105 protein-coding genes (2 of these 105 cut by a window edge) are annotated in these 111,460 nt (G+C 71.9%); 61 read left to right on the forward strand and 44 right to left on the reverse strand.

The genetic code is table 11. From position 1 onward, the window contains the following. Together ACFVS8_RS14020 and ACFVS8_RS14025 are read left to right on the forward strand one after the other, a co-directional pair. Positions 1–1,007, forward strand: partial view of a discoidin domain-containing protein gene (locus ACFVS8_RS14020; RefSeq protein ID WP_387063294.1) — the 3' portion only. Its footprint begins 1,000 nt before the window's first position; 1,007 of the gene's 2,007 nt are visible here — the last part of the coding sequence; the start codon falls outside the window, past its left edge; its stop codon occupies positions 1,005–1,007. Positions 1,008–1,162: 155 nt separating this feature from the next. Further along, complete coding sequence (locus ACFVS8_RS14025; RefSeq protein ID WP_387063297.1) at positions 1,163–1,687, forward strand: methylated-DNA--[protein]-cysteine S-methyltransferase; 525 nt, start codon at positions 1,163–1,165, stop codon at positions 1,685–1,687. A 64-nt stretch (positions 1,688–1,751) separates the two neighbouring features. Here ACFVS8_RS14025 and ACFVS8_RS14030 read toward each other — a convergent pair whose 3' ends face one another. After that, positions 1,752–2,198 (reverse strand): GNAT family N-acetyltransferase, encoded by a 447-nt coding sequence (locus ACFVS8_RS14030; RefSeq protein WP_387063300.1) that lies wholly within the window; start codon positions 2,196–2,198, stop codon positions 1,752–1,754. A gap of 109 nt (positions 2,199–2,307) precedes the next feature. Beyond that, positions 2,308–2,580, reverse strand: coding sequence for a hypothetical protein (locus tag ACFVS8_RS14035; RefSeq protein WP_387063303.1), 273 nt, complete (start codon positions 2,578–2,580; stop codon positions 2,308–2,310). A gap of 369 nt (positions 2,581–2,949) precedes the next feature. Between ACFVS8_RS14035 and ACFVS8_RS14040 the strand changes: the two genes are divergently transcribed. Genes ACFVS8_RS14040 through ACFVS8_RS14050 form a run of 3 tightly spaced genes read left to right on the forward strand, consistent with a single transcriptional unit; the run spans position 2,950 to position 6,473 of the window. Continuing rightward, positions 2,950–4,428 (forward strand): O-acetylhomoserine aminocarboxypropyltransferase/cysteine synthase family protein, encoded by a 1,479-nt coding sequence (locus tag ACFVS8_RS14040; protein ID WP_387063306.1) that lies wholly within the window; start codon positions 2,950–2,952, stop codon positions 4,426–4,428. Continuing rightward, a complete protein-coding gene (locus ACFVS8_RS14045; RefSeq protein ID WP_387063309.1) occupies positions 4,425–5,747 on the forward strand; it encodes an LLM class flavin-dependent oxidoreductase in 1,323 nt (440 codons plus the stop codon). The genes ACFVS8_RS14040 and ACFVS8_RS14045 overlap by 4 nt, the downstream gene beginning before the upstream one ends. Before the next feature lie 39 nt (positions 5,748–5,786). Further along, positions 5,787–6,473, forward strand: a complete 687-nt coding sequence (locus ACFVS8_RS14050) for an NADPH-dependent F420 reductase (protein ID WP_387063312.1) — start codon at positions 5,787–5,789, stop codon at positions 6,471–6,473. A 109-nt stretch (positions 6,474–6,582) separates the two neighbouring features. Here the strand turns inward: ACFVS8_RS14050 and ACFVS8_RS14055 are convergent, their stop codons facing one another. The 4 genes from ACFVS8_RS14055 to ACFVS8_RS14070 all read right to left on the reverse strand — a co-directional run bounded on the left by ACFVS8_RS14055 (position 6,583) and on the right by ACFVS8_RS14070 (position 13,168). Further along, positions 6,583–7,704, reverse strand: coding sequence for an epoxide hydrolase family protein (locus tag ACFVS8_RS14055; RefSeq protein WP_387063315.1), 1,122 nt, complete (start codon positions 7,702–7,704; stop codon positions 6,583–6,585). 50 nt (positions 7,705–7,754) lie between these two features. Then, a complete protein-coding gene (locus tag ACFVS8_RS14060) occupies positions 7,755–8,213 on the reverse strand; it encodes a pyridoxamine 5'-phosphate oxidase family protein (RefSeq protein WP_387063318.1) in 459 nt (152 codons plus the stop codon). Positions 8,214–8,342: 129 nt separating this feature from the next. Further along, on the reverse strand, positions 8,343–10,535 hold the full coding sequence (locus ACFVS8_RS14065; RefSeq protein WP_387063320.1) for a glycosyl hydrolase 53 family protein: 2,193 nt from the start codon (positions 10,533–10,535) through the stop codon (positions 8,343–8,345). A gap of 248 nt (positions 10,536–10,783) precedes the next feature. Further along, complete coding sequence (locus ACFVS8_RS14070; protein WP_387063323.1) at positions 10,784–13,168, reverse strand: beta-galactosidase; 2,385 nt, start codon at positions 13,166–13,168, stop codon at positions 10,784–10,786. 260 nt (positions 13,169–13,428) lie between these two features. Between ACFVS8_RS14070 and ACFVS8_RS14075 the strand changes: the two genes are divergently transcribed. The 7 genes from ACFVS8_RS14075 (at position 13,429) to ACFVS8_RS14105 (ending at position 21,528) form a co-directional block, all read left to right on the forward strand. After that, on the forward strand, positions 13,429–14,736 hold the full coding sequence (locus tag ACFVS8_RS14075; protein ID WP_387063326.1) for an ABC transporter substrate-binding protein: 1,308 nt from the start codon (positions 13,429–13,431) through the stop codon (positions 14,734–14,736). A 77-nt stretch (positions 14,737–14,813) separates the two neighbouring features. Further along, positions 14,814–15,794 (forward strand): carbohydrate ABC transporter permease, encoded by a 981-nt coding sequence (locus ACFVS8_RS14080; protein WP_387063329.1) that lies wholly within the window; start codon positions 14,814–14,816, stop codon positions 15,792–15,794. A gap of 3 nt (positions 15,795–15,797) precedes the next feature. Continuing rightward, positions 15,798–16,742: a carbohydrate ABC transporter permease gene (locus tag ACFVS8_RS14085; protein ID WP_387063332.1), complete on the forward strand. Its 945-nt coding sequence runs from the start codon at positions 15,798–15,800 to the stop codon at positions 16,740–16,742. 149 nt (positions 16,743–16,891) lie between these two features. Continuing rightward, positions 16,892–17,908 carry a LacI family DNA-binding transcriptional regulator gene (locus ACFVS8_RS14090; protein ID WP_387063335.1) on the forward strand — a complete coding sequence of 339 codons (1,017 nt, stop codon included), beginning with the start codon at positions 16,892–16,894 and terminating at the stop codon, positions 17,906–17,908. Positions 17,909–18,048: 140 nt separating this feature from the next. Beyond that, positions 18,049–20,142 carry a hypothetical protein gene (locus ACFVS8_RS14095; RefSeq protein ID WP_387063338.1) on the forward strand — a complete coding sequence of 698 codons (2,094 nt, stop codon included), beginning with the start codon at positions 18,049–18,051 and terminating at the stop codon, positions 20,140–20,142. Between the two features lie 50 nt (positions 20,143–20,192). Next, on the forward strand, positions 20,193–20,624 hold the full coding sequence (locus tag ACFVS8_RS14100; protein WP_387063341.1) for a nuclear transport factor 2 family protein: 432 nt from the start codon (positions 20,193–20,195) through the stop codon (positions 20,622–20,624). Positions 20,625–20,685: 61 nt separating this feature from the next. Next, positions 20,686–21,528 carry an SDR family NAD(P)-dependent oxidoreductase gene (locus tag ACFVS8_RS14105; protein WP_387063344.1) on the forward strand — a complete coding sequence of 281 codons (843 nt, stop codon included), beginning with the start codon at positions 20,686–20,688 and terminating at the stop codon, positions 21,526–21,528. Positions 21,529–21,575: 47 nt separating this feature from the next. On the opposite strand, the gene ACFVS8_RS14110 is transcribed toward ACFVS8_RS14105, so the two are convergent. After that, positions 21,576–21,956, reverse strand: coding sequence for a DUF4406 domain-containing protein (locus ACFVS8_RS14110; RefSeq protein WP_387063346.1), 381 nt, complete (start codon positions 21,954–21,956; stop codon positions 21,576–21,578). 56 nt (positions 21,957–22,012) lie between these two features. On the opposite strand from ACFVS8_RS14110, the gene ACFVS8_RS14115 reads away from it, so the two are divergent. Together ACFVS8_RS14115 and ACFVS8_RS14120 are read left to right on the forward strand one after the other, a co-directional pair. Further along, positions 22,013–22,768, forward strand: coding sequence for a DeoR/GlpR family DNA-binding transcription regulator (locus ACFVS8_RS14115; protein ID WP_387063349.1), 756 nt, complete (start codon positions 22,013–22,015; stop codon positions 22,766–22,768). 46 nt (positions 22,769–22,814) lie between these two features. Next, positions 22,815–25,892, forward strand: coding sequence for a DEAD/DEAH box helicase (locus tag ACFVS8_RS14120; RefSeq protein ID WP_387063352.1), 3,078 nt, complete (start codon positions 22,815–22,817; stop codon positions 25,890–25,892). Between the two features lie 58 nt (positions 25,893–25,950). Here the strand turns inward: ACFVS8_RS14120 and ACFVS8_RS14125 are convergent, their stop codons facing one another. Then, positions 25,951–27,426, reverse strand: a complete 1,476-nt coding sequence (locus ACFVS8_RS14125) for a choice-of-anchor A family protein (RefSeq protein ID WP_387063354.1) — start codon at positions 27,424–27,426, stop codon at positions 25,951–25,953. A 298-nt stretch (positions 27,427–27,724) separates the two neighbouring features. On the opposite strand from ACFVS8_RS14125, the gene ACFVS8_RS14130 reads away from it, so the two are divergent. Both ACFVS8_RS14130 and ACFVS8_RS14135 read left to right on the forward strand, forming a co-directional pair. Beyond that, positions 27,725–28,255 (forward strand): MarR family winged helix-turn-helix transcriptional regulator, encoded by a 531-nt coding sequence (locus tag ACFVS8_RS14130; protein WP_387063357.1) that lies wholly within the window; start codon positions 27,725–27,727, stop codon positions 28,253–28,255. Then, positions 28,252–29,115, forward strand: coding sequence for a 3-hydroxyacyl-CoA dehydrogenase (locus tag ACFVS8_RS14135; RefSeq protein ID WP_387063360.1), 864 nt, complete (start codon positions 28,252–28,254; stop codon positions 29,113–29,115). The genes ACFVS8_RS14130 and ACFVS8_RS14135 overlap by 4 nt, the downstream gene beginning before the upstream one ends. Positions 29,116–29,224: 109 nt before the next feature. Here ACFVS8_RS14135 and ACFVS8_RS14140 read toward each other — a convergent pair whose 3' ends face one another. Then, the gene (locus ACFVS8_RS14140) at positions 29,225–30,241 is read right to left on the reverse strand and encodes a transcriptional regulator TrmB (protein WP_387063363.1); all 1,017 of its coding nucleotides are present in this window, start codon (positions 30,239–30,241) and stop codon (positions 29,225–29,227) included. Positions 30,242–30,363: 122 nt separating this feature from the next. On the opposite strand from ACFVS8_RS14140, the gene ACFVS8_RS14145 reads away from it, so the two are divergent. Next, positions 30,364–34,290 carry a S8 family serine peptidase gene (locus ACFVS8_RS14145; protein WP_387063365.1) on the forward strand — a complete coding sequence of 1,309 codons (3,927 nt, stop codon included), beginning with the start codon at positions 30,364–30,366 and terminating at the stop codon, positions 34,288–34,290. A 65-nt stretch (positions 34,291–34,355) separates the two neighbouring features. Here ACFVS8_RS14145 and ACFVS8_RS14150 read toward each other — a convergent pair whose 3' ends face one another. Then, positions 34,356–35,663: a nitrate/nitrite transporter gene (locus ACFVS8_RS14150; protein WP_387063896.1), complete on the reverse strand. Its 1,308-nt coding sequence runs from the start codon at positions 35,661–35,663 to the stop codon at positions 34,356–34,358. Positions 35,664–35,871: 208 nt separating this feature from the next. Between ACFVS8_RS14150 and ACFVS8_RS14155 the strand changes: the two genes are divergently transcribed. The 4 genes from ACFVS8_RS14155 to ACFVS8_RS14170 are packed head-to-tail and all read left to right on the forward strand — an operon-like array spanning position 35,872 to position 39,173. Next, positions 35,872–36,624 carry an SDR family oxidoreductase gene (locus ACFVS8_RS14155; protein WP_387063367.1) on the forward strand — a complete coding sequence of 251 codons (753 nt, stop codon included), beginning with the start codon at positions 35,872–35,874 and terminating at the stop codon, positions 36,622–36,624. 43 nt (positions 36,625–36,667) lie between these two features. Then, a complete protein-coding gene (locus ACFVS8_RS14160; protein ID WP_387063370.1) occupies positions 36,668–37,297 on the forward strand; it encodes a TetR/AcrR family transcriptional regulator in 630 nt (209 codons plus the stop codon). Then, positions 37,294–38,391, forward strand: coding sequence for an NADPH:quinone oxidoreductase family protein (locus tag ACFVS8_RS14165; protein WP_387063372.1), 1,098 nt, complete (start codon positions 37,294–37,296; stop codon positions 38,389–38,391). Before ACFVS8_RS14160 ends, ACFVS8_RS14165 begins: the two co-directional genes overlap by 4 nt. Continuing rightward, positions 38,388–39,173: a glucose 1-dehydrogenase gene (locus ACFVS8_RS14170; protein WP_387063375.1), complete on the forward strand. Its 786-nt coding sequence runs from the start codon at positions 38,388–38,390 to the stop codon at positions 39,171–39,173. Before ACFVS8_RS14165 ends, ACFVS8_RS14170 begins: the two co-directional genes overlap by 4 nt. A 66-nt stretch (positions 39,174–39,239) precedes the next feature. Here the strand turns inward: ACFVS8_RS14170 and ACFVS8_RS14175 are convergent, their stop codons facing one another. After that, complete coding sequence (locus ACFVS8_RS14175) at positions 39,240–39,593, reverse strand: VOC family protein (protein ID WP_387063378.1); 354 nt, start codon at positions 39,591–39,593, stop codon at positions 39,240–39,242. 128 nt (positions 39,594–39,721) lie between these two features. Between ACFVS8_RS14175 and ACFVS8_RS14180 the strand changes: the two genes are divergently transcribed. The 6 genes from ACFVS8_RS14180 to ACFVS8_RS14205 all read left to right on the forward strand — a co-directional run bounded on the left by ACFVS8_RS14180 (position 39,722) and on the right by ACFVS8_RS14205 (position 45,071). After that, a complete protein-coding gene (locus tag ACFVS8_RS14180; RefSeq protein WP_387063381.1) occupies positions 39,722–40,543 on the forward strand; it encodes an ABC transporter ATP-binding protein in 822 nt (273 codons plus the stop codon). Further along, positions 40,540–41,271: an ABC transporter ATP-binding protein gene (locus ACFVS8_RS14185; protein ID WP_387063383.1), complete on the forward strand. Its 732-nt coding sequence runs from the start codon at positions 40,540–40,542 to the stop codon at positions 41,269–41,271. The genes ACFVS8_RS14180 and ACFVS8_RS14185 overlap by 4 nt, the downstream gene beginning before the upstream one ends. After that, entirely contained in the window at positions 41,271–42,149 is an 879-nt protein-coding gene (locus ACFVS8_RS14190; protein WP_387063386.1) for a branched-chain amino acid ABC transporter permease, read from the forward strand. Before ACFVS8_RS14185 ends, ACFVS8_RS14190 begins: the two co-directional genes overlap by 1 nt. After that, entirely contained in the window at positions 42,146–43,249 is a 1,104-nt protein-coding gene (locus ACFVS8_RS14195; protein ID WP_387063389.1) for a branched-chain amino acid ABC transporter permease, read from the forward strand. The genes ACFVS8_RS14190 and ACFVS8_RS14195 overlap by 4 nt, the downstream gene beginning before the upstream one ends. A 5-nt stretch (positions 43,250–43,254) precedes the next feature. Beyond that, complete coding sequence (locus ACFVS8_RS14200; protein WP_387063391.1) at positions 43,255–44,532, forward strand: ABC transporter substrate-binding protein; 1,278 nt, start codon at positions 43,255–43,257, stop codon at positions 44,530–44,532. A gap of 176 nt (positions 44,533–44,708) precedes the next feature. Then, on the forward strand, positions 44,709–45,071 hold the full coding sequence (locus ACFVS8_RS14205; protein WP_387063394.1) for a nuclear transport factor 2 family protein: 363 nt from the start codon (positions 44,709–44,711) through the stop codon (positions 45,069–45,071). A gap of 164 nt (positions 45,072–45,235) precedes the next feature. On the opposite strand, the gene ACFVS8_RS14210 is transcribed toward ACFVS8_RS14205, so the two are convergent. Then, positions 45,236–45,730, reverse strand: a complete 495-nt coding sequence (locus ACFVS8_RS14210; RefSeq protein ID WP_387063397.1) for an SRPBCC domain-containing protein — start codon at positions 45,728–45,730, stop codon at positions 45,236–45,238. 103 nt (positions 45,731–45,833) lie between these two features. Between ACFVS8_RS14210 and ACFVS8_RS14215 the strand changes: the two genes are divergently transcribed. The 3 genes from ACFVS8_RS14215 to ACFVS8_RS14225 all read left to right on the forward strand — a co-directional run bounded on the left by ACFVS8_RS14215 (position 45,834) and on the right by ACFVS8_RS14225 (position 47,662). Further along, positions 45,834–46,307, forward strand: a complete 474-nt coding sequence (locus ACFVS8_RS14215) for a winged helix-turn-helix transcriptional regulator (protein ID WP_387063400.1) — start codon at positions 45,834–45,836, stop codon at positions 46,305–46,307. A gap of 82 nt (positions 46,308–46,389) precedes the next feature. After that, complete coding sequence (locus tag ACFVS8_RS14220) at positions 46,390–47,304, forward strand: serine/threonine-protein kinase (protein ID WP_387063403.1); 915 nt, start codon at positions 46,390–46,392, stop codon at positions 47,302–47,304. 40 nt (positions 47,305–47,344) lie between these two features. After that, positions 47,345–47,662 (forward strand): ATP-dependent DNA ligase, encoded by a 318-nt coding sequence (locus ACFVS8_RS14225; protein WP_387063406.1) that lies wholly within the window; start codon positions 47,345–47,347, stop codon positions 47,660–47,662. 10 nt (positions 47,663–47,672) lie between these two features. On the opposite strand, the gene ACFVS8_RS14230 is transcribed toward ACFVS8_RS14225, so the two are convergent. Beyond that, a complete protein-coding gene (locus ACFVS8_RS14230; RefSeq protein ID WP_387063409.1) occupies positions 47,673–47,996 on the reverse strand; it encodes an ATP-dependent DNA ligase in 324 nt (107 codons plus the stop codon). A 164-nt stretch (positions 47,997–48,160) separates the two neighbouring features. Between ACFVS8_RS14230 and ACFVS8_RS14235 the strand changes: the two genes are divergently transcribed. Continuing rightward, a complete protein-coding gene (locus tag ACFVS8_RS14235) occupies positions 48,161–48,934 on the forward strand; it encodes an EAL domain-containing protein (RefSeq protein ID WP_387063412.1) in 774 nt (257 codons plus the stop codon). A 46-nt stretch (positions 48,935–48,980) separates the two neighbouring features. Here the strand turns inward: ACFVS8_RS14235 and ACFVS8_RS14240 are convergent, their stop codons facing one another. Then, positions 48,981–49,247, reverse strand: a complete 267-nt coding sequence (locus ACFVS8_RS14240) for a hypothetical protein (protein ID WP_387063414.1) — start codon at positions 49,245–49,247, stop codon at positions 48,981–48,983. A 41-nt stretch (positions 49,248–49,288) separates the two neighbouring features. Between ACFVS8_RS14240 and ACFVS8_RS14245 the strand changes: the two genes are divergently transcribed. Then, complete coding sequence (locus ACFVS8_RS14245; protein ID WP_387063416.1) at positions 49,289–49,576, forward strand: hypothetical protein; 288 nt, start codon at positions 49,289–49,291, stop codon at positions 49,574–49,576. Positions 49,577–49,608: 32 nt separating this feature from the next. On the opposite strand, the gene ACFVS8_RS14250 is transcribed toward ACFVS8_RS14245, so the two are convergent. Next, on the reverse strand, positions 49,609–51,537 hold the full coding sequence (locus ACFVS8_RS14250; RefSeq protein WP_387063418.1) for a diguanylate cyclase: 1,929 nt from the start codon (positions 51,535–51,537) through the stop codon (positions 49,609–49,611). 196 nt (positions 51,538–51,733) lie between these two features. Here ACFVS8_RS14250 and ACFVS8_RS14255 point away from each other — a divergent pair, with 196 nt between their 5' ends. Further along, positions 51,734–52,060: a hypothetical protein gene (locus tag ACFVS8_RS14255; RefSeq protein ID WP_387063421.1), complete on the forward strand. Its 327-nt coding sequence runs from the start codon at positions 51,734–51,736 to the stop codon at positions 52,058–52,060. 153 nt (positions 52,061–52,213) lie between these two features. On the opposite strand, the gene ACFVS8_RS14260 is transcribed toward ACFVS8_RS14255, so the two are convergent. The 5 genes from ACFVS8_RS14260 to ACFVS8_RS14280 form a co-directional block, all read right to left on the reverse strand. Then, positions 52,214–53,824: an AMP-binding protein gene (locus ACFVS8_RS14260; protein ID WP_387063423.1), complete on the reverse strand. Its 1,611-nt coding sequence runs from the start codon at positions 53,822–53,824 to the stop codon at positions 52,214–52,216. A gap of 62 nt (positions 53,825–53,886) precedes the next feature. Beyond that, entirely contained in the window at positions 53,887–55,095 is a 1,209-nt protein-coding gene (locus tag ACFVS8_RS14265; protein ID WP_387063424.1) for an acyl-CoA dehydrogenase family protein, read from the reverse strand. 2 nt (positions 55,096–55,097) lie between these two features. Further along, positions 55,098–56,162: a phosphotransferase family protein gene (locus ACFVS8_RS14270; RefSeq protein ID WP_387063425.1), complete on the reverse strand. Its 1,065-nt coding sequence runs from the start codon at positions 56,160–56,162 to the stop codon at positions 55,098–55,100. Positions 56,163–56,393: 231 nt separating this feature from the next. After that, a complete protein-coding gene (locus ACFVS8_RS14275; RefSeq protein ID WP_387063428.1) occupies positions 56,394–56,831 on the reverse strand; it encodes an acyl-CoA thioesterase in 438 nt (145 codons plus the stop codon). Continuing rightward, positions 56,828–57,574 carry a QsdR family transcriptional regulator gene (locus tag ACFVS8_RS14280; RefSeq protein WP_387063430.1) on the reverse strand — a complete coding sequence of 249 codons (747 nt, stop codon included), beginning with the start codon at positions 57,572–57,574 and terminating at the stop codon, positions 56,828–56,830. The genes ACFVS8_RS14275 and ACFVS8_RS14280 overlap by 4 nt, the downstream gene beginning before the upstream one ends. 89 nt (positions 57,575–57,663) lie before the next feature. Here ACFVS8_RS14280 and ACFVS8_RS14285 point away from each other — a divergent pair, with 89 nt between their 5' ends. Beyond that, on the forward strand, positions 57,664–58,920 hold the full coding sequence (locus ACFVS8_RS14285; RefSeq protein ID WP_387063433.1) for an acyl-CoA dehydrogenase family protein: 1,257 nt from the start codon (positions 57,664–57,666) through the stop codon (positions 58,918–58,920). A gap of 142 nt (positions 58,921–59,062) precedes the next feature. Further along, complete coding sequence (locus ACFVS8_RS14290; protein ID WP_387063436.1) at positions 59,063–60,301, forward strand: acetyl-CoA C-acetyltransferase; 1,239 nt, start codon at positions 59,063–59,065, stop codon at positions 60,299–60,301. 223 nt (positions 60,302–60,524) lie between these two features. On the opposite strand, the gene ACFVS8_RS14295 is transcribed toward ACFVS8_RS14290, so the two are convergent. Further along, positions 60,525–61,370 carry a helix-turn-helix transcriptional regulator gene (locus ACFVS8_RS14295; protein ID WP_387063439.1) on the reverse strand — a complete coding sequence of 282 codons (846 nt, stop codon included), beginning with the start codon at positions 61,368–61,370 and terminating at the stop codon, positions 60,525–60,527. 101 nt (positions 61,371–61,471) lie between these two features. On the opposite strand from ACFVS8_RS14295, the gene ACFVS8_RS14300 reads away from it, so the two are divergent. Next, positions 61,472–62,170 (forward strand): SDR family NAD(P)-dependent oxidoreductase, encoded by a 699-nt coding sequence (locus ACFVS8_RS14300; protein ID WP_387063442.1) that lies wholly within the window; start codon positions 61,472–61,474, stop codon positions 62,168–62,170. Between the two features lie 278 nt (positions 62,171–62,448). On the opposite strand, the gene ACFVS8_RS14305 is transcribed toward ACFVS8_RS14300, so the two are convergent. Genes ACFVS8_RS14305 through ACFVS8_RS14315 form a run of 3 tightly spaced genes read right to left on the reverse strand, consistent with a single transcriptional unit; the run spans position 62,449 to position 65,101 of the window. Continuing rightward, positions 62,449–62,973 (reverse strand): MaoC family dehydratase, encoded by a 525-nt coding sequence (locus tag ACFVS8_RS14305; RefSeq protein WP_387063445.1) that lies wholly within the window; start codon positions 62,971–62,973, stop codon positions 62,449–62,451. Beyond that, positions 62,970–63,719, reverse strand: a complete 750-nt coding sequence (locus ACFVS8_RS14310; protein ID WP_387063447.1) for an SDR family oxidoreductase — start codon at positions 63,717–63,719, stop codon at positions 62,970–62,972. The genes ACFVS8_RS14305 and ACFVS8_RS14310 overlap by 4 nt, the downstream gene beginning before the upstream one ends. Beyond that, positions 63,716–65,101, reverse strand: a complete 1,386-nt coding sequence (locus tag ACFVS8_RS14315) for an alcohol dehydrogenase catalytic domain-containing protein (RefSeq protein WP_387063450.1) — start codon at positions 65,099–65,101, stop codon at positions 63,716–63,718. The genes ACFVS8_RS14310 and ACFVS8_RS14315 overlap by 4 nt, the downstream gene beginning before the upstream one ends. Before the next feature lie 172 nt (positions 65,102–65,273). On the opposite strand from ACFVS8_RS14315, the gene ACFVS8_RS14320 reads away from it, so the two are divergent. Beyond that, positions 65,274–66,434, forward strand: a complete 1,161-nt coding sequence (locus tag ACFVS8_RS14320) for a serine hydrolase domain-containing protein (RefSeq protein ID WP_387063453.1) — start codon at positions 65,274–65,276, stop codon at positions 66,432–66,434. 8 nt (positions 66,435–66,442) lie between these two features. Here the strand turns inward: ACFVS8_RS14320 and ACFVS8_RS14325 are convergent, their stop codons facing one another. The 5 genes from ACFVS8_RS14325 to ACFVS8_RS14345 all read right to left on the reverse strand — a co-directional run bounded on the left by ACFVS8_RS14325 (position 66,443) and on the right by ACFVS8_RS14345 (position 72,600). Further along, the gene (locus ACFVS8_RS14325; protein ID WP_387063456.1) at positions 66,443–67,315 is read right to left on the reverse strand and encodes an oxygenase MpaB family protein; all 873 of its coding nucleotides are present in this window, start codon (positions 67,313–67,315) and stop codon (positions 66,443–66,445) included. 49 nt (positions 67,316–67,364) lie between these two features. After that, on the reverse strand, positions 67,365–67,673 hold the full coding sequence (locus ACFVS8_RS14330; RefSeq protein ID WP_387063459.1) for a hypothetical protein: 309 nt from the start codon (positions 67,671–67,673) through the stop codon (positions 67,365–67,367). A gap of 147 nt (positions 67,674–67,820) precedes the next feature. Next, positions 67,821–69,926, reverse strand: a complete 2,106-nt coding sequence (locus ACFVS8_RS14335) for an ABC transporter ATP-binding protein (protein ID WP_387063462.1) — start codon at positions 69,924–69,926, stop codon at positions 67,821–67,823. Next, the gene (locus ACFVS8_RS14340) at positions 69,923–71,656 is read right to left on the reverse strand and encodes an ABC transporter ATP-binding protein (protein WP_387063465.1); all 1,734 of its coding nucleotides are present in this window, start codon (positions 71,654–71,656) and stop codon (positions 69,923–69,925) included. Before ACFVS8_RS14340 ends, ACFVS8_RS14335 begins: the two co-directional genes overlap by 4 nt. Positions 71,657–71,913: 257 nt before the next feature. Further along, positions 71,914–72,600 carry a DUF998 domain-containing protein gene (locus ACFVS8_RS14345; RefSeq protein ID WP_387063468.1) on the reverse strand — a complete coding sequence of 229 codons (687 nt, stop codon included), beginning with the start codon at positions 72,598–72,600 and terminating at the stop codon, positions 71,914–71,916. 113 nt (positions 72,601–72,713) lie between these two features. On the opposite strand from ACFVS8_RS14345, the gene ACFVS8_RS14350 reads away from it, so the two are divergent. Then, on the forward strand, positions 72,714–73,460 hold the full coding sequence (locus ACFVS8_RS14350; protein ID WP_387063471.1) for a TetR/AcrR family transcriptional regulator: 747 nt from the start codon (positions 72,714–72,716) through the stop codon (positions 73,458–73,460). Here ACFVS8_RS14350 and ACFVS8_RS14355 read toward each other — a convergent pair. Then, positions 73,457–73,945 carry an NUDIX domain-containing protein gene (locus tag ACFVS8_RS14355; protein WP_387063473.1) on the reverse strand — a complete coding sequence of 163 codons (489 nt, stop codon included), beginning with the start codon at positions 73,943–73,945 and terminating at the stop codon, positions 73,457–73,459. The genes ACFVS8_RS14350 and ACFVS8_RS14355 overlap by 4 nt on opposite strands. 106 nt (positions 73,946–74,051) lie before the next feature. On the opposite strand from ACFVS8_RS14355, the gene ACFVS8_RS14360 reads away from it, so the two are divergent. Next, on the forward strand, positions 74,052–75,746 hold the full coding sequence (locus ACFVS8_RS14360) for an acyl-CoA dehydrogenase family protein (protein WP_387063476.1): 1,695 nt from the start codon (positions 74,052–74,054) through the stop codon (positions 75,744–75,746). A 4-nt stretch (positions 75,747–75,750) separates the two neighbouring features. Here ACFVS8_RS14360 and ACFVS8_RS14365 read toward each other — a convergent pair whose 3' ends face one another. Then, positions 75,751–76,713: a BadF/BadG/BcrA/BcrD ATPase family protein gene (locus ACFVS8_RS14365; protein WP_387063479.1), complete on the reverse strand. Its 963-nt coding sequence runs from the start codon at positions 76,711–76,713 to the stop codon at positions 75,751–75,753. A gap of 173 nt (positions 76,714–76,886) precedes the next feature. Between ACFVS8_RS14365 and ACFVS8_RS14370 the strand changes: the two genes are divergently transcribed. The 8 genes from ACFVS8_RS14370 (at position 76,887) to ACFVS8_RS14405 (ending at position 84,972) form a co-directional block, all read left to right on the forward strand. After that, complete coding sequence (locus tag ACFVS8_RS14370) at positions 76,887–78,173, forward strand: sugar ABC transporter substrate-binding protein (RefSeq protein WP_387063482.1); 1,287 nt, start codon at positions 76,887–76,889, stop codon at positions 78,171–78,173. Positions 78,174–78,246: 73 nt separating this feature from the next. Further along, complete coding sequence (locus tag ACFVS8_RS14375; RefSeq protein ID WP_387063899.1) at positions 78,247–79,149, forward strand: carbohydrate ABC transporter permease; 903 nt, start codon at positions 78,247–78,249, stop codon at positions 79,147–79,149. A gap of 134 nt (positions 79,150–79,283) precedes the next feature. Then, positions 79,284–80,075 carry a carbohydrate ABC transporter permease gene (locus ACFVS8_RS14380; RefSeq protein ID WP_387063901.1) on the forward strand — a complete coding sequence of 264 codons (792 nt, stop codon included), beginning with the start codon at positions 79,284–79,286 and terminating at the stop codon, positions 80,073–80,075. A 5-nt stretch (positions 80,076–80,080) separates the two neighbouring features. Further along, positions 80,081–81,580, forward strand: coding sequence for a glycoside hydrolase family 3 N-terminal domain-containing protein (locus ACFVS8_RS14385; protein WP_387063485.1), 1,500 nt, complete (start codon positions 80,081–80,083; stop codon positions 81,578–81,580). Further along, on the forward strand, positions 81,577–82,821 hold the full coding sequence (locus ACFVS8_RS14390; protein ID WP_387063487.1) for an anhydro-N-acetylmuramic acid kinase: 1,245 nt from the start codon (positions 81,577–81,579) through the stop codon (positions 82,819–82,821). The genes ACFVS8_RS14385 and ACFVS8_RS14390 overlap by 4 nt, the downstream gene beginning before the upstream one ends. Further along, positions 82,818–83,795 (forward strand): N-acetylmuramic acid 6-phosphate etherase, encoded by a 978-nt coding sequence (murQ, locus tag ACFVS8_RS14395; protein ID WP_387063490.1) that lies wholly within the window; start codon positions 82,818–82,820, stop codon positions 83,793–83,795. The genes ACFVS8_RS14390 and murQ overlap by 4 nt, the downstream gene beginning before the upstream one ends. Positions 83,796–83,811: 16 nt before the next feature. Then, positions 83,812–84,696, forward strand: coding sequence for a MurR/RpiR family transcriptional regulator (locus tag ACFVS8_RS14400; RefSeq protein ID WP_387063493.1), 885 nt, complete (start codon positions 83,812–83,814; stop codon positions 84,694–84,696). A 96-nt stretch (positions 84,697–84,792) separates the two neighbouring features. Continuing rightward, entirely contained in the window at positions 84,793–84,972 is a 180-nt protein-coding gene (locus ACFVS8_RS14405; RefSeq protein ID WP_387063495.1) for a hypothetical protein, read from the forward strand. A 34-nt stretch (positions 84,973–85,006) separates the two neighbouring features. Here ACFVS8_RS14405 and ACFVS8_RS14410 read toward each other — a convergent pair whose 3' ends face one another. The 4 genes from ACFVS8_RS14410 to ACFVS8_RS14425 form a co-directional block, all read right to left on the reverse strand. After that, positions 85,007–85,300 carry a DUF1905 domain-containing protein gene (locus ACFVS8_RS14410; RefSeq protein WP_387063498.1) on the reverse strand — a complete coding sequence of 98 codons (294 nt, stop codon included), beginning with the start codon at positions 85,298–85,300 and terminating at the stop codon, positions 85,007–85,009. 9 nt (positions 85,301–85,309) lie between these two features. Continuing rightward, entirely contained in the window at positions 85,310–86,338 is a 1,029-nt protein-coding gene (locus ACFVS8_RS14415; RefSeq protein WP_387063501.1) for an NINE protein, read from the reverse strand. Next, entirely contained in the window at positions 86,325–87,191 is an 867-nt protein-coding gene (locus ACFVS8_RS14420) for a sulfite exporter TauE/SafE family protein (protein WP_387063504.1), read from the reverse strand. The genes ACFVS8_RS14415 and ACFVS8_RS14420 overlap by 14 nt, the downstream gene beginning before the upstream one ends. 80 nt (positions 87,192–87,271) lie before the next feature. Next, entirely contained in the window at positions 87,272–87,817 is a 546-nt protein-coding gene (locus ACFVS8_RS14425) for a VanZ family protein (RefSeq protein WP_387063507.1), read from the reverse strand. A gap of 361 nt (positions 87,818–88,178) precedes the next feature. Here ACFVS8_RS14425 and ACFVS8_RS14430 point away from each other — a divergent pair, with 361 nt between their 5' ends. Beyond that, positions 88,179–88,382, forward strand: a complete 204-nt coding sequence (locus ACFVS8_RS14430; RefSeq protein WP_055862240.1) for a cold-shock protein — start codon at positions 88,179–88,181, stop codon at positions 88,380–88,382. Positions 88,383–88,460: 78 nt separating this feature from the next. On the opposite strand, the gene ACFVS8_RS14435 is transcribed toward ACFVS8_RS14430, so the two are convergent. Further along, positions 88,461–90,497, reverse strand: a complete 2,037-nt coding sequence (locus tag ACFVS8_RS14435; RefSeq protein ID WP_387063903.1) for a PhoX family protein — start codon at positions 90,495–90,497, stop codon at positions 88,461–88,463. 249 nt (positions 90,498–90,746) lie between these two features. After that, entirely contained in the window at positions 90,747–91,613 is an 867-nt protein-coding gene (locus ACFVS8_RS14440) for an NAD-dependent epimerase/dehydratase family protein (RefSeq protein ID WP_387063511.1), read from the reverse strand. A 142-nt stretch (positions 91,614–91,755) separates the two neighbouring features. Here ACFVS8_RS14440 and ACFVS8_RS14445 point away from each other — a divergent pair, with 142 nt between their 5' ends. Both ACFVS8_RS14445 and ACFVS8_RS14450 read left to right on the forward strand, forming a co-directional pair. Continuing rightward, the gene (locus ACFVS8_RS14445) at positions 91,756–92,907 is read left to right on the forward strand and encodes a fatty acid desaturase family protein (RefSeq protein WP_387063514.1); all 1,152 of its coding nucleotides are present in this window, start codon (positions 91,756–91,758) and stop codon (positions 92,905–92,907) included. A 113-nt stretch (positions 92,908–93,020) separates the two neighbouring features. Then, positions 93,021–93,422 (forward strand): zf-TFIIB domain-containing protein, encoded by a 402-nt coding sequence (locus ACFVS8_RS14450; protein WP_387063517.1) that lies wholly within the window; start codon positions 93,021–93,023, stop codon positions 93,420–93,422. A gap of 368 nt (positions 93,423–93,790) precedes the next feature. On the opposite strand, the gene ACFVS8_RS14455 is transcribed toward ACFVS8_RS14450, so the two are convergent. From ACFVS8_RS14455 to ACFVS8_RS14465, 3 genes are all read right to left on the reverse strand, one after another. After that, on the reverse strand, positions 93,791–94,489 hold the full coding sequence (locus tag ACFVS8_RS14455) for a type 1 glutamine amidotransferase domain-containing protein (RefSeq protein ID WP_387063520.1): 699 nt from the start codon (positions 94,487–94,489) through the stop codon (positions 93,791–93,793). Positions 94,490–94,571: 82 nt separating this feature from the next. Continuing rightward, a complete protein-coding gene (locus ACFVS8_RS14460; protein ID WP_387063523.1) occupies positions 94,572–95,420 on the reverse strand; it encodes an aldo/keto reductase in 849 nt (282 codons plus the stop codon). Between the two features lie 37 nt (positions 95,421–95,457). After that, entirely contained in the window at positions 95,458–96,690 is a 1,233-nt protein-coding gene (locus ACFVS8_RS14465) for an MFS transporter (RefSeq protein WP_387063526.1), read from the reverse strand. Positions 96,691–96,874: 184 nt separating this feature from the next. On the opposite strand from ACFVS8_RS14465, the gene ACFVS8_RS14470 reads away from it, so the two are divergent. Next, a complete protein-coding gene (locus tag ACFVS8_RS14470; RefSeq protein ID WP_387063529.1) occupies positions 96,875–97,333 on the forward strand; it encodes a MarR family winged helix-turn-helix transcriptional regulator in 459 nt (152 codons plus the stop codon). A gap of 200 nt (positions 97,334–97,533) precedes the next feature. Here ACFVS8_RS14470 and ACFVS8_RS14475 read toward each other — a convergent pair whose 3' ends face one another. Next, positions 97,534–97,947 carry a VOC family protein gene (locus tag ACFVS8_RS14475; protein ID WP_387063532.1) on the reverse strand — a complete coding sequence of 138 codons (414 nt, stop codon included), beginning with the start codon at positions 97,945–97,947 and terminating at the stop codon, positions 97,534–97,536. A gap of 172 nt (positions 97,948–98,119) precedes the next feature. Here ACFVS8_RS14475 and ACFVS8_RS14480 point away from each other — a divergent pair, with 172 nt between their 5' ends. The 7 genes from ACFVS8_RS14480 to ACFVS8_RS14510 all read left to right on the forward strand — a co-directional run bounded on the left by ACFVS8_RS14480 (position 98,120) and on the right by ACFVS8_RS14510 (position 103,440). After that, positions 98,120–98,521: an ArsR/SmtB family transcription factor gene (locus ACFVS8_RS14480; RefSeq protein ID WP_387063535.1), complete on the forward strand. Its 402-nt coding sequence runs from the start codon at positions 98,120–98,122 to the stop codon at positions 98,519–98,521. Next, positions 98,518–98,994 carry an SRPBCC family protein gene (locus ACFVS8_RS14485; RefSeq protein WP_387063538.1) on the forward strand — a complete coding sequence of 159 codons (477 nt, stop codon included), beginning with the start codon at positions 98,518–98,520 and terminating at the stop codon, positions 98,992–98,994. The genes ACFVS8_RS14480 and ACFVS8_RS14485 overlap by 4 nt, the downstream gene beginning before the upstream one ends. 86 nt (positions 98,995–99,080) lie before the next feature. Then, positions 99,081–99,521 carry a VOC family protein gene (locus ACFVS8_RS14490; protein WP_387063541.1) on the forward strand — a complete coding sequence of 147 codons (441 nt, stop codon included), beginning with the start codon at positions 99,081–99,083 and terminating at the stop codon, positions 99,519–99,521. 187 nt (positions 99,522–99,708) lie between these two features. Further along, positions 99,709–100,602 carry a PhzF family phenazine biosynthesis protein gene (locus ACFVS8_RS14495; RefSeq protein WP_387063544.1) on the forward strand — a complete coding sequence of 298 codons (894 nt, stop codon included), beginning with the start codon at positions 99,709–99,711 and terminating at the stop codon, positions 100,600–100,602. A gap of 86 nt (positions 100,603–100,688) precedes the next feature. Beyond that, a complete protein-coding gene (locus ACFVS8_RS14500) occupies positions 100,689–101,291 on the forward strand; it encodes a hypothetical protein (RefSeq protein WP_387063546.1) in 603 nt (200 codons plus the stop codon). A gap of 228 nt (positions 101,292–101,519) precedes the next feature. Next, positions 101,520–102,509, forward strand: a complete 990-nt coding sequence (locus ACFVS8_RS14505) for an aldo/keto reductase (RefSeq protein ID WP_387063549.1) — start codon at positions 101,520–101,522, stop codon at positions 102,507–102,509. 10 nt (positions 102,510–102,519) lie between these two features. Next, positions 102,520–103,440 (forward strand): AEC family transporter, encoded by a 921-nt coding sequence (locus tag ACFVS8_RS14510; protein WP_387063552.1) that lies wholly within the window; start codon positions 102,520–102,522, stop codon positions 103,438–103,440. A gap of 8 nt (positions 103,441–103,448) precedes the next feature. On the opposite strand, the gene ACFVS8_RS14515 is transcribed toward ACFVS8_RS14510, so the two are convergent. Further along, a complete protein-coding gene (locus ACFVS8_RS14515) occupies positions 103,449–104,684 on the reverse strand; it encodes an MFS transporter (protein WP_387063555.1) in 1,236 nt (411 codons plus the stop codon). Positions 104,685–104,734: 50 nt separating this feature from the next. On the opposite strand from ACFVS8_RS14515, the gene ACFVS8_RS14520 reads away from it, so the two are divergent. Next, positions 104,735–105,253, forward strand: coding sequence for a gluconokinase (locus tag ACFVS8_RS14520; RefSeq protein ID WP_387063559.1), 519 nt, complete (start codon positions 104,735–104,737; stop codon positions 105,251–105,253). Here the strand turns inward: ACFVS8_RS14520 and ACFVS8_RS14525 are convergent. Beyond that, the gene (locus ACFVS8_RS14525) at positions 105,243–107,510 is read right to left on the reverse strand and encodes a hypothetical protein (protein ID WP_387063562.1); all 2,268 of its coding nucleotides are present in this window, start codon (positions 107,508–107,510) and stop codon (positions 105,243–105,245) included. The two genes, ACFVS8_RS14520 and ACFVS8_RS14525, sit on opposite strands and share 11 nt — an antisense overlap. Before the next feature lie 225 nt (positions 107,511–107,735). Next, positions 107,736–108,089: a hypothetical protein gene (locus tag ACFVS8_RS14530; RefSeq protein ID WP_387063565.1), complete on the reverse strand. Its 354-nt coding sequence runs from the start codon at positions 108,087–108,089 to the stop codon at positions 107,736–107,738. Between the two features lie 109 nt (positions 108,090–108,198). On the opposite strand from ACFVS8_RS14530, the gene ACFVS8_RS14535 reads away from it, so the two are divergent. Continuing rightward, positions 108,199–108,879, forward strand: a complete 681-nt coding sequence (locus ACFVS8_RS14535) for a TetR/AcrR family transcriptional regulator (protein WP_387063568.1) — start codon at positions 108,199–108,201, stop codon at positions 108,877–108,879. Positions 108,880–109,092: 213 nt separating this feature from the next. Next, positions 109,093–111,460 carry the 5' portion of a DEAD/DEAH box helicase gene (locus tag ACFVS8_RS14540; RefSeq protein ID WP_387063571.1) on the forward strand. It continues 173 nt past the right edge of the window, so only the first 2,368 of its 2,541 coding nucleotides appear in the window; the start codon lies at positions 109,093–109,095; the stop codon falls past the right edge of the window.

Raw genomic sequence — 111,460 nt, forward strand, 5'->3', positions numbered from 1 at the left:
TTCAGACGAAGGCCGCGAAGTGGATTTCCGGCACCGCGTTCCACTGCTACTACGGCGACCCGAGCGCGCAGACCGCGCTCCACGAGCAGTTCCCCGACAAGGGCATCTGGTTTACCGAGTGCTCCGGATCGCACGGCGTCGACGACCCGCCCGCAAAGGTGTTCAGCGACACGCTCAAGTGGCACGCGCGCACCATCACCGTCGGTGTCACGCGCAACTGGGCCAAGTCGACCGTCAACTGGAACATCGCGCTCGACGAGAACGGCGGCCCGAACCTCGGCGGTTGCGGCACCTGCACGGGCCTCGTCACCACGCACTCCGACGGCACGGTCACGACCGATGCCGAGTACTACACGATCGGCCACCTCTCGAAGTTCGTGAAGCCCGGCGCCGTGCGCATCGCGAGCACCTCGTTCGGCACCACCGGGTGGAACGGCCAGATCACGGATGTCGCGTTCCGCAATCCCGACGGCTCGTACGTGCTCGTGGCGCACAACGAGAACGACGACCCGCGCGGCATGTCGGTGAAGGTCGGCTCGAAGTCGTTCGACTACACGATGCCCGGCGGGTCGCTCGCGACCTTCACGTGGCCGGCCTCGACGGCGTTCGACGACGGCCTCGCGCCCGTGGCGATCGACGGCGCCACCGCGACGGCCACGTCGGCATCGGCCGACGCGGGGCTCGCGGTCGACGGCGACGCGTCGACGCGCTGGTCGAGCGGCCAGGGCCAGACGGCCGGCCAGAACCTCACCGTCGACTTCGGCACAGCCAAGACGTTCAGCCGGGTGGCCGTCGACTCGGGCGGCAACCTCGGCGACTACGCCCGCGGCTGGTCGCTCGAGGCGTCGACCGATGGCACGACGTGGACGATGCTCGCGAGCGGCGCCGGAACCGGGCAGCTGACCGAGGTCGACGTGCCCGGGACCACGGCCCGCTACCTGCGCGTCGCCTCGACGGGCGACGCCGGCAACTGGTGGTCGATCTCGGACGTGCGCCTGTACGGCTGACCGTTCGCGCTGCACCGAGCGGATGCCCCGCCGACCGTCGCCCTCCTCGGGTCGGCGCATCGGCGGGGCATCCGGCCGTCGCCGACCGGGCGTGAAGTCCGATTCCCGCTGCGAAACCGTGCCGCGCGCGACCTCGGCGGGGTGATCATGGAGTCATGGCCCGACGACATGCGACCCTGCCGACGCCGCTCGGCGACCTGCTCGTGGTCGTCGAGCCGACGGCCGACGGCGACGCGCTCGCGGGCATCACGTTCCCGGGGCACTGGCATCCGCTCCCGGCCGACAGCATCGGGGCCGAGGTCGACGCGGCGACCGATCCCGTCGTCGTCGCGTTCGGGGTGCAGCTGGCCGAGTACCTCGCGGGGGAGCGCACGACGTTCGACCTGCCGCTCGCACCCAGCGGCGACGAGTTCCAGCACGCGGTCTGGACGATGCTGCGCGACATCCCGTTCGGCGAGACCGTGACCTACGGCGAGCTGGCCGCGCGCCTCGGCGACCGCAATCTCGCGCGCCGCGTCGGCAACGCGGTCGGGCGCAACCCGATCAGCATCGTCGTGCCGTGCCACCGCGTGGTCGGCGCCGACGGCTCGCTCACCGGCTACGCGGGCGGGCTCGAACGCAAGCGGTTCCTGCTCGAGCTCGAGGGCGCACCGGTCGTCGCGCAGGCGCGCCTGTTCTGAAGGCGGTCGCGCCAGACGGATGCCGCGGAAGCCGTGGCATCGGCGGCAGCAGGCATCCGCGGACTCAGCCTGCGGGCCGCCGAACCAGGAACACGTCGATCTCGTCCTCCGAGTCGAACACGAATCCGTGCCGCTCGTAGAGGCCGCGGGCGCGGCTGCCCTGCAGCACGTCGAGCCTGATCGTCGTGCCGGCGGCGTCGGCCTCGGCGAGCAGCTCCGCCAGCACGGCCGAACCGAAGCCGCGCCCCTGCGTCGACGGCTCGAGGTAGAACAGCTCGAGCCAGTGGTCGCCGTCGGCCGGGCGCAGCGAGACGCTGCCCACCGGCTCGCCGTCGAACTCGATGATGCGCGTATGCTCGGTCGAGAACGCGGCGAGCACCCGCGACCGCGACCGCTCGGCGTTCCACCGTCCGAGGCGCTCGAGGTCGGGGCGCATCGTGCGCTCCTTCAACGCGACGACGTACTCGGCGTCGGCGGGCAGGCAGGGTCGTGTCGTGAGCGAGGCGTGCATCGGTGCAAGCCTCGCAGTGCCGACCGCGCAGGTGAAATCGAGGGCGGTGCCCGGTGCCGGAGGCGGTGAGCCCGCGCTGGCGGCCGCGCCCGGCGGCCCGGCATGCGACCTACTTGCCGGGGTCGGTCTCGGTGTACTCGCCCTTGCCGGGTTCGGTCGTCTCGACGCCGTCGGGGAACTCGGTCTCGGTGTACTCGCCTTCACCCGGTTCGGTCGTCTTCACCCCGTCGGGGAAGTCGGTCTCGGTGTACTCGCCCTCGCCCGGCACGGTGCGCTCCTCGGCGCCGGTGCCGAAGTCGGTCTCGGTGTACTCGCCGGCCTCCCCGTCGTCCGCCGCGCGGGCGTCGGGGTCGATGGGCTGGCTGTTCGACTGGTCGGTCATGTTCGCTCCATCCGCTGGGCAGCCCGGAGCCGCGCTGCTGATCCCACTCTCTCGCGTGCGCGTGCGGTGCGCGAGGGTTTGACAGAAGATCGTCCAGTCCGGCTCGCAGCGGTCCGAGTGCGAGGGCGCCGGTGGTCGCTCCGGGGTATGCCGGTTCCGCCTCATCGATGCGGCGGAACTGGCATATCCGAATTGTGAGATCCGAGGCCGAAGCCGAGGGCGGGGCCGATGCCGGGGAACCGCGGACGCTGCGGGCGGGCCGACATTCGACGGCGACGCCACGTTCGGATGTGACGGACCGTGACCGACGGTGACTTCACGCGTCGCGCCCGGTTTCACGGCGAGCGGGCGCGCGCCGAAGATGTCCGCATGCCTTTCCGACCAGCGCACGACGAGCCGGGTTCCGCCGCGTACGACGACGGGTTCGACGACCGGTTCGCCGTGCCCGAGCCCGGCTTCGCCACGCGCCAGGTGCACGCGGGCGAGCACGACGAGCCCGCGTTCGGAGCCCGCATCACGCCGATCTACCTGAGCGCCGGGTTCCGCTTCGACGACTTCGCGCAGGCTCGCGACCGCTTCGCGGGCGACGACCAGGGCTACGTGTACACGCGAGCCGGCAACCCCACGAACGCGGCGCTCGAACGACGGCTCGCCGAGCTCGAGCGCGGCCGCGACGCGGTCGTCGTCGCGAGCGGGCAGGCCGCGCTCACGGTCGCGGTGCTCGCCGTCGCGAAGGCCGGCGACCACGTGCTCTCGGCGCAGAGCGTCTACTCGGGCACGCGCTCGCTCTTCACGCAGGGCTTCGGCCGCTTCGGCATCGAGGTCGAGTTCGTCGACGACGCCCGCGACCTCGACGAGTGGCGCCGCCGCATCCGCCCGAACACGCGCGCGGTCTACGCCGAGTCGATCGCCAACCCGACCAACGACGTCATCGACCTGTCGGGCGTCGCCGCGGTCGCGCAGGCCGCGGGCGTGCCCTTCATCGTCGACAACACGCTCGCGACGCCCTACCTCGTGCGCCCGATCGAGCACGGCGCCGACCTCGTCGTGCACTCCGCGAGCAAGTTCCTCTCGGGGCACGGCGCCGCGCTCGGCGGGGTCGTGATCGACGCCGGCACGTTCGACTGGTCGGCGACGCCCGGCGCGTACCCGCACCTCACCGAGCCCGACACCGGCCTGCAGGGCGCGAGCTACCTCGAGGCCCACGGCGCGGGCGCCTACACGGCGTACATCCGCGGCGTCACCGGTGCGCTCTTCGGTCCGGTGCTCTCGCCGTTCAACGCGTTCCTCATCCAGCAGGGCATCGAGACGCTCTCGCTGCGCGTCGGGCGGCAGTCCTCGACGGCGGCCGCACTCGCGGCATGGCTCGAAGACCGGCCAGAGGTGCTCTCGGTCAACTACGCGGGTCTGCCCTCGAACCCGTCGCACGACCTCGCCGAACGGTACCTGCCGCGCGGGCAGGGCGCCGTGCTCTCGTTCGTGCTCGACGGCGGCGAGCAGAGCGCCGAGGCGTTCTACGACGCGGTCGAGCTGTTCAGCCGCATGAGCCACATCGGCGACACGCGTTCGCTCATCCTGCATCCGGCGACGACCACGCACGCTCACCTCGACGCCGCGACCCGCGCCCGCGGGCGCATCTCCGCCGGCCTGCTGCGGCTCTCGGTCGGACTCGAGGAGCCAGACGACCTCATGCGCGACCTCGAGCGCGGGCTCGCCGCCGTGCGCGCGGCATCCGCTCGTCGTGCGCCCGCGGCATCCGCCCGGTCGACGACGCCCGGGACGCCCACGGCGACACGACGCACCACGGATGCCGCGGCATCCGCCCTGCTCGAAGGGAGCACCCGATGACCCGACTGCAGCACTTCGGCTGGTTCTTCTCGCGCGGCTTCGGCCCGCAGGGCTGGGGCCACGAGTACCACCGCTGGAACTACCGCTGGACGGAGCCGAAGCTCTACCAGCAGTCGGTGCGCGAGCTCGAGCAGGCGGGCCTCGACCTCGTCATCATCGAGGACGGCCCCTCGATCGGCACCCCCGAGACGATCGAGCTGCGCGTGCGCAAGGCATACGGCGGGCCCAAGCACGACCCCGTCGCGCTGACGCCCTACCTGCTCGGCGCGACCGAGCACATCGGCATCGCGCCGACCGTGAACGCGGGCATCTGGCCGCCCTACCTCGCGGCCCGCCAGTTCGCGTCGCTGCACCACCTGAGCGGGCATCGCGTCGGCATCAACGTGGTGACGGATGTCTCGAGCACCCGCCACAACGGCCTGCCGCCCGTGACGCACGACCAGGCCTACGACCGCGCGAGCGAATGGCTGACCGCGGTGCGCGGGCTCTGGCACAGCTGGGACGACGGCGCGCTCATCGAGGACACCCAGACGTGGCGGTTCGCCGACGGCTCGAAGATCCGCGAGAACCGGTTCACGGGGGAGTACTTCGACGTGCCCGGGCCGCTGAACGCGATCCCGTTCACCGACGGTGACCCGGCGATCGTGTCACCGGGCGGCTCGCCCAAGGGGCTCGCGTTCGCCGGCACGCACTCCGACGTGCAGCTCGCCTACGCGCCGCTCGACCTCGACGTCGTGCGCGCCTACCGCCAGAAGATCATCGACGCGTCGCTCGCGCACGGTCGACCCGCGAACGCGGTGAAGACCCTGTTCGTGTTCAAGCCCGAGATCGTGTCGAGCCAGGAGGAGGTCGACCGGGTCGTCGCCGCCTCGCTCGACCCGAGCGACGAGGTGCTCGCCGCCATCCTCGAGGGCCAATCGAGCGACCTCGAGACCGACCTCACGGGCCTGCCGCTCGATCGGCCGATCGACCCGTCGATCTTCGGCGACCACGTGTCGCAGGGCACGATCAAGGGGCTGCTCGGCAAGACCGCGGCGAGCTTCGCGGATGCCACGCTCCGCGAGCTGCTCGTGGCGAAGGCCCGCAAAGGTCGCATCGCCGACCATGCCGGGTTCGTCGGCACGGCCGAGCAGGTCGCCGACTTCATCGAGGAGTTCGGCGAGGAGGCCGACAACGACGGCTTCATCTTCTCGGGCGACCTGCACCCGGTCACCGTGCACAAGTACCTCGACGAGCTCGTGCCGATCCTGCGCCGGCGCGGCGTGCTGCGCGACGAGTACGGCGACGGCGGCATCCAGGGCAATCTGCGCGACTTCTGAGTTCCCGAGAAATGTTGCACTTTGCAACGCAGATCGGGAATGCCGGCGGCGAGGCATCCGTTGGCCCTGAGCATGACCACGATCGGAATCATCGGAGCAGGACACATCGGCAGCCAGGTCGCACGCGCGGCCGTGGCGAACGGGTACGAGGTCGTCATCTCGAACTCCCGCGGCCCTGAGACCCTCGCCGAACTCGTCGACGAGCTCGGCCCCAACGCCCGCGCGGCGACGGCACTGGAGGCCGCCGAAGCGGCGGACTTCGCGGTCGTGACCGTGCCCTTCAAGGCCTACGAGGCCGTGCCGGTCGAGCCGCTCGACGGCAAGATCGTCATCGACACGAACAACTACTACTGGGAGCGCGACGGGCACTTCGCCGTGCTCGACGAGGGACTCGACACGGTCAGCGGCCTGCTGCAGCAGCATCTGCCGACGAGCCGCGTGGCCAAGGGCTTCAACCACATCGCCTCGGCCGACATCACCACCGCCGGCTCTCCCGCCGGCACCCCGGGCCGCCGTGCCCTCGCGACCGCGAGCGACTTTGCCGAGGCGGCGCAGCTCGTGGCCGACCTCTACGACGCGTTCGGCTTCGACACCGTGAACATCGGCCCGCTCGCCGAGAGCTGGCGCGTCGAGCGCGACCAGCCCGCCTACGTCGTGCCGCAGAGCCGCGACGAGCTCGTCGCGAACCTCGCGAAGGCGGAGCGCGTCGAGGCGTCGGCGGCGTAGCCGTTCGGCGCGACGGCGCAGGCGGCGCAGGCGGCGCAGCCGGCGCAGCCGGCGGCGCCGTCGGCCGTCGGCCGCCCGCGGAGCCAGTGAGCAGGCGGCGAAGGCAGCTTCAGTCGAGCTCGCCGAGCGAGCGCGCGAAGGCGCGCATCCGTTCGGCGAGCTCGGCCGGCACCTCGGCCGCGGTGAAGTGCCCGCCCTCGGCGAGGCGGCCGAACTCCCGCAGATCGAGGTAGTGCCGACGGGCGAGCGACTCGGGGTAGGTCGACTCGTGCCGCTGGATGAAGACGGCCGCGGGCACCGAGGTCGGCGGGATCGGGGCGGGCATGTCGGCGCCTTCGTAGTAGGGACGGAACGACGTGCCGATCGACTGCGTGACCCAGTAGATCATCGCCTCGGTGAGGATGCGGTCGTGGCCGATGCGCCGCTCGACCTCGCGCGGGTCGCCGGGCGGGGTGTCGCTCCACTCGACGAGCTTCTCGACCAGCCACGCGAGCAGGCCGGCCGGGGAGTCGTTCAGCGCGACCGCGAGCGTGTCGGGCCTGGTCGACTGCACGTGGCCGTAGGCGCCGTTCGTCTCGTGGAACGCCGCGATGCCGTCGAAGAACGCGCGCTCGGCCGGGTCGGTGAGCGCGGCCCGTTCGTCGCCGTTCGGGAAGTGCGCGTGCGTGGCCACGATGCCCGAGACGTGCTCGGGGTGGCGGGCGGCGATCAGGTCGCTGACGTTCGCCGTCACGTCTTCGCCGTAGGTGAGGTAGCGCCCGTACCCGAGCACCTCGGTCATGAGCGCGTGCATGGTCGCCGCGATGCGCGTCTCGCTCATGGGTCCATCGGCGTAGGGCGACGAGAATGCGAACCCGGGCAGGCTCGCGACGACGACGTGGAAGTCGGGCAGCAGGTCGGCGAAGTCGAGCTGCAGGGCGAAGGTGTGCGGCCACCCGTGCATGACGAGCAGGGCGGGGGCGTCGGCGTGCGCCGATCGCAGGTGCGCGAAGTGCAGCGCCGTGTCGCCGACCTGCGCGACGAACTGCGGATGCGCGTTGAGCCACGCCTCGCGGGAACGCCAGTCCCAGTCGATCCAGGAGTCGACGAGCTCGCGCAGGTAGGCCGCCCGCAGGCCCGACGCGGGTGCTCGGGGCGAATCGTCGAGCAGCCGGGTGCGCGCCAGCCGAGCGCGCAGGTCGCCCAGCACGTCGTCGGAGACGTGCAGCTCGAACGGCCGTGGCGAGCTCATGGGCCGAACCTACCCGCCGCCGCCGACACCCGTCGCGCGTCGGCCGAGTCTCACCACGCGATGAGCTTCTCGGGCGTGACCCGGAGGATCGTGCTGTACTTCGCCGCCATCGACTCGAGCGTGAGCTTCAGCGGGGGCAGGTCGTGCTCGTACTTCTCGAGGTAGGCGTCGCCGATCGCCGGCAACCAGCCGGTCGCCGCGTCGTTCAGCACCTCGACGGTGCCCTGCAGCACGGTGAGCTGCTCCTCGTCGTGGCCGGACTCGAGGTGCACGAGCACGCGCGGATCGCGGCTCGCGTTGCGCACCTTGACCGCGCTCGGCTCGCTCAGGATGACCACGGTTCCCTCGTGCCAGAGGAACCAGACGGGCACGGCGTGCGGATAGCCGGTGCGACTCGTCGTGCCGAACCAGGCGATGCGTTCGTTCGCGAGGCGCGTCAGCGCTCGTGCGTGCACCTCGTTCTCGGCGTCGAAGGCGAATGGCGTGGCGGGTGCTGCGGTGTCGGTCATCGGCGTCCTTCCGTCCCTCCGAGCCTAGGTCGGTCCGCCGACATGCGGCGAGGATCCGCCGAACGGTCGCAGCGTGCGCTTCCGGATGCCGCATGGCGACCATCCGCGACCGTTCGGCGTCTCGCGCCGTTACTTCGCCCGCTTGAGCTGCAGCACCGCCTTCGCGATGAGCGCCGTCGCGGCGATGACGTCGCGCTGGGTGGCGTGGGAGCCGTCGAGCACGACCTCGCCCACGGCCACGGCGTCGTCGAGTCGGGCGCCGGATGCCGCGGTGAACCGCTCGCGGTCGATGCGCGCCGCGCCGGCGAGCGCGACCTCGAGCACCTTCGTCTTCACCGTGCTCTTCGGCTCGACGGCCACGAGGCGCACGTCGTCGAACACGCCCCAGGCTCCGCCGCTCAGCGAGAAGGCGGCCGAGACCGTGACCACGCCGTCGGCGCCCACGACGACCGAGGGCACGGTCGCGGTGTGGAACTCGTTCCACGCGGTGAACTCCATCGGCGCGCTCCACGACCCGGCGGAGGTGGTCGCCGACAGCACGCGCGAGTCGGTCGCGGGGCTGTTCGTGCCCTGCGTGGTCGCCTGCAGCGAGTACGTGCCGGCGGGCACGCCCGTGATGGTCTGCGTCGCGGAGGCCTGATAGGCCGTGCCATTCCAGAAGGTCACGGCCGTGCCGCCGTCGGAGGCATCCGATGTCGGGTTCGGCCACGCGTATCCGCCGAACGACCAGGCACCGTGCGAGGCGTCCTCGAAGCTGTGGTCGACCACGAAGTTCTCCGCGAGCACCGTGACGGTGGCCGTGACCTTCAGCCCCGCCGCCGTCGAGCCGGGGATCGCGTACGAACCGGGGCCGCGGATCCACGACACCGCGCTGCTCCACGTCACCGCCGGGTGCTCGACCGTGCCGTCGTTGTAGGTCACGTCGAGGGCGGCGGGCAGCGAGACGGGCGCGCCGTCGGTGACCGTCACGTCGACCGCGCCGACCTGCGTGATCACCCGGGGCGCCACGGCGCCCGTGCGCACGTAGTCGAACGTGCGCAGCGACTCGAGCGCCGTGCCGTCGAAGCCGAAGAGCGCCTGGTTGTCCCACGCCGATCCGCCGTAGAACTCGCCTACGTGCACCGGGTCGTAGTCCGACGCCGCCGAGGTCGCCCAGCCCGAGCCGTCGCGCTCCCAGAGCACGGCGTTCGCCGCGGCATCCGCCGGCGGACCGACCGGAAGCCACGCGGGCTCCCAGTAGAAGACGCCGACGCCGGCCGCGCCCACCGCCGAGACTGCGGCGATCACGTCGCGGAGCTCGGTCGCCTGGCCCTGCACGCTCGCCGGGTACTGATCGGTGATGGTGCCCGAGCCGATGACGTTGCCGTACCCGTCGCCGTCGTCGAGCGTGTGCGCCCACGACGTCTCGGCGACCATGACCTGCTTGCCGTAGGTCGTCGCGACCTGCGAGAGCATCGCCGTGAGGTTCGCCGTCGAGCCGTGCCAGTAGGGGTAGTACGAGCTCGCGAACACGTCGTAGTCGACGCCGAACTGCGCGAGGCCCGCAGCGTAGGTCGCGTAGCGGTTCGGCGTCTCGGGGTTCGTGAAGTGCACCGCGACCTTCGCCTCGGGCAGCACCTCGCGCACCGCGCTGCTGCCGGCCTCGATGAGCCCCGCGAACGTCTCGTCGATCGCGGTGCCCGCCCGCGTGTACCCGGCGATCGCGTTGTTGGTCTCGTTGCCGACCTGCACCATCGTCACGTCGATGCCCGCGTCTTCGAAGGACTGCAGCGTGTCGGCGGTGTAGTCGTGCAGTGCGCCCTCGAGGGCGTCGCCGGTGAGGCCGGCCCACGCCTTGGGCGCGAGCTGCCGGCCGGGGTCGGCCCAGAAGTCGGAGTAGTGGAAGTCGACGAGCACGCCGAGCCCCGCGGCCGTCGCCCGCTCGCCGATCTCGACGGCGCGCGCGGCGTCGACGTTGCCGCCGCCGTACCCGTGGCCCGAGGCGTCGAACGGGTCGTTCCACACGCGGACGCGCACGGTGTTCACGCCGCTGTCGGCGAGCACCGCGAACAGGTCGGCCGGCTGCCCCGCGGCATCCTTGAACACGACGCCGCTCGCCTCGAGCGACAGCACGCTCGACACGTCGACGCCGTTCACGAAGTCGGGCGAGAGCCCGTCGACCTTCTGCACGAAGATGCCCGCGTCGACCGGGCCGTCGCCCGGGTCGGCGGCATCGGCGGCCCACGCGGCCGGCGTGATCGCCGCCCCCGTGAGCGCCGCGGTCAGGGCCGTGCCCGTCGCGACGGCGCCCCACCTCGCTCGTCTCGCGCGTCGGTTCTGCATGGTGCCACTCCTTCTCGTTGGGCGCCACGGGCGAACGGTCGGAGGATCGACGGATGCCGCGGCGCTGCGGTGTGCGTTCGGCCGGTGCGGTCGAGCGCGGGTGGTGCTGGTCTGGTGCGGGTGGTGTCGTGACCGGGGCAGGAATCCGGTGCCGGAATCGGTTCATGGTTCCTGTGCTCGGTGCGTGTGCGGCGTGCCTTCCTGTGTGGGGTTCGGGACGATGGGGCCGGGCCGGGCCGGCCGACGGCTCAGGGCCGTTCGACGTGCAGCGCGGTGTCGGTGACGGTGACGGCGTCGAGTGCGAGCAGGGGGCCGTCGACGAGTGCGCGTCGCGCGGCGGCGGCCTCGGGCAGGCGCACGGCGGCGTCTGGGTGCAGCGGCACGATGCGCAGCACGATCTGCGGGTCGGGTCCGATCGCGTCGGGCCCGGCGAGCGCGTCGAGCCCGATGGTCCAGGGTGTGCCGTCCCAGAAGCGGTCGGCCACGACGACGCCGTCGACCTCGAGCCGGGCGACGTCGCCGGCCCACTCGATCTCGAGGGTGCGGCGGCTCCCGGTCGGGGCAGGGAGGGTCAGCGGGTACGCGGTGCCGAAGCGGGCGACGTCGTCGCGCGACGGGGCGGAGGCGCGGCCGTGGCGCTCGCCGAAGCTCGACGGGGGCTCGGCACCGGGCCGGGGTTCGCCGACGGCGACCGGCGAACGTCCGCTGCCGGGGGTCTCGGCGGCGACGACGAGCGGCTCGAACCGGCCGAGGAGCGGCAGGTACTCGCGCACGTCGGGTGTGCCGGGGGCGCGCACCGCGAGCCATCCGTCGTCGCCCTCGAAGACCGCGTCGTCGCACAGCACGAGCCGGGGTGCGCCGTTCGCCTCGAGCACCCACACGCGATCCGCGGATGCGGCGGGCAGCACGAGCACCGAGAGCCGGCCATCGCCCTGCGCGAGTTCGATGCGATGCGGGCTGGCGGCATCGACGAGCAGGATGCCGGGAGCGGGCGAGGTCGCGACGGGCTCGGTGCCCGCGGCATCCGTCGTCGCGTCGGCCGCGAACGCGCCGAGCAGTTCGGCCGACGTGGCGAGCTCGACGGGAATGCCGGCCTCGGCGACGAGCACGAGCGTCGGCGCGGCGTCAGCGCCGTGCAGCACCGTGAGGGGCGAGGCCGTCGCCCAGTCGAGGTGCACGCCGCCGACCTCGAGGTGCAGCGGCCAGTGCGCGATCGTGCCGGGTTCCACGGTGACCGGGGTGCTCGGCAGAACGAGCGGTGAGCCCGCGGCATCCGCCAGCTCGATCTCGAACTGCACGTCGGCCACCGGGCCGAGCGGCACGTGCGGCTGCTGCCAGGTGATGAAGAGCCAGCCCGACTCGCCGTCGCTGCGCAGCGCCCACCTCAGCGTCGACACGTCGTCGACGTCGGTCGGGTGGTGCGCCGGCAGCGTCGACGGCATGGGGGCGAGGCGCTCGCCGAAGGCGGCGAGGAATGCGTGCTGGCGGCGGAGCGGGGCGTGCCCGCCGCCGAGCTGCCCGGCAGATCCGATCGGCGCGTGGAAGTCGTAGTCGAACTCGGGCAGGTCGTTCGGGTACTCCGACGCGTGCGACTCCTGCAGGCCGGGCGCGGGGTTCAGGCCGCCCGCGTACATGTAGTAGCCCTGCCAGCCCGACCCGTTGCCGATCTTGTTGTGCGCGACCGCGGCGACATCCGCCCCGCTCAGCAGCGGACGCCGGTGGTAGGCCGTGGCCATGCCGCCGCCGAGCTCGCACGTGGCGGCCGGGAACGACGCCGACGGCAGCCGGGGCGTCTCGGGGCGGCGCCCGATGCCGGGGTGGGTGCGCAGGTCGGCGCCGATGCCGGGGTCGTCCCACGTGTGCGAGAAGAAGAAGTGCTCGCGGAACGTCGTATCCCACGCGTGGTCGGCGTCGACCCAGAAGCCGTCGCCGTAGCCGCCGTAGAGGGGCAGCACCTCGCCGTCGGGCAGTTCGGCGCCGCCCCAGGCGGTCGCCGTGTAGAGCGGGGCGACCAGGCCGTGCCTGCGGGCCATGCGCTTCAGCGTCACGAGGTGGCCGGGCTGGTCGTAGAGCTCGTTGTCGAGCTGGATCGCGATGACGTTGCTCGTCGGCCCGCAGAGGTGCGCGAGTTCGGCGCCGAGCGCGGCGAACCAGTCGTCGACGAGCGCGAGGTACGCGGGGTCGTCGGTGCGGTGCGCGACGGGCGCGGCCTGCACCCAGTCGGGGAACCCGCCGTTGCGGGTCTCGCCGTGGATCCAGGGGCCGATGCGCAGCACGACGTCGAGGCCCGCGTCGGCGGCCGTGCGCACGAACGCGGCGGCATCGAGCGAACCCTCGAAGCTCGGCGCGACGCCCGCTTCGGGCTGGTGGTGGTTCCAGATGAGGTACGACGCCACGACGGTCACGCCGCCCGAGCGCATGAGGCGCAGGCGCTCGCTCCACTCGGCGCGGGGCACGCGGCTGTAGTGCAGCTCGCCCGAGACCGGGATCACCGGGATGCCGCGCCGCTCGACGTAGCGGTTCGTGAGCGAGATGCGCTCGTGCCGGTCGACCTCGGTGCCCATGGCCGGTCGCGTGAGCGGCTCGGCCCACGGCTCGTGCGCCACCGTGAACCGCGCGGTCTGCAAAGGCATGGGCATTCTCCCTCGAATCTGTGTGCGCTCACAGTTCTAGCACAGGATGCCGCCTCCGCAACAACTTCGCCGATCACCCGATTGTTCGCCGTGTTCGCGGGGAAGTGCCGAAGTTCCGCGGGACTGCAGGATTTCGATTTCGGAGTTGACAGCGCGAGCTGGCTGTGTATTACTGGGATCGCTCACAGGCACAGCGACGTCCTTCTCGGAACGCGGGGCCACGGGGCATCCGCAATCACAGCTTTCGACAAGGAGGACGAATGCGTTCTGCAATCCGTACGGGTGCGATCGCGGCGATCGCCGCCGCAGCGCTCATCATGACCGGCTGCTCGGCCGACGGCGGCTCGGAGGGCACGGCCGACGACCCGGTGGAACTCACCTACTGGGCTTGGGCGCCGAACCTCGACAAGGTCGTCGACATCTGGAACTCCGAGCACCCCGAGATCCAGGTCACCGTCAACAAGCAGGACGGCGGCGACCCCGCCATCACCAAGCTCCTCACCGCGATCAAGGCCGGCTCGGGCGCGCCCGACCTCATCCAGGCCGAGTACCAGAAGATCCCGACCCTCGTCGCCTCCGACGCGCTCGCCGACATCTCGGGCTCGATCGGCGACGACGTCGCCGGCCAGTTCCCCGACGGCGTCTGGCAGTCGGTCACGCTCGGCGGCGACGCGCTCTACGCCGTGCCGCAGGACACCGGCCCCATGATGTTCTACTACCGCGCCGACCTCTTCGAGCAGTACGGCCTCACCGTGCCCACCACGTGGGACGAGTACGCCGAGACCGCACGCGCACTGCACGCGGCCGACCCCACCAAGTACCTCGGCACCTTCTCGGCCAACGACGCCGGCTGGTTCGCGGGCCTCTCGCAGCAGGCGAAGGCCGAATGGTGGTCGATCGACGGCGACAGCTGGGGCGTCGGCATCGACGAGGAGCCCACGCAGAAGGTCGCCGAGTACTGGGGCGGACTCGTCGCCGAGGGCGCCATCGACAACAGACCGATGTACACGCCCGAGTGGAACGCCGCGCTGAACGACGGCACGCAGGCCGGCTGGCTCGGCGCCGTCTGGGGCCCCGGCGTGCTGAGCGGCAACGCCGCCGACACCGCGGGCAAGTGGAAGGCCGCGACCCTGCCCACCTGGGACGGCGACGTCTCGAACGGCAACTGGGGCGGCTCCTCGACGGCCGTGACCTCGCAGTCGGAGCATGTCGACGCGGCGACCGAGTTCGCGACGTGGCTGAACACCGACCCCGAGGCCGTCGGCGCGCTCGTCGAGCAGACCGGCATCTACCCCGCGGCGACGGATGCCGCGGCAGCCACGCTCACCGAGGCGCCCGAGTTCTTCAGCAACCAGCCCGACTTCTACGACGTCGCCGCCGAGGCCGCGCAGGCCGTCGCGCCCTTCACCTACGGCCCGAACGTGAACGTCGCGTTCAGTGCCTACAACGACGAGTTCGCCAAGGCCGCGGAGGCCAAGACGGTCGACGCGTTCCTCGCCGCGGTCGCCGCGATGCAGCAGACCACGATCGACGACCTCAAGGCCGGCGGCTTCTCGGTCTCCGAGTAGCCTCCCCGAGGGGGCGTCGGGAACGGCGCCCCCTCTCGTCTCCACCAGCACGTCCGGCGTTCAGGAAGGACCCGAACATGACCGCCACGGTCGAAGCCCCAGCCGGGCCCGTCACGCCGGCCCCGCGGCATCCGCTCGCCCGGCGCACCCGCCGCCGCTCGAAGGGCGCGCTCACGCCCTGGATGATGCTCGCGCCCGGCATCGTGCTCTTCACGGTGTTCATGGCCGCGCCCATCGTCTACACGCTGTTCCTCTCGTTCCAGAAGGAGCAGGTCAAGGGGCTCGGGCTCGGCGGCGACTCGCGAACGCGCGAGTTCGCGGGCCTCGAGAACTACGTCTCGACGTTCACCGACCCGGAGTTCCTCGCGAGCGTCGGTCGCGTGCTGATCTACGGGCTCATCCTCGTGCCGACCATGCTCGGCCTCGCGCTGCTGTTCGCGCTGCTGCTCGACGCGCGGCGCACGGGTGCGAAGGGCTTCAGCCGGGTCTCGATCTTCCTGCCGTACGCGGTGCCCGCGGTGATCTCGTCGCTGCTCTGGGGCTTCCTCTACCTGCCGGCCGTGAGCCCCTTCTACTGGATCTTCGAGCAGCTCGGCTGGGACGACGTGCCCTCGCTGCTCTCGCCGGGCCTCGTCATGTTCGCGATCGCGAACATCGGCCTCTGGGGCGGCGTCGGCTTCAACATGATCGTGATGTACACCTCGCTCAAGGCCGTGCCGAGCGACATCTACGAGGCCGCCCGTATCGACGGGGCATCCGAGGTGCAGATCGCCTGGCGCATCAAGGTGCCGATCATCATGCCCGCGCTCATCATGACCGCGCTGTTCTCGATGATCGCGACCCTCCAGGTCTTCGCCGAGCCGATGACCCTGCGCCCGCTCACGAACAGCCTGTCGACGAGCTGGTCGCCGCTCATGCTCGTGTACCGCGACGCGTTCACGCGCGACGACATCTACTCGGCGGCGGCGACGTCGATCATCATCGCGCTCGCGACCTTCGCGATCTCGTTCTTCTTCCTCCGCGTCGTGCAGCGACGCGCCTTCGGTCAGGAGGACTGACCCATGACCGTCACCACCGAGACCCGCGCCGCCACGGTTCCCGAACTCACCGGGGCCGAGGGCCGTGCCGCCCGTCGCGCCGCGCGGGGCGCCGGGCGCCGTGCATCCAAGGACTCGCGCGTGCCGCTCTCCGTCGGCTCGACCGGCATCCTGATCCTCGGCGCGCTGTACTGCCTGCTGCCCGTCGCCTGGGTCGTGATCGCCTCGACGAAGGACGCCTCCGAGCTGTTCTCGACGTTCACGTTCGCGCCGTCGACGCACCTCTGGGACAACATCGTCGACCTCACCGCGTACCGCGACGGCCTGTACTGGCGGTGGATGCTGAACACCGCGCTCTACGCGGGCGTCGGCGCCGTGATCTCGACGTACGTGTCGGCCCTGTCGGGCTTCGCGCTCGCGAAGTACGTGTTCCCCGGCAAGGCGACGGTCTTCCGCATCCTGCTCATGGGCGTGCTCGTGCCGGGGGTCATCCTCGCGATCCCGCAGTACCTGCTGCTCGCCCAGGTCGGCCTCACGAACACCTACTGGTCGGTGCTGCTGCCGCAGCTCATCAGCCCGTACGGCATCTACCTCGCACGCATCTACGCGGCGGCGGCTGTGCCGACCGAGATCGTCGAGTCGGCCCGCACCGAGGGCGCCCGCGAGCTGTACATCTTCCACCGCATCGCGCTGCCGATGATGGGCCCCGGCCTCGTGACGATCTTCCTGTTCCAGTTCGTCGCGGTCTGGAACAACTTCATGCTGCCGTACATCATGCTGGGCGACGACCGCCTGTTCCCCATCACGGTCGGCCTCTCGGGCCTTCTGAACCAGGGCGCGTCGCTGCCCGCGATGTACACGCTCGTGATCACGGGCGCGCTGCTGTCGATCGTGCCGCTCATCGTGCTCTTCCTCGTGCTGCAGCGGTACTGGCGGGTCGACCTCGCCGCGGGCGCGGTCAAGGCGTGAGTCGAGCGGATGCCGCGGGGCCGGCGTCGTCGGGCGGGCGTGCGGATGCCGCGGGGCCGGCGCCCGCGGGCGGGCGAGCGGATGCCGCGGGGCCGCCGCCCGCGGGTGCCTCCGCCCGGGCGAGGGTCGGCCGCACCTACACTGGCCACGTGAGCGAGCACGCGCCGAAGCGGCGACCGACGATCGAGGATGTCGCGCGCGAGTCGGGCGTCTCGCGGGGCACGGTGTCGCGCGTGCTGAACGGCGGGCACTGGGTCAGCCCGCCCGCGCGCGAGGCCGTCGAGCGGGCCATCAAGAAGACCGGCTACCGCATCAATCCGCACGCCCGCAACCTCGCGACGGCCCGCGCGAACTCGGTGGCGTTCCTGCTCACCGAGTCGCACGACCGCCTCTTCGAGGACCCGAACTTCTCGGCGCTCATGCGCTCGGCGGCCGACGCGCTCGCCGAACGCGACCTGCCGCTCGTGCTGCTCATGGCCGGATCCGACGACGAGCAACGCCGCGCCACCGACTTCATCATGGGCGGCCACGTCGACGGCGCGCTGCTCGTGTCGTCGCACCGCGGGCGCGAGGGGTTCCTGAAGCGGCTCGTCGAGGCCGAGGTGCCGGTCGTCTCGTGCGGCGTGCCGCTCGGCTACGAGCGCCGCATCGGGTTCGTCACGGCCGACGACGACGAGGGTGCGCGCGACGTCGTGGCGTACCTGCGGGGTCAGGGGCGCGAGCGCGTCGCCACGATCACCGGTCCGCAGGACACGTCGGGCGGCGTCGGACGACTCGAGGGCTACCGCGCTGAGCTCGGCGACGACTACGACGAGCGCTACGTCGCGTTCGGCGACTATTCGCGCTCGAGCGGAGCCCGCGCCATGGAGCAGCTGCTCGAGCAGGCGCCCGACCTCGACGCCGTGTTCGCCGCGAACGACATGATGGCGGCGGGCGCGCTCGACGTACTGCGCGCCCGCGGCCGCCGGGTGCCCGACGACGTCGCCGTCGCGGGCTTCGACGACGCGCCCATCGCGACGCGCCTCGATCCGGCGCTCACGACCATGCGGCAGCCGTTCGACCGCATCGCGCACGAGATGGTGCGCATGCTGCTCGACGTGTTCGACGGCCAGCCAGCCGGGCGCATGACGCTGCCGACCGAACTCGTGGTGCGCGAGTCGGCGTAGCGCGCGCCGCGCCGGCCAGGATCCTCCTGCCCGGGCCGCCCGGCTCCACCGTCCGCGGGCACACCTCGCTACCCGTTCGGGCAGCCCACTAGCCGCGCGGATGCCGCGGCGCTACGGTCGGACACGCGAGGGGAGCGTCGATGGCGGTGCGCGTCTGCGAGGTATGCGGCGAGACGAACGAGGCGTCCGCCCGATTCTGCGTGAACTGCGACGCCTACCTCGGCTGGGACTCGGGCGCCGCGACGCTCGACGGCGAGCCGCTCACGGGTATCGTGCCCACGGTCGTCGACTCGGTGGCCCCGGATACGCCGGAGACCCAGGAGACCCAGGAGACCGGAGAAGCTGCGGACACACAGGAGACCCCGGATGCCGCGGCATCCGTCGCTCCGACCGAACCCGTCGTCGGGGGAGCGACCGCGCCCGCCCCGACCTCGCCGGGCGCCGCCGCGGCGGCGGGAGCGCAGCCGCCGCACCCCGCGGCATCCGCTCGCATCGAGGCGCCCGAGGCCGTGCTCGACGTCGCCGAGGCGACCATGGGGCCCGGCGCGCCGGTGACCATCGTGCTGCGGCTGACGAACGGCTCGTCGATCGTCGACGGGTACGCGATCGAGCCCGTCGCCGCCCCGGAGTGGCTCGAGTTCTCGCACGGCGACACCCACCTGATGCCGGGGCAGGAGCTCGGCGTGCCGCTCGGGTTCGCGATCCGCGACGACGTGCTCGTGCTCGCGCAGCGCGTCACGGTGACGCTTCGCGTGGCCTCGCTCGCCGAAGCCGATCGCAGCGTCGAGGTCGCGGTGCAGCTCACGGTGCCGCCGCTCGGCCCGAGCGCGACGCTCGAGGTGCGGCCGAGCCTGATCCGGCTCGAGGATCACGCCGCGGGCGAGTTCACGGTGCGACTCGACAACCGGGCGGCGAACTTCGCGCAGACGGTGCGGCTGACGGCATCCGACTCGGAGGGGCTCGTGCGATTCGCCTTCGCGCCCGACGTGGTCACCGTGCCGGCGGGGCAGGCGGTCGAGCTCGAGGTCTCGTTCACCGCGCCCGAGCCCGAACCGGGCCGTGAGCTCACCCGGCAGATCACCGTCGAGGCCGGCAACGACGCCGGGCGGGCCGCCGCCCCGCTCACGCTCGTGCAGCGCACCGCGCCCGAGCCCGTCGACGCCCCGGTCAGGCTCCGCGTCGAGCCGAGCACGTTGCGCGTCGAGCACGGCAACACGGCCGACTTCGACGTGCTGCTCGACCACCGCGGCGGGCACAACCGGGCCACACTGACGCTCTCGGGGCGCGACCCGGCCGGGGTGGTGGGCTTCTCGTTCAGCTCGGCGCAGGTCGTGCTCGAACCCGGTGCCGTCGCTCACGTGCGGGGGCGCCTCGCGGCGCCGGCGCCGGCGCGCGGGCAGACGGAGCTGTACCCGTTCTCGGTGATCGCCTCCGACGGGGTGCAGGACGTCGAGGCGCAGGCGTCGGTCGAGCTCGCATCGCCGCCCGAGGCGATCCTCACGGCGGCCCTGCGCATCGATCCGCCCTCGCAGCTCGTGGTGAACGAACGGCAGGCGGCCTTCCAGGTCTCGGTCGACAACCGCAGCGGCGTCGAGCCGCTCGGCGTGCGGTTCGAGGGCGCCTCGGAGGACGGCACCGCCCGGCTCTCGTTCACGCCGGGCGAGCTCGTGGTGCCGCCGGGGCAGGCCGGCAGCGTTCGCCTCGTCGTCGATGCCGCCCGGCCGGCGCCCTCGGAGTCCGCGACGCGCAGGTTCCGCGTGACCGCGACCGACGGCGTGCGATCGATCACCGCCGACGGCGCGCTCACGCAGGCCTCCGCCGATCGCCGACCGATCGCCAGCCGCGTGCTCGTCACGATCGGCGGCCTGATCGTGATCATCGGGGCGCTCGCCGAGTGGTTCGCGGGCTTCCCGCCGTTCCTGCCGTCGGTCGACCTCATCGGCATGCTCGTGCGGGCGCAGGTGAACCTCGGCGACCCGTTCCTCACCGAGCCCGGCGTGCGCGTGCTCGTGCTGCTGTTCGGCGCGCTCATGCTGCTCGGCATGATCGGCAAGTCGGGCCGGCTCACCCGGGTGGCCGCGGTGCTCGTGGTGATCCTCACGGCCGCCTGGCTCCTCTTCCTCGCGGTCGTCGCGTTCGTGCCCGCCCTCGGGCTCGGACTCGTGCTCGTCTGGATCGGCGCGGTCGTCGGCTTCGTCGGCGGCGTGCTCGCGCGTCCGCGACCCGAGGGCTGAGGTCGCACCGGTCGATGTCGATCCCGGCGTCGCCGGTTCGTCGTCCAGGTATGACCAAGCACAGCGAAGCCCCGCACGACCTCGCGCACGAGGTTCGCGTCGACCACGCCGAGATCACCTGGATCGTCTCGAAGCGCGGCGCGGCCATGCGTGCCAGGGACGCCGACTGGCTGGCCGCGCGCTACGTGCCGGGCGCGCCCGTCGTGGGCCCGGTGCCGCCGGTCACCAGGCTCGCCGACCCCGCCCGCGACGCCGTGACGATCTGGGGGTGGTTCGAGCTGCTGCAGGGACGCATCCGCTGGTCGGTGCAGGTCGAGTCCGTGCGGCTCATGGGCGACCTGGCCGAGTGCCGCACGCTCGAGCGCGTGTCGTACCGGGTGCTCGGCGGCCGCCGACTGCACCTCGTGCTCCGCGCGACGATCGGCCTGCGCCGCGAGGCCGATCGGTGGCGCATCGCCCACGAGGTCGCCGTCGAGGCGTGAGCGCCGGTGCGCGGCATGCGCGGCCCGCCTAGGCTTGGGCTCTCACCCCCCAGGAGGCAGCGTGGCGCAGAAGGTCATCGTCATCACTGGCGCGAGCGACGGCATCGGCCGTGCCGCCGCACGCAGGCTCCACTCCGACGGGCACGAGGTCGTCGTGGTCGGACGTTCGCCGCAGAAGACGCGCGCGGTCGCCGACGAGCTCGGGGTCGAGCACCACCTCGCGGACTTCGCCGACCTGGCCTCGGTGCGCGAGCTGGCCGCGAACCTCGCGTCGCGGCATCCGAGGATCGACGTGCTCGCCAACAACGCGGGCGGCATCTTCGGCAAGCAGCGCACGGTCACGGTCGACGGCCACGAGACGACGTTCCAGGTCGACTACCTCGCCCCGTTCCTGCTGACGCAGCTGCTCATGCCGACGCTCATCGCCTCGAAGGCGACCGTGATCAACACGTCGAGCCTCGCGAACCGCATCTTCTCGCGGTTCGACCTCGACGACCTCGAGTCCGAGCGTCGATACCGCCCGATCCGCGCGTACGGCAACGCGAAGCTCGCCCAGGTGCTCTTCACGAAGGAGCTCGAGCGACGCCACGGCGCCGAGGGCGTGACCTCGACGGCGTTCCATCCCGGAGCGATCGCGACGAACTTCTCGGTCGACGAGGGCACGGGCATGGCGGGGCTCTACCGCTGGCGCCTGCGCGACCTCGTGATGCAGTCGCCCGAGCAGGGCGCGTCGACGCTCGTCTTCCTCGCCGAGGGCGAGCCCGGCGTCGACTACCCGACGGGGCTCTACTACACGCGGTCGCGCCCGGCTCGGGCGCATCGGCTGGCCGACGACGCCGACCTGGCCCGCGAGCTCTGGGATCGTTCGGTCGAGATGCTCGAGCCGGCACCCGCCGGACGCTGATTCTCGGATGCCGCGGGCGGGCCGTGCGAGGCCCGCCCGCGTGCACGTCAGGCGGCGTCGACGCCCGGCACCTCGTCGAGGCTGAAGTACACCGGCAGGTCGCGCGACCTGGCGATCGCGACATCCTGGTCGGCACCCTTGGAGGCGCCGGGCAGGCGCAGCACCGCGTCGCAGTGCTGCAGCAGGCGCTCGGCGGTCGGGTACATGACCTCGGCGGCGAGCGGATCGGTCGGGCCGCTCGCGCCCGCGCTCGAGAGCACGGGCAGTGCGACCCACTCGCCGATCATCGGGATGTGGCCGGCGCGGAAGATGGGCCAGGCCGCCTCCTCGAGCCGGGCGAGGTTCTGCTGCATGCGGGCGGGGTCACCGTCGGTGCCCGAGGCGTACGGTCCGGCGATCAGGATCATCAGGGGTGCGGTGCTGGTCATGCTCGGCAGACTAGTGCAGAATGTGTAGAAACGTGAAACAACGTGAAGGAGTGCGAATGCTGACCGCGACCCGACGGGCGCTGCTGCTCGAACGTCTCGACCGCGACAGACGCATCGTGGCCAAGGAGATCGCCGCCGAGCTCGACCTCTCCGAAGACAGCATCCGCCGTGACCTGCGCGAGCTCGCGGCCGAGGGCCTGCTCACCCGGGTGTACGGCGGCGCCGTGCCCGCGTCGCCCGCCGTCGCCGACTACGGCGCGCGCACCGCGATCGCCTCCGACAGCAAGTCGCGGGTCGCGGCCGCGGCGGCCGCGCTCGTGCAGCCGGGCCTCACCGTGATCCTCGACGGCGGCACGACCACCCTCGCGGTCGTGCAGCACCTGCCCCGGTCGCTCGAGTGCACCATCGTCACGCACAGCCCCACGATCGCCGTCGCGCTGCTCGAGCACGAGGCCGAGGTGATCCTCATCGGAGGCCGCCTCTTCCGGCACTCGATGGTCGCGTCGGGCGCGGCGGCGGTCGAGGCCGCGAACCGCGTCAACGCCGACCTGTTCCTGCTCGGGGTCACGGGCATCCACCCGACGACCGGGCTCACCACGGGCGACGCCGACGAGGCCGCGATGAAGCGCGTGCTGGCCTCCCGGGCCGCCGAGACGTACGCGCTCGGCAGCGCCGAGAAGGTGGGTGCCGCGTCGCCGCACCAGGTGCTGCCCCTCGACGCCGTCACGGGGCTCGTGCTCGATGCCGAGGCCGACGCGACCTCGCTCGAACGCCTCCGCGAGACGGGCGTGCGCATCGTCGAGGCGCGGTAGCGCAGCGAGGCACTCCCTCGTCGGCGGCTCGTGCGAGCATGAACGGGTGACCGATCAGCCGCCGCGCGCCCCGACCCCGGCGGCGGGCGACTGGCGGGCGGCGCTGCCGCCGCATCGACCGGGCGAGGCGGCATCCGCCGGCGGCCGGCCGGCTCCGGGCCGGCGCCTCGGGCTCCAGTTCGACCTGCGGCGGCGCGTGCAGCGGCGCAGCGGCCAGTGGCAGGGTCCGCGCGACGAGCCGGCCAGGCGTGCAACCTCCGTCGACCGGCTCGCCGTTCGCCCGGTCGCCGAGGGTGCGCGCGGCGCGTTCATCAAGGCGTCGCTGACCTGGCAGAACATCGCCTACCAGGGCGAGGCCGGCGGGTACGACCCGGCGCAGGCGCGCTGGTTCGCGCAGTTCGCGCTGCTCAAGGGCTCATCGCCCAGCACCTACACGACCTACGGCTCCGAGTGGATCACGCTCGACGAGTTCGAGAGCCCGCTGCTCTGGGCCCTGCTCGGTGAGGCGGGCCGGCTGGGCATCGCACTCGTCGGATCCGATGCCGTGCCCGACGTGCGCGTGCACGACGTCGCCTCCATCGCGTATGACGCCCGCGCGGCCGCCGACGGCGCGCTCGACCTCGTGCCCGAGCTCGCGCTCGACAGGTCGCCGCGCACGCTCGCGGGGGTGCGGCCGATCGGCGAGCACGGGCTCTACCGGTTCGACTTCGACGACGGATGCCTCGAGCTCGCGCCGTTCGCCGAGCCGCCGTCCGACGCGGTGCTGGCCCTGCTCGCGCAGTCGGGTACGGCGCCAGGCGCTGCGACCGTGCACGTGCCCGCTGCCGAGCGCGCGGAGTTCGACCGGGCGTACCCCGCGCTCGCGCGCGCCGTGCCCGTGCTGAGCCGAAATGCGTCGTTCGAGCCGCCGGCGCTGCCGCCCGCGACGCTCGTGCTCGTCGCGCGCTTCGAGCCGCGCGACGTGCTGCGACTCGCCTGGCACTGGGAGCACGCCGATGGTCGCACCACGCTCGTCGGAGCAGATGCCGCCGACGCCGACGCCGACGCCGACGCCGCCGACGCCGGGGAGGGCCGGGTCGGCAGGGCCGCGTCCCCCGCCGACGACCCCGACCTCGACGACGACCTGCTGGCGCGCGTCGCCGACGTGCTCGGCTGGGTGCCGTTCGAGACCGTCATCATCCGCGGCGTCGATGCGGCCGAATTCGTCGCCGAACGCCTGCCGAAGCTCGAGGCCCTCGGCATGCGGCATCCGCTGCGCATCGAGACCGTCGGCGACCGCCCCGACTACCGGCTGCTCACCGAGCCGCCCAAGGTGCGCGTCACGACGGTCGAATCGCGCAAGACCGACTGGTTCGACCTCGGCGTCGTCATCACGATCGACGGCAAGCCCGTGCCGTTCATGCCGCTGTACCGCGCGCTCGCGAAGGGGCAGCGCCGCCTGCTGCTCGTCGACAAGACCTACCTGATGCTCAACCAGCCGATCTTCGACGAACTGAAGGCGCTCATCGACGAGGCCGGCACGCTCGACGAGTGGGGTAGCCGCCCGGAGGGGGGCGTGGGCCTGCGGATCGCGCCGAGCCGCACGAGCCTCTGGGCCGACTTCGAAGACCTCGCGCACGAGGCCGAACCCGCGGTGTCGTGGCGGCGCACGGTCGAGGCTCTCGAGCAGGGCATGGTCGAGCCGCTGCCGCAGCCCGAGGGTCTCGCGCTGCCGCTGCGGCCCTACCAGCTCGCCGGGTTCCGATGGCTCGCCTACCTCTGGGCGAACCGGCTCGGCGGCATCCTCGCCGACGACATGGGGCTCGGCAAGACGGCGCAGACGCTCGCACTCGTGGCGCACGCGCGCGAGTCGGGTGCGGGAGCGCCCGTGCTCGTCGTCGCCCCCACGTCGGTCGCCTCGAACTGGGTGCGCGAGGCGGCGAGGTTCACGCCGGGCCTGCGCGTGGCATCCGTCACCGCCACCCAGGCGAAGCGACGCAGCAGCATCGCGGACGCCGCGGCCGACGCCGACCTCGTCGTCACGACCTACGCGGTGCTGCGGCTCGAGGCCGAGGCGTTCGGCGCGCTCGAGTGGGGCGGGCTCGTGCTCGACGAGGCGCAGTTCGTGAAGAACGCCGCGACCAAGGTGCATGCGGCGGCCCGCGGCATCCGCGCGCCGTTCCGCCTCGCCGTCACCGGAACGCCCATCGAGAACGACCTCGGCGAGCTCTGGGCGATCCTGCAGATCGTGGCGCCCGGGCTGTTCCCCTCGCGTCGCCGCTTCGACGAGCTCTACCGGCGACCGATCGAGCTCGACCGCAACGTCGAGCGGCGCGACCGCCTGCGCCGCCGCATCCGCCCGCTCATGCTGCGCCGCACGAAAGACGACGTCGCGCCCGAGCTGCCCGCCAAGCAGGAGCAGGTGCTCGAGGTCGCCCTCGCGCCGACGCACCGCCGGCTCTACGACGCCATGCTGCAGCGCGAACGGCAGAAGCTGCTCGGCCTCATCGACGACCTCGACCGCAACCGCTTCATCGTCTATCGATCGCTCACGCTGCTGCGCATGCTCGCGCTCGACGCCACGCTCATCGACGACGAGGCCTACGCGAGCGTGCCCTCGGCGAAGCTCGACGCGCTCTTCGAACAGCTCGACGACGTGCTCGCCGAGGGGCACCGGGCGCTCGTGTTCAGCCAGTTCACGACGTTCCTCGGTCGCGCGCGCTCGCGGCTCGACGCAGCCGGCGTGCCGTACGCCTACCTCGACGGCTCGACCCCGGCGCGCCGCCGCGACGCCGAGATCGCGCGATTCCGGTCGGGCGAGGCGTCCGTGTTCCTCATCAGCCTCAAGGCCGGCGGCTTCGGGCTGAATCTCACCGAGGCCGACTACGTGTTCCTGCTCGACCCCTGGTGGAACCCCGCGAGCGAGGCGCAGGCCGTCGACCGCGCCCACCGCATCGGGCAGACGAAGCAGGTCATGGTCTACCGGCTCGTCGCGGCCGACACCATCGAGCAGAAGGTCATGGCGCTGAAGGCCCGCAAGGGCGAGCTCGTCGCGTCGATCCTCGACGAGGGCACCGACGCCGCCGACCCCCGTGCGGCCGAGGCGCTGACCGCCGACGACCTCAGGGGCCTGCTCGAGGCGTGAGGAGAGACGACGGATGCCCCGAGCCGAGGCCCGGGGCATCCGTGGAGGTTCGTGCCGGTCAGGCGCGGCGACGACGCGCGATCACGAGCAGGCCGCCGGCGGCCGCGAGGAGCGCTCCGGCGCCGAGCGCGAGGGGGAGGGCGTCGAACCCGGTCGAGGCCAGGCCGCCCTCGGCCGCGTCACCGCCGCCCGTGTTCGCGAGCGGGACGCCCGGACGCTCGGTCGGGGTCGTGTCCGGAAGTGCGGGCTCGGGGGTCGGCGTGACCTCGGGGTCGGTCGGCTCGCCCGGGTCGGTGGGGTTCGTCGGGTCGGTCGGGTCGGTCGGGTCGGTCGGGTCGGTGGGGTCGGTGGGGTCGGTCGGGTCCGTCGGGTCGGTGGGGTCCGTCGGGTCCGTGGGATCGATCGGCGGCGCCGGCTCCTCGGGCGTGCAGTCGAGGTCGGCGTGCCCGGTCCACGGGTAGTTGTGGTGCTCGACGCCGTTGCCGCTCACCGTCAGGTCGCCGCCGACGAGCAGGCGGCCGTTCGTCGAGGTCGTGACGCTCGCGTCGGCCTCAGGAGCGAGCACCGACCCGAGCAGCTGGCCGTTCGTGCCGAGCGAGAGGGTCGTCGCGTCGGGAAGGTTCCACGCCAGGCGCGCGGCCCAGGTGCCGAACTCCGGGCTCGAGGGCCCGTCGAAGCGCACGCCGCCGTCGGCGAAGTAGTTCGGCGCCCACGCGAGGCTCGAGCCCGTGACGTTGATGAGCACGGGAGCGGTGGCGGAGGCGAGGTCGAACACGATCTCGGAGTACGTTCCGAGCTTCTCGGCCGGGATGCTGAAGACGTAGAGCTCGCGGTCGATGTCGCTCGAGAAGCGCAACTGGCCGCCGCTCGTGCGCGCGTCGTCGGTCGCGGCCAGCGCCGCGAGGTCGGCGGAGGCGTCGTCGAGCACCGTGGCGAAGCCCGCGTTCGGCGACATCGCGGTCGCCGCGCCGAGTCCGCCGGTGGCCCGGCCGCCCGAGAGGTCGAAGGTCGTATCCGGGGCGATCGTGCCGCCGACGTCGACGTTGCCGCCGCCGTCGAGGTTCGCGCCGACGTGCAGCTGCGTGCCATTCTCGGTCGCGAGGTCGCCGCCGACGGCGAGCATCTGGGTGCCGGCCGCGGGGGTGATGCCCGAGCCGTACCCGGCCGAGCCGATGTTGAACACGCCACCCGCGCTCTTCGCGAAGGTCGCGCCGCCGGCCACGAGCAGCAGGCCCTCCGACTCGGCCGCGCCGCCCTCGACCCGGTAGTCGCCGCCCGCGAAGACGGCGACGTTCGAGTCGGTGAACACGGGCAGGTGCCCGAGCGGGGGCATCTCGCCCGAGGGCGGGCAGGTCGCGGCGGGCGAGCCGGTCGCCGAGGTCGAGGCGGTCGCCGAGGCAGGCGCGGCGGCTCCGGTCACGGTGAGGGCGACGGCACCGGAGGCGGCGAGGCCCGTGATCGCGAGCAGACCGAGGCTGCGGCGCAGGCGGGCGTCGGCGCGGGCGCGACGAGGCGTGGGCGTGGGCGTGGACACGTGGAACTCCGTTCGGGTGAGGCGGTGCTCCGCGGAAGGGGGTCTCCGTCGTCGACGGCTTCCGCGGTGGGGCACCTTCGTGCCCCGGCGAGGTCGGACCCGCTCTGCGGACCGCCCTCGCTTCGAGAGACGCACGAACCCCCGAATCATGACGCGAGGTTCGTCAGGTTTCTTTACTATCACGCGTGCCTGGTCGTCGTGCGTGCATTTCGGCCGGATCGCAATGTTGCGGAATGCAACACGTCGCCATAGCGTTGTATTCAGCAACAGTGCATCGAGCAATCATCAGGAGGCGGACATGGCCGAGTCGCAGCGCGAGACCGCGACCGCAGACATCCTCCGGGCGCTCATCGTCATCAGCCGCCGCGGCGTCGCCGACGCGCGCACCGCGAACCTCAGCCTGAGCATGACCGACCAGTCGATCCTCGGGTTCATCGTCGACCACCCGGGGTGCCGCTCGGTCGACATCGCCGAGGCCTACCGGCTCAACCGGTCCACGGTCTCGCGGCAGCTCGCGGGGCTCACGGCCCTCGGAGTAGTCCGCGAGGCGACCGACGGCTCGGGCCGGGGCCGCCGGCTCGAACTCACCGAGACGGGCCTGGCCGCCTACGACGAGGCCATCGGCATCCTGCACCGCATCGTCGGTTCGCAGCTCGACGGATGGAGCGACGCCGAGGTCGCCCGGTTCGCGCGAGACCTGCAGCGATTCAACGTCGACCACCCCGACGCAGGAGCCGCGAGCGAGACCCGCCCGCGGCATCCGCTCGACGACCCGACCGGGTCGTCCAACGCCCCACAAGGGACACCCGAAGAGAAGGAACAGCAATGACCGCCATCGCGAACGTCACCGTGCTGGGCACCGGTGTGCTCGGCTCGCAGATCGCCTACCAGACCGCGTTCAGCGGCTTCGACGTCGTCGCCTACGACATCAGCGACGACGCGCTCGAAGCTGCGAAGGAGCGCTTCGCCGGCCTCGCCCGCACCTACGTCGCCGAGCGCGTCGCCGGTGCCGACGATGCGTCCGTCGACGCCGCGCTCGCCCGCATCACCCTGAGCGCCGACCTCGGCGAGGCCGTCGCGAACGCCGACCTCGTCATCGAGGCCGTGCCCGAGCAGCTCGCCCTGAAGCAGGCGACCTACGAGAAGCTCGCCGCGCTCGCCCCCGAGCGCACGATCTTCGCCACCAACTCGTCGACGCTGCTGCCGAGCGACCTCGCGCCGTTCACCGGCCGTGCCGACCGGTTCCTCGCGCTGCACTTCGCCAACCGGGTCTGGGCGCACAACACCGCCGAGGTCATGGGCACGGATGCCACCGACCCCGCCGTGTACGCGACGGTCGTCGACTTCGCCGGCAAGATCGGCATGGTCCCGATCGAGATCAAGAAGGAGAAGGCCGGCTACCTGCTGAACTCGCTGCTCGTGCCGTTCCTCTCGGCCGCGGGCGAGCTGCTCGTCGACGGCATCGCCGAGCCCGACGCCATCGACAAGACCTGGCGCATCGGCACCGGCGCGCCCATGGGCCCGTTCCAGATCTACGACATCGTCGGCCTCACGACCGCCTACAACATCTCGAAGGCCGGCGGCCCGAAGCAGCAGGCGTTCGCCGACCTCATCAAGGAGCACTACATCGACCAGGGCAAGCTCGGCGTCGCCACGGGCGAGGGCTTCTACACCTACCCGAAGGCCTGAGCCTCCCAAGTCCTGAGCCGCGGGCGTCGAACGCCCACCATGCAGATCGCGGATGCCGCGTCGAGACGCCTCGACGCGGCATCCGGCGTCTGCACTGCCCGGGCCGGGCTCACACCCACGACCGGCGCACGGCCTCGGCGCCGAGCTGCAGCCGCGTCGTGACGCCCGCGGTCTCCATGAGCGCGGCCACGCGCCGCTGCACGGTGCGCACCGAGATGCCGAGCTGCGCGCCCGCGGCGGCATCGGTGAGGCCGAGCAGTAGGAGCTTCAACAGGTCGCGGTCGACCGCGTCGTGGGCGCCTGGCAGCTCCGCGGAGGTGAGGAACTCCGTCGCCGCCGTCCAGTGCCCCTCGAACGTCTCGCCCAGGAGGTCGAGCAGGCCGCTCGGATGCACGAGCAGCGCACCAGAGGATCGCTCCTCGCCGCGCGAGTGCATCGGCAGCATGGCCACGTCGTCGTCGGCGATGATCAGCCGCGTCGGCAGGGTCGGCAGCACGCGGATCTCCTCGCCGTAGGCGGCCGCCTCCCTCGCCGAGTCGATGAACCCCGGCCGCTCGAGCACCGCCTTCTCGACGATCACGCGGTAGGCCACGCCACGGGCGAGCGCCTCGTCTTCGGCCGTGTTCTGATCGGCGTCGAGGAACGCGACGTCGCTCAGCACGAACACGCGCACCTCGCGTGTCGCCGACGCCTGGAGCTGCGCGAAGCGCTGCCGCACCGCATCGGCTCCGAGCACCACGTCGACCACGTCGGGGGCGTCGCGCTGCGCGGCACCTCGACGGTAGATCTCGCTCAGCTGCACGAGGGCCTCGTGCGCCTGGGTGAGCCGGCGCTCGCGATCGAGCAGCATCGGCTGCAGCGCGAGCGACGGCGGCGACGCGACGACCCGATCGGGCGCGGAGGCCTGCCTGGCGAGCAGGCCGAGCCGCTCGAGCTCGGCCACGATCGCGCGCACCTCGGCCGGTGGTTTCGAGGCGGATGCGGCGAGCTCGTCGATGCTCGCCGACGGAGCCTCGAGGATCAGCCGGTAGAGCGCGGTGTGCTCGTCGTCCAGTCCGATCGCCTCGAGCACGAGCGCCTTCCGTTCCGCGTCGACCCGACCGCCGCCATGGCGGATCGAAGCCATGGCATCTCTCCGCCACCACCCTAGCCAACGCGCGTGACAGGTTGGCAGGCAACCAGTACGAACGCGTGAGAGGTATCCCTATGCCACGAAGCACGAGACCATCCGCATTCCGCCGCCGATCGATGCTCGCCGCCATCAGCGGCCTCGCGATCGGCATCGCCGGAGTCGGCGCGGCCGCACTCCCGGCGGGCGCCGACCCGGCAGACCCGGGGGCGCCGCCGCCGGGCGCCTCGATCGCAGCCCCGGCTGCCGCAGGGGGCTCGCGCACCGTCACCCTCATCACGGGCGACCGGGTCACCGTGACCGACGTGGTCGGCGGCGGCCACGCGGTGGAGATCGACCAGGTCGACCCGGCCGAGTCGTTCCAGACCATCGAGGTCGACGGCGACCTGCACGTGCTGCCCGCCTCGGCGATGCGGTTCGTCACGGCCGGCGTCGTCGACCGCGACCTGTTCAACGTCTCCCGACTCATCGAGTTCGGCTACGACGACGCCTCGGTCGACTCGACACCGGTGATCCTCGAGCTCGACGACGCGCCGACCGCCCGTGGATTCTCGGCCCCGGCGCCGCTGCCGGGCGTCGACGTCGGCGAACCGCTCGCGAGCATCGGCGGAGCCGCGGCGACGGCCGCACACGCCGACGCCGAGGCGACCTGGTCGGCGCTGACCGCGGCGGCCCCGGCGGCCGACGCGCGCGCCTTCTCGGCCGACGAGCCCGTGCCCCTCGGCGGTGGCATCGCCGCGATCCACCTCGACGGCAAGGTGCAGGCCACGCTCGACTCGAGCGTGCCGTACATCGGCGCGCCCGCGGCCTGGGCGGCCGGCTACACGGGCGTCGGCGTCACCGTCGCCGTGCTCGACACCGGGTACGACGACACCCACCCCGACCTCGCTGGGCGGGTGCTCGCCGACTCGACGAGCTTCGTGCCCGACGAGTCCGTGGCCGACGACCCCAACGGGCACGGCACGCACGTCGCCTCGACGATCGCCGGCACCGGGGCCGCGAGCGGCGGCACCCATCGCGGCGTCGCCGACGGCGCGAGCCTGCTGGTCGGCAAGGTGCTGAGCGCGTCGGGCGAGGGCCAGGACTCGTGGATCATCTCGGCGATGGAGTGGGCCGCACAGCGTGCCGACATCGTCTCGATGAGCCTCGGCACGCAGTACGGCGACGACGGCACCGACCTCATGTCGCAGGCGCTGAACGAGATCTCGGCCGAGACCGATGCGCTGTTCATCGTGGCGGCGGGCAACTCGTCGTCGCCCGAGACGATCGGCTCGCCCGGATCGGCCGCGAGCGCACTCACCATCGGCTCGGTCGACGACCCGTCGGGCGAGCTCTCGTGGTTCTCGAGCCAGGGGCCGCTCGTGCGCTCCGGGGCCCTGAAGCCCGACCTCGCGGGCCCCGGCAACGACGTGACCGCCGCGCGCTCGGCCGACAGCGACGGCGAAGGTTCGTACATCAGCATGAGCGGCACGTCGATGGCGACCCCCCACGTCGCGGGCGCCGCCGCCATCGTGAAGCAGCAGCATCCCGAGTACACCTCGACGCAGCTGCGCGCGGCGCTCATGAGCACGGCGACGGATGTCGGGCTCACGCCGTACCAGGTCGGCGCGGGCGTGGTCGACGTCGCGTCGGCGATCGAGTCCGACGTCGTGGCCTCGGGCTCCGGCGACTTCGGAATGCTGTCGTGGGGTGAAGACGCCTCGCCGGTCACGCGCACCGTCGAGTACGCCAACCGCGGCGACGCGGAGCTCACCGTCGACCTGTCGGCCGTGCTCGTCGACACGACGCCGGGCACGGGCGGCGGCATCGAGCCGATGCGCGCGGCCGAGGCATCCGACGTGCTCGCCCTGAGTGCCGACTCGCTCACGATCCCGGCGGGCGAGACCCGCTCGGTCGAGCTCACCGCAGATCCCGCCGAGGTGCCCGCAGGCGTGCAGCTGTCGGGCGTGCTGAGCGCGACCGTCGGCGGCGACGCCGTGGCCCGCACCCCGCTCGGCATCATCGCCGAGGCCGAGCGCTACGACCTCACCGTCACGGCGACCGACTTCGACGGCGAACCGCTCGACACGACGGGCTGGCTCTGGAACGCGGCGACCGGCTGGTACACGCCGTTCGCGGTGCCAGGGGAGACCACCCTCCGCCTGCCCGCCGGCCTGTACTCGGTCATGTCGTTCATGGACGTCGCCCTCGACGCCGACACGCAGGCCATCGCGCTGGTCGGCGACCCGGACGTCGCGCTCGACGGCGCCGCATCGGTCGCCTTCGACGCCCGCTCGACGAAGCCCGTCACGGTCGACGTCGGCGAGCGCGGGCTCGAGCAGACCGTGCGCCGCATGGACTACACGGTCGACGGCTTCAGCGGCAGTGCGCTCGCCCCGGTCTGGGTCGACGAGCTGTACGCGCAGCCGATGACCGCCCCGGGCAACGACAGCTTCGCGTTCACGACGCGTTGGCGCCTGCAGGAGCCGACCCTATCGCTGACGGCGGGCAAGGAACAGCTCGATCTCATCGCGCAAGCCGGCTCGACGCTGCTCGACGGTCGAATCCGGGCCCGTGCGGTCGACGTCGGCCATGGCAGCGCCGAGGAGTTCGCCGCGGTCGACGTGCGGGGCAAGGTCGCCGTCGTGACCCGTTCCGACGAGGTTCCGGCGCCGCTCAGGTCGGCGAACGCCGTCGCCGCGGGCGCCGCGTTGCTGCTGACCGTCAACGACGGCGACGGCGAGCTCAGCGAGTGGGTCGGCTCCGACGACTACACCGCGAACACGTCGATCCCGGTGGCCGCGATCAGCGGCGTGCAGGGCCGTCGAGTGCTCGACGCGATGGCGAAGCGGTCCCTCACGATCACCGGCACGGGCATCGTCGACGCCGACGAGATCTGGGACGTCGCCCGCTACAGCGACGGCTCGGTGCCCGAGAAGCTCGCCTACAAGCCGAAGAAGCTCGCTCGCATCGACACGACCTACTTCGGCGACTCCGGCCTCGTCGGCGAGTACCGGTACGACTTCGTGCCGGGCACGCAGTACGGATCCGGGTTCCCGATGCGCACCACGCGCGGGCTCGAGCGCACCGAGTGGGTGAGCACCGATCAGGTCGAGTGGTACCAGGACGCCACGGTCGTCGACGCCGGTTGGCAGGTGCGCGACATCCGACGCGCCTACGAGCCGGGCCAGAAGGTCGAGACGTCGTACTTCGGTGCGATCGTGCGGCCCTACGTCGGCCCCGGCTACTGGGCGCCGAACCGCACGGGCGACTACGCGCAGATCAACGTGCCGTCATGGGCCGACGGGGCCGACGCCGAGCACACCGGGGCGTTCGACACCTACTCCGGCGCCGCCGACCGCTCGCAGCTCACCGAGGTGTACATCGACGGCGAGCTCGTCGAGTCGTCGCCGTTCCAGGGTGCGACCGTGTGGGATCTGCCCGACGGCGAGTCCGACTGGCGCGTGGTGAACACCGCCACGCACGACGGCACCTACCTGGCCTCGTCGACGTCGACCACGACCGAGTGGACCTTCCGCTCGACGGGAACGGCGAGTGACACCTCGCTGCAGCTCCTGCCGATGCTGCAGGCGTACTACGACGTCGACCTCGACGCGACGGGCAAGGCCGGCGCCGGGCGCAAGAAGGGTGCGTCGGTGGAGCTCGGGCTGGAGCTCGGGCACGTCGCCGAGGCATCCGGAATCGCGGCCCTGTCGGGCGCCACGCTCGAGGCCCGCGTCGAGGGCGGTGCGTGGAAGAAGGTCTCCCTCAAGAAGACGGCGTCCGACACCACGGTCGACGAGCCGTCGGAGGACGGCCCGCCCATGTTCTCCGAGGGGCGCGACGTCGTGACGGCGTATGCGGCGAAGGTGCCGGTTCCCGACGCGGGCGGCTGGGTCGACCTGCGCGTGACGGCGACGGATGCCGCGGGCTCGACGTTCAGCCAGGAGATCGAGCGGGCGTTCGAGGCGACCGCCGCCACGCGCGGCGGGCACGGCGGCCACGGTGGCGGCCACGGGCACGGCGATCACGGGTGGCCCGGCGGGTACGGCGGCCCTCGCCCCTGACCGACGGGAACGACGGATGCCGCGTCGCTCGAGCCTGCAGGACAGGCCGGCGGCGCGGCATCCGCCTAGTCGAGCGGCAGGTCGTCGCCCGGGGAGTCGCCGACGGCCTGGACGCCACGACGTCGCCGGCGACGCGGGCGCGGCTCCTCGAGCCCGAGGTGCACGCGCGTGCGTCGGCGCTCGACGACGATGAACGTAGCACCGAGCACCCACAGCGGCACCTGCGTGAGGAACGCGACGCGGAACGCCTCGAGCGTGTACGTGTCGGGGGTTCCGGCCCCCTGCACGTCCATGGCGAGGCCGATGAAGAGGATCGCGAGCAGGGCCGCGAGGAACCCGCCGACGTTCACGATGCCCGTCGCCGTGCTGAGGCGGTGCGCCGGGTTGAAGGTGCGCGCGTGGTCGAAGCCGATCATCGAGGCGGGGCCGCCCGTGCTCATCGCGAACGCGAGCACGAACAGCAGCCAGAGCGGCGCCTGGCCGGGCCAGCCGATCACGACGAGCCAGACCACGGCCTGCAGGGCGATGATGGGCAGCACGAGCATGCGCGAGCGCCGCATCGGGTGCCGGCTCGAGAGCGCGCCGATCACCGGCCCCGACAGCATGCCGCACACGACGTAGACGCTGAACACGAGCGACGCGACCGGCGGCGTGAGGCCCTCGCCGACCGTGAGGAACGGGAAGCCCCAGAGCAGCATGAACGCCGTGCCCGAGAACGGCGTCGTGAAGTGCGACCAGAACGCCAGCCTCGTCGCCGGATGCGCCCACGACTGGCGGAAGCCCTCGCGGAAGTCGACCGACGACCGCACGATCTGCACCGCGCCCGTCTGCGTGTCGACCGACACGTCCTCCGCGCGGTCGGGCGGTCGGTTGCGGATGACCGCGAACGTGAGCACCGTGAACAGCACGCCGAGGCCGGCGAGGCTGCCGAAGGCGATCGTCCAGGTCGTCGCGTGCAGCAGCGCGGCGAGCGGGAAGATCGCGGCGAGCTGGCCGAACTGGCCGAGGATGCCGGTCATCTGCACCAGGAACGGCGCCTGCCGCGCCGGGAACCACACGGCGACCACGCGCAGCACGCTCGGGAACACGGCTGCGTCGCCCGCGCCGACGAGCATCCGTGCCACGATCGCCCAGCCGACGTCGGGCGCGAACGCGAGCACGGCCTGGCCGATCGCCATGAGCGCCATGCCGATCGTGATCATCGGGCGGGCGCCGATGCGGTCGAGCAGCACGCCGACCGGGATCTGCATGCCGCCGTACACCGCGAGTTGGATGACCGCGAACATCGACAGGGTCGACGCGTCGGCGTCGAACCGCACCGCCGCATCGACGCCCACGGCCGACAGCGACGTGCGGTTCGTGATCGAGAGCATGTAGGCCGCGACGCCGACGCCCCAGATGGTCCAGAGCTTCCACGGTGGGACCGAGCTGAACGTGCCGGCGGCCGGGGTGGGAATGCTCACCAGTCCATCTTCACCCCGGAGAGCGGACGTCTCCGACACCGGCTCCGCGGGTTTGCGCCATACCGTCTAGTCGGTATGCTTCTTGCATCAGACGACGGCGAGCTCGAAGGGGAGACGCGTGCAGAGGTTCGAGAGCAGCGTAGCGCTCATCACTGGCGGCAGCCGGGGCATCGGCCTGGCGATCGCGAAACGCCTCGCGACCGAGGGTGCCAGGGTCGTGATCACGGGGCGATCGCAGGAATCGCTCGAGGCGGCCGTCGCCGAGATCGACGACGCCGCCGGCGCGGCGCGCGCCACGGGCATCGCGGGCAAGGCCGACGATCCGGCGCACCGCGCCGAGGTCTTCGCGCACATCGCCGCCGAGCATGGCCGTCTCGACCACCTCGTGAACAACGCGGGCATCAACCCCGTGTACGGACCGGTGCTCGAGGTCGAGGCATCCGCGATCCGCAAGATCCTCGAGGTCAACGTCGTCGCCGCGCTCGAGTGGACGCGCGAGGCCGTCGCGGCGGGCCTCAGCCGTTCGATCGTCAACCTGTCGTCGATCTCGGCCGTCTCGGCCGCGCCGGGCATCGCGTTCTACGGCGTCTCGAAGGCGGCGCTCATGAACCTCACCGTGCAGCTCGCGCACGAACTCGCACCCGGCATCCGCGTGAACGCGGTGGCGCCCGCCGTCATCAAGACCGCGTTCGCCAAGGCGCTCTACGAGGGTCGCGAGGCCGAGGTCGCAGCCGAGTATCCGATGCAGCGGCTCGGCGTTCCCGACGACGTGGCGGGGCCGGTGGCGTTCCTGCTCTCCGACGACGCAGCGTGGATCACGGGGCAGACGCTGCTCATCGACGGCGGCGCGAGCCTCCGGCCGATCGGCTGACGGACCGCCCGAGACATCCGCCCGAACCGACGAAAGAGACCCCATGAAAGAGACCAGCGTCGCCGACGACGTCATGCGAGCGGCCGTCGAGCTGTTCGCCGCGAACGGGTACGCGAACACGAGCGTGCAGCAGGTCGTCGAGGCGGCCGGCGTCACCAAGGGCGCGATGTACCACTACTTCCAGTCGAAGGACGACCTGCTCTTCGGCATCTACGACCGCATGCTCTCGCTGCAGAAGCAGCACCTCGACGTCATCATCGAGCGCGGCGGGCCGGTCGGCGAGGTCGTGCGCTCGGCGTGCATCGACGTGATCGAGACGTCGATCGACTTCCTGCCGGAGGGCACCGTGTTCTTCCGCAGCATGCACATGCTCACCGCTCCGCGGCAGGCCGAGGTGACCCGCCGTCGACGCGACTACAACGATGCGTTCGCGGCGCTCATCGAGCAGGGGCAGGCCGAGGGGCTGTACCGCAGCGACATCCCGCGGCCCGTGCTCATCGCCAACTTCTTCGCCGACGTGCACTACCTCTCGCACTGGTACTCGCCCGAGGGGCCCGAGGGCAAGACGCTCCTCGCCGAGCAGCTGACCGACCTGTTCCTGACGGGCATCGACGCGTCGGCCGCGAAGGCGGAGCAGGCGACGGCTGCGGGCGCGAAGGCGGCGGGGGCATGAGCGAGCGGATGCCGGTGGCGGGCGCCGCGACCTCGACGGCCGTCGCCGACGGCCCCGCGCCCGAGACCATGCGGGCGTGGCGCGTCGTGCGCAACGGCGAGCCGACCGACGTGCTCGAGCTGCACGACGTGCCGGTGCCCGCGCCCGGACCGGGCGAGCTGCTGCTGCGCACGGGCGCCGTCGCGGTGAACTTCCCCGACGTGCTGCTCTGCCGCGGCGAGTACCAGGTGCGACCCGAACTCCCCTTCGTGCCGGGCATCGAGCTCGTCGGCGAGGTCGTGGCCATCGGCGACGGGGTGGCGACCGCTGCTGCGCAGGCCGGGCTGCGACCGTTCGAGCCGGGCGACCGGGTCGTGGCCTCGCGCATCGGGGTGCTCTCGGAGTTCGCCGTCGTCGATGCCGATGCGGCGCACCTCGCGCCCGCCGCGCTCGACGACGTGCAGGCCTCGGGCCTCGTGATCGCGTACCAGACGGCGTGGTTCGGGCTGCATCGGCGTGCTGCACTGCAGGCGGGCGAGACGCTGCTCGTGCACGCGGCCGCGGGCGGGGTCGGCACGGCGGCCGTGCAGCTCGGCGTCGCCGCCGGTGCGCGCGTGATCGCCGTCGTAGGTTCTGCCGCTAAGGCCGAGACGGCCCGCGCCGCGGGCGCCGAGCACGTCATCGTGCGTGCCGACGAGCCCGACTTCGCGGCCGTGGTGAACGAGCTCACGAACGGCCGCGGCGCCGACGTCGTGTTCGACCCGGTGGGCGGCGACACCTTCACCCGCACCACCAAGTGCATCGCCTTCGAGGGGCGCATCGTCGTGGTCGGCTTTGCGAGCGGCGAGATCCCGCCGGTTCGGGCGAATCACGCGCTCGTGAAGAACTACTCCGTGCTCGGGCTGCACTGGGCGCTCTACCAGCAGCAGCGGCCCGACCTGGTGCGCGAGGCGCACGAGGAGCTCGTGCGGCTCGCCGCCTCCGGCGCGATCTCGCCGGTCGCGGGCGGAGTGGTCGACTTCGACGAGGCGCCCGACGCGATCCAGGAGCTCGCGGGCGGCGCGACGGTGGGCCGGCTGGTCGTGCGCGTCGGCGGGTCGGGGGAGCGCGCGTGAACCCGGCGGTGACGGATGCCGCGGCATCCGCAGCCCCTGGCGTCGCCGCGTTCGATCTCGGCGGGCGCGTCTGCCTCGTGACCGGTGGCGCGCGGGGGCTCGGTGCCGCCTACGTGCGCGCGCTGCACGCCGCGGGCGCGCGCGTGGTCGTCGCCGACCTGCTCGACGACGAGGGCGCCGCGCTGGCCGCCGAGCTCGGCGACCGGGCGCGGTTCGTGCATCTCGACGTCACGTCGGAGGAGTCGTGGGCGGCCGCCGTCGCGGCGACGCTCGAGGCCTATGGCGCGGTCGACGTGCTCGTGAACAACGCCGGCATCGCGAATGCCGCACCCGTCGAGCACTTCACCCTCGAGAAGTGGAACGCGGTCATCGCCGTGAACCTCACTGGCGTGTTCCTCGGATGCCGCGCGGTGGTGCCCGCGATGAAGGCGCAGGGCTCGGGCTCGATCATCAACATCTCATCGGTCGAGGGCATGCGCGGATCGCCGCACCTCGTCGGCTACACGGCATCGAAGTTCGGCGTGCGCGGCCTCAGCCAGGCGCTCGCCGTCGAGCTCGGGGCATCCGGCATCCGCGTGAACTCGGTGCACCCCGGGCTCATCCTCACCGATATGACGACGCGCATCGACCCGGCGAAGCTCGACATCCCGCTGGGGAGGCCCGCCGTGCCCGACGAGGTCGCCGGCACGATCCTGTTCCTCGCGAGCGACGCGTCGGGCTTCACGAGCGGCGCGGAGTTCGTGGTCGACGGCGGCATGATCGCGGGCATCCCGCACCACTGACGCGATGTCCCGGTCCGGGTTCGGGCCGGGTCGGCCGGGCAGGCCGGGGTTTGGTCGGACGCCGGATCAGGGCGCCTGGATCACGTCGAACAGGTTGCCGTCGGGGTCGGCGAGCACGATGTAGTCGGCGTCGTCCTCGTACCGCCACTCCACGCGCGTGGCCCCGAGGCCGACGATGCGCTCGACTTCGCTCGCCCGATCGGTGGCGTACAGGTCGAGGTGGTGACGCCTGCGGCCGTTCGGCGCGGTCTCGACCAGGGCGATCGCGAGCTGGGGCCCGTCGCCGTGTTCGGGAACGAGCACTGCCCAGTCGTCGTCGGGCTCCTCTCGCAGCTCGTACTCGAGCACCGCGGTCCAGAAGGCGATCGCCCGGGGCACGTCGCGCACGCCCCAGACGACCGAGCCGATGCGCGTTCCCATGCTCAGACTGTGGCAGAGGCGGGCGACGTCCGCCACCGAGAACACGGTTCGAACTCGGCATACCGTCTGGTCGGTATCTGTTGTACAGTGGGCCGTGCCAACGACGGCCACGACACGAAGAGGTGCCGATGAACCACACGCCGACCGGCGCCGATCCGGGTTCGAACCCCGGGCCCGCGCCCGCATCCGCCACTGCGCCCACTGCCGAACCCGCTGCCGCCCCACGCCTTCGGGTCGACGGCCTGACCGTGCGATTCGGCGGGCTGACCGCGCTCGACGACGTCTCGTTCGAGGTCGGCGCCGGCGAGGTCGTCGCCCTCATCGGCCCGAACGGTGCGGGCAAGACGACCGTGTTCAACGCGGTGTGCGGGCTCGTGCGACGCGCGTCGGGCTCCATCGAGCTCGACGGCTCGACCGCGCCGCGCCGCCCGGTCGGCCTGGTCGCCCGGGGCGCGGCCCGCACGCTCCAGGGCCTCGGGCTGTTCGACTCGATGACGGCCATCGAGAACGCGCTCGTACCCCTCGCGGCCGGTCCCGTCGGCGGGGGGCGGTCGGAAGTCGAGCGGATGTCTCGGGCGACCGCGTGCCTCGACCGGCTCGGCATCGCCCACCTCGCCTCGCGGCCGGTCGCCGCCCTGCCCTACCCCGAGCGCAAGCGCGTCGCGCTGGCCCGGGCGCTCGTGACGGAGCCGTCGCTGCTGCTGCTCGACGAGCCGGCGGGCGGGCTCGGCGAAGACGACATCGACGCCCTCGCCGCCGTCGTGCGCGAGGTCGCGGCATCCGGATGCTCGGTACTGCTCGTCGAGCACCACGTGGACTTCGTGATGGGCGTCGCCGACCGCATCGTCGTGCTCGACTTCGGCCGGGTGATCGCCGCGGGCGCGCCCGACGAGGTGCGTGCCGACCCGAAGGTCGAAGAGGCCTACCTCGGAATCGAGCCGGCGGCATGATCCCGCAGACGGCGGGCGGCACGCTGGAGCTCGACGGTCTCACGGTCGGCTACGGCGGCGCTCCGGTGCTGCGCGACGTGCGCCTGAGCGTGCCGGCCGGTTCCATCGTCGCGCTGCTCGGCGCGAACGGCGCGGGCAAGACCACGCTGCTGCGCACCGTTTCGGGGCTCGTGCCCGCGGCATCCGGGCGCATCGTGTTCGACGGCGACGACCTCTCGGGGGTTGCCGTCGAAGACCGGGCCCGCCGCGGACTCGCGCAGGTGCCCGAGGGGCGCAGCGTCGTGGCCGAGTTGACCGTCGACGAGAACCTGCGGCTCGGCGGCCTGCAGCGCTTCCGCGGGCGACGGCTCACCGCCGCGGTCGACGAGATGTACGCCATGTTCGAGCCCCTCGCGCGTCGTCGGCGCGCGGCCGGCCACCAGCTCTCGGGCGGTGAACGCCAGATGCTCGCGCTCGGTCGCGCGATCATCGCCGAACCGCGCGTGCTGCTGCTCGACGAGCCCTCGCTCGGCCTCGCCCCGCGCATCGTCGCGCAGATCATGACCGTGCTGCGCACCCTGTGCGACGAGCGCGGCCTCACCGTGCTGCTCGCCGAGCAGAACGTGACGAGCGCGCTCGCCGTCGCCGACCACGGGGTCGTGCTGAACCTCGGCGAGGTCGTCGCCGACCGCCCGGCCGCCGACCTGCGCACCGACACCGCCCTCCGCCACGCCTACCTGGGATTCTGATGGACCGCCTCCTCTTCCTGCTCGCCACCGGCCTCGCCCGCGGCGCAGTCTTCGCACTGTTCGCCCTCTCGCTGGTGCTCATCTGGCGCGCCGCACGGGTGGTGAACTTCGCCCAGGGCGCCATGGCCGTCGTCGCGGTCTACGTGGCCTTCGCGGTGACCGGCCTCACCGGCTCCTACTGGATCGGCCTCGCGAGCGCGCTCGCCGCGGGCGGGCTGATGGGCCTCGCCGTCGAGCGCGGGGTCATGCGGTTCGCGAGGCATGCCTCCCCGCTGTCGGGGGTCATCATCGCGATCGGCGTCGTGATGGTGCTGCAGTCGGCGCTCGGCATCGCGTTCGGCCCGGAGGCCCGACCGATGGAGGCGCCGTTCCCCGAGACGCCGATCGTGGTCGGCGGGGTGCCGATCTTCTCGCCCTACGACCTGTTCGTGCTCCTGCTCGCGGTCGGGCTCATGGGCGTGCTCGCGCTGCTCTTCACGCGCACGTCGCTCGGCCTGCAACTGCGGGCCTCGGCGTTCGCGCCCGAGGTGTCGCGGCTGCTCGGCGTGCGCGTGACGCGCATGGTCACGGCAGGATGGGTGCTCGCCTCGGCGGTCGCGGCGCTCGCCGCGCTGCTGCTCGTGCCGACCGAGCTCGGACTCACCCCGCACTCGGCCGACATGCTCTTCGTCTCGGCGTTCACGGTCGCCGTCGTCGGCGGACTCGACTCCCCGCCCGGCGCGCTCGTGGGCGGCCTGGCGGTCGGGGTGCTCATCAGCCTCGTGACCGGGTACCTCGGCGCGACGGTCGCCCCCATCGCCGTGCTCGTGCTGCTCGTGGGCGTGCTGCTGGTGCGCCCCGGCGGACTCTTCGCCGCGACCGAGGCGAGGACCGCATGACCACGCGGCGCCTGCTGCTCACCGCACTCGTGCTCACGCTCGTCGCGATCGGGGCGACGTTCCTGCTCGACCCGTACCGCAACTACCAGTTCGCGCTCATCGCGGCGACGTTCTGCGCCACCGCGGGCCTCACGCTGCTCATCGGCCTCACCGGTCAGCTCTCGCTCGGGCACGCCGCGCTCATGGCGGCCGGCGGGTACGGCTACGCCCTCACGGCGAACGCGCTGACCGAGGCCGGGGTCGACGGCGTGCCGAGGTTCGTGGTCTCGCTCGCGGCGGCGGCCGCGGCATCCGCCCTGCTCGGGCTGCTGCTCGGCCTCGCCGCCGCACGGCTCAAGGGGCCGTACCTGTCGGGCGTCACGCTCGTGCTCGTGATCGCGCTGCCGGCGTTCACCGCGGTGTTCTCGGGCGTGTTCCGCGGCGACCAGGGCGTGCAGATCGCGTACGACGGGGTGCCCGAGGCGCTGCGCATGCTCATCGTCGTCGAGCAGTGGCAGGCGTGGGTCGCGATCCTCGTCGCGGCGCTGGTCGTCACCTGGCTGGCCGTGCTGCGCAATGGTCGGGCGGGCCTGCGCATGCGCGCGGTCCGCGACGACGAGACCGCGGCCCGCCTGCAGGGCGTGCGCGCCGGCCGCGTCAAGGTGCTCGCCTTCACCGCGAGCTCGATCTCGGCCGGGGCAGGCGGCGCGGTGCTGTGTTTCGTCACCCAGTCGGTCAGCCCAGGCGCCTACACGCTCGCGTTCTCGCTGCTGCTCGTGGTCGCCGTCGTCATCGGCGGACTCGGCAGCCTGCTCGGCGCCTTCCTCGGCTCGGTCGTGATCGTGATGCTGCCGTGGCTGATCCAGACCGCGACCGGCGCGCTCGACCTCTCGGCCGACGCGGCGCAGCGCCTCACGGGCAACCTGCCCGTGCTCGTGTTCGGCGTGCTGCTCATCGTCGTGACCGCGGCATGGCCCGGCGGCATCCGAGGGGCGCTCCCGAAGCGGATGCCGCGGCGCACCGCCCGCCCACGGCAGGCCGCGCCCGCACCGGTCGACACGACTCCCGAGACCCGCACCACCCCCGCAGCAGAACCCATCCCCACCACACCAGAGAGGTGAACACCATGTCCCATGCACCAACTCGCACCGTCGCGGCGCTCGCCGCGGCATCCGCCATGCTCCTCGCGATGAGCGCGTGCAGCACCCCGAGCGCCGGCGACCCGGCCGAGGCCGCCCCCGGCGTCACCGACGACACCGTGACGATCGGCACCCACCAGCCGCTGACCGGCCCGGCCGCCGCCGGATACTCGTCGATCTCGGCGGCGACGACGGCGTACTTCGCCTACCTCAACGAGCAGGGCGGCGTGAACGGCCGCACCATCGAGTACCTCGTGAAGGACGACGGCTACAACCCGGCGAACACGCAGACCGTCGTGCGCGAGCTCGTGCAGGACGACGAGGTCTTCGCGATCCTGAACGGCCTCGGCACGCCGACGCACACCTCGGTGCTCGACTACCTCAACCAGAACGAGGTGCCCGACCTGTTCGTGGCGTCGGGCTCGACGAGCTGGAACCAGCCCGAGGAGTACCCGTGGACCTTCGGGTTCAACGCCGACTACGTGACCGAGGCCGAGGCGCTCGCGCAGTACGCCGACGACGAGTTCGCGGGCAAGAGCGTCTGCGTGCTCGGGCAGGACGACGACTTCGGCGACGAGTTCATCGAGGGCCTCGAGAACGTGCTCGGCGAGGGCTCGCTCGCGAGCGTGCAGCGCTACTCCGTCTCGAACCAGGACGTCGTCGCCCAGATCGGCGCCATGCAGGCCGCCGGTTGCGAGGTCAACATGCTCGCCACGGTGAACGGCTTCACGGCGCTCGCCATCGGCACGGCCGCCAAGCTCGGCTACCAGGCGCAGTGGATGTCGTCATCGTCGGGCGGCGACTACGTGACGCTCGCCGGATTCCTCGGCGACGCCGCCCCGCTGCTGCTCGAGGGCTTCGTCACGACCAACTACCTGCCGTACGCCCCCGGCAACGAGTGGGACGACCTGTTCCGCCAGATCAACGACGAGTACAACGACGGCGCGCCCTTCGACGGCAACACGGTGTTCGGCATGTCGGTCGGCTACCTCTTCGCCGAGGCGCTCGCCGCCGCCGGCGAGAACCCGACCCGCCAGGGCATCGTCGATGCGATCACGTCGGGCGACCTCGTCGGCAACGGCCTGCTGCCGCTCGCGTTCGGCCCCGACAGCCACGCCGCCTACCAGGGCGTCTCGATCTCGACCGTCACGAGCGGCGTGCAGGACTTCATCGGCGTGACCTACGTCAGCGATGGAGACGGCGGCGTCGAGCCCTTCACCGGCGACGCCGTGCCGCTCGAGAACGACGGCGTCCCCACGTCGTGATCGCCCGGCACTGAACGAAGGATGCCCCGGGCCGACCAGGTCCGGGGCATCCGTCGTTCGAACCGTCGGCGCATCACGCGTGCCGCACCGGCGGATCAGGGTTCGCGGCGGGGAATACCGCGCCACCTCGCAGTGCTGAGGATGTCACCGGATCACGTGGATCGATTGGATGACGGATGATCAGCATCTCGGAACTGCTCGCGGCCAACCTGCATGACGTGTTCGGCAATCGGGACGCCGCCACCAGGCGCGAAGCGATCGAGCGGGTCTACACGGACGACGTCGTCTTCACGGATCCCGAGGGCACCGTGCGCGGGCGCTCGGCCGTCGAGGACAAGGCTGCTTCGCTCCTCGCCGGGGCCCCGGGCGACTTCGTGTTCGCCGAGGACGGGGCACGGTACCTCGGTGACGACGTCGGCGCGCTCGCCTGGGCGTTCGGCCCGGTCGACGCGCCGGTCGTGCGGGGCATCGACGTCATCACGGTCGTCGACGGGCGCATCTCGAGCGTGCGCACGTTCTTCGCGGAGCCCGTGGCGTAGTCGCGGACCTGCCGCTCACGCCCGGGCCGGCCGGGTTCGATCAGACCGAGGTGGCGGTGGCGCAGTCGGTGCGGCGTTCGCGTCGGGTCAAGATGATGGCGACGATCACGGCTGTGATGCCGATGACCGGTCCGAGGCTGCCGAACGCGCTGGTGGTGGCCGAGTCAGGCGTAGATCGCGACGAGCTTGTCGAGGGACTCCTCGAGGCCCTGCTTCGAGAGTGCGAGCTGCTCGAGGTCGGTGTAGCCGAGTTCGGTAACGGTGAGCCGTGTGGCGTCGTCGCCGATCGACTCGAACGTGATGACGTGCCGCACGTCGCGGGGGATGCCCGCGGCCCCGATGGTCGCGGGGTCGATCGTGGCGCCGTGCTCGTCGGCGATGTTGTGGACGAACTCGAGGCGGTGCGGTTCGTCGACGAGCGTGTACGCCCAGGTGCTGTACATCGCCGGGAACCCCCAGTCGGGGGCGCTCATGCATACGAGGGACGTGCCGCCGACACGCACGTCGAGCTCGGCGACCGTGCAGGTGAAGCCGTTCGGACCCCACCAGCGGAGCACGTGGTCGCGTTCGGTCCACGACTTCCACGCCGCCTCGATGGGGGCGGGGATGTCGCGGCTCACGACGAGGTCGTGCGTCTCGGGCCGGGTCGTGTCGTTCATGGTGGCTCCTCCGCTGCGGGCCGCGGCCGCGGCATCCATTTCACTTCGATGATCGAAGCGTATGTCACTACGATGATCAAAGTCAATGCCGTAGACTCGACGCATGAAGCGAGCCGAAGGGCGGTCGACCTGCCCTACCAACTTCACCGTCGAGACCTTCGGCGACAGCTGGTCGCTGCTGATCTTGCGCGACCTGCTCGCGCTCGGCAAGCACGCCTTCGGGGAGTTCCTGCGGTCGGAGGAGCGCATCGGCCCGAGCGTGCTCGCCGACCGCCTCGCCCGCCTCGAGCGCAGCGGAATCCTCGTGCGCACCCCGAACGAGACGGATGCCCGCAAGGTCACCTACTCGGCGACGGAGCGCGGCATCGCGGCGATCCCACTCCTGTATGAGGCGGCGCGATGGGGCATGGGCGGCGTTCCCGTCGAGGAGGACGATCCGTGGGAGGCGGTCATGGCGATGGACCGCGACGACGTGCTCGACGCGTGGCAGCGGGCCGTGCGCGAGGGTGGCTCGCTGTTCGGAGGTTCGGAGAGCGCGTTCGCGCGGCTGAGCGCCGGGGCGCGCTCGATCGCGTGACGGCGCGGCGCGAATCATAAAGGCGAATCGCGATCGTGGCCACCGCCTGCACGCGATTGCGCCCGAACATACGGTGGAGGGTATGGACACTGCCCCTTCGAGCGCGCCCCGTCCCGCGTTCTCGGCACCACTCCTGCTCGACCGCTATCGGCCGCTCGCGCGGATCGGGCGCGGCGGCATGGGTCTCGTCTTCCGGGGGCGCGACGAATACCTCGGCCGCGACGTCGCCATCAAGGTGTTCGGCGGTGGAAACGACGAGCACGTCGAGATGTATCGCGCCGAACTGCGCATGCTCGCCTCGCTCAGCCACCACGGTGTCGTGTCGATCATCGACGCCGGCGTCGACACCTCATCACCCGACGACCCGCGTCCGTTCCTCGTGATGCAGCTCGTGCGGGGCACCACCGTCCACGACCGCTTGGCCGAACGGCCCATCTCGCCGCGCGAGATCGGCGAGATCGGCTACGAGGTGGCCGAGGCCCTCGAGTACATCCACGCGCAGAACGTGATCCACCGTGACATCACGCCATCGAACATCATGGTCGTGAACTACGGTACGGAGCACTCGCGAGAGCGCGCGATGCTCACCGACTTCGGGATCGCGGTCGAGGCCGCAGAAACCGGCTTCCAATCCGAGTACATCACCGGAACCGCGCCGTACCTGAGCCCCGAGCAGGTGAACAACGAGCCGCTCACGACGGCGTCCGACATCTACTCCCTCGGCCTCGTGCTGCTCGAGTGCTTCACCCGGACGAGGGCCTTCCCCGGTGCCCCCGTCCCCTCGGCCATGGCCCGACTCGCCGGCGGTCCCGAGATGCCGGCAGAACTCGTTCCCGAGCCGTGGCGGTCCCTCCTCCAGCGGATGACGGCGGCAGAGCCGCACCGACGCCCCACCGCGGCAGGGCTCGGTTCGGAGATCCGATCGGTGCTTCGGGACATCCGCTCGCCGCAGCGTGGGGAGCGCCGGTCGCGTCGTCCGGGTCGCAGCGCCCCGTGATCGAGTACGGAATACCGGGCGCGGATGGCATGCTGATGCGGTGGGCATACTGACCTATCGTTTCATCCGCACCGTCGAGATCGAGGACCGCTCGCTCGCGCATCTCCGGAACGTGATCCACTCGAAGCTCCGCCGCGGCGAGTCCTTCGCGTTCTCATGGGAGGTCTCGGTCGATCGCGGCAGCGGCAGGAACTCGATCTGGCTCGGGCCCGACATCCCGATCGTCTTCGAGTTCTTCGACGCCCGCGAGATCCCGCTCAACTCGCGATGGCTCCGTGAGCTCGCCCGTTCGGCGAACTCGCCGTCCGGCCTCGTGCTCACGCCGGAGCCCGCCGCGCCCGCGTCGCCCGAAGGGTGATCGGAAGCAGTCAGGACCCGGGCTCGAGACCGGCTTCCGTCGGCTCCGGCACCACGGTCAGGCCGCCTGCGGAGTTCGCCGATCGGTTCAACGCCTGCACCCAGGCGGTGTTCAGGCGCGGCGCCCGCCCGCCGAAGTACTCGAACGCGACCGGGATCCCGGGGGACAGCCACACCGAGGTCCGACCGAAGCCGCTCGAGCTCGAGGACTCCGTCCACGTGAACGCGAACGGTTCGCCTCGGCGGAGCTTCGCCCAGATCGCCGCCTGCAGGTGGGCGAGCACGCGGTCGTCGAAGGAGACGACCAGCTTGGAGTCGTAGGTGAGTGTTCCCATCAGGGGAAGGATAGCGCTCGGCGGAAACCCCTGCGGTTCCGTACGCAGTCGCACGCGGACCGGCGTTCGCTCGTCGGGCGCCCGTCCGAAGTGCGCACAATACACCGCTCCCCTGAGATTGAGGCAACGTTGCACGGGAGCCACGACGGCGCGATTCTGGACGGGTGAACGATCGCACCCCGCATGCTGAGAACTCGGCCGAAGATCTCCGGCGCGCCGTCCTGCGGGGTGAGCTCGTGCCCTACTTCCAGCCCGAGTACGATCTCGCATCCGGACGACCGGTGGTGTTCGAAGCGCTCTCGCGGTGGCTGCATCCCGATCGCGGACTGGTCATGCCCGATCGGTTCATCGAGGTCGCCGAACGCACCGGACTGATCGCCGAGTTGGGCCGGAGCATCCTGGAACAGGCGGGCCGACTCGTCGTCGACTGGCACCGTCGGGGTCGACGCATCGGACTCGCCGTGAACGTGTCCCCTTCGCAGCTGCGCCCGGAGTTCGCGTCGACGATGGTGGAGTTCGTTCGCGAACTCGGGCTCCCCGCTCGAACGGTGACGGCTGAGATCACCGAGACTCCAGCGCTCAGTGAGACCTGCGAGGAGATCGAGACCCTGCATGCGCTCATCGCCGGCGGCGTCGGCGTCTCGGTCGACGACTTCGGGGCCGGCTTCACCTCGATCGAAGCGCTCGGTCGGATGCCGTTCACCGAGGTGAAGATCGACCGCTCGCTCATGCGGACGGCGGATCCCGAGCACGATGCGCTGGTACTGGAGGCGGTCGAAGTCGCCCGGGACCGCCGTGCGATCGTGGTCGCCGAGGGAATCGAGACCGCGAAGGACCTCGACCGCGCGAGGTCGTGGGGCTGCGACCGCGGACAGGGGTACTTCTTCTCGCCGGCGGTGCCGGCCGACGAGGTCGAGCGGCTGCTCGCCGCGGTCTAGGCCGTTCCGCGCCGGGAGGTGTGGGAGCCGAGCAGCGCGCCGGGCGTCAGAGGACGATCTCGTCGCCCGTGGAGCCTGCCGCCTTGTCCTGGTCGCGGTCGGCGAGATCGCCTCCGACATCGATCTGGGACCAGGTCACGGGCATCCCGGGGGAGAAGAGGATGTCGATGCCCGGGCCGCCTCGCAGCGGCGGGATGTTGACGTATCCGCCCCCTGCGCGGATCGCCTCGAGCACCTGCTGCTTCAACTCGGTCACGGGGTCGGGCAGGAAGTAGTCGCGGCCGTCAACGGTCAGTCGGTGCACAAGGGTCACCGGAACAGGCTACCCCCAGCTTCCCCCTAAGATCGGAACCGATGGGATACCTTCACTACGGCTCTCCGCCGGCCTCATTCGCGATCCCCGATCGCACGCTCGCGCACCTCGAATTCGTGGTGCTCGCGAAGCTGCGCCGCAAGGAAGCGTTCGCGCTCTCGATCGACGGAGACGGTGAGAGCCGCCAGCAGATGTGGATCAACCCCTCGTCCGTGCTCCGGTTCGAGTTCGACGGCGCTCCGGGCGACATCAACCGGCTCTGGCTCGAGGAACTGATCGACTCGGCGAACGGCGCCGCGGGAATGCGGATCACGCCCGAACCCCGGTGAGCACGGCTCGGAAGCACCGAGTCGGGCGCCTGTCAGCGCGAGACGCGGTTCCGGCCGGCGTGCTTCGCCCGGTACATCGCCGCGTCCGCCGCCTCGAGGAGGCCCCCACGCGGCGAACCGGGCTCGGCGACCACCACGCCGCATGATGCGGTGATGGAGATCCACCCGCGGTTCGTCGAGATCGGCAGCGCGACGGCCTGCACGAGGCGCTCGGCGATCGCCCCGACATCCTGACCCACGATGCCGTCGAGCAGCACCACGAACTCGTCACCGCCGAGCCGCACGACGTCATCGTGCTCTCGTGAGGACTCGACGAGGCGCCGGGCGACCTCGAGGATGACCGCGTCGCCCGCGTCGTGCCCGTGCGTGTCATTCACGTTCTTGAAGTCATCGAGGTCCACGAACAGCATCGCCTTGCCGCCCTCGCCGACCGGCCCGCGGGTCGCGAGCCGCTCGACGAGGTATCGACGGTTGTACAGGCCCGTCAGCGCATCGCGCATCGCGAGCTCGGCCAGCTTCGCCTCGGCGCGCCGCTGGAGGGCGATCTCGAGCTCGTGGGCGAGTTCGGCCGTCTCCTCGATCACGGTGCCCCAGGGTGCGCTGCGGTCGCGCACCGTGCGCCTCCATGCGGCGAACGAGGTGCGCGGTGACAGCCCGTCCTGCCGATTCGCCCCACCCGGGTCGCCGAGCCATGAGATCTCGTGAGCGACCTCCCCGCGGAAGAAGACCAACGCGTCGCCGGTGTCGGCCAAGGGGACGACGAGAAGTCCGGCGACGCCGGGGAGCAGGTCGGCCATGTCGGGTCGATCGGTGCGAAGGCATTCCGACGCGAACGGAGCGTCGCCCGCACGATCGAGCACCCGCAGGATCGCCGCGAGCGGCGGAACCTCGCCCTTCATCCTCGCGGTGCCGCCGATGCGGACGAGCACGCCGTCAGCGGGGACGAGATCGAGCACGCTGACCGAGCCCGCCAGCAGGGCGGAGTGGATGTCGTCGGACGCGTACAGCGGTGCCAGCAGCTCGGCTCGCCTGGCTCGCACATCGACCATGTGCTGGAGCCTGCTGATCTCCCGCATCGACGTGAGCTGCAGGGCGACCTGTCCGGCCAAGACCTCGAGGGCGCGGCGCAGCAGCACCGGCAGGCGTCGTTCGCGGCGATCCGCGCAGGTGATCATTCCGGTGAGCCGCCCGTTCTCGACGATCGAGAGCGAGAAGGTGGACGCCTGCCCCATGTTGCGCATGTACTGCAGGTGATACGGCGAGACGCTGCGCAGTTCGGCATCGGACAGGTCGATCGTGCGGGGGTCATCGGCGAGTGACAGCAGCGGGATGCCCGGCTTCTCGGTGCTGGCGATCGTGCGACCGATCTTGGAGATGTACAGCGCGCGTGCCTGGGTGGGGATGTCGGATGCCGGGAAGTGGAGCCCGAGGTACGGATCGAGGTCGGCGGCGCGTTCGTCGGCGACGACCTCGCCATGGCCGTCGTCGTGGAACTGGTAGATCATGACCCGATCGAATCCGGTGATCTCCCGGATGTCCGCTGCGACGGTCTGCCGGAGTTCTGGTTCGGTCGTCGCGCGCGAGGCCCTGATGATGGCGCCGACGACCGCGGTGCGCGCGTACTCATCGCCTTCCGGCAGGGGCTCGACCTCGACGATGGTCAGCCCGTCGGCTCGATGGACGATCGCATCGGAGACGACCCCGTTCCACGTGATCCGAACCGGATCGACGGCCCGACCGGTCCGCACCGCGTGCTCGAGCTCGTCGTTCCCGATCTCGCCGACGCGGTGCCCCAGCCAGTCGCCCGCATTCGCGCTCGCGACCGCGATGACGCCCGACAGGTCGACGCCGAGGAGAACGCCATGGGCCTGGATCGAGCCGGGGGTGCGGATCGGCTCCTTCGCACACTCGGCGAGCCTGCGGAGCTCGTCAGGGTCCAAGGCGAGTTCGGCCGGATCCACGACTGCTCCTTTTGCCGGTGGGGGTTCGGGGGGACCGGCGCGCCAAGCGTACTCCACGCGTGCCGACGATCCGGATCCGCTCGACGAGCCCCGTGCCGGCCCCGTGCCCGGTCGTCCGGGTTGCACGTCCCGCACGCTGCTGTCAAGGCCCGATCCGCCGACCGTCGAGACCCGATCATTGATCCGGAGGTTTGGAATGCTCACGAAGGAACAGCGCTTGGTCTGGGAACCGCTCGCGCCGGGAAGCTGGCGGCTCTGCGATCCCCGGTACGCCGAGGGCGAGGTCCAGAGACTCGTCGCGTACGTGGAACGGAGCGCAGGCGGCGGGTTCGAAGCGGTGTGGATCAGCCGGCTCGCGGTCCCCTCGTGGCATGCGTCCCGGACCGAGGTGCTGCGCGAAGCCCATCGGATCTCGGGGCTCGACGCCCGGGCCGCGCGCAAGGGTGCGCGGAGAAGCGAGGGGCTCTCGTCGTCGACCCGACCCGACCGGCATTGCGTGCCGGCATCGACTTCGCCGGGCTGACCAGGGCAGACGACCGGCGATTCGGGGGGACCGAGACGGATGGCCCCGGCCCCCGAGGGGCGGGGCCGTCCGCGCCCGCACGCGTGACCCGAGGGCCGTGCACGAGGGGCTCGACGCACGCGCCGCCATCACGGAGCGCAACCCGACCGCGCGTCACCGTGCCCCGTGCGCCGGCACCGTCGAGTACTGCTCGACGAGCTGGCGCTTCAGCACCTTGCCGCTGCCGCCGAGGGGCAGTGCGTCGACGACGTGCACGGTGCGCGGGTACTTGTAGGCGGCGATGCGCTCCTTCGTGAAGACGACGAGGGCATCGGCATCCACCTCGTGCCCGTCGAGGGCGACCACCGCGGCGTGCACCTCCTGGCCGTGGGTGTCGTCGGCGACGCCGAAGACGGCGGCCATGGCGACATCCGGATGCCGCATCATCACGGCTTCGACCTCGGTCGGGTACACGTTGTAGCCGTTGCGCACGATCATGTCCTTCTTGCGGTCGACGATCGTGATGATGCCGTCGACGATCGTGCCGAGGTCGCCCGTGCGGAACCAGCCGTCGATCACGGCTTCGGCGGATGCGTCGGGCCGCCCGAGGTAGCCCTTGAAGAGGTTGTGGCCGCGCACGACGATCTCGCCGAGGGCGCCTGGCTCGTCGACGAACGCGATGCGCCCCTCGACCTCGGAGTCGGCGATGGCCGCGTCGATGCCCCAGTACGTGCGCCCGACGGTGCCGGGTCGGATGGGTTCGCCGACCATGTTGAACGACACCGTGGGGGAGGTCTCGGTGAGGCCGTAGCCCTCGTGCACCTCGGCGCCGTAGGCGCGCTCGAAGGCCTCGAGCAGCGCGACGGGCAGGGCGGCTCCGCCCGAGACCGCGTACCGCAGCGGCGGCGTCGCGTCGGCGCGGGCGGCCGCCTCGACCATGCCCACGAACATCGTCGGCACGGCGGTGAACACGGTAGCGCCGTGAGTGTTCATGAGGGCGAGCGCCTCGTCGGGGTCGAACTTCGGCAGCAGGATGATCGAGGCGCCCTTGCGGAATGCGATGTTCATGACTGCGGTCTGCCCGAACGTGTGGAACAGCGGCAGCCCGCCGAACACGACGTCGTCGGCGCGCATGTCGAACGCGTCGATGAGGGCGCAGTGCACCTGCTCGACGATCGCGAGGTGCGACCCGACGGCGCCCTTCGGCGTGCCCGTGGTGCCGCTCGTGTAGAGGATCGTCGCGGCATCCGTCGGGCGCACCGAGACGTGGCGTTCGATGGGGTCGGATGCCGCGGCCTCCGCCTCGAGCCGCGGCAGGTCGGGCCCGCCGGCCTCGACGGGCGGCGTGAGCACGGTGACCAGTGCCACTCCCGCGCGCGTCGCGGCGGGCACCGCCTCGCCCAGCAGCGGACCGGCGGCCACGAGCACGTCGGCGCCGGAGTCGCGCAGCACGTACTCGATCTCCTCGGCCTTGAAGAGCAGGTGCACGGGCACGACGACCGCGCCGAGCGCGAGCGCGCCGTAGTAGACACGGGCGAAGTCGGGCACGTTGGGCACGAGCATCGCGACGCGGTCGCCCCGGCCGATGCCCCGATCGCGCAGGGCGCCCGCGTACGCGCGGGCCTCGGCCCAGAGCGTGCCGTAGTCGATCGTGCTGCCCATGAAGTGCAGGGCGGGGCGCGCCGGCGTGCGGCGGGCGGACTCGGCGAGCATGCTCGCGACTGAGAGCGTGCCGAAGCCGGGGCCGTCGACGGCCGGGTCGGCCGCGTGGGGGTGCGGGGTCATCTGGGAGTTCCTTTCATCGTCGTTGATGGTGCGGGGTTCGTGATGCCGGCGCCGGCCCGGGCTCAGCGCCGCGGCCTCAGCTCCGCGCGCCCGAGGGCGTTCAGGTGCACCTCGTCGGGGCCGTCGGCGAGGCGGAGCACCCGGGCGCCGGCGAACATCTCGGCGAGCGGCACGTCGCCCGAGACGCCCGCGCCGCCGAAGACCTGGATCGCGCGGTCGAGGATCTGCTGCACCGCGCGGGGCACGGCGATCTTGATCGCCTGGATCTCGGTCATGGCCTGCCTGTTGCCGACCGTGTCCATGAGCCACGCGGTCTTCAGCACGAGCAGCCGGAGCGCCTCGACCTGGATGCGGGACTCGGCGACCCACTCGCGCACGACGCCCTGCTCGGCGAGCGTGCGGCCGAACGCGTGACGGGTGTTCGCGCGCTCGTGCACGAGCGACAGCGCCCGCTCGGCCATGCCGATGGCCCGCATGCAGTGGTGGATTCGGCCCGGTCCGAGCCGGGCCTGCGCGATCGCGAACCCGTCGCCCTCGGCGGCGATGAGGTTCGTCGCGGGCACGCGCACGTCGTCGAACACGATCTCGGCGTGGCCGCCGTGGTCGCGGTCGTCGTAGCCGAACACGGTGAGCGGCCGCACGATCGTCACGCCGGGGGTGTCGCGCGGCACGAGGATCATCGACTGCTGCCGGTGCCGTTCGGCGTCGGGGTCGGTCTGACCCATGACGATGAAGATCTTCGCGTCGGGGTTCATCGCGCCCGTCGACCACCACTTGCGACCCGTGATCACGTAGTGGTCGCCGTCGCGGCGGATGCGCGTGGCGATGTTCGTGGCGTCGCTCGACGCGACATCGGGCTCGGTCATGCAGAACGCCGAGCGGATGCCGCCCTCGAGCAGCGGGTCGAGCCACTCGCGCTGCTGCTCGGGCGTGCCGAAGTCGGCGAGCACCTCCATGTTGCCCGTGTCGGGGGCGGCGCAGTTGAACGCGACGGGTGCGAGCTTCTGCGACCAGCCCGTGCGCTCGGCGAGGGGGGCGTACTGCACGTTCGTGAGTCCGGCGCCGCGCTCGCCGGGGAGGAACAGGTTCCAGAGCCCCTCGGCGCGGGCGGCGTCGCGGAGCTCGTGCACGACCGGGCGCAGGTTCCACTCGCCGGGGGTCGCGGCGAGCTGTTCCTCGAGCACGGGCTCGGCCGGGATCGCCCGCTCGTGCACGAACCGCTCGACGCGGTCGATGAGGTCGAGCGTGCGTGCGTCGTGGCTGAACTCCATCGTCAGACTCCCGTGGTCGTGTGGCTGAGGCCGGTGCTCGCGAGCGGTTCGACGAGCTGGCCGATGCGGTCGAAGCCGTCGCCGAGGGTCTGCCCCTGGCGGTAGCGGTAGTGGATGCCCTCGAGGATCACCGCGAGCTTGTAGGCCGCGAACGCGCGATACCAGGTGAGGTCGGGGGTGCGGATGCCGGCGGCCAGCGCGTAGTGGTCGACGAGCTCGTCGAACTCGGGGTAGCCGGCGGCGGGGTCGACGGCGCTGCGCGTGAGGCCGACCGCGTCGGGCGCGAGCGACGCGATGTTCCAGTACATGCCGAGCATGCCGAGGTCGACGAGCGGGTCGCCGAGCGTCGCCATCTCCCAGTCGAGGATCGCCGCGATGCGCGGCGCGTCGGCGGGCCCGTCGATGATCGCGTTGTCGAGGCGGTAGTCGCCGTGCACGATGCCGCTGCGCACGTCGGCGGCTGGCGGCATCCGTTCTTCGAGTCGCTGCTGCAGGCGGTCGAGCTCGGGCAGGTCGCGGCTGCGGGATGCCTCGAGCTGACGTCGCCAGGTGCGCAGCTGCCGGTCGAGGTAGCCGTCGGGGCGCCCGAAGTCGCCGAGGCCGACGGATGCCGCGTCGAGCGTGTGCAGTCGCGCGAGCGTCGCGGCGAACTCGAGTCCGAGCCCGTGCAGGCCGCTCGGGGTGTAGTCGGCGTTCTGCCTCGGGCTCGCCAGCACGACGCCCTCGACGACGCGCATGACGAAGAACGAGGTGCCGGTGACCGCGCCCGCGGCGGTGTCGTCGACGAGGTCGACGGCGGGCGGCACGGGCACGCCCGAGCCCGCGAGCGCGCTGATCACGCGGTGCTCGCGGCCCATGTCGTGCGCGCTCGCGAGCACGTGGCCGAGCGGGGGGCGGCGCACGATGAGCGGGTGGGCGGTGCCGTCGACGCGGTAGGTGAGGTTGCTGCGGCCGCCGGCGATGAGCGTGGCCCGCAGGTCGCCGCCTGGCGGCCCCGCGAGTTCGGGGTGCGCCTGCGCGAGCCAGTCGGAGAAGCCCGCGAGGTTCAGCCCTGGGGTGTCGGTCATCGTCGATCGCCTTCCTGCACCGCCACCGGTGCCTGCACCGTCGTGGTGCGCGCACCGCTCACGGTGCCGCCGGGATGGTCGTCGACCGGCCCGGTTCCAGCAGCATACCGCGCGGTCGGTATGTTCGCGAACCCGTGCTGCCGAGGCATCCGTCCGGCACGGTCGATGCGTCGTTCGCGGTGGCGTTCGCGGTGGCGTTCGCGGTGACGATCGCCGCGCCCGCGGCAGGGCTCAGTCGAGCAGCCGTGCCTCGATCTCGGCGCGGATGTCGCCCGGGATCGGTACCGGGCGCCGCGTCGCCGCGTCGACGAAGACGTGCACGAACCGCCCTTCGGCGATCGACTCGGCCTCGCCCGCCCGATGGATGCCGAGCGACCAGGTGATGCTCGACGTTCCGAGCCGCTCGACGCCGATCGCGACCTCGAGCGGCTCGGGGAACGACGCCGACGCGCGGAACTCGCAGCTCGACGACACCACGAGCCCGATCGGGGCCTCGCCGTGCGGGTCGAGGCCCGCGTGCTCGATCATCCACGTGTTCACGGCCGTGTCCATGGCCTCGTAGTAGACGGTGTTGTTCACGTGGCCGTACTGATCGTTGTCGTTCCAGCGGGTCGTGAACGGGCGCCGGTCGGGGCGGTGGGGTGCGGATGCCGCGGGCTCGCCGGTCATGACGCCGAAGCCCCCGCCGTGGCATCCGGGCCGGCATCCGACCCCGCTCCCGACCCGGTGTCGGGCGCGGCTCCCGGCTCGGCTCCCGGCTCGACGGCCAGGTCGGCCCGCAGCAGGATGCGGAACGCGCGCCGCGCCCGCGCCTCGCTCGGGGTGTCGCCCGCGATGAGGTCGGCGTAGGTGAACGACTCCGAGACGCGCACGAGCAGGTACGCGAGCTCGTCGGGGCTGATCGCGCCGTCGAGCGGCCGTTCGCCGAGCTCGCGCACGACGAGCCAGCGCGCCGTCGCGACGTACCGCCGCTGGATCTCGCTCTCGGTGGTCGTGAGCAGGCGCAGCGCGCGGGCGGGCTCGCGGCGCAGGAAGTCGCGGAAGTAGTCGGCGCTGATCAGCGCGCCCGCGAAGCTCGAGAGCTGCTCGGCCACGCGCTCTGGCCCGTGCAGCTGCTCGGTCGCGTGCTCCGAGAGCACGAGGGTCGGCACGGCGAGCGACCACAGCACCTCCGAGAGCAGGGCGTCGCGGTTGCCCACCCAGCGGAACAGCGAGGTGCGGTCGACGCCGAGCCTCGTCGCGAGCGCGCCCATGTCGATGCGGCGGCCCTCGATGAAGGTCTCGCGGGCGAGTTCGAAGGCGCGCACGGCATCGGCGTGCGATCCGTCGGCCAGGCGCTCCGACAGCCAGGAGGGTGCGGCGCGAAGCCCCACCTCGGCGATCTCGTGGCGCGTCTCGGTCGTCGTCGGCATGCCGGAACTCTACTCGCCCGCCACGATTCACATGCAACATTCTGGAAAATGATGCATAGTGGTCGTGTTCACCGACGAACGGAGAAGCGATGACGCTCACGATCCCCTCGCAGTCCGACGCTGCGACGCACGCCGATGCCCTCGCCGAGGTCGCGCCCGCCTCGGTGCTCGACGCGGACTTCTACGGCTTCCAGCAGCGGCTCACCCCGACCGAGCAGGCCTCGGTCGCCGAGATCCGCGACTACCTCGAGCGCGAGGTGCGCCCCGGCGCCGACGACCGATGGGAGGCGACGACGAGCCCGCGGCACCTCATCCCGGGCTTCGCAGACCTCGGCCTGTTCGGCTCGGGCATCCCCGAGGTCGCCCACTTCGAGAACTCCGCCGTCTACCGCGGGTGGATCGCCCTCGAGATCGCGCGCGTCGATCCGTCCACCGCGACCTTCATCGGCGTGCACTCCGGTCTCGCGATGAACGCGATCGCCGTCGGCGGCTCGCCCGAGCAGCAGGCCGAGTGGCTCGCGCCCATGGCGCGCGGCGAGCTCATCGGCGCCTTCGGCCTCACCGAGCCGCTGCACGGGTCCGACACCGCGAAGGGCCTCGAGACCACGGCGACCCGTCGCACGACCGCCGACGGAACCGACGGGTGGGTGCTGAACGGCGCCAAGCGCTGGATCGGCAACGCCACGTTCGCCGACGTCGTCGTCATCTGGGCGCGCGACACCGCCGACGACCAGGTCAAGGGCTTCCTCGTGCGCCAGCCCGCCACGGGCTTCACGGCTACGAAGATCGAGCGCAAGCAGTCGCTCCGCGCCGTCGAGAACGCCGACATCGTGCTCGAAGACGTGGTCGTGCCCGAGTCCGACCGGCTTCAGCAGATCCACGGGTTCCGCGACGTCGCCATCGTGCTCCGCCTCACCCGGGCGGATGTCGCGTGGCAGGCGATCGGCGTCGCCGTCGGCGCCTACGAGGCCGCCCTCGCGTACTCGAAGACCCGCCTGCAGTTCGGCAAGCCGATCGCGTCGTTCCAGCTCGTGCAGCAGAAGCTCGCCGACTCGCTCGCCGACATCACCGCGTCGATCGCGCTCTGCGTGCGCGTCAGCGAGATGCTCGACGAAGACGCCCAGAAGGACCACCACTCGGCCATGGCCAAGGCGTTCGCGACGAAGAAGATGCGCGAGGTCGTCGCCCGCAGCCGCGAGCTCATGGGCGGCAACGGCATCCAGCTCGACCACGGCGCGGCCAGGTTCTTCGCCGACGCCGAGGCCGTGTACACGTTCGAGGGCACCTACGACATGAACACGCTCATCGTCGGCCGCGCCATCACGGGCATCGCCGCCTTCGTGTGAGCGAACGGATGCCGCGGCATCCGCCCCACCGGCTCGACCCCGCCAGCGACGCGCATCCCCGCGACACACGCACCCGTGCCCCGCACCCACGACACGACCGGCCGAGCCCCGACATCCGAACCACTCCCGAAAGGATCACCGCATGACCGAGGCGTACATCGTCGCCACCGCCCGCTCGCCCATCGGCCGCGCCCGCAAGGGGTCGCTCGCCGGCATCCGAGGAGACGACCTGACCGTGCAGATGGTCGAGGCCGCGCTCGCGAAGGTGCCCGCGCTCGACCCGGCGCGCGTCGAGGACCTGCTGCTCGGCACCGGCCAGCCCGGCGGTCAGCAGGGCATGAACCTGGCGCGCATCGTGGCCGTGCTGCTCGGCCTCGACGGGCTGCCGGGCACGACCGTGAACCGGTACTGCTCGTCGAGCCTGCAGACGACGCGCATGGCGTTCCATGCGATCAAGGCCGGCGAGGGGGACGTGTTCGTCTCGGCCGGCGTCGAGTCGGTCTCGAACATGGGCGTCGGCTCGAGCGATTACATCCCGGGCGCGAAGCTCACCAACCCGCGCTTCGACGAGGCCGAGGCTCGCACGCTGGCCCGCGCGACGGACGGGGCGGATGCCGCGGGCCTGCGCCCCTGGCACGACCCCCGTGCCGACGGGCTGCTGCCCGACGCGTACATCGCCATGGGGCAGACGGCCGAGAACGTCGCCGAGCTGAAGGGCGTCACCCGCGCCGAGCAGGACGCGTTCGCCGCCCGCAGCCAGCAGCGCGCCGAGGCCGCGATCGCGTCGGGGTTCTGGGCGAACGACATCACGCCCGTGAGCCTCGCCGACGGCACCGTCGCGTCGGCCGACGACGGGCCGCGCCCGGGCGTCACGCTCGAGGCGCTCGCCGGCCTCGACCCCGTGTTCCGCCCGGACGGCACCGTGACCGCGGGCAACTGCTGCCCGCTGAACGACGGCGCCGCCGCGGTGGTCGTCGTCAGCGACCGCATCGTCGACGAGCTCGGCCTGCAGCCGCTCGCCCGCATCGTGTCGACGGGCGTCAGCGGGCTCTCGCCCGAGATCATGGGCCTCGGGCCGGTCGAGGCGTCGCGCCGCGCGCTCGACCGCGCCGGGCTCTCGATCGACGACATCGACCTCGTCGAGCTCAACGAGGCGTTCGCCGCACAGGTGATCCCGTCGGCCCGCGAGCTCGGCATCGACGAGGAGCGCCTCAATGTACACGGCGGCGCGATCGCGGTCGGCCACCCCTTCGGCATGACCGGCGCCCGCATCACCTCGACGCTCATCAACGGCCTCGCCGCCACGGGCGGCCGCTACGGCCTCGAGACCATGTGCGTCGGCGGCGGCCAGGGCATGGCGCTGGTGCTCGAGCGCGTCTGACGCCGGGCGTGCCTGCCGCGTCGCCCGCGTCGATGCGTGCCTGAGGACGGTTCGCACTGTGAAGGACGGTTCGCACTGTGGAGGACGGTTCGCACAGTGGAGGACGGTTCGAGCCGTCCTCGCCGGTGCGAACCGTCCTCGTGCGCGCGGGCGCCGCGGCGCACGGTCGCGCGACGGGCGCTGGACGGTCAGAACAGGCGCCGTCCAGCGGCATCCGGAGTCCTCAGCGCATCGCGTTGATCGCCGCGATGCGGAGGAAGTCGAGCCGCTCGGCCGCGTCGGACCCCGCGGCTGCGGTGTAGACGACGATGCGCAGGTCGGTGCCCGTGACGCTGAACACGTCGCAGTCCACCTCGAACTCTCCGGCCAGTGCGCTGCGCACGATCTTCCGCTCGGACTGGTGCTCGCCGACGACGCCGCTGCTCCAGAGGGCCGCGAACCGTTCGCTCGAGTCCGACAGTTCGGCGACCAGCGCGTTCAGCCGGCGGTCCTCGGGGTAGCGGCCGTGCACGCGCCGCAGGTCGGCGACCAGGGAGACTTCGAACGCCTCGTCCTCCGGGGAGCCGGCGCCGCCGACGGCGCGCGGGCGGTACTGCTCCGACGGGGCGAATCGCGCGCGGAGCAGGTTGAACGGAAGCTCGGGCTCGCCGTGCACCGCCCCCCAGAGCTGGCTCCAGGTCACGAGGTCCCACGACGCGGTGAACACCGCGAGGGGGAGGTCGCCGAGCCTGGCGATGAGGCGCTGCACCCCCGGCGGGATGTGGGTCGGCACCTCGCCGGCCGACGGCGGCAGCAGGCCGGCCATCATGAACAGGTGATCGCGTTCGGCGACCGAGAGCTGGAGCGCCCGCGCCAACGAGGCCGCGACCTGCGCCGAGGGGCGCGTGGCCCGGCCCTGCTCGAGCCGCACGACGTAGTCGACGCTGAGGCCCGCGAGTGCCGCGAGCTCCTCGCGACGCAGGCCGACGGCCCGACGCGAACCGCTGTCGTGCAGCCCGACGTCGGTCGGGGCCAGTCGATCCCGCCAGGAGCGCAGCAGCACCCCGAGTTCACCACGTCCGTCGTCCACACGGTGATTCTGCCAGCGCGGGCGACACGCAGCGTGGTACTGCCGATCCCACCGTCGCGCCGGGCCACGACAGGGGCAGGCGAGGTGCTCAGACTCGGGACATGACCATCACACTGATCACCGGAGCCAATCGAGGGCTCGGATACGAAACCGCCCGCCGACTCATCGAGGCGGGCCACACCGTCTGGATGGGTGCGCGCGACGAACGACTGGGGCAGCAGGCCGCCGACGCGCTCGGCGGTCGGTTCGTGCAGCTCGACGTGACGAGCGACGACTCGGTCGCCTCGGCCGCCGAAACGATCGCGGCGAACGGCGGGCTCGACGTGCTCATCAACAACGCGGGCATCACGGGTCCGCAGCTCCCGGCCGAACAGCTCACTGCCGCCGATGCGACCGACGTGCTCGCCACCAACGTGGTGGGCATCGTGCGCACGACGAGCGCGTTCGTGCCCGTGCTCCGGGCCTCGAGCTCACCCCGCATCGTCAACGTGACGAGCGGCTTGGGCTCATTCGCCCTGGTCTACGACACGGAGCGCATCGAGTCGCAGTTCAGCGCACCGCTCTACCAGTCGTCGAAGTCGGCGGTCACGATGCTGACGCTCCAGTACGCTAGGGCGTACCCCGAGATGAGCATCACCGCGGTGGATCCCGGGTACACGGCGACCGGCCTGAACGGATTCACGGGTCCGCAGACGGTGTCCGAGGGCACGGACGCGATCGTGGAGCGGGTGCTCCACGACGGGTCGACCGGCGAGGAGTTCCCGGTGTTCGGCGACCGGCACGGGGCGCTGCCGTTCTGAGGCGGCTCGCTCGGCGGGCGGGCGGGCGCGAGCGCGGGCGCGAGTGCACCTGGGCCGGCACGACGGATGCCGCGGGCAGCGCCTGCCCGCGGCATCCGCCGTTCCGTCGTGCTGGGCGTGGGGCTGCGGCGCCGCGTGCCTGAGGACGGTTCGTGAGCAGGAGGACGGCGCGAACCGTCCTCACGGACGCGAACCGTCCTCACCGGCGCGAACCGTCCTCCTGCGCACGAACCGTCCTCACGCGTGAACGTCCTTGCGCGCGCCGGGGCGCACGGCGATCAGGCGGGCACGAGCAGCGTCACCCACTGCGCGACGAGTGCCGGCCGCTCGGAGCCCTCGATCTCGACCGTGAGGTCCTGCACGATGAGGATGCCCGTGCCGGTGCGCTCCGCCGAGGCGAGCGTGCCGACCGCGCGTACGCGCGAGCCGACGACGACCGGCTGCAGGAACCGCACCTTCTCGAAGCCGTAGTTCACGCCCATCGCGAGCCCGCCGACGTCGAGCAGCGGCGTCGCGAGCGCCGTGAGCAGCGAGAGCGTGAGGAATCCGTGGGCGATCGGGGCGCCGAACGGGCCTGCGGTGGCGCGTTCGATGTCGAGGTGGATCCACTGGTGGTCGTCGGTGGCGTCGGCGAAGCGTCGGATGCGCTCCTGGTCGATCTCGAACCACTCACCCGGGCCGAGCACGGTGCCGGCGGCGTCGAGCAGGTCGACCGGTGAGGCGAAGGCGGCCGGCCCGGTCGTGCTCGTCGTGCCCGCGGCATCCGTCGTGCCGGTGCTCCCGGCTGTCGTCTCGGTGCTCATGCCTTCGGCCCTCCGGCGACGTAGAGCACCTGGCCCGAGACGAACGAAGCGCCCACGGAGCAGAAGAACGAGACGGCGTCGGCGACATCCTCGGGTCTGCCCGGACGCCCGACCGGGATCTCCTTGGCCGCGCCCGCGAGGAAGTCCTCGAACGGCACACCCATGCGCTCGGCAGTCGCGCGCGTCATGTCGGTCTCGATGAAGCCGGGCGCGACGGCGTTGGCGGTCACGTTGTAGCGGCCGAGCTCGATCGCGAGGGTCTTCGTGAAGCCCTGCATGCCGGCTTTCGCGGCCGCGTAGTTCGCTTGACCGCGGTTGCCGAGCGCCGAGGTGCTCGACAGGTTCACGATGCGCCCCCACTTCGCCTCGACCTGGTGCGCCTGCACGGCCCGCGTCATCAGGAACGCACCGCGCAGGTGTACGCCGAGCACGGCGTCCCAGTCGTCGTCGGTCATCTTGAACAGCAGGTTGTCGCGCAGGATGCCGGCGTTGTTCACCAGGATCGTCGGTGCCCCGAGCTCGGCGGCCACGAGTGCGACCGCCTCGGCGACGGCCGCCGAGTCGGCGACGTTCGCCCCGACGGCGATCGCGCGACCTCCGTCGGCCTCGATCGCGGCGACGGTGTCGGCGCACGCGGCGGCGTCGAGGTCGAGCACGGCGACGGCGTTGCCGTCGGCCGCGAGCCTGCGGGCGGTGGCGGCTCCGATGCCGCGGGCGGCGCCGGTGACGATTGCGGTGCGGGTCATGCCTGGGTCCTTTCGTCGGTGATGTCGGTGATGTTCGTGATGTCGGGGTCTCGGTCGAAGGTGATGAGCTGCCGGAGCTCCCCGCCGGCGGCGAGGCGGTCCATGGCCGCGTCGAGCCCGTCGAGCCCGATGCGAGACGAGACGAGCCGTTCGAGGGGGAGGCGGCCCGTCCGCCACAGTTCCACGTAGCGCGGGATGTCGCGGGCCGGCACGGCCGAGCCGAGGTAGCTGCCGACCACGGTGCGGGCCTCGGCGGTCAGCTGCAGCGGCGAGACATCCGCCCTGGCGTCGGGCGCCGGAAGGCCGACCGTGACGGTCGTGCCGCCGGGGGCCGTGAGTGCGAGCGCGGTCTCGAAGGCGCGGGCCGAGCCGGCGGCCTCGATCACGAGGGGCGCCAGCGCCGCGGCATCCGTCGGACCGTTCGAGGCGGAGCGACCAGCTCGGGCGCCCGTCGTGGTGCTGCCGCGGGATGCCGCGGCTCCTGATTCCGCGGCCCCTGATTCCGCGGCCCCTGATTCCGCGACGACGGATGCAGCGGCGACGGCCTCGGCGGGGGTGTACGCCGCCGTCGCTCCGAGCTCGAGCGCGGTCGCGAGCTTGCCGGGCAGCGCGTCGACCCCGATCACCTCGTGGCCGAGGGCGACGGCCACGAGGAGTGCGGCCATGCCCACGCCGCCGAGGCCCACGATCGTGACGCGGGTGCCGGGGGCCGGGCGGCCGGCGTTGATGACCGCCCCGCCGCCCGTGAGCACGGCGCAGCCGAGCAGTGCCGCGATCTCGGCCGGCACGTCGTCGGCGACCGGCACCACCGACGTGCGGCTCACGACCGCGTGCGTCGCGAACGCCGAGACCCCGAGGTGGTGGTGCACGGGCTCATCGGCTCGGGCGGCGTCGTGGGTGCCGGTGGTTCCGGTGCGGGTGCCCCCGGTGCTCCGGGTGCCGCGGCCTGCGTCGGGCCCGTCGACGGGATTCGTGCTCGTCCGCCGCAACCGGATGCCGCCGCCGACGAGTGCGCCCGCGCCGTTGGCCGCCGTTCCGACGCGGCAGGGCAGGCGCCCGTCGGTCGCGCATTCGGGGCACTCGCCGCAGCGCGGCAGGAAGGTCATGACCACGCGCGTGCCGATGGGCACGTCAACGACGCCGTCGCCGAGCGACTCGACGATGCCCGCGGCCTCGTGGCCCAGGAGCATGGGGGTGGGGCGGCGACGGTTGCCGTCGACCACGCTGAGGTCGGAGTGGCAGACGCCCGCCGCCTCGATGCGCACGAGCAGCTCGCCGGGCCCGGGCGGGTCGAGTTCCAGCGTGCCGACCGTGAACGGGCGCGACTCGCCGAACGGCGGTTCGGCGCCCGAGACCTCGAGCACGGCTCCGGTGATCTGCATGCGCGTCCTCCTCGACGTGCTCGATTGTTCACGGCCTGGCCGTGCTCGGCCCACTCGGTGGGCCAGCCCGGTGCCGCGCGTGACAAGCATACCGACCGCGCGGTATGCTCGCGAATCGAGAGTACGGACACCGATGACCACGACCGATGACCACGACCGAGGAGCCTCGACGATGAGCCTTCCCCCCATCCACGGACACGTCCACGACGACTTCGCGGGCCTCCGCGAGGAGTTCGAGCGGCAGCTCGCCTCGGGCGAGGAACTCGGCGCCTCGCTCGCCGTCATCGTCGACGGCGAGACCGTCGTCGACCTGTGGGGCGGGTGGGCCGACCCCGACCGCACGGCCGAATGGCAGCAGCACACCATCACGAACGTCTGGTCGATCTCGAAGACCGTGACCGCGCTCGCCGCGCTCGTGCTCGTCGACCGCGGACAGCTCGACCCCGAGCTGCCGGTCGCGCACTACTGGCCCGAGTTCGCCGCGGCCGGCAAGCAGGGCGTGCTCGTCAAGCACGTGCTCATGCACACGTCGGGGGTCTCCGGATGGGCGCAGCCCGTGACCGGCGCCGACATCCTCGACACGGATGCCGCGGCCGCACGCCTCGCGTCGCAACCGGCGTGGTGGCCCGCGGGCACCGCCTCGGGGTACCACCTGCTCGACTACGGGCACCTGGTGGGCGAGCTGGTGCGACGCATCACCGGTCGCTCGCTCGGCGCGTTCGTCGCCGAGGAGCTCGCGGCCCCGCTCGGCGCGGACTTCTGGCTCGGACTGCCCGAGTCCGAGGATCACCGGGTCAGCAACGTCGTGCCGCCGCAGGGCACGCTCGACTTCTCGAGGATCCCGCCCGACTCGCCCGCGTTCAAGACCTACACCGGCCCGGCGCTCGACGCCGAGACGACGTGGACCCGCGAGTGGCGCGCGGCGGGCGTCGGCGGGGCGGGCGGCCAGGGCAACGCGCGGTCGGTCGCTCGTCTGAACGCCATCGTCTCGAACGGCGGCGAGCTCGACGGCGTGCGCCTGCTCTCGTCGGCGACGATCGACCGCATCTTCGCCGAGCGCACGGACGGCATCGACCTCGTGCTCGGGTTGCCGCTGCGCTTCGGACTCGGGTTCGCGGTGTCGAACCCGGCCTCGACGCCGAACATCCCCGAGGGGCGGGTCGCGTTCTGGGGCGGGTGGGGCGGCTCGATCGTCATCGACGACGTCGACCGGCGCACCACGTTCGCCTACGTCATGAACCGGATGTCTCCGGGCATCATCGGCTCGCCGCGATCCGACGCCTACACGCGGGCCGTTTACGCCGGCCTCGGGGAGCGCGCGGCACTCGCCTAGTCGAGCGGTCAGCTGCGCTCGGCCGCCGGCTCGAGGTGCGTGCCGAGCCGCTCGATGAGGTACCCGCCCGGGTAGCTGCGGATGCGCTTCAGGTCGCGCGCGTACTGCGGTCGCCGGCGGGCGGGAAGCAGGGCGACCACGCGCCCGCGGAGGCGGAGCGCGCCGAGCGATAGGCCGCGCGCGAACCGCGACGGGGCCGGGTAGTCGAGCGCCTCCCGCAGGTGCGGGTCGAGGATCGCGATCGAGAACGCGTGCACCGCGCCGCGGAACGGCTTCGGATAGAACGTCGTGAGCAGGTCGAGCGTCGCGTCGGCGACCGCGCGCGTGCGCGGGTCGGGCCGGAAGTGCTCGCGCTCGTACGCATCCATCAGGTCGGCGAACCGCTCGTACGTCTCGGGGATGTCGCGAATGCCCATGAGGCGCCCGAGACGCCGGTAGTACTCGACCGCCGCGTCGATCTCGACGCGGGACTGGCGCCGCCAGCCGAAGCCCGCGATCCACCGGATCGGGGTCACGACGAACGTCGAGAGCACGTATCGCATGTCGTCGTTCGAGATGTCGTAGCTGCCGTGCATGCGGTTCATGCGGCGCACGGCCTCCCGCCCGTTCGCGGACTCCAGCCCGTCGGTCGAGATCGCGTCGAGGATCAGCACGGTGTCGTCGTGGCGCTTCTGCGTGCGGCGCTCGAACTCGCCGGTCTCGTGCAGCAACCCGCCGATCGAGGGCACCGCGTAGGTGCGGAACAGCGCGAAGCTCAGCGACTGCTGCAGGTCCCACGGGAACTCGAGCGTGCCGTCGACGCGCGTGATGCGCTCGTAGTCGACCGCCGGATCGAGCCGTTCGAGTTCGTGCAGCCGCCGGTGGCTGCGTCCGATGCGCATGGGGCGATCGTAGTGACGCGGCCGGCGATCGTGCCAGTGCCCGCCGACGTCAGGCTGCGGGATGGAGTTCGACCGGGAAGAGCTCGGTGCGGGCGATCACCCGGTCGCGCTCGCCGGCGAGGGCGAGCCGTTCGGGGTCGTTCAGGTAGCCGTCGAGCGCGACGCGGTCGGGGAACCGGTAGGTCTGCACCTCGTGCGGGCTTCCGTCGGCACCCGCACCGTGCAGTCGTTGGAGCACCTCGCCGCCGTGCAGCGCGAGGCGGGCGAGCACGCGATCCTCGTAGGCCGACATGTCGGCCTCGAGTCCGGGGTTCGCCCAGAGCAGGCAGCAGAGCAGGAGCGGGTCTTCGGCCGACATGTGCGGCAGCCTAGCGTCAACGCCACGTCCGGCCGCGTCGGCGACGACGGTGGTCGGCCGGTCGGCCGGTCGGCCGGGCGGAACGCGAGAGCCCGGGTGCCGCATCCGAAGATGCCGCACCCGGGCTCGCGATACTGCGCGGTCGGATCAGAGCTCGGGCTCGAGCGCCTCCGCAGCCGCCTCGACTCGGGCCTCGAGCGGGTTCGTGTCCCGTTCGGCCGCGCCGCCGCCGCCTCCGCCTCCGGCACCCGCGAGCGTCGCGGCCTCGGCGTCGAGGTCGGCCGCGGCCTGCTCGAACTGCGAGTTGTAGAGGCGCCAGTAGGCGCCCTCGCTCGCGATGAGCTCGTCGTGGCTGCCCTGCTCGACGATGTCGCCGTGCTCCATGACCAGGATCAGGTCGGCGTCGCGGATCGTCGAGAGGCGGTGCGCGATGACGAACGACGTGCGACCCTCGCGGAGCGCGGCCATCGCGTGCTGCAGGAGCAGTTCGGTGCGGGTGTCGACCGACGAGGTGGCCTCGTCGAGGATGAGCACCGACGGCTGCGCCACGAACGCGCGGGCGATCGTGATGAGCTGCTTCTCGCCCGCCGACACGTTGGACGCGTCTTCGTCGAGCACGGTGTCGTACCCGTCGGGCAGCGAGTGCACGAAGCGGTCGACGTAGGTCGCCCGCGCGGCCGCGAGGATCTCGTCGTCGGTCGCGGTCTCGCGCCCGTAGCGGATGTTGTCGCGGATCGAGCCCGCGAACAGCCACGGATCCTGCAGCACCATGCCGGTCTTCGCACGCAGGTCGCGTCGCGTGAGCTCGGCCACGTCTTGGCCGTTGAGCAGGATGCGGCCGCCGTCGAGCTCGTAGAACCGCATGATGAGGTTCACGAGCGTCGTCTTGCCCGCGCCGGTCGGGCCGACGATCGCGACCGTCTGCCCGGGTTCGACGCGGAAGGACAGGTCGCGGATCAGCGGGTGCTCGGGCGTGTACGAGAACGAGACGTGGTCGAACTCGATGGTGCCGTCGCCGTCGGCGGGCTTCGGCGCATCGGCGGCGTCGCCCTCTTGCTCGTCGGCGTCGAGCAGTTCGAACACGCGCTCGGCCGATGCGGTGCCGGACTGCACGACCGCCGCCATGCCGCCGAGCTCGGAGAGCGGCTGCGTGAACTGCTGCGAGTACTGGATGAACGCCTGCACGTCGCCGAGTCGGAGCTGGCCGCTCGCCACCATGAGCCCGCCGAGCACCGCGATGCCGACGTAGGTCAGGTTTCCGATGAACATCATGCCGGGCATGATGATGCCCGAGAGGAACTGCGCCTTGAACGCGGCCTGGTAGAGCTCCTCGTTCTCGGCCTTGAACTTCTCGTGCGAGTCCTGCTCGCGTCCGAAGACCTTCACGAGCGCGTGGCCCGAGAACGACTCCTCGACGCGTGCGTTGAGGCGGCCGACCTTGCGCCACTGGATGCCGAAGGCCTTCTGCGACTTCGGGCCGATGACGCCGAAGATCACGCCCATGAGGGGGAGCGATACGAGCGCCACGAGTGCGAGCTGCCACGAGATCGAGAACATCATGATGAGCACGCCGACGACGGTGAGCACGGCGGTGATCGCGCCGGACAGCGACTGCTGCATGGCCTGCGTGATGTTGTCGATGTCGTTGGTGACCCGGGAGATGAGCTCGCCGCGCTGCACCTTGTCGAAGTAGCTGAGCGGCAGGCGGTTGAGCTTCGCCTCGACGTCTTCGCGGAGGCGCCACATGGTGCGCACCATGATCACGTTGACGACGTAGCCCTGCACCCAGGTGAGGATCGCCGAGATCACGTAGAGCAGCAGCACGACGATCAGGATCTGGCTGAGCCTGACGAAGTCGACGCCCTCGCCCGGCACGACGCCCGCGGTCTGCACGATGTTCGCGAGGTCGTCCTGGCCGGCCGCGCGCAGCGCCTCGACGGCCTGCTCGGTGGTGCTGCCGGGTGGCAGCTGCTGGCCGATGACGCCGGCGAAGAGCACGTTCGTGGCCTCGCCGAGCACCTTCGGGGCGATCACGGCGAGCACGACGCCGGCCGCGCCGAGCAGCGACACGAACGTGAAGGCGACCGCGTGCGGCTTCAGCAGGCCGATGAGCCGCTTGAAGCTCTTGCCGAAGTTCGCGGCCTTGCCGGGTGCGACGCTGTCCCAGTCGCCCGAGTTGACGCGCGCCTGTTCGGCGAGCTCCTGCTCGTACAGCTCTTCTTCGGTGAGCGCGGTGGTGGGTTCGGTGGTCATCGGGCAGCCTCCGCTCCGAGCTGGGATTCGACGATCTCGCGGTAGGTGTCGGACGTCTCGAGCAGCTGCTCGTGGGTTCCGATGCCCACCATGGCCCCGTCGTCGAGCACGACGATGCGGTCGGCGTCGGTGACCGTCGAGATGCGCTGGGCGACGACGATCTTCGTGACGTCGGGCAACTCCCTCCAGAGCGCGTGCCTGAGGTTCGCGTCGGTGGTGAGGTCGAGCGCCGAGAACGAGTCGTCGAAGACGAGGATGTCTGGGCGGTGCACGATGGCGCGGGCGATGGCGAGCCGCTGGCGCTGGCCGCCCGACACGTTGGTGCCGCCCTGGGCGATGCGAGCGTTCAGGCCGCCCTCCATCTCGCTCACGAAGTCGCGGCCCTGCGCGATCTCGAGCGCGTGCCACAGCTCTTCGTCGGTCGCCTCCTCGCGCCCGTACCTCAGGTTGGAGGCGACGGTGCCGCTGAAGAGGAACGGGCGCTGGGGCACGAGGCCGATGGAGGCCCAGAGCACGTCGAGGTCGGCTTCGCGCACGTTCACGCCGCCGACGGCGACCGAGCCTCCGGTCGCGTCGAAGAGCCGGGGGATGAGCGAGACGAGCGTGGTCTTGCCGGCGCCCGTCGACCCCACGATGGCAACGGTCTCACCGCGCTCGGCGCGGAAGCCGATGCCGTCGAGCACGGGGTGCTCGGCGCCCGGGTAGGTGAAGGTCACGTCGCGGAGCTCGATGGTGCCGGGCTCGGGCAGCACGTGCACGGGGTTGACCGGGCGCTCGAGGGTCGAGGTGCTGTCGAGCACCTCGGCGATGCGGTCGGCCGAGACCGCGGCGCGCGGGATCATGATCGTCATGAAGCTCGCCATGAGCACGCCGGTGAGGATCAGCATGACGTACTGCATGAACGCGAACAGCGTGCCGATCTCGACGTCGCCGGCGTCGACCGCGAACGCGCCGAACCAGACGACGCCGACGATCGTGACGTTCAGCACGAGCATGAACAGCGGGAACAACAGCACGAACAGGGAGCCGACCTTGCGGCCGACGACCATGATGTCGGTGTTGGCGCCGCGGAAGCGCTCCTCTTCGATGGGCTCGCGCACGAACGCGCGCACGACGCGCACGCCCGTGAGCTGCTCGCGCATGATGAGGTTCACGTTGTCGAGCTTGTGCTGGTAGCTCCGGAAGAGGGGCACCATGCGGCTGATGATGAGCACCGCGATGATGAGCAGCGTCGGCACCGCGACGGCGATGATCCAGCCGAGGCTCACGTCTTGCTGCAGCGCGAACCAGATGCCGCCGATCGCGAGGATGGGGGCGGTGACGAGCATCGTGGCGCCCATCATCGCGAGCATCTGCACCTGCTGCACGTCGTTCGTGTTGCGGGTGATGAGCGAGCCGGGGCCGAACTTCGAGACCTCGCGCTCGGAGAACCCGCTGACCTTCTCGAAGACGTCGTTGCGGATGTCGCGGCCGGCGCCCATCGCGGCCTTGGCCGCGAAGTAGGTGGCGATGATCGAGGCCGTGATCTGACCGAGCGAGATGAGCAGCATCAGGCCGCCGGTCGACCAGATGTAGGCCGTGTCGCCCTTCGCGACGCCGTTGTTGATGATGTCGGCGTTGAGGTCGGGCAGGTTGAACGTCGCGATGGCCGAGAGGATCTGGAAGACCAGGACCCCGAGGAGCAACCACGAATAGGGCTTGAGATAGCGGATCAGAAGTCTGCCGAGCATGATTCTCCGAAGGAACGAGGTGAGCGGGCTGCGGTGTCCCGCGTGCGCGCGCTCCGAGCACGGCTCGGGAGTGCGTCGCAATATTCTGCATCTTCCCAGCGACCTCCGACATCATCCGCGGGGCGGATATCGCTGCCAGCGCAACCCATGCGTCTGCATGCTGCCCCGCGGTCTCCGTCGGCAGGCGGATGCTGCGGCCAGCGCCAGCGGCCCGCGCTGCTGCGATCACCCCGGCCCCGGGCGTCGGCCCGTGACGATCAGCAGTCGGGGCGGGGCGCCAGTCGGTAGGCGGCGAGCGACGCGGATGCGAGCCAGGCGAAGCCGGCGACCACGGCGAGCCAGAGGAGGCCGACGCCGACGGGCGACATCGCCAAGGCCGCTCCGCCCATGAACCCGAGCACGACCACGGCGGCCGCGATCCACGAGCCGACCGCGACGCCGCGCGCGCCCTCGCGCCGAAACCAGCCGGCGAGCACGAGGGCGGCGGCCGCGAGGCTCAGGAAGCCGATCGCGCCGGCCGCGAGGTGCAGCAGCCCGCTCGTCGAGGCGGTCGTCGCGGACTCCACGCCGACCGGGAAGCCCCGCACCGGGTCGGGCGGGAACGCGGCGGCCGCGAACAGGCTCAGGCCGTAGAGGCCGAGCAGCGTCACGGCGGCCCTGCCGCGCCCGCCGCCCACGAGCCTCGCGAATCCGACGGCGGCCGCGAGCACCATGAGGCCGGTCAGCACGAGGTTGGTCGCCTGGATCCATCCGAGGGGTCCGAGCAGCAACGCGCTGAGCGCGTGCTGCGACAGGTCGAAGCCGGGCACGAGGAGCGCCTGGGCCAGGCCGACCACGAGGTAGAAGGGGCCGGCCACGACGCCCCAGCCGAGCAGGGACTTCGTGACGGCGCGGCCGCGGTCGAACGTCGCGGCGGAGGCGGTGTGCGGTGTTGCGGTGGACATGGTGCTCGCCTTTCCGGGTTCTGCGTGGCGGGGGCGATATTGCCCTCTCGGGTGTAGTATTGCACTCGGTAGTGAATAAGTAAACGGATGAGTGCAAAAGATTCGAGGAACGCATGAGCGCGCAGGCCACGGGCGACCGTCTCGACCGCGAGGATCCGCGCATCACCAGATCGCGCGGGCTCATCATGGCCGCGGCCGAGCGGGTGTTCCTGGCCCGCGGCTTCGCGGGCACGAGCGTCGACGACATCGCGGTCGAGGCCGGCGTCTCGAAGCGCACGGTCTACAACGTCTTCGACGACAAGGAGCAGCTCTTCCGCGCGATCCTCGGCGATGCGATCGCGACCGCCGAGCGCTATGCGGGCGAGGTCGCCACCACGACGGCGTCGGCCGTCGACCTCGACGAGGCGCTCCGCGACCTCGCGCGCGAGCTCGCGGCATCCGTGCTCGGCGGACGGGTCGTGCCGCTCCGGCGCCTGCTCATCGGCGAGGCGTCGAGGTTCCCCGAGTTCGCGCTCGAGTACTACGGGCGGGCGCCGGGGCGCGTCATGACGGCCGTCGCCTCGGCCCTGGGGTCGCTCGCCGACCGCGGGCTGCTCTCGGTCGACGACGCGGAGCTCGCGGCCGAGCACTTCGCGTTCCTCTCCATCGGCTCGTCGCTCGACCGGGCGCTCTTCGAACCCGCGGCCGACGGCGATCCGGCGGGCGTCGAGGCGGCCGTCGCGCGAGCCGAGCGGGGCGCAGCCGCGTTCCTGCGGGCGTACCGGGCGCCGGGCGCAGGCACGGGCGATGGGGGCGGCGCGGGCGATGCGCCGGCCGGGGCCGGGGCCGGGGCTGGGGCTGGGGCGGCCGGCACGCGCTAGGGCGAGACGTCGGGGGAGAGCAGCGAGCGCAGCGCGTCGAGCGCCGGCCGTTGGCCCGTGACGAGCCGCTCGCGGGCGTCGGCCAGCGGAATCCACTCGGCCCGGTCGAGCTCGGGGAACGACTGGCGCCGGCCCGACCGCGGCGGCCACTCGAGCTCGAACGTGTTGCTCGTGATCGACGTCGCGTCGAAGTCGGCCTCGCCCGCGAAGACCGTCACGGCCTTGCCCGACGAGTACCTGAACACGCCGAGCTCGATGTAGGGCACGTCGGGCGCCGGGCTGCCGAGCTCCTCGGCGAACTCGCGCAGCGCCGCATCGAGGGGCGCCTCGTCGGTGTACGTGCCCTTCGGCAGCGACCACGCCGCCTCGTCGCGCGCGCGCCAGAACGGGCCGCCCATGTGCCCGAGCAGCACTTCGACGTCTCGGGGGTCGGATGCCGCGCCGCGCCGTCGGTGCAGCAGGATCCCCGCGCTCGTCTCGGCCATGCGCCCACGCTAGCGGCAGCCCCCGACGCCCGCTCGCCCGGTCCGCCTCGAGCCCGATCCGCGCGCGTCGGCGCCCGCGCGGCGAGAATGGGCGTGGAGGTCGAAGATGATCAGCACCCACGAGGTCGCCAACCAGGTTCCGCCGCGCACCGACGTCGACGAGTACGCCGTGAACGCCCCGCTCGTCGAGGCCGTCGGCAGGTGGGGGCGTGCCGCGCAGGGCGGGCACCCCGAGGCATCCGTCGACCTGCACGCGGTCGGCCGCGCGGTCGGGTCGCCGGCCTTCCAGCGCGACGCCGAGCTGGCGAACGCCCGGCCGCCGGTGCTGCACACGCACGACCGGCAGGGCCGTCGCATCGACGAGGTGGAGTACGACGACGCCTATCACCGGGTCATCGCGTCGGCGGTCGCCGCGGGCGCGCACACGTCGGCCGCCGCCGATCCGGGGCCCGGCGCGAACGTCGAGCGCGCGGCGGCGTTCCTGCTGTTCGCGCAGGTCGAGCCGGGGCATGCGTGCCCGGTGTCGATGACGCACGCCGCCGTGCCAGTGCTCGAGCACGCGGCATCCGGCCTTCGCGACGAATGGATGCCGCGGCTGCTCAGCCGTGACTACGACCCCGTGCTCCGGCCGGGCAAGTCGAGCGCCCTCGTCGGCATGGCCATGACCGAGAAGCAGGGCGGGTCCGACGTACGCGCGAACACGACGCGCGCCGAGCGCCGGAGGGCGGCCGAGACGCCGTGGGGTGCGGAGTACGCCCTGACCGGGCACAAGTGGTTCTGCAGCGCGCCCATGAGCGACGCGTTCCTCGTGCTCGCGCAGGCGCCCGCGGGCCTCAGCTGCTTCTTCGTGCCGCGCGTGCTGCCGGGCGGAGCCGGCGACCCTGACGGCGAGCGCGAGTCCGACCGCAACGTGTTCCGCATCCAGCGGTTGAAGGACAAGCTCGGCAACCGGTCGAACGCGTCGAGCGAGATCGAGCTCGACGAAACGACCGGCTGGCTCGTGGGCGAGGAGGGCCGCGGCGTCGCGACGATCGTGCAGATGGTCACGCGCACCCGGCTCGACTGCGTGATCGGCACGGCCGCGGGGATGCGGCAGGCCGTCGCCGAGGCGGCCTGGCACGTGAGGCACCGGCGCGCGTTCGGGTCGCTGCTCGTCGACCGGCCCGCCATGGCCGCCGTCGTCGCCGACCTCGCGCTCGAGTCAGAGGCGGCGACGATCACGGCCATGCGACTGGCGCGCGCCTACGACGACGACGCGGATGCGTCGCAGCAGGCGTTCCGCCGACTGGCGACGGCGGTGGCGAAGTACCAGGTCTGCAAGCGCGGCGCCTGGCATGCGGCCGAGGCGCTCGAGTGCCTCGGCGGCAACGGCTACACCGAGGCGTTCCCGCTCGCGCGTCGCTATCGCGAGCAGCCGTTGCTGGCGATCTGGGAGGGCTCGGGCAACGTGATCGCGCTCGACGTGCTGCGGGTGCTCGCCCGCGAACCGGAGGCGTTCGAGGCGTTCTTCGACGAGGTCGGCGCGGCGGCAGGGGCGAGCGCGGTGTTCGATCGCGCGCTCGCCGAGACGGTCGCGCTGGTGCGCGAGGTGTCGAGCATGTCGACGGATGCCGCGGCCGCCGTCGCGCGCGAGCTCGCCGAGCGGCTGGCGCTCGTGCTGCAGGGCTCGCTGCTGCTGCGGTACTCGACCGCGCCGGTCGCCGAGGCGTTCGTGCGCTCGCGGCTCGGGCGCGAGGGCGGAACGCAGGTCGGCGCGCTGCCGCGCGGGGTCGACGTCGGGGCGATCCTCTCGCGGGCGTGAGGGCTCAGCGCCAGAGGAACGGCGGATGCGCGGCATGCAGCGCGCCCCCGGCCGCGAGCCGCGCCAGGTGCACCGCGCCGTCGAGCGGCGTGCCCTGCGGGGGCTGCAACTCCGCGTCGGGCGCGAGACGCGCGAACTCCGCCTCGAACGCGGCCGAGTACTCCCCGCCCGCGCCGAAGACGCCGCCGGTCCACGACGCGAGGCGGGGCAGGCCGGGGTCGAGCGCGGCGACGAGCGTCGCGGCGACCTCGCATCCGGCGGTGCGCATGATGGCGGATGCCGCGGCGTCGCCGTCGGCGCCGAGCGCCGCGACCTCGGGTGCGAACCCCGCGATCACGCCCGCGCGGTCGGCCCGGGTGAGCAGTTCGCCCGGCCAGCTCGGAGCGGGGCCGAAGCGCCGCTCCGCGGCCCGGAGGAGCGCGGCGGCCTCGGTCGTCACGCCGTCGTGCGTGCGGATCGCGGCCTTCAGCGCCTCGATGCCGATCCAGACGCCCGAGCCGCGGTCGTCCCACAGGTGGCCCCAGCCGCCGACGCGGCGCCACACGGCGTCGAGGTCGGTGCCGAGCGCGATCGCCCCGGTGCCGACGGCGACGACGGCGCCGGGCCGCCCGCCCAGCGCGCCGAGGTGGGCGGTCAGGGCGTCGACCGCGAGCACGACCGAGGCGGGCGGGGCGCCCGCGACGTCGGCCAGTCGGGCGAGCGCCGCGTCGGGGTCGGCGACGAGAGAGGCGAGGCCGGTGGCGCCGACGCCCACTGCGGCGATCGCGACGTCGGGCCACTCGGCGCGGGCGGCGGCGATCAGCGAGGCGGCCACGTCGAGCACGGTCGACCCCGCGGATGCCACGGCGACCCGTCCGCCCTCGAGCACCCGCCGTCGGCTGCCGAACGCGGCGTCGAGCGGCTCGAGCGCGGCGCGCGAGCCGGTGCCGCCGAGGTCGACGGCGAGCACGTGCGCGGCGGGGATCACGAGCCGAGCCTAGGGCTGCGGCATCCGTGACGCGCAGGTTTCGAACCGGTCACGGCTTCGGAAATAACTTGCAAACGATGCATGGCTCACGAATACTACTTCCAGAGTCACGTTCCCGGGTCGCCACGCACGACCCCGACGTCCACCAGAGATCCATCAATGAGGAGGCATCCATGAAGAAGCGACTTCTGCCCGTCGCCGTGCTCGCCACGGCCGTGTTCGGGCTCACCGCCTGTGCGGGCGGGTCGAACGGCGGCACCGGGTCCGACGCCGAGGGCCAGACCCTCGACGTCTGGATCATGGAGGGCACGAACCCCGACTCCGAGGCGTTCTTCGACGAGGTCGGCGACGCGTTCACCGAGGAGACCGGGGCAGAGCTCAACGTCGAGTTCGTGCAGTGGGCCGACGCCCACGACCGCTTCGTCACGTCCATCGCGGGCGGCACGACCCCCGACGTCGCCGAGACCGGCACCACCTGGACCGCAGAGTTCGCCGACGCCGGCGCACTCGAACCGATCACCGACTTCGTCGCCGACGAGAACCTGGGCGACGACCTCGTCGAGGGCCTCGTCGAGTCGGGCACCTACGACGACGAGCTCTACGGCATGCCCTGGTACGCCGGCGTGCGTTCGCTCGTGTACCGCTCCGACATCTTCGACGAGCTCGGCCTCGAGGCGCCGAAGAGCTGGGACGACATCGTCGCCGCCGGCGACGCCATCAAGGCCGCGCACCCCGAGATGCTCGCGTTCGCCGTCCCCGGCGACGCCGAGTTCGGCGTCTACCCGTGGGTCTGGGGTGCGGGCGGCGAGGTCTCCGAGAAGAACGGCGACACCTGGGAGTCGGGCCTCGCGAGCGCCGAGTCGCAGGACGGCATCGGCTTCTACACCGGCCTCCAGACCGAGCACGGCTTCTCGTCGGCCGGCGCGACCACCTGGAAGGAGACCGACGTGCTCGACAACTTCGCGCAGGGCAACGTCGCGATGGCGCTCATGGGCTCCTGGACTCCAGCCGCGATCGTCGAGAAGAACGCCGACCTCGAGGGCAAGTTCGCCGCGACGCCGATCCCCGGCAAGGACGGCGGCATCGCCCCGTCGGTGCTCGGCGGCTCGCACCTGTCGATGTTCAGCACCGCCGAGAACACCGACCTCGCCTGGTCGTTCATCAAGCTCATGACCACGGGCGAGTTCGCCGAGAAGTGGGCCGACCAGAGCGGCTACTTCCCGGGTCAGGCATCGCTGCTCGACGAGACGATGAACTCCGACGACCCGCTCGTCGCCCCCTTCGCCACGCAGCTCGTCGAGGGCGGCGCCTCGGTGCCCGTGACGCCGACCTTCGGCGCCGTGCAGGCGAAGAAGACCACCAACACCGCCATCCAGGCGATCCTCTCCGGGCAGAAGACGGTCGAGCAGGCCACCTCCGACGCCGCGAAGGAGATGGACGAGATCATGAACGGCGACTGACCAGGTGTCGACCACGATCCAGGCTCCGACGCCCGCGCCGGGAGGCACCGCCTCCCGGCCGGGCGCCGGCCCCGTGCAACGCAACCGGCTGATCGCGTCGTCGCGCCCGTGGCTGCTGCTCGCGCCGGCGCTCGCCGTGCTCGCGGTGCTGCTGCTCTGGCCCCTCGTGCGGGTGCTCCTCTTCTCGCTGCAGGACTACGGCCTGCGCGAGATCGTCTCCGGAGAACCCAACTGGATCGGCCTCGCCAACTACGGCGAGGTGCTCACCGACCCGACGCTCTGGGGCGTGGTGCTGCCGAACACGGTCGGCTTCGCGGTGCTCGCCGTCGCGGGCACCGTGGCGCTCGGCACCGGGGTCGCCGTGCTCATGGCCTCGCTCGGCGGGCTCTGGCGCACGGTCGTGGGCAGCGCGATCATGATCGCCTGGGCGATGCCCGCGGTCACCGGCACCTACGTCTGGGTGTGGATCTTCGACGCCGACCGCGGCATCTTCAACCAGACCCTCCAGGCGCTCGGGCTGCAGGACGAGCCGGTGAACTGGTTCACCAACCGCTACAGCTTCTACGCCATCGTGCTGCTGAACGTGATCCACCACGGGTTCCCGTTCGTGGCCATCACGATCCTCGCGGGGCTGCTCGGCGTGCCGAAGGAGATGCTCGAGGCGGCCGAGATGGACGGCGCCGGCCCGTGGCGCCGCTTCTTCCAGGTGATCGTGCCGAACCTCCGCCAGGTCTTCAGCGTCGTCATCATCCTGTCGACGATCTGGGACTTCAAGGTCTTCGCGCAGGTCTACCTGATGCCGGGCGGCAACGGCACCAACCGCGAGGCGCTCAACCTGGGCGTGTGGTCGTACGTCGAGTCGTTCGGCCAGAACCGCTACGGCTTCGGCTCGGCCATCGCCGTGCTGCTGACCGTGCTGCTGATGATCATCACCGTCGTCTACGTGCGCACGATGCTGAAGGAGGACGAGCTGTGAGCACCGTCACCCCCGCGCAGACCAGCGCGCCCGAGGCATCCGGTACCGTTCCTCCCGCATCGGCCGGCCCGGCGCGCGCGATCCCGGCCAAGCGCCGCTCGGCCCGCAAGACGCGTTCGGCCGCCGGCCGGGCCGTGCTCGTCGTGCTGCTGCTCGCCTTCACGCTGTTCCCCGCGTTCTGGATGCTCTCGAGCGCCTTCGACGCGAAGGCCGGTGCCGGCGGGCAGACCCTGCTGCCGCGCGAGTGGTCGCTCGCGAACTTCGAGTACGTGCTCACCGAGGGCGGCTTCGACGTGTACCTGCGCAACTCGGCGATCGTGGCCGTCGTCACGGTGCTCGCGAGCGCGGTCCTCGCGCTGCTCGCCTCGGTCGCGGTCGCGCGGTTCCGGTTCAGGTTCCGCACCTCGATGCTGCTCATGATCCTCGTCGTGCAGATGGTGCCGCTCGAGGCGCTGGTCATCCCGCTCTTCGTGCAGGTGCGCGACCTCCAGCTGCTGAACACGCTGCTCGGGCTCATGGTCGTCTACGTCGCGCTGTCGCTGCCGTTCGGCATCTGGATGCTGCGCGGCTTCGTCGCCGCCGTGCCGGTCGAGCTCGAAGAGGCCGCCTACCTCGACGGCGCCAGCTGGGGGCGGATGTTCCGCTCGGTCCTGCTGCCGCTCGTGATGCCGGGCCTCGTCGCGACCTCCGTCTTCTCGTTCATCACCGCGTGGAACGAGTTCATCTTCGCCATGACCCTGCTGGGCGGCGCGTCCGAGAACTACACCGTGGCCATCGGCCTCAAACAGTTCTTCGGCGAGCACACCAACGAGTGGGGATACATCATGGCCGCCTCCACGATCATCACCGTCCCGGTCATGGTCTTCTTCGTCATCGTCCAACGTCGCCTGTCGAGCGGCCTCGTGGCCGGCGCGGTCAAGGGGTGACCGCCGTGGACGATCCCGCCATCAGGGGACTGGTGGGCGGGGTGCTCTGGCCGGGGGTATTCGGCCGGAGCATCCCGGATTCCTTCCGCCGCGAGCTCGACGAGGGCGGGCTTGCGGGCCTCGTGCTCTTCGCGCACAACCTCGGCGACGAGAGCGAGCGGATGTCACTGGCGCGCGACCTGCGCGACCGCGACCGCCCGCTCGTGGTCGGCATCGACGAGGAGGGCGGCAACGTCACGCGCGTCGAGTCGGCGACGGGCTCGACGCTGCCCGGCGCCGCGCAGCTCGGACACGTCGACGACCTCGAGGCGACCGAGGCGGTGGGCGCCGAGCTCGCCCGTCGCTCGCTCGCCGTCGGGGCGAACGTCGTGCTCGCGCCCGTCGCCGACGTGAACACCGACCCGCGCAACCCGGTGATCGGGGTGCGGTCGTTCGGCGCCGACCCCGCACTCGTCGCGCGGCACGCGATCGCCCAGGCCCGCGGCATCCGACTGGCCGGAGCGGCCGCGGCCGCCAAGCACTTCCCGGGCCACGGCGACACCCACCTCGACTCGCACCACGCCATGCCGACGCTCGAGATCGGACTCGACGAGCTCGAGCGCACGCACCTGCCGCCGTTCCAGGCGCTCGTCGACGCGGGCGTGCCCGCCATCATGACCGCGCACGTCGTCGTGCCGGCCTGGGGCGAACTGCCCGCGACGCTGAACCCGGCGGCGATCGGGCGCCTGCGCCGCATGGGCTTCCAGGGGGTCGTCATCACCGACGCGCTCGACATGGCCGCCGTGCGGGAGTCGGTCGGGGCCGGACGCGGCGCGGTGCTCGCGCTGCTCGCCGGGGCAGACCTGCTCTGCATCAGCAACCCCACGAACCTCGGCCCGGCCGCCGCGCCCGACCAGGACGTGCGCGACTTCGTCGAGGTGCAGCGCGCGCTGCTCGCCGCGGTCGACGACGGTTCGCTGCCCGTCGCCGTGCTCGAGCGCGCCGCCGGCCGCGTGCGGGCGCTCGCCGAGTCGCTGGCCGCCGCCCGCCCCGAGCGGGAGACCGGCTTCGCGCCGCCGGAGGCGGCGGCACTCGCGGACGCCGCGATCTCGATCGACGGCGACCTGGCGCCCGTGCCCTCGCCGCGCACCGTGCTCGACATCCGGGGCCGCTCGACCCTCGCCGTCGCGAGCGACCGCGACTTCTTCGAGGCGACGCTCGCGGCCGGCGGACGGGTGCTGCGCGGCGACGCTGCCGTGCCCGGCTCGGGTCCGCTCGTCGTGCTCGCCGACCGGGTGGGCGACGCCGGGCCGCAGCGCGATCGCATCGCCGGCATCGCGCGGCTGCGCCCCGACGCCGTCGTGGTCGACGCGGGGGTGCCCGGCGCGCCGCTGCCGCTGCCGACCGTGCACACGCGGGCGGCGAGCCGCATCGCCGCCGTCGCGGCCGCCGCGGTCCTCGCGTCGGGTTCTGAGCCCGCCGCTCCGCCCGTGCGCGACGCCGAGCCCACGAGGACCGCGCCGTGATCGTGCTGTCGCTGCAGTCCGGCACGTCGGTCGACGGCATCGACGTCGCGGTCGTGCGCATCGAGCCGGGCACGACGCCGCCCCTCGACGGAGGTCGCACGGCTGCGCCGCCCGTCGACGAACCGGTCGGCGTCGTGCTCACGCCGCTCCACACCGCCACCCACGACTTCGACCCCGGCCTGCGGGCCCGCGTGCTGCGGGTCGCGGCGGGGCATCCGGTGCCGGTCGGCGAGGTCGCCGAGCTCACCACGCTGCTCGGGCAGGCGTTCGCCGAGGCGGCCGCCCGCGGCATCCGCGACGCCGGCGTCGAACCCGAGCTCGTCGTCTCGCACGGCCAGACCGTGTTCCACTGGACCGAGCACGGGCACGCCCGCGGCACCCTGCAGCTCGGGGATCCCGCGTGGATCGCCGAGCTCACGGGCGTGCCCGTGCTCTCCGACGTCCGCGCCGCCGACATCGCCGCCGGCGGTGAGGGCGCACCGCTCATGGCGTTCTTCGACCGGGCCTGGCTCGCCCGGGAGGCCACCGCGTCGGGCGGGCCGATCGCCACGGTGAACCTCGGCGGCATCGCCAACGTGCAGGTCGTGCACCCCGGCGGCGACGTGCTCGCCTTCGACAGCGGCCCGGCGAACGGGCTCATCGACGCCGTCGTCGAACGGCACTCCGACGGCGCTATCGGGTTCGACCGCGACGGCGCGCTCGCGGCGAGCGGGCAAGTGGTGCAGCCGATGCTCGACGCGCTGCTGCGGCATCCGTACCTCGATGCCGAGCCGCCGAAGTCGACCGGCCGCGAGACCTTCGGGCTCGACGTGGTCGACGACGCGGTCGCCGCGGCCGGTGCGGGCGAGCCGGCCTACGAGGACCTCGTCGCGACCCTCACCGAGTTCACCGCCCGCACGGTCGTCGACGCCCTGCCGGATGCCGCGCGCACCGTCGTCTGCTCGGGCGGCGGCGCCCGCAACCCGGTGCTGCTCGAACGACTGCGCGCGCTCGCCGCCGAGCGGGGCATCGCCGTCGTCTCGAGCGCCGATCGCGGCATCGACCCGGCGTGCAAGGAATCCCTGATGTTCGCACTGCTCGGCTACTGCTCCTGGCACGGCGTGCCCGTCGCGCTGTCGACGATCGCCGCACGCGTCGCCGGGCGACTGACGCCCGGGCGCGACCCGCTCGCACTTCCCGCGCCGCTTCCCGGCGTGGCATCCGTCACCATCGCACCGACCGAAACCGGGGGAGCACCATGACCTGGTCAGCACCGAACACCGCGGAGCACGGCGCCCTGCGCGACCTGCTCGCCGACCTCTCGACCGAGGGCGTCAACGACGCGCACGCCGAGTTCGACCTCATGCCCGCCGAGGCCCAGGTGGGCGCCATGCTCGACGAGAGCAGCGCCGCCGTGGCCGCGGTCGCCGCCGTCGCGCCGCAGATCGCGGTCGCCGTCGACGCGATCGTCGCCCGGTTGCGCGCCGGCGGTCGACTCGTCTACCTCGGCGCGGGCACTGCGGGTCGCATGGGCGTGCTCGACGCGAGCGAGATCCCGCCGACCTTCGGCACCGACCCCGCGCTCGTCGTGGGCGTCATCGCTGGCGGCGACGTCGCGCTCCGCTCCGCCGTCGAGAACGCCGAGGACGACGCCGAACGCGGCGCCGCAGACCTCGCCGTGATCGGGCTCACGGCCGCAGACGCGCTCGTCGGCATCTCGGCCTCGGGCCGCACCCCCTACGTGGTCGGCGCGATCGAGTACGCGCGCAGCCTCGGCGCGTTCACCGTCGGGCTCGCCTGCAACCGCGACTCCGCGATCGGGCATGCGGCCGACCTCGCGATCGAGACCGTGGTCGGTCCCGAGATCGTGGCCGGATCCACCAGGCTCAAGGGCGGCACCGCCCAGAAGCTCGTGCTGAACGCGATCTCGACGATCGCCATGGTGCGCCTCGGCAAGGTGCACGGAAACCTCATGGTCGACGTGCAGGCGACCAACGCCAAGCTGCGGGCGCGCGCCGAGCGGATCGTCATGCAGGCGACCGGGGTCGACGCGGCGGCGGCGGCCGTCGCGCTCGAGTCCGTCGGCGGCAGCGTCAAGGCCGCGATCCTCGTCACCCTCACTGGGGTGGCGGCCGAGGTCGCGCTCGCGCGCCTCGCCGCAGAGGATGGAGTCCTGCGGGATGCTATCTCCAGTGTGAACGGCGGCAGTGCGCAGGCCGACCCCGCCGCGGAGTGAGAAGGGTCCTGAACGGATGTCGGCGAACGTGCTCTCTGAGGTTCGACAGGCGCTGCCGCGCCTCAGCTCGGCCGAGGCCCGGGTGGCCGGCGCGATCATCGCCGATCCGGCCATCGTCGTCGACCTCACCATCACCGAGCTCGCGGCCCGGTGCGGCACCTCGTTGTCGACGGTCGCACGGTTCTGCCAGACCCTCGGCTACAGCGGCTATCGCGAGTTCCGCATGGAGGTCGCCGGCGCGCTGAGTCGCGAGGAGGCCGAGCGCGACCGGTTCGGGCTCGCCGACTCCGACATCGGCGCCGACGACTCGGTGAGCGACGTCGTCGCGAAGATCGCCTTCCACGAGGTGCTCGCCATCGAGCAGACCGTGAAGGGCCTCGACACCGAGGTGCTCGACCAGGTCGTCGACGCGATCATCGGCGCCCCGCACGTCGACCTCTACGGGTTCGGCGCGAGCGGGCTCACCGCGCAGGACCTGCAGCAGAAGCTCTCGCGCATAGCCATCTCGGCATCGTGCTCGGTCGACGTGCACCTCGCGCTGGTCGGCGCAGCCCTGCGCCGGACCGCGGATGTCGCGATCGCGATCTCGCACTCGGGCCTCACGGCCGAGACGAACCATACGCTCGAGGTCGCGCGCGAGGCCGGGGCCACGACCGTCGCCATCACGAACTCGCCCGACTCGCCCCTCGCCGAGATCGCCGACTTCGTGCTCACGACGCGTGCGCGCGAGTCGCCGTACCGCATGGGCGCGATGTCGAGCCGCATCGCGCAGCTCGCACTCGTCGACTTCCTGTTCGTGCGGGTGGCCCAGCGGCGCGGCGACCTCGCCGACCCGCTCCGCCGCACGCGCGAGGTCACGGCCAGCCACCGCATCCCGTCGCGGCGGCGCACGGCGGGCTGACTCCGCCGGGCGCGACCCGGGTCGAATCGCGCGCGAGCCCGCCCGAGGTGGCGTGTGCTTCGACCGATGTCGGATGCCGCGCGTACCGTGTGCTCCATGACGAAGCAGATGCAGCAGGTCCTCGTGCCCGAGGCGGCACACGAGCTCTGCCCGCGCTGCGGCTCCGACGCCGCGCGGGTGGCCGACGCGTACACCCTGAGCGACGGCGACCTCCTGTTCGAGTGCCGCGACTGCGGCTTCGAGTGGGGCGAACTGCTGTACGACCTCATGTCCTGACGGTCGAGCCTCAGGTCCTGACGGTCGAACGCGCTCAGAGGTCGAGCATCGTCAGCGACACCGAGACGTCGCCGCCCTCGGTCAGCCCCTCCGCGACGCGGACCGCCTTCTTGACGGGCAGCACGTAGCAGCCCACGCTCGAATCCGGGAAGACCGAGGTCGTCCAGGTCGACCCGCCCACGGTCGCACGCACGCGCACCGAGCCGAACCCGCGCGGCGGCAGCGGGATCTCGCGGATGTCGGCCGACGCCTCGTCGGGCACCGTGACGAAGTACCACTCGGCGCGCGCCGCCCATTCCCAGAGCGGGGCCGTGAACTCGAACCGCATGCCTGCAGACTAGGGCAGGCCGCCGACGACGTCGGGCGAACCGGCACCGCCGACCACTGCCCCGCCCACGATGGCCCCGCCGATCGATGCGGCGAGGTCGGCGGCGACCAGGCTCGCGGCGATGCCCGTGCACACGCCGAGCGCGATGACCGCGGTCGAGACGATCCATGCGAGGCGACGGAGCGCATCCGATCCGGCGAGCGGGTTGCCGTCGCGGTCGCGCTGCACGCCGGTGAGCACGAGCACGAGGTCGACGAGGCTCCAGACGCCGAGCCCGCCTGCCGTGAGCAGTTTCGCGACCGCCGTTCCGGTCTTGCCGAGGGCGAAGCGGTCGACCCCCAGCGACCCGAGGAACAGCGCGAACAGCCAGATCAGCACGAACGATCGGCCGGCGGGCGCGTAGGCCTGCTCCACCGAGATATGCGGTGCGGATGCCGCGGGCGAGCCCTTCGGCGGCAGCGGAACGGTCGTGTGCTCGCTCGGCGAGGCCGCGTCGTGCACGAAGGCCGGGGCGGTCGTCGACACCGGCGCACCGACGATCGATGGCGCAGCGGAGAACACCGGGATGGTCGACTCCGTCGGAAGCGCGGGAACGGTCGACGCCACTTCGCGCGGCGCGAACACCGGAGCGGACCGCGGCGCGAACGCCGGCACGCGGGTGCCGTCGGGCTCGACTCCGCGCAGGGTCGCCGTCGGCACCGAGGGCCGCCGGGCACCCGGCGCGCCGCCCCGCAGCGCGATCACGCCTCTCGAGACGGTCTGCGTGGCAGCGTCGATGGCAGTGGCATCGGTCGCGGGCCGGGCAACGCTGTCGCCGGGCACCGCCGCGGTGACCGCGGCCGCCGTGGCCGCGGTCGCACCTGCGCCGGCGGCGACGCTCGTCGCTGCACCCGCTTCGCCGTCGCGCACGTGGTCGTCGGGGCGTTCGCGGGGCACGGTGTGCGGCGTCCACGATGCGCCGTCCCAGTAGCGCTGCGCCGCGGCATCCCGTTCGTCGTCGTACCAACCGGCGGCGCGGCCGCTCTCAGTCGCGCGCACCGTCGGACTCCGGCGACGATGCTGCGGCGCGCTCGCGTCGCTGCGCGCGCACGGCGCGCACGGCGAGCTGCACGGTGGCGACCAGGATGAACGCGGCGAACAGCCGCGCCGACCATTCGGGCGAGAGCAGGAACGCGAGGGCGACGCCCGCGAACGACGCGGCGGTGGCCGCGACGCCGACGACGAGCGCCTCGCGCAGGTCGACCAGCCCGGCCCTGGCGTTCGACACGGTGCCGCTGATCGCGGTGGGGATCATGACCGCGAGCGAGGTGCCCTTGGCCAGCAGGTCGCCCATGCCGAAGAACGCGATGAAGGCCGGGACCATGATCGTGCCGCCGCCGATGCCGAACAGGCCCGACGCGATGCCGACGACGATGCCGATCGCGAAGAGCGCGAGCAGCGGCAGCACCGCGAACTCGACGTGGCCGCCGCTGCGCTCGGGCACCACGAGCAGCATGCGCAGGGCGACGCCGACGAGCAGCGCGATGAACATCCACCGCAGCCAGGTGATGGGAAGCCGCCGCAGCAGCCAGGCGCCGAACCACGAGCCGATGATGCCGCCGATCGCCATGAACAGGGCGGCGACGAGGTCGACCTGCCCGTTGGCGAGGTACGTGATCGAGCCGGCGATCGACGCCGGCACGATCGCCGCGAGCGAGGTGGCCGTGGCGCGGCGCTGATCCATGCCGGCCGCGACGATGAGCAGCGGCACCATCAGGATGCCGCCGCCGACGCCGAACGCGCCCGAGAGGAGCCCGCCGGCGGCTCCGACCAGCGCGAGCGCCAGGTAGCGTCGGGCGGGCTCGGGCGAGCGCGTGCCGGTGGGCGCGTCGGGCGGGGTGGGCGTGGGCACCAGCCCACTGTAGTCGGCGGTCGGCCGGAGTCGGCGGTCGACCCGGGCGTGATCGGAGGTCGGCCCCGGCGTGATCGGCGTCAGGCCGCGCGATCGCCCGAGCCGACGAGCTCGTCGAACGGGACCTTCGACGTCGGTCGAGCGGATGCCGCGGGCGCGCCGGCCGCACCGCCCGCAACGGCCTGCGATCCGGTGGCCAGCGGTGCCGACGCGACGGCGACGGAGCGGCGGACGCCGCGAGCGGCCATGACGAGCACGACGCCGAGACTCGTGCCGAGCGTGTTCAAGACCAGGTCGCGGGGGTCGGAGACCCGGTCGGGCAGCACGAGCTGCACCAGTTCGATGAAGGTCGTGAGGGCGAACCCGATGACGAGGGCGAGCGGCCAGCGGCGGCGGTGCAGGAGCAGCGCGGCCAGGACGCCGACGGGCACGAACATCGCCACGTTGAACGCGATCTCGCTGAAGTACCCGGTCGACCACGTCATCGGCGACGTCCACGCGTCGGGATTCAGGATGCCGCCCTCGAACTCGTGCCCGCTCGTGCGCCACGGCGCAGGGCCGATCGTCAGCCAGAGCAGCCCGATCGTCAGGGCAGCAGCGGCGAATCGCAGGGGGCGGCGGTTCATGCCACGATTCTCCACCAGTTCGGGCGGTTCCCCGCGCCATCCGGAGCATGTTCCCAGAAGCCGCTCGGTGCATGTCCGGTTACCGCGTATATCACGAAGTGGTCTCGCGCTCTGTACTCTCGGGGAGAACCCGGTAGGCTGAACCCACGATTCCTCCAATCAAGCGGGCACTCGCCCGTGATTTGAACTGATTGCCCGGAGGCGGATCCTTCCGCGTGGCATGACCCGATTAGAGCCGACGGGCGCCTGGTGCACCCGTCACTCGCCCCAAACTTCGACGGCACCGAGTCGTCGGGGTCGCGATCGATCGACGATCGCATCGGGTCCGCAGGTGCGGCCCGCAAGACAGAAGGACAGCAGTATGGCAACCGGAACCGTCAAGTGGTTCAACGCCGAAAAGGGCTTCGGCTTCATCGCTCCCGACGACGGCTCGGCCGACGTCTTCGCGCACTTCAGCGCCATCACGGGCAACGGCTACCGTTCGCTCGACGAGGGCCAGAAGGTCGAGTTCGAGGTCGCTCAGGGCCCCAAGGGCCTGCAGGCGGAGAACATCCGCGGTCTCTGACCCGCGACGTTCGCTCACGAACGCCGCCGCCCCGCTCAGCGGGACGGCGGCGTTCGTCGTTTCCGGCTGTGATCGGGGCTAGCCCTTCCAGACCTGCACGACCGCGGGGCGCGGGCCGCCCCAAGCGCCGTTCGCGACCGTGCCCGGTGCGACGTAGTCGGGGAACATCGAGTGCTGCGCCGTCCACGTGCCGTTCTCGCCCGGGTGCTGCACGGCGACGTAGACCATGCTCTGCTGGTCGCGGATCACAGGGCCGCAGGTCTCGGCCTCGGCGGGCACCGAGAGGAACTGCTGCACGCGCCCGCGTTCGGCGCCCTCGAGCGGCACCTTGAACAGGCCGTCGCCGTACGCGATGGTGCTCGGCGCGCCATCCGTCGAGATCCAGAGGTTGCCCTCGGAGTCGAACGCGACGTTGTCGGGGCACGAGATCGGCGACACCTTCGACACCGGGAAGCCCGCGAAGTAGGTGTTCGGGTTCGTCGCGGGGTCTCCGCAGAGCAGCAGGATGCTCCATCCGAACGTCGTCGCGGTCGCGTCGTTGCCCGACTCGGTGATCTCGATGACGTGCCCGTCGCGGTTGACGTTGCGCGGGTTCACCTCGGTCGCGGTCTCGTTGGCTCCGGTGCCGCGCGAGGTGTTGTTCGTGCAGGCCACGTAGATGCGTCCGGTCTTCGGGTTCGGCTCGACGTCCTCGCAGCGATCCATCTTGGTGGCGCCCACTGCGTCTGCCGCGAGGCGGGTGTTGACGAGCACCTCGGCGGTCGTGAACCCCGCGACCTGGCTCACGCCGTCGAGCACGAGCGGCACCCAGGTGCCGGTGCCGTCGAACGCGCCGTCGGAGGGCAGCGCTCCGGTGCCGGTGATCTCGGCCGTGGGGGAGTCGCCGCTGAACTTCGCGACGTAGAGGTCGCCTGCGGTGAGCAGCGTCTTGTTGTGCTTGCGCGCACCCCCGCCGATGCCCTTCTTGAACTTGTCCCTCGACACGAACTTGTAGAGGTAGTCGAAGCGCTCGTCGTCGCCCATGTACGCGGCGACGTGCCCCGTGCGGCCGACGATCACGTTGGCGCCCTCGTGCTTGAACCGGCCGAGTGCGGTGTGCTTCACGGGAGGGTCGTTCGGGGCGAGCGGGTCGACCTCGACGATCCAGCCGAAGCGGTTGGGCTCGTTGCGGTGGCCGGGGTTCGCCACGGCGTCGAAGCGAGGGTCGACGTTGCGCCAGCCGCGGCTGTCGCCGCTGCCGCCGAGGCCGTAGCGCTTCTCGGCGGGCGTGGTGCCGGGGCTCACGAAGTACTGGTTGAAGTTCTCCTCGCCCGAGAGCACCGTGCCCCACGGCGTGGTGCCGCCTGCGCAGTTGCCGAGCGTGCCGAGCGCCGTGGTGCCGGTCGGGTCGTCCTGGGTCTGCAGCAGCTCGTGCCCGGCGGCCGGGCCCGAGAACGTGAAGGGCGTGTGCGCCGTGATGCGACGGTTGAGCGGGGCACCGACGAGGACCTTCCACGGGCCGCTGCGGCGGGTGCGGTAGAGCTGCACGACGGCCATGCCGTGCGCGGCCTGGCCGATGCGGCGCAGCTCGTTCAGCGTCTCGGCGTCGGCGGCGGGCGGGAACATGATGTTCTCGTTCGTGTACTCCTGATTGGCCACGAGCACGGCCGTGAGCCCGAGCGGGCCCTCGATGATGTCGAGGTAGTCGTTGTTGTAGCCGAACTGGCGCGCCTGGAGTGCGGCGGTCTGGGCGTTCGGGTCGAACCGGTCGTTCTTCGAGAACAGCGGGTCGCCCCAGCGGATGATCGGCGCCCACTTGTAGCCGGCCGGCACCGTGAACGCGTCGACGGATGCCACGACGGGCGCGATGGGCCTGAACGGCATCGTGCGCCCGATCCTCGCCCCGGTGGTGGCGGCCGACGCGGACGGCGCCTCGCCGCCGACCGCCGTGCCGATCACGATCGCGGCGGCCGCGGCGACGCCGCCGCCGAGCAGCGCACGACGGCTGAGCCCCGCGCTCGCGATGTCGCGGAAGGTCTCGTTCGAGCTGGTGTTCGGCACGGGGTGGAAGCAGGCGTCGCCGCACTTGAGGTGGCAGGTCACGGCGCTGCGCTTGCCGAGGGTGTGCCCGTCCATGGGCAGCAGCGACAGCAGCGGTCGGTCGTTCGGCGAGACGCGGCCCTCGCGGCTGCTCGTCGGCTCGTGGAGCAGGGTCATCTTCGAGTCCTCTCGTCGGCGTGCGACGCGGATCCGCGCGCACGGCCACGATGGCAGCGACCCGGTTCACCCGGCCTGCCGGAGGATGTCCGTACGGTGAACCTCTGCTGAACGCCCGGTCGAGCGCGGCAGGGTGTCGCCGGGCCTCGGCCCGGCGGTGGGGTCGGCTCAGCGGCCGCCCGCGGCATCCGCTCCGGCATGGTCCCGCCAGGAGTGCCGGGGGTTGAAGCCGAGCAGGCGCCGAGCCTTGTCGATGGAGAGCAGCGTGTCGTTGACGCCGAGGTCGCCGCGCACCTCGACGTCGGGGAACACCTCGGCGACGAGTTCGGCGTTCGGCCGCGACATCACGGTGTCGGCGGCCGCGATGACGAACCGGTCGAAGCCCGGGCGGTTCGCGACGAGGGCACGGCTGACGGCCTGGGCGCCGTCGCGCGCGTCGATGTAGCCCCAGAGGTTCCACTTGCGCAGGGTCGCATCGGCGTCGAACGCCGGGAAGGCGGCGTAGTCGTCGGGGTCCATCACGTTCGAGAAGCGCAGCGCGGTGATGGAGAGCTCGGGGTTCCAGCGCACGAGCTCGATCGCCATCGTCTCTTCGAGGTGCTTCACGAGGGAGTACGTCGACTCCGGACGCGCCGGGTACTCCTCGTCGACGGGGATGTACGGCGGCGGCACGTCGAACGGCAGTCCGAGCACGGTCTCGCTCGAGGCGGTCACGATGCGCATGATTCCGAGCCGTTTCGCGGCCTGCAGCACGTTGAACGTCGCCAGCATGTTGTTGCGGAACGTCGCGGCGTCGCTCGCCAGGCCGGGTGCGGGGATGGCGGCGAGGTGCACGATCGCGTCGGCGCCCGCGTGCACGTCGTCGACGCCGGCGATCGCGTCGACGACCTGCCCGTAGTCGGTCAGGTCGACGCGCACGAGCGTGCCGCGCTCGCCCCGCTGGTCGAGGTTCACGACGTCGTGCCCCTCACCGCGAAGGGTCGAGACGACCGTTCGACCGAGCTTTCCGGAACCGCCGGTGACGATGATGCGCATCTGCCCAGTCTCGCAGCCGGGCCGCGCGACCGCACCTCGCCCGCCCGTTCGGGGCGATGCATTCCCAGACCGGAATACGTCGGCCGTCAACTCCCAGCCCGTTCACATGCGCAGACCATAGCGTTCCACGCATCTGCAACGGGTGCTCGCCCGTGACCCGCGGCTGGGAAGTCGACGACCAGCTGGGACCCTCACCATCTCTCACACCGACACCCTCGGTGCGATCCGGGCCACCAAGCCCCGCCGCGCCGACGCCATCGACCCGACCCGCAACTTCACCGCCCTCTCCCGTGTCGTGCGCGAGTCCGGGCTCCTGACCCGAACCCGATGGTTCTACGCCGCCCTCGTTACCGCGCTGGCGCTCGCGCTCGGCGGGGTCGTCACGGGCTTCATCCTGCTCGGCGACTCGTGGTTCCAGCTGCTCATGGCCGGCGCGCTCGGGCTGATCCTCACGCAGTTCGCCTTCCTCGCGCACGAGGCGTCGCACCGTCAGGTGCTCGAGTCGGGGCCGGCGAACGACCGCGTGGGCCGCATCCTCGCGGCCGGCGTCGTGGGCATCAGCTACTCGTGGTGGATGTCGAAGCACACGCGGCATCACGCCAACCCGAACAAGCTCGGCAAGGACCCCGACATCGAGTGGGACACCATCTCGTTCACCGAGGCCGACGCCGCGAAGCAGAAGGGGCTGCTTGCCGCGATCACGCGCAAGCAGGGCTGGCTGTTCTTCCCGCTGCTCACGCTCGAGGGCCTCAACCTGCACTGGCGCTCGATCTCGACGCTGTTCGAGCGCCGCCCCGTCAAGGGCCGCTGGATCGAGCTGAGTCTCATCGCCGTGCACTTCGCGGTCTACTTCGGCGCGCTCTTCTGGGTGCTCCCCCTCGGCATGGCCTTCGCGTTCATCGGCGTGCAGATGGCCGTGTTCGGCGTCTACATGGGCGCCTCGTTCGCGCCGAACCACAAGGGCATGGCCATCATCCCCGCCGATGCGAAGCTCGACTTCTTCTCGAAGCAGGTCCTCACCTCCCGCAACATCTCGGGCGGTCTGTGGGCCAGCGCGCTCTTCGGCGGGCTCAACTACCAGGTCGAGCACCACCTGTTCCCGAACATGCCGCGCCCGCATCTCGCCAAGGCCCGTGAGATCGTGCGCGAGCACTGCGCGACGCTCGGCGTGCCGTACACCGAGACGACGCTCGTGCAGTCGTACGGCATCGTCATCCGGTACCTGAACCGCGTCGGCCTCGCCGCTCGCGATCCGTTCGACTGCCCGATGGTCGACCGGTTCCGCCGGGCCTGACGTCCGGCGAACGGGCGGCCGCGTCCAACCGACCGACCGGGATTGGGCGACTTCCGAGCTTCGCTGCCTAGGCTCGCCCTGACACCAGTGCCGACCCCGACCGAGGAGTCCCCATGCAGTGCCCCAATGACGGAGCCGTGCTCGTGATGAGCGAGCGCAGCGGCATCGAGATCGACTACTGCCCGACCTGCCGCGGCGTGTGGCTCGACCGCGGAGAGCTCGACAAGATCATCGAGCGCGCGGCGAGCGAGTTCGGGCGGCCCGCCGCCCAGGCGCTGGCCGCACCCGCCGCCCCGACCACGCCGCCTGTTGCTCAGCCGCCCGCTGCTCAGCCGCCCGCCGCCCAGCCGCAGCCGGGCTACCAGTACGGCCAGCAGTCCTACGACACCCGCCGCGACGGTCGGGGGTACGACGACCGCGGATACGACAATCGCGGATACGACAATCGCGGCTACGGCGACCAGGGCTATCGCAAGAAGAAGAAGGACAACTGGCTCTCCGACCTCTTCGACTGAGCGACGGTCGGCTTCAGTCGATCAGATGAACGGATGCCGCGGCGCGGCGCACCTCGAGGTGCATCGCGTCGCGGCATCCGTGTTTCGGAGGGGGCTGCGGTCGGAGCGTCAGTCACGTCAGGCCTTCGCACGCTGCTCAGGCCGCGACTCGCGCGTTCGGCCTGATCAGCGCGCGAACGCCTGAGCCGCATGCGTCGGCCCGAGCAGGGCGGGTCGGCCCAGTGCGGCTCGGGCCCGGAGCCGCGCGAACGCCTGAGCCGCATGCGTCAGCCTGAGCAGTGCGGGTCGGAGCAGTGCAGCTCGGGCCTGGAACCGCGCAGGCGGTCTGAGTCGCGTGCGTCGGCCCGATGCGCGTGCGTGCGCCGGGGTCAGGCGAGCGCGGCGAGCACGCGGGCCGCGACCGAGGCACTCGACTGCGGGTTCTGCCCGGTGATGAGGTTGCCGTCGACGACCACGTGGTCGCTCCACGGTGCAGCCGAGTCGATGACGGCCCCGCGTTCGCGCAGGCGCGACTCGACCCACCACGGGGTGTTCGCCCCGGTGCCGCCGGTGCGCTCCTCCTCGTCGGTGAAGACCGTGAGGCGGCGGCCAGCGAACGCGAACGATCCGTCGGGCAGGCTCGCCGAGAGCAGGGCGGCCGGACCGTGGCAGAACGGGGCGATGACCGTGCCCGCGGTGTTGGCGTCGACCAGCACGCGCCCGACGACGGGGTCGAACGCGAGGTCGCTCATGGGGCCGTGGCCTCCGGGCAGCACGACGGCGGCGTAGTCGGCCGCGTCGACGTCGGCGATCGCGGCGGGCGACGCGAGTTCGGCCGCGATCCCGTCGAGGTACTCGGCGAATGCTCGGGCGCGCTCCTCGCCCCCGGTCTGCGACGGGTCGAGGCTCCCGGGGTCGACCGGCGCGGGCTGTCCGCCGGGCGTCGCGATCGTGACCGCGTGGCCCGCGCCGACGAGGTCGCGGTGCGCGGTCACGAGCTCTTCGGCCCAGAACCCGGTGGGGTGCTCGGTGCCGTCGTGCATGGTGAGGCTCGAGGCGGCGGTGACGATCATCAGGATGTCGCTCATGTGTCTTCCGTTTCGTGGTGGTTCGTGGTGTTCGCGGGCTCGGACTCGGGCGCGGACTCGTGCGGGGCCGCGCCGGGCGTGCTCAGGCCGCGTGGAACTCGGCCGGGTGGGGGCCCGTGCGCCCGTCGCGGGCGTCGAGCGCGTCGATCGCGGCGAGCTCGTCGGCGCTCAGCTCGAAGCCGAACACGTCGAAGTTCTCGGCGATGCGTGCGGGCGTGACCGACTTCGGGATGACGATGCGGCCCTGCTGCAGGTGCCAGCGCAGCACGACCTGGGCGGGAGTGCGGCTGTGGCGGGCGGCGATCTCGACGACGGATGCCTCGCCGAGCACGGCGCCCTGTGCGAGCGGGCTCCACGCCTCGGTCGCGATGCCGTGGCGCGTGTCGGCGACGAGCGCGTCGCGGTTCGCGAACGCCGGATGCAGCTCGACCTGGTTCACGGCGGGTACGACGTCGCTCGCGGCGATGAGGCGCTCGAGGTGCTCGGGCTCGAAGTTCGAGACGCCGATGGCGCGGGTGCGGCCGTCGGCGAGCAGGCGCTCGAGCGCGCGCCACGTGTCGAGGTACCGACCGCGATCGGGGGTCGGCCAGTGGATGAGGTAGAGGTCGAGCTGCTCGAGACCGAGCTTCGCGGCGCTCGCGTCGAACGCGCGCAGCGTCTCGTCGTACCCCTGGTCGGAGTTCCAGACCTTGGTCGTGATGAAGAGCTCGTCGCGGGGGAGGCCCGACTCGGCGAGGGCGCGGCCGACGCCGGCCTCGTTGCCGTATACGGCGGCGGTGTCGATGCTGCGGTAGCCGACCTCGAGCGCGGTGCGCACGGCCGCCGCGGTCTCGTCGTCGGGCACCTGGAAGACGCCGAAGCCGAGCTGCGGCATCCGCACGCCGTTGTTCAGGGTGATGGTGGGCACGGTGGTCGTGGGAGCGGTGGTCATCAGGGTCCTTTCGGGATGAGGTCGAGCTGGGGGTGGTTCAGGCGGCGGATGCCGCGACGGAGCCGGTGGCGGTCGTGACGCGCGCTGCGGCATCCGCTCGCTCGACGTGCGGTGCACCGGCGCGAGCCGTGGCCCACGCGACGACCATGACGACGAGCGCGGCGGCCGTGATGATCGCGCCCACCCAGATGGGCGAGGTGTAGCCGAACCCGGCCGAGATCGCGAGGCCGCCCGCGAACGCGCCGAGCGCGTTGCCGACGTTGAAGGCGGCGATGTTCGCGCCGGAGGCGAGCGTCGGAGCCTGGTCGGCGTAGCGCATGACCCGGCTCTGCAGGGCCGGAACGGTGCCGAAGCCGAATCCGCCCATGAGCACGAGCAGCACGATGACGGCGACGGGGGAGGCCGCGAGCCAGCCGAGCAGGGCGAGCACGACGACGAGCGTGCCGATGAAGCCGAGCAGGGTGCCGTCGATCGAGCGGTCGGCGAGCCTGCCGCCGATCCAGTTGCCGACGACGAGTCCGGCGCCGAAGAGCACGAGCAGCCATGGCACGTCGGTCGCGGCGAACCCGCTGACCTCGGTGAGCGTGTAGGCGATGTAGGTGAACGCGCCGAACATGCCGCCGAAGCCGAGCACGGTCACGGTCAGCGAGAGCCAGACCTGCCCGGAGCGGAACGCGCCGAGCTCGCGGCGGAGGCTCGGCGCGGGCTCCTCGGCACCTGCGGCGCGGGTGCCCGGCACGAGCACGGCGATGCCGACGAGGGCGACGACGCCGATCGCCGAGATGACCCAGAACGTCGAGCGCCAGCCGTACTGCTGCCCGAGGAAGGTGCCGAACGGCACGCCGAGCACGTTCGCGGCGGTGAGGCCGGTGAACATGATCGCGATGGCGCCGGCGCGCTTGGCGGGGGCGACGAGGTCGGCGGCGAGCACCGCGCCGATGCCGAAGAAGGCGCCGTGGCAGAGTGCGGCGACGATGCGCCCGGCGAGCATGGCCTCGTACGTCGGTGCGAGCGCGGAGATCGCGTTGCCCGCGATGAAGAGTCCGAGCAGGCCCATGAGCACGGGCTTGCGGGGGAGTCGGGTGACGGCGGCGGTCAGGCCGATCGCTCCGACGGCGACGGCGAGCGCGTAGCCCGAGATGAACCAGCCGGCGGCGGCCTCGGTGACGCCGTAGTCGGCGGCGAGGTCGGGCAGCAGGCCCATGATGACGAATTCGGTGAGGCCGATGCCGAACGCCCCGATCGCGAGGGCGAGCAGTCCGAGTGGCATGCGAGGTTCTCCTGTACACTGGGAAAGTAATTGCAAGCGCCGACTATTGCGAACGCAGAGTCAATAGTTGCACACGCAATTACCTAGCGCAAGCAACTACTTTTCCGGCGCGCGCCGTCTGGGTCGATTCGGCCCGTCGGTGCAAGCCGGAGACGAGGCCGAGACCGCGAGATCAGGAGACGACATGGGCATCGCCGACGACGCCGTCGAGGTGCGCGCGCACGGCTGGCGCACGCTCGCCGCGCTGCACGGCCTCATCGAGAGCGAGCTCGAGCGCGCGCTCTCGGCATCCGTCGACCTCTCGGTCGTCGAGTACACCGTGCTCGACGCGCTGAGTCGCCAAGACGGCTGGCACATGCGCATGCAGCAGCTCGCGCGTGCGACCGCGCTCAGCCCGAGTGCGACCACGCGACTCGTGAACCGGCTCGAGGACCGGGCGCTGCTGACGCGCGTGCTCTGCGCCGACGATCGCCGTGGCATCTATACCGAGCTCACGCACGCCGGCCGCGCGCTCTACGACCTGGCGCGGCCGATCCACGACGAGACGCTCGAGCGCGTGCTCGCCGACGCGCAGGCGCAGCCCGAGCTCGCGCCAGTGGTCGAAGCGCTGCACGCGGTGGCGCTCCCGGTCGCCGCGGGCTGACGCCTGCGGCCGCGCGGCTGCGGCACGCGGCATCCGCTCGCCCGTCGTGCTCGCTCGCCCGGCATCCGCTCGCCCGTTGTTCAGGCATTCGCACGCGCATCAGGACGTTGTCGGCGAATCCTGCCTGACGCGCGCGCGAACGCCTGACCGGCCGGCGGGCACGGGCCGACCGGCGGGCACGGCCCGCGGCGGCGACGAACCTACGCGGCGGCGCCCGAGATGTTGACGAGCCAGCTCGCGCCGAAGCGGTCGACGAGCATGCCGAACGCGTCGCCCCACGGTGCGACCTCGAGCGCCTGCACCACCGTGGCGCCCTCGGAGAGGCCGTCCCAGTACCCGCGGATCGTCGCTTCGTCGTCGCCCGAGATCGACACCGAGACGCCCGCGATGCCGTGGTAGTCCATGTGCGAGGGCACGTCGGCGGCCATGATCGTCAGGCCGGGGCCGTCGATCTGGCCGTGCATGACGAGGTCGGCCTCGGCCGGATCCTGCGAGGCCTGGTAGTCGGCGAACGTGCTGATGTTCAGCGTGCCGCCGAAGATCGACTGGTAGAACTCGAGCGCCTCTCGGGCGGTGCCGCGGAAGTTCAGGTAGGGGTTCAGCGTGACGGGCATGGCGTTCTCCTGATCGTCGTCGGTCGTGGCGCGTGCACCGTCGATTCTGCTCCCGATCGCGCAGCGACGCGAGGAATTCTCGGCAATCGCGGGTGAACGCTTGACGCTTGTCTCGCGACGTCGTAACGTAATCAATCAAGAAGTTGATCAATGAATTGGTTGGGTAAGCGGGATGATCTTCGATCCGAGTGCCGATGAGCGGCTCGACCGCGCATTCATGGCGCTGGCCGACCCGGTCCGTCGCGGCATCATCGCGCGGCTCAGCCGCGGCTCGGCCACGGTCAACGAACTCGCCGAACCCTTCCAGATCACCAAGCAGGCCGTCTCCAAGCACATCCAGGTGCTCGAGGCGGCGGGGCTCGTCACGCGAACCCGCGACGCGCAACGCCGCCCCGTGCACCTGGCCCCGGCCCAGCTCGAGGCCCTCACCGCGTGGATCGACCGATACCGGCTGATCCACGAGCAGCAGTTCCGTTCGCTCGATGCGCTGCTCGCCACCGAACGCGGCAACGATGCCGCACCGACCGAGCCCGGCCCCGACGCCGGCTCACCACGCAAGGCACAGGAATCATGACCACCAACCCCGTCACCATCACCGCCCCCGAAGGGCTTCCGTTCATCGACGTCGTCCGCGAGTTCGACGCGCCGGTCTCCGCCCTGTTCGAGGCGCACCGCGACCCCGAACTCGTGAAGCGCTGGCTCGGCCCGAACGGGTACGACATGCAGGTCGAACGCTGGGACTTCGTGCCCCAGGGCGGCTACCGCTACCTGCACGTCGACCCCTCGGGCGAGGCCTACGCGTTCAACGGCACCTTCCACACGGTGCGCGAGAACGAGTTCGCCATCCAGACCTTCGAGTACGAGGGCTTCGCCGACGTCGTCGCCATCGAGTCGATGACCTTCGAAGACCTCGGCGACGGGCGCACGCGCCTGCGCATCCACTCGACCTACCCCAGCGTCGAGGCCCGCGACGGCATGATCGCCTCGAACATGGAGCAGGGGCTCACCGAGGGCTACCAGCGCCTCGACGGGCTGCTCGCAGCCTGAACGCGACGGATGCCGCGGCGCCCGCCCGTGGCATCCGTCACCCACCGCGACTCCGCCGAGTCGCGTACAGAAGCAAGGAGCGCATCATGGACTGGACCCTCGAAGTCGTCATCGTGCCCGTCGCCGACCTCGCGCGATCGATCGCCTTCTACCGCGACCAGGTCGGGTTCGACCTCGACCACGAGACCACCAACGAGCACATGCACGTCGCGCAGCTGACCCCGCGCGGCTCGGGATGCTCGATCGTCATCGGCAACCTGCCGTCGCAGAACGAGATGGCGCCGGGCTCGCTGCACGGCATCCAACTCGTCGTCGCCGATGCCGAGGCTGCACGAGCCGAGCTGCTCGAACGCGGCGTCGACGCCGGCGAGATCATGGTGTTCAGCGAGCAGGACGGCGGAACCTTCTTCGGGTTCGCCGACCCCGACGGTAACACCTGGGCCGTGCAGCAGATCAAGGCCAGGGCCGATCGCCCGCTCATCCCGGTCGAGGCGCGCGGCCGGTTCGGCGCCGACCAGACCGTCTGAACGGCGCGCCGCCCACGTCGAACGAGCGGATGCCGCGGCGCGAGCCCTCCGCATGAGGGCCGCCCGCGGCATCCGCTCGTTGCCGTCGGCGCGTCACTGTCGGCCCTCGGCCCCGCCGCGGCCCGCTGGCCCGTCGTCGTCGCCGGAAGCCCCGCTCGTGCGCGGCCGGATCGCGTGCGACGATCGGATGGTGACCGAATCGCCCGAGATCCTGCGCTACGCCGCCTTCACCGACCGCCCCGACGGCGGCAACCCCGCGGGCGTCGTGCTCGACGCATCCGGGCTCGGCGACGAGGCCATGCAGCGCATCGCGGCCGAGGTCGACTTCGCCGAGACGGCGTTCGTGACCGGCCGCGACAGCGACGCCTACACGCTGCGCTTCTTCTCGCCGATCGCCGAGGTGCCGTTCTGCGGTCACGCGACCGTCGCGACGGCCGTGGCGATCGCCGAGCGCTCCGCACCCGGTGCCCTAATGTTCCGCACGCCCGTCGGTCCGATCGAGATCGTCACGACTCGTGGGGCCGAGGGTGCGGGCATCGTCGCGGCCTTCACGAGCGTCGGCACCGACCTCGCGGAGCTCGACCCGACGGTGCTCGAGCGCGTGCTCGGGCTGCTCGGCCTCGACGCCGCGGCGCTCTCGACCGAGCTTCCGCCGCGGCTCGCGTTCGCGGGGAACTGGCACCCGGTGCTCGTGCTCGGCGACGCCGAGGCGTTCGACGGTTTCGCGTTCGACCCCGCCGCCGTGCGCGCGCTCATGGACGAGCAGGGGTGGCCCGCGACGATCACGGTGCTGCACCCGATCGACCATGCGGATGCCGCGGCGCCGCGCCGGTTCGAGGCGCGCAACCTGTTCCCCGTCGGCCGCATCACCGAAGATCCCGCGACGGGATCGGCGGCCGCCGCCGTCGGCGGGTACCTCCGTGCGCTCGGCGCGATCTCGGCGCCCGCGCGCGTGGTCGTCGAGCAGGGGCGGCACGTCGGCCGCCCGGGCGAGCTCACGGTCGACATCCCGGTCTCGGGCGGCATCACGGTGAGCGGCGGCGCGACCCCCATCCCGACCGGCGACCGCCCCGTCGGCTGACACGAACGCGCGATCAGCGCCACATCCGTTCGGGGGCATTGCGCGCGGCGGCCTTGGCGACGATCATGAACCGGGGGGATGACTGCATGGGACGACAAGCGCGAGCGACCTGGATCGGCGACGACGGGCTGGCCGCCGTCACGCTCCACCTCGAATCGGCTGGACTCCAGGTGTCGGGCGAACGTCGGGCGAGGCTCCCGCGGGCGGCGATGACGCAGGTGCAGGCGACCGACGGGGTGGTCTCGTTCGTCGCACAGGGCGACACCTATCGGTTCAGGCTGGGGGCCGCAGCCTCCGCGTGGGCCGCCGCGCTGACGACGCCCCCGCCGACGCTCGCCGAGAAGCTCGGCGTCGCGGCGGGCCGCACGATCGCGGTGCACGGCGAGTTACCCGTGGCCGAACTCGAGGCTGCGCTCGCCGAGGCGACGCGCGTGCCGCCGTTCGAGGCCGAGCTCGTGGTCGTGGTCGTGCGCGACGAGCACGAGCTCGCGTCGCTGCCCGTGTGGTTCCGCGAGTGCGGCGTCGCCGCACCGGTCTGGGTCGTGCACGGCAAGGGCCGGCTCACCACGGCCCCCGGCGACAACGCCGTGCGGAGCGCCCTCCGCGAGAGCGGCTGGCGCGACACCAAGGTCAGCGCCATCGCCGACGCGTGGTCGGCCACGAGGTTCCACCCGGCGAAGGCGTCCTGAGCCCCTCCGCGTGAGCCGCCGTCCGGCACCGCGATGACGTGGTGACGCCGGCCGGGTTGACGCCGACGGGTGCGACGCCGCGCTGCGCCGAGAGCGCGGGGCGGATGCCGCGCGCGGGCGTAGGCTCGGAACGCGGCCCGGTCACAGTCCGCCGGAGTTCGGCCGCGGCATCCGTCATCGCACCCGCGCTCGTGCGCACCCCGCGTCATCGCAACCCTGGAGGAACCCATGCAGCGTCGAACCCTCGGACGCACCGGCCGCTCGGTCTCGGTGATCGGCCTCGGCACCTGGCAGCTCGGCGCCGACTGGGGCGACGTCGACGAGGCCGACGCGCTCGCCGTGCTCGACGCCGCACACGGGGCGGGGGTCACGTTCTTCGACACGGCCGACGTGTACGGCGACGGCCGCAGCGAGTCGCTCATCGGCGCGTGGCTGAGCGCGAACCCCGACTCGGGCGTGACCGTCGCGACGAAGATGGGGCGCCGCCTGCCGCAGGAGCACGCGAACTACTCGCCCGAGCACTTCCGCGCGTGGATCGACCGCTCGCGCGCGAACCTCGGGGTCGACACGCTCGACCTCGTGCAGCTGCACTGCCCGCCGACCTCGGTCTACGGCGACGACGCGGTGTTCGACGCGCTCGACGCGCTCGTGGCCGACGGCTCGATCGCCGCATACGGCGTGAGCGTCGAGAAGGTCGACGAGGCCCTCACCGCGATCGCGCGCCCGAACGTGGCGAGCGTGCAGATCATCCTGAACGCGTTCCGGCTGAAGCCGCTCGACGAGGTGCTGCCGGCGGCCGTCGAGGCGGGCGTCGGCATCATCGCCCGCGTGCCCCTCGCGAGCGGCCTGCTCTCGGGCCGCTACACGAACGACACGGTCTTCGCCGCGAACGACCACCGCAACTTCAACCGCCACGGTGAGTCGTTCGACGTGGGCGAGACGTTCTCGGGCGTCGACTACGAGACGGGCGTCGCCGCGGCCGCCGAGTTCACCGAGCTCGCGAAGACGGCGGCCCCCGACGCCACGGCGGCGCAGGTCGCGCTCGCGTGGATCGCGGCGCAGCCGGGCGTCAGCTCGGTGATCCCCGGCGCGCGCAACGTCGACCAGGCGCGTGCGAACGCGGCCGCAGGCTCGCTGGAGCTGCCGGCGTCGTTCGATGCGGCGGTGCACGAGCTCTACGACCGCAGCATCCGCGAACAGGTGCACGCGCGCTGGTGAGCTGCTCCGCGTGATCGGCATCTTCACCGGCTTCGCGGTCATCGCCCTCGCGGTCTTCGTCGGATGGCTCGCTGGGCGGCTCGGCGTGCTCGGACCGAGCGCGCGCCCCGTGCTCGCCCAGCTGAACTTCAACGTGCTCGCGCCGTTCCTGCTCTTCTCGGTGCTCGCGACGGCCGACGTGAAGTCGCTCTTCTCGGTGCTGCTGCCGGTCTCGGCGATCGTCGCGGTCGCGATCATGGCGGTGTTCGCGACGGTGTCGCTCCTCGTGTGGCGGCGCGGGGCGGCGCGCACGGTCATCGGCTCGCTCGCCTCCGGCTACGTGAACGGCAACAACTTCGGCATCCCGATCGCGGTCTACATGCTGGGGGATGCCGCGTACTCGGCGCCGATCGTGCTGCTGCAGCTGCTCGTGTTCGTGCCGATCGCGCTGTCGGTGCTCGGGGCGAGCGTCGAGGGCCGCACCTCGGCCGGCATGATCCTCCGCACGACGTTCGGCAACCCGATCATCATCGGCTCCCTGCTCGGCGTGCTCGTCGCGGTCACGGGCATCGAGCTGCCGCCCGTCGTGCTCGATCCGATCGAGTTGATCGGGCATGCCGCCGTGCCGCTCATGCTCATCGCCTACGGGCTCTCGCTGCACGGCCAGCGCCTGCTCGAACCCGGCACCGGCCGACGCGACGTGCTGCTCGCGTCGGCGCTGAAGCTCGTGGCGATGCCGCTCGCGGCCTGGGCGCTCGGCCGCTTCGTGTTCGGGCTCGACGGCATCGACCTCTACGCCGTGACCGTGCTCGCGGCCCTGCCCACGGCGCAGAACGTGTTCGTGTTCGCGCAGCGCTACGACACTGCCGAGATCGTCGCGCGCGACACGGTGTTCATCACGACGATCGGGTCGGTTCCGGTGCTGCTGACGGTGGCGCTGCTGCTCGGCTGACGGTGCGCTCAGCCGGCGGGCGCGGGCTCCGGTGCCGTGACGACCCGCCGGCGCGCCTGCGACGCGACCGAGAAGCTGACGACCGCGACGACGGCGATCACGAGCATCGCGTCGCGCGCGCCGACCTGGCTCGCGAGGAGCCCGAGCAGCGGGGGAGCCGCGAGCGACGAGACGGTCGAGAACGAGGTCACGACGGCGACGCGCGGGCCGGCGTGCGCCGGATCGTCGGAGGCCGCCGAGATGGCGATCGGGTTGCCGAGCGCTGCGCCGCAGCCCCACAGCAGCACGCCGATCCACGCCGTCGCGAGGCTCGGCGAGAAGACGAAGAGGAGCACCCCGGTGAACGTCGCGACGCCCGAGACGCGCAGCACGGCGACGCGGCCGAAGCGGTCGATGAGCGGCGTGCCGAGGAAGCGGAACACGGTCATCGCGGAGACGAACGTGCCGTAGGCGAGCGCGCCGGCCGCCTCCGGCGTGCCGAACCCGTCGACGACCGCGAGCGAGAGCCACGTCGTCGCCGTGCCCTCGGCGAGCGAGGCGGCGAGCAGCACGACGCCGAGCAGCAGCGTGCGGGGCTCGAGCCAGGCTCCGAGGGCCTGCTTCATCGCCCCGCGGTTGCGGTGCTTCGTCGCCGACGCCGAGACCGAACCCGTCCCGGTCGTCACGGGCACGTGCAGGGTGAGCGCCGTGGCCTGGCGGAACAGCGCGAGGCGCGTGATCGTCACCGCGGTCAGCACCACCAGGATCTGCACCGTGATCGACACGTGCAGGGCGGCGAAGCCGGCGCCGACGAGGGCGCCGAGCGCCGCGCCGATCGAGAAGCACGCGTGGAAGTGCGGCAGGATCGCCCTGGCGATGCGCCGTTCGACCTCGGCCGCGTTCATGTTGATCGGCACGTTCACGAGGGCCCCGCAGAAGCCGTTGACGAATGCGCCGGCGATGAAGAACCGCACGTCGCCGGTCGCGGTGGCGAAGGCGATGGAGCCGAAGCCGATCACGTTGCCGACCGTGCCGGCGAGCAGCGCCGCGCGGCTGCCGAACCGGGCGACGATCACCCCGATGGTGAGCGCCCCGGTGAGCGAGCCGAGCCCGCCGACCACCAGGAGCCCGCCGAGCTGGGCCGCGTTCACGCCGAGCGCCTCCCGGATCGAGGGCATGCGGCTGAGCCACGACGACATGACGAGCCCGAACAGCGCGAATTGCACCAGCAGCGACCAGCGGGCGGCCCGCACTTCGTTCGACATGGTAAAGAATCCTGCCAGTAATCCGGATGCTTCGCGGGCAAGATGGTGGGATGACCCCCTCCGCGCCGCTCATCGTCGTCATGGGCGTTTCCGCCGTCGGCAAGTCCACGATCGGCTCGGGCGTCGCCGAGCGCCTCGGCGTGCCGTTCCGCGACGCCGACGACCTGCACCCCGCGGCGAACGTCGAGAAGATGCGCACCGGAACCCCGCTCGACGACGACGACCGGTGGCCCTGGCTCGACATCGTCGGCGCCGAGATGCAGCACGCCGCGGCATCCGGACTCGTGATGGCGTGCTCGGCGCTGCGCCGCGCCTACCGCGACCGGCTGCGCGCGCAGGCGCCCACGATCGCGTTCGTGCACCTGCACGCCGACGACGCCGTGCTCGCCGCCCGCGCCGCCGGCCGCACCGGGCACTTCATGCCGCCCAGCCTGCTCGCCTCCCAGCTCGCGACGCTCGAGCCGCTCGGCGATGACGAGCTCGGGCTCCTGGTCGACGTCGACGCCACCATCGACGAGATCGTCGATCGCGCGGTCACCGAGCTCGAGGGTCTCGGCATCACGCCGTGACGGCGGGCTCCGGCGCGGCAGGAGCGACTTCTTCGGCCGGAGATGCAGCGGCAGCTGCCGTTGCCGCGGTCGCGGCTGCTGCCGCAACCATCGCGGCCGCATCGCGCTGCAGCTCGGGCCAGCCGTGGAACGATCGCGCCCACAGCCTCGCCCACCACCCCTGAGGGTCGAGCTGCTTCTGCCGGTCCTGCAGCGCCCGCTTGTAGGCGTCGCTCGCTCGGGCCGCACTGAGCGACATGGGCTGTTCGGCCGGGTCGGTGACGATGCTGTTCACCTTGTCACTCGTGCGGGGCGGCACGATCACGGGTGCCGGGGCGAAGCGCGCCTCGAGCCAGGCGAACGCCGTGAAGATCACGAAGACGGCCCCGATGCCGAGCTTCCACCAGAGGTCGTCGGGGAGGAGCGGATCGATCGTGAACCACACCACGACCGAGGCGCTGGCGACGTAGAGCAGCCGGGGGATGCTCGTGAGCGCGAGCCACCAGCCCACCGGAAGCGGGCAGCGATCCCAGATCAGCGTGCGCTCGATGTACCCGGTGACGACCTGGTTGAGCCAGATGAGCAGCGCCGCCACGAGCACGGAGGCGAAGAACCATCCCCATCCGGTGAGCATCCCGCCCTCGTGCAGGAACCCGACACCGGTCGTGTCGGGCGCGGCCGCATCGCCGTTGAAGAGGTCGCCGATCCAGGCGAACCAGCCGGCGACCGTCGTCACGACCGAGGCGAAGAACTCCGAGGCGGCCGGCAGGCCGGGCAGCAGGGCGGCGATGATCACCGCGGCGATCATGTTCGTACCGAGCGACTTCTTGTTGATGACGTTGAGTCGGTTCTCGATGTACGCCAGTTCCCTCGGCGGCCCCGCGAGGTCGGGGCCGAGCAGGTTGCGCACCGTGGGTTCGACGACCTGCAACGTGTTCGTGAAGTAGTACGTGTGGTCGAAGATCGGCTGGCTCACATTGTGCACGGCGTGTTCCTCGGGGCCGCACGCCTTGTCCTGGGGCCGGGGGAAGTACGCGGCCCGCCAGCGCTGACGCGCGTCGCCGGGGGTGTCGCCGATCGGCCCGGCCGAGAACGGATCCCAGATCGCCCAGTGGTTCGCCCACTCGACCGGGCGGTCGCCCGTGCGGCGCCCGACCCAGTTCTTCACGGGCGTGTACGAATCGAGCCGACCGTGCCACTTCTCCCGCCCCAGCAGGTTGACCGCCGCGCCGACGGTCGTGAGCTGGCGCACGTTGTAGGAGGTCGGATCCATCTCCTCGAACAGCGTGTACGTCGAGACGGCCGCACCCTGCGAATGCGCGAACACGTGCACGTCGCCGTCGCCGACGAGCGCCTTCGCCCTGATGATCGCATTGCGCACGACGAGTCGCATCGCACTCGCCCTGACCGGGGTCTCCTTCCAGGCGGTGACGTCTCCGATCGAGTTCGCGACGCCCTGGATGATGTCGCCGGCCGCCTTCTTGATGGCCGGGATCAGCAGCAGCGGCACGACCAGCGGCAGGATCGGCGTGAGCACGACGGCCAGCAGGACGGTTCCCGCCGCGACGGGTACGTACACCGCGAACCCCAGGATGAGGCGGATCGCATCGAAGACCGCCGTGAGCGCATGCGACTTCAGGGCGAGGCGCGTGCTCGGCATGTGCGGGTGCTCGAGCAGGGTGTACCACGGCAGCAGCACCATCGTCGCCCAGAACAGGCGGAGCATGCGGGTGACCGCCCGCCACATGAACGGCGCCGCCCACCGGAAGATCTGCGAGTTGCTGAGCGGGACGAACGACACCGCCCAGCGCGCCTCGACGATCGCGACGCGCTTCGTGACGGACTCGACGGGTCCGATCGGGGTGCCGTCGGCGGCGATCGGGCGCTGCTTCGGGTACTTCACCGTCGCGCCGACGATCGGCTCGTCGCCCGCGAGGTCGGACGATTCGAGTTCGACTCCGTAGCTGTCGTCGGCGCCGTAGACGCGGTCGCGCGTGATCCAGTCCATGCGGGCGAGCAGCGGCTCGGCCCATTCGAGCAGGATCTGGCTCTTGTACGCCTCGCCCATGCCGTGCACGACGACGAGCGCGACGTCGTACGCGGCGGGGGCCTCGGTCGGTTCGGCTGCGGGCTTCGCCTGGTCGGCCGCCGCGGTGTCGAGTGCGTCAACCTCGGCCGCGGTGGCGCCGGCGTCGGCGGCTCCGCCCGCGCGTGCGCCGTCGCCTGACGCCTCCTCCTCGACGGGTGCGGGGGGTTCGGGGAGCGGTACGAGACGCATGGCAGCCTCCGGGGCTCGCGGGCGCGATCGGTGCGGGTCGATCCGAAACTAGCGCTGCGCGTAGGGGGCGACAAGGGAGATCCGCGGATTTCCGGGCCTGCACTGACCTCCCGTTCGGGTGACGGATGCCGCAGGCGGCCGTTCAGGCGATCGACGACGGATGCCGCGGGCGGCCGTTCGCGCGTCGGTGGCACGGCGGTGGCGCGCGCCGCGGGCGGCCGACCGTCAGCCGCGGCGCGCGGCGCGGCGGCGCGCGAGGCCGCCGTGCGCCTTGAGCAGCTGCGGCACCACGAGGTACACCGCCAGCGGCACGACGACGATCGTGAGCACCAGGGCACGGAGCACCGGCGGCCACTGCTCGGCGACGGGAGCGATGAGCGAGAGCCCGACCGTGACGAGCGGGAAGATCGCGATCCAGGTGAGCAGGGCTCGCACGTGGATCGAGGGCGGCGCGACCGGCGCGGCCGCGGTCGTCGTGGTCGAGGTCGTCGGAGTCGCGGTGGCGGCGGTCGAGGTCGCGCCGGCCGAGGTCGCCCCGGCGGCGGTGGTGCCGGGAGTGAGGTTCTGCGTTGCAGTCATGTGAGGTCTCCTTCGCCAACCGAATGGTTGGTTCCAACTGAATGGTTGCTATTGAAGCACTCGGGAGGATGTTCTGCAACTATTCAGTTGGAATCGCTAGACTCGCACCATGGCGTGGGACACCGAACGCACGAAGCGGCTGCTGCTCGAGGCGGCGACAGCCGAGTTCAGCGAGCACGGACTCGCGGGCGCGCGCGTCGACCGCATCGCCGCGGCCGCGGGTGTGAACAAGGAGCGCATCTACCAGTACTTCGGCAAGAAGGACGACCTGTTCGCCGCAGTGCTCGCCGCGCAGCTGCGCGAGTCGATGGACGCGGTGACCATGTACGGCGAGGGGCCCGAGGCCGCGGGCGACTACGCCGGGCGGCTCTTCGACCACCACCTCGCCGACGGGGTCATCCCGCGCCTCGTCTTCTGGGAGGGCCTCGAACGCGCCGAGCTCGCGGCGGCCGACCAGGCGCGCGCCGACTACCACCGCACGAAGGTCGAGCGCTTCCGGCAGATGCTGCCGGGCATCGACCACGAGGGCGCCGGCGAGCTCCTGCTGACGCTCGTCTCGCTCGTGAACGCCTGGCCGGTGCTCTCGCACCTCGACGCGCTCATGGTCGGCGGCGGCACTGTGGGCGGCGACCCCCGCGGCGACCGCGCAGGCGCCGACTCCTCCGGCGGCGACCGCGCCGGTGCCGGTCGCGCCGAATCCCGCACGGCCGCCCGCCGGGCCGTGCTCGTGCGCACGATCGAGGTGCTGGCACGCGACGCGCAGTCGCGCACGACGACTGCCCGCGCGTGAGCGCGACGGACTCGGGAACCGCACAGTCGGATCTCAGGGTTGTCCCTGAGGCGCGGCATCCGAGGCCCTTCTAGGTTTGAACCGATCGCACGACGCGGACCGCAGGGGGAACTGTCACCGCGGTGCGATCGCGAGCCGGCCGGCTCCCCGCCCGAAACGCGGAGCAGGCCGGCTCCCCCTTTTCCGGGGCCGATCATGCGGCAGACTCGAGGGATGACCCAGTCCCTGCTCGAGCGTGCGCCGCGCCCCTACGACGCCGACGCCATGTACATCGCGTTCGTCGACTGGGCCGAGAGCCGCGGCCTCGAGCTCTACCCCGCGCAGGACGAAGCGGTCATCGAGATCGTCTCGGGCGCGAACCTGATCCTCTCGACGCCGACCGGCACCGGCAAGTCGCTCGTCGCGGTCGCCGCGCACGCGGCATCCGTCGCCGCCGGAGGCCGCACCTACTACACCGCGCCGATCAAGGCGCTCGTGAGCGAGAAGTTCTTCCAGCTCGCCGAGATCTTCGGCGCCGCGAACGTGGGCATGGTCACGGGTGACAGCTCGGTCAACCCCGACGCCCCGATCATCTGCTGCACGGCCGAGATCCTCGCGAACCTCGCGCTGCGCCACGGCGCCGACGCCGACGTCGACCAGGTCGTCATGGACGAGTTCCACTACTACGGCGACCCCGACCGGGGCTGGGCGTGGCAGGTGCCGCTGCTGCTGCTCCCGCGCGCGCAGTTCGTGCTCATGTCGGCGACGCTCGGCGACGTCACCGCCATCGCCGAAGACCTCACCAGGCGCACCGGCCGCCCGACGGCGCGCGTGACGGGCGTCGAGCGCCCGGTGCCGCTGCACTACTCGTACGCGAAGACCCCGGTGCAGGAGACCGTCGAGGACCTGCTCGGCACGCGTCAGGCGCCCGTCTACATCGTGCACTTCTCGCAGGCGGCGGCCATGGAGCGCGCGCAGGCGCTCTCGTCGATCCGCGTGGTCACGCGCGAGCAGCGCGACGAGATCGCCGAGGCCATCGGCGGTTTCCGCTTCACGACCGCGTTCGGCAAGACGCTCTCGCGCCTCGTGCGTGCGGGCATCGGCGTGCACCACGCCGGCATGCTGCCGCGTTACCGCCGCCTCGTCGAGACGCTGGCGCAGCGCGGCCTGCTGCGCGTGATCTGCGGCACCGACACCCTCGGCGTCGGCATCAACGTGCCCATCCGCTCGGTGCTCATCACCGCGCTGACGAAGTTCGACGGCCAGAAGATGCGGCAGCTCAGCGCACGGGAGTTCCACCAGATCGCCGGTCGCGCGGGGCGGGCGGGCTACGACACCGCCGGCACCGTCGTCGTGCTCGCACCCGAGCACGAGATCGAGAACGAGGTCGCCGTGCGCAAGGCGGGCGACGACGCCAAGAAGCTCAAGCGCATCGTGCGCAAGAAGGCGCCGGCCGGGCAGATCACGTGGGGCGAGGCATCCTTCGACCGGCTCGTCGCGGCCGAGCCCGAGCCGCTCGTGCCGCAGCTGAAGCTCACCGCGGCCATGCTCATCAACGTGATCGGTCGCGGCGGCGACGTCGTCGGAGACATCCGCTCGCTCGTCTTCGACAACCACGAGGCGCGCGCGCGTCGCTTCGAGCTCGCCCGCCGTGCGCTCGAGATCCTGCGCACTCTCGCCGACGCGGGCGTCGTCGAACTGACGGCGGATGCCGCGGCCGGCCCGCTCGGCGTCCGGGTCGCCCTCACGGTCGACCTGCAGCCCAACTTCGCGCTGAACCAGCCGCTGTCGCCGTTCGCGCTCGCCGCGATCGACCTGCTCGACCCCGAGGCCGCGCCCGGCACCGGCATCGGAACGGGCCACTACGCGCTCGACGTCGTGAGCATCATCGAGTCGACGCTCGACGACCCGAGGCCGATCCTGTCGCAGCAGCAGTTCAAGGCCCGCGGCGAGGCCGTCGCCGCGATGAAGCAGGACGGCATCGAGTACGACCAGCGCATGGAACTGCTCGAAGAGGTCACCTGGCCGAAGCCGCTCGACGAGCTGCTCGCGCAGGCCTTCGAGACCTTCGCGTCGAGCCAGCCCTGGGTGCGCGACTTCGAGCTCTCGCCGAAGTCGGTCGTGCGCGACATGTTCGAGCGGAGCATGTCGTTCGGGGAATACGTCTCGTTCTACCAGCTCGCCCGCAGCGAGGGGCTCGTGCTGCGCTACCTCTCCGACGCGTTCCGGGCCGTGCGCCAGACCGTGCCGAACGACGCGAAGACCGAGGAGCTGCTCGACCTCATCGAGTGGCTCGGCGAGCTCGTGCGGCAGGTCGACTCGAGCCTCGTCGACGAGTGGAACGAGCTCGTCGACCCGAACGCGCACCTGCCGGAGGACGAGGCGGCCGTGGTGCCGCCCGCCCCGCCGTCGGTCGTCGCGAACCGGCGCGCGTTCACGGTGCTCGTGCGCAACGAGCTGTTCCGGCGCGTGCAGTTCGCTGCGCTCGAGCGCGACGACGAGCTCGCCGAGCTCGACCCCGACGTCGGCTGGCCCGACGTGCTCGACCGGTACTTCGACGAGCACGACGAGATCGGCACCGGGGCGGCCGCCCGCTCGCCGC

The sequence above is a fragment of the Agromyces sp. NPDC058110 genome (assembly GCF_042884735.1).
Taxonomy (GTDB): Bacteria; Actinomycetota; Actinomycetes; order Actinomycetales; family Microbacteriaceae; genus Agromyces.

Excerpts from the sequence above, each read along its gene's own strand:
- ACFVS8_RS14025 (WP_387063297.1), top strand. The coding sequence starts at position 1,163 with ATGGCCCGACGACATGCGACCCTGCCGACGCCGCTCGGCGACCTGCTC.
- ACFVS8_RS14030 (WP_387063300.1), bottom strand. The coding sequence starts at position 2,198 with ATGCACGCCTCGCTCACGACACGACCCTGCCTGCCCGCCGACGCCGAG.
- ACFVS8_RS14035 (WP_387063303.1), bottom strand. The coding sequence starts at position 2,580 with ATGACCGACCAGTCGAACAGCCAGCCCATCGACCCCGACGCCCGCGCG.
- ACFVS8_RS14040 (WP_387063306.1), top strand. The coding sequence starts at position 2,950 with ATGCCTTTCCGACCAGCGCACGACGAGCCGGGTTCCGCCGCGTACGAC.
- ACFVS8_RS14045 (WP_387063309.1), top strand. The coding sequence starts at position 4,425 with ATGACCCGACTGCAGCACTTCGGCTGGTTCTTCTCGCGCGGCTTCGGC.
- ACFVS8_RS14050 (WP_387063312.1), top strand. The coding sequence starts at position 5,787 with ATGCCGGCGGCGAGGCATCCGTTGGCCCTGAGCATGACCACGATCGGA.
- ACFVS8_RS14055 (WP_387063315.1), bottom strand. The coding sequence starts at position 7,704 with ATGAGCTCGCCACGGCCGTTCGAGCTGCACGTCTCCGACGACGTGCTG.
- ACFVS8_RS14060 (WP_387063318.1), bottom strand. The coding sequence starts at position 8,213 with ATGACCGACACCGCAGCACCCGCCACGCCATTCGCCTTCGACGCCGAG.
- ACFVS8_RS14065 (WP_387063320.1), bottom strand. The coding sequence starts at position 10,535 with ATGCAGAACCGACGCGCGAGACGAGCGAGGTGGGGCGCCGTCGCGACG.
- ACFVS8_RS14070 (WP_387063323.1), bottom strand. The coding sequence starts at position 13,168 with ATGCCTTTGCAGACCGCGCGGTTCACGGTGGCGCACGAGCCGTGGGCC.
- ACFVS8_RS14075 (WP_387063326.1), top strand. The coding sequence starts at position 13,429 with ATGCGTTCTGCAATCCGTACGGGTGCGATCGCGGCGATCGCCGCCGCA.
- ACFVS8_RS14080 (WP_387063329.1), top strand. The coding sequence starts at position 14,814 with ATGACCGCCACGGTCGAAGCCCCAGCCGGGCCCGTCACGCCGGCCCCG.
- ACFVS8_RS14085 (WP_387063332.1), top strand. The coding sequence starts at position 15,798 with ATGACCGTCACCACCGAGACCCGCGCCGCCACGGTTCCCGAACTCACC.
- ACFVS8_RS14095 (WP_387063338.1), top strand. The coding sequence starts at position 18,049 with ATGGCGGTGCGCGTCTGCGAGGTATGCGGCGAGACGAACGAGGCGTCC.
- ACFVS8_RS14100 (WP_387063341.1), top strand. The coding sequence starts at position 20,193 with ATGACCAAGCACAGCGAAGCCCCGCACGACCTCGCGCACGAGGTTCGC.
- ACFVS8_RS14110 (WP_387063346.1), bottom strand. The coding sequence starts at position 21,956 with ATGACCAGCACCGCACCCCTGATGATCCTGATCGCCGGACCGTACGCC.
- ACFVS8_RS14115 (WP_387063349.1), top strand. The coding sequence starts at position 22,013 with ATGCTGACCGCGACCCGACGGGCGCTGCTGCTCGAACGTCTCGACCGC.
- ACFVS8_RS14130 (WP_387063357.1), top strand. The coding sequence starts at position 27,725 with ATGGCCGAGTCGCAGCGCGAGACCGCGACCGCAGACATCCTCCGGGCG.
- ACFVS8_RS14135 (WP_387063360.1), top strand. The coding sequence starts at position 28,252 with ATGACCGCCATCGCGAACGTCACCGTGCTGGGCACCGGTGTGCTCGGC.
- ACFVS8_RS14140 (WP_387063363.1), bottom strand. The coding sequence starts at position 30,241 with ATGGCTTCGATCCGCCATGGCGGCGGTCGGGTCGACGCGGAACGGAAG.
- ACFVS8_RS14145 (WP_387063365.1), top strand. The coding sequence starts at position 30,364 with ATGCTCGCCGCCATCAGCGGCCTCGCGATCGGCATCGCCGGAGTCGGC.
- ACFVS8_RS14150 (WP_387063896.1), bottom strand. The coding sequence starts at position 35,663 with ATGCTCTCGATCACGAACCGCACGTCGCTGTCGGCCGTGGGCGTCGAT.
- ACFVS8_RS14160 (WP_387063370.1), top strand. The coding sequence starts at position 36,668 with ATGAAAGAGACCAGCGTCGCCGACGACGTCATGCGAGCGGCCGTCGAG.
- ACFVS8_RS14165 (WP_387063372.1), top strand. The coding sequence starts at position 37,294 with ATGAGCGAGCGGATGCCGGTGGCGGGCGCCGCGACCTCGACGGCCGTC.
- ACFVS8_RS14175 (WP_387063378.1), bottom strand. The coding sequence starts at position 39,593 with ATGGGAACGCGCATCGGCTCGGTCGTCTGGGGCGTGCGCGACGTGCCC.
- ACFVS8_RS14180 (WP_387063381.1), top strand. The coding sequence starts at position 39,722 with ATGAACCACACGCCGACCGGCGCCGATCCGGGTTCGAACCCCGGGCCC.
- ACFVS8_RS14185 (WP_387063383.1), top strand. The coding sequence starts at position 40,540 with ATGATCCCGCAGACGGCGGGCGGCACGCTGGAGCTCGACGGTCTCACG.
- ACFVS8_RS14190 (WP_387063386.1), top strand. The coding sequence starts at position 41,271 with ATGGACCGCCTCCTCTTCCTGCTCGCCACCGGCCTCGCCCGCGGCGCA.
- ACFVS8_RS14195 (WP_387063389.1), top strand. The coding sequence starts at position 42,146 with ATGACCACGCGGCGCCTGCTGCTCACCGCACTCGTGCTCACGCTCGTC.
- ACFVS8_RS14200 (WP_387063391.1), top strand. The coding sequence starts at position 43,255 with ATGTCCCATGCACCAACTCGCACCGTCGCGGCGCTCGCCGCGGCATCC.
- ACFVS8_RS14205 (WP_387063394.1), top strand. The coding sequence starts at position 44,709 with ATGATCAGCATCTCGGAACTGCTCGCGGCCAACCTGCATGACGTGTTC.
- ACFVS8_RS14210 (WP_387063397.1), bottom strand. The coding sequence starts at position 45,730 with ATGAACGACACGACCCGGCCCGAGACGCACGACCTCGTCGTGAGCCGC.
- ACFVS8_RS14215 (WP_387063400.1), top strand. The coding sequence starts at position 45,834 with ATGAAGCGAGCCGAAGGGCGGTCGACCTGCCCTACCAACTTCACCGTC.
- ACFVS8_RS14220 (WP_387063403.1), top strand. The coding sequence starts at position 46,390 with ATGGACACTGCCCCTTCGAGCGCGCCCCGTCCCGCGTTCTCGGCACCA.
- ACFVS8_RS14230 (WP_387063409.1), bottom strand. The coding sequence starts at position 47,996 with ATGGGAACACTCACCTACGACTCCAAGCTGGTCGTCTCCTTCGACGAC.
- ACFVS8_RS14245 (WP_387063416.1), top strand. The coding sequence starts at position 49,289 with ATGGGATACCTTCACTACGGCTCTCCGCCGGCCTCATTCGCGATCCCC.
- ACFVS8_RS14255 (WP_387063421.1), top strand. The coding sequence starts at position 51,734 with ATGCTCACGAAGGAACAGCGCTTGGTCTGGGAACCGCTCGCGCCGGGA.
- ACFVS8_RS14260 (WP_387063423.1), bottom strand. The coding sequence starts at position 53,824 with ATGACCCCGCACCCCCACGCGGCCGACCCGGCCGTCGACGGCCCCGGC.
- ACFVS8_RS14265 (WP_387063424.1), bottom strand. The coding sequence starts at position 55,095 with ATGGAGTTCAGCCACGACGCACGCACGCTCGACCTCATCGACCGCGTC.
- ACFVS8_RS14270 (WP_387063425.1), bottom strand. The coding sequence starts at position 56,162 with ATGACCGACACCCCAGGGCTGAACCTCGCGGGCTTCTCCGACTGGCTC.
- ACFVS8_RS14275 (WP_387063428.1), bottom strand. The coding sequence starts at position 56,831 with ATGACCGGCGAGCCCGCGGCATCCGCACCCCACCGCCCCGACCGGCGC.
- ACFVS8_RS14280 (WP_387063430.1), bottom strand. The coding sequence starts at position 57,574 with ATGCCGACGACGACCGAGACGCGCCACGAGATCGCCGAGGTGGGGCTT.
- ACFVS8_RS14285 (WP_387063433.1), top strand. The coding sequence starts at position 57,664 with ATGACGCTCACGATCCCCTCGCAGTCCGACGCTGCGACGCACGCCGAT.
- ACFVS8_RS14290 (WP_387063436.1), top strand. The coding sequence starts at position 59,063 with ATGACCGAGGCGTACATCGTCGCCACCGCCCGCTCGCCCATCGGCCGC.
- ACFVS8_RS14300 (WP_387063442.1), top strand. The coding sequence starts at position 61,472 with ATGACCATCACACTGATCACCGGAGCCAATCGAGGGCTCGGATACGAA.
- ACFVS8_RS14305 (WP_387063445.1), bottom strand. The coding sequence starts at position 62,973 with ATGAGCACCGAGACGACAGCCGGGAGCACCGGCACGACGGATGCCGCG.
- ACFVS8_RS14310 (WP_387063447.1), bottom strand. The coding sequence starts at position 63,719 with ATGACCCGCACCGCAATCGTCACCGGCGCCGCCCGCGGCATCGGAGCC.
- ACFVS8_RS14315 (WP_387063450.1), bottom strand. The coding sequence starts at position 65,101 with ATGCAGATCACCGGAGCCGTGCTCGAGGTCTCGGGCGCCGAACCGCCG.
- ACFVS8_RS14320 (WP_387063453.1), top strand. The coding sequence starts at position 65,274 with ATGAGCCTTCCCCCCATCCACGGACACGTCCACGACGACTTCGCGGGC.
- ACFVS8_RS14325 (WP_387063456.1), bottom strand. The coding sequence starts at position 67,315 with ATGCGCATCGGACGCAGCCACCGGCGGCTGCACGAACTCGAACGGCTC.
- ACFVS8_RS14330 (WP_387063459.1), bottom strand. The coding sequence starts at position 67,673 with ATGTCGGCCGAAGACCCGCTCCTGCTCTGCTGCCTGCTCTGGGCGAAC.
- ACFVS8_RS14335 (WP_387063462.1), bottom strand. The coding sequence starts at position 69,926 with ATGACCACCGAACCCACCACCGCGCTCACCGAAGAAGAGCTGTACGAG.
- ACFVS8_RS14340 (WP_387063465.1), bottom strand. The coding sequence starts at position 71,656 with ATGCTCGGCAGACTTCTGATCCGCTATCTCAAGCCCTATTCGTGGTTG.
- ACFVS8_RS14345 (WP_387063468.1), bottom strand. The coding sequence starts at position 72,600 with ATGTCCACCGCAACACCGCACACCGCCTCCGCCGCGACGTTCGACCGC.
- ACFVS8_RS14350 (WP_387063471.1), top strand. The coding sequence starts at position 72,714 with ATGAGCGCGCAGGCCACGGGCGACCGTCTCGACCGCGAGGATCCGCGC.
- ACFVS8_RS14355 (WP_387063473.1), bottom strand. The coding sequence starts at position 73,945 with ATGGCCGAGACGAGCGCGGGGATCCTGCTGCACCGACGGCGCGGCGCG.
- ACFVS8_RS14360 (WP_387063476.1), top strand. The coding sequence starts at position 74,052 with ATGATCAGCACCCACGAGGTCGCCAACCAGGTTCCGCCGCGCACCGAC.
- ACFVS8_RS14370 (WP_387063482.1), top strand. The coding sequence starts at position 76,887 with ATGAAGAAGCGACTTCTGCCCGTCGCCGTGCTCGCCACGGCCGTGTTC.
- murQ (WP_387063490.1), top strand. The coding sequence starts at position 82,818 with ATGACCTGGTCAGCACCGAACACCGCGGAGCACGGCGCCCTGCGCGAC.
- ACFVS8_RS14400 (WP_387063493.1), top strand. The coding sequence starts at position 83,812 with ATGTCGGCGAACGTGCTCTCTGAGGTTCGACAGGCGCTGCCGCGCCTC.
- ACFVS8_RS14405 (WP_387063495.1), top strand. The coding sequence starts at position 84,793 with ATGACGAAGCAGATGCAGCAGGTCCTCGTGCCCGAGGCGGCACACGAG.
- ACFVS8_RS14410 (WP_387063498.1), bottom strand. The coding sequence starts at position 85,300 with ATGCGGTTCGAGTTCACGGCCCCGCTCTGGGAATGGGCGGCGCGCGCC.
- ACFVS8_RS14425 (WP_387063507.1), bottom strand. The coding sequence starts at position 87,817 with ATGAACCGCCGCCCCCTGCGATTCGCCGCTGCTGCCCTGACGATCGGG.
- ACFVS8_RS14430 (WP_055862240.1), top strand. The coding sequence starts at position 88,179 with ATGGCAACCGGAACCGTCAAGTGGTTCAACGCCGAAAAGGGCTTCGGC.
- ACFVS8_RS14435 (WP_387063903.1), bottom strand. The coding sequence starts at position 90,497 with ATGGACGGGCACACCCTCGGCAAGCGCAGCGCCGTGACCTGCCACCTC.
- ACFVS8_RS14440 (WP_387063511.1), bottom strand. The coding sequence starts at position 91,613 with ATGCGCATCATCGTCACCGGCGGTTCCGGAAAGCTCGGTCGAACGGTC.
- ACFVS8_RS14450 (WP_387063517.1), top strand. The coding sequence starts at position 93,021 with ATGCAGTGCCCCAATGACGGAGCCGTGCTCGTGATGAGCGAGCGCAGC.
- ACFVS8_RS14455 (WP_387063520.1), bottom strand. The coding sequence starts at position 94,489 with ATGAGCGACATCCTGATGATCGTCACCGCCGCCTCGAGCCTCACCATG.
- ACFVS8_RS14460 (WP_387063523.1), bottom strand. The coding sequence starts at position 95,420 with ATGACCACCGCTCCCACGACCACCGTGCCCACCATCACCCTGAACAAC.
- ACFVS8_RS14465 (WP_387063526.1), bottom strand. The coding sequence starts at position 96,690 with ATGCCACTCGGACTGCTCGCCCTCGCGATCGGGGCGTTCGGCATCGGC.
- ACFVS8_RS14470 (WP_387063529.1), top strand. The coding sequence starts at position 96,875 with ATGGGCATCGCCGACGACGCCGTCGAGGTGCGCGCGCACGGCTGGCGC.
- ACFVS8_RS14475 (WP_387063532.1), bottom strand. The coding sequence starts at position 97,947 with ATGCCCGTCACGCTGAACCCCTACCTGAACTTCCGCGGCACCGCCCGA.
- ACFVS8_RS14480 (WP_387063535.1), top strand. The coding sequence starts at position 98,120 with ATGATCTTCGATCCGAGTGCCGATGAGCGGCTCGACCGCGCATTCATG.
- ACFVS8_RS14485 (WP_387063538.1), top strand. The coding sequence starts at position 98,518 with ATGACCACCAACCCCGTCACCATCACCGCCCCCGAAGGGCTTCCGTTC.
- ACFVS8_RS14490 (WP_387063541.1), top strand. The coding sequence starts at position 99,081 with ATGGACTGGACCCTCGAAGTCGTCATCGTGCCCGTCGCCGACCTCGCG.
- ACFVS8_RS14495 (WP_387063544.1), top strand. The coding sequence starts at position 99,709 with ATGGTGACCGAATCGCCCGAGATCCTGCGCTACGCCGCCTTCACCGAC.
- ACFVS8_RS14500 (WP_387063546.1), top strand. The coding sequence starts at position 100,689 with ATGGGACGACAAGCGCGAGCGACCTGGATCGGCGACGACGGGCTGGCC.
- ACFVS8_RS14505 (WP_387063549.1), top strand. The coding sequence starts at position 101,520 with ATGCAGCGTCGAACCCTCGGACGCACCGGCCGCTCGGTCTCGGTGATC.
- ACFVS8_RS14515 (WP_387063555.1), bottom strand. The coding sequence starts at position 104,684 with ATGTCGAACGAAGTGCGGGCCGCCCGCTGGTCGCTGCTGGTGCAATTC.
- ACFVS8_RS14520 (WP_387063559.1), top strand. The coding sequence starts at position 104,735 with ATGACCCCCTCCGCGCCGCTCATCGTCGTCATGGGCGTTTCCGCCGTC.
- ACFVS8_RS14525 (WP_387063562.1), bottom strand. The coding sequence starts at position 107,510 with ATGCGTCTCGTACCGCTCCCCGAACCCCCCGCACCCGTCGAGGAGGAG.
- ACFVS8_RS14530 (WP_387063565.1), bottom strand. The coding sequence starts at position 108,089 with ATGACTGCAACGCAGAACCTCACTCCCGGCACCACCGCCGCCGGGGCG.
- ACFVS8_RS14535 (WP_387063568.1), top strand. The coding sequence starts at position 108,199 with ATGGCGTGGGACACCGAACGCACGAAGCGGCTGCTGCTCGAGGCGGCG.